At 56.3% G+C, this 112446-nt stretch carries 115 protein-coding genes (1 of these 115 running past the window's edge); 61 read left to right on the plus strand and 54 right to left on the minus strand.

Annotated features, from left to right (window positions below; genetic code table 11):
* Positions 1-775 carry the 3' portion of a dimethyl sulfoxide reductase anchor subunit family protein gene (locus C7476_RS04745; RefSeq protein WP_114428751.1) on the plus strand. 131 nt of this gene lie to the left of the window's left edge, so only the last 775 of its 906 coding nucleotides appear in the window; the start codon falls outside the window, past its left edge; its stop codon occupies positions 773-775.
* Here C7476_RS04745 and C7476_RS04750 read toward each other — a convergent pair.
* From C7476_RS04750 to C7476_RS04775, 6 genes are all read right to left on the minus strand, one after another.
* On the minus strand, positions 772-1704 hold the full coding sequence (locus C7476_RS04750) for a lipid A biosynthesis lauroyl acyltransferase (protein WP_114428752.1): 933 nt from the start codon (positions 1702-1704) through the stop codon (positions 772-774). The two genes, C7476_RS04745 and C7476_RS04750, sit on opposite strands and share 4 nt — an antisense overlap.
* A 6-nt stretch (positions 1705-1710) precedes the next feature.
* Complete coding sequence (locus C7476_RS04755; protein ID WP_114428753.1) at positions 1711-2739, minus strand: zinc-binding dehydrogenase; 1029 nt, start codon at positions 2737-2739, stop codon at positions 1711-1713.
* Between the two features lie 26 nt (positions 2740-2765).
* On the minus strand, positions 2766-4043 hold the full coding sequence (locus C7476_RS04760) for a beta-ketoacyl-ACP synthase (protein WP_114428754.1): 1278 nt from the start codon (positions 4041-4043) through the stop codon (positions 2766-2768).
* A gap of 11 nt (positions 4044-4054) precedes the next feature.
* Positions 4055-5239: a beta-ketoacyl-ACP synthase gene (locus C7476_RS04765; protein ID WP_114428755.1), complete on the minus strand. Its 1185-nt coding sequence runs from the start codon at positions 5237-5239 to the stop codon at positions 4055-4057.
* A 45-nt stretch (positions 5240-5284) separates the two neighbouring features.
* Complete coding sequence (locus tag C7476_RS04770; RefSeq protein ID WP_008123430.1) at positions 5285-5566, minus strand: acyl carrier protein; 282 nt, start codon at positions 5564-5566, stop codon at positions 5285-5287.
* A 106-nt stretch (positions 5567-5672) separates the two neighbouring features.
* The gene (locus tag C7476_RS04775) at positions 5673-6260 is read right to left on the minus strand and encodes a histidine phosphatase family protein (protein WP_147274612.1); all 588 of its coding nucleotides are present in this window, start codon (positions 6258-6260) and stop codon (positions 5673-5675) included.
* A gap of 99 nt (positions 6261-6359) precedes the next feature.
* On the opposite strand from C7476_RS04775, the gene C7476_RS04780 reads away from it, so the two are divergent.
* From C7476_RS04780 to C7476_RS04790, 3 genes are all read left to right on the plus strand, one after another.
* The gene (locus C7476_RS04780; RefSeq protein ID WP_114428757.1) at positions 6360-7316 is read left to right on the plus strand and encodes an AEC family transporter; all 957 of its coding nucleotides are present in this window, start codon (positions 6360-6362) and stop codon (positions 7314-7316) included.
* 144 nt (positions 7317-7460) lie between these two features.
* Positions 7461-8918 carry an NAD-dependent succinate-semialdehyde dehydrogenase gene (locus tag C7476_RS04785; protein ID WP_114428758.1) on the plus strand — a complete coding sequence of 486 codons (1458 nt, stop codon included), beginning with the start codon at positions 7461-7463 and terminating at the stop codon, positions 8916-8918.
* A gap of 5 nt (positions 8919-8923) precedes the next feature.
* Positions 8924-9949, plus strand: a complete 1026-nt coding sequence (locus tag C7476_RS04790; protein WP_114428759.1) for an aldose epimerase family protein — start codon at positions 8924-8926, stop codon at positions 9947-9949.
* 13 nt (positions 9950-9962) lie between these two features.
* Here C7476_RS04790 and C7476_RS04795 read toward each other — a convergent pair whose 3' ends face one another.
* Positions 9963-10880, minus strand: coding sequence for a sugar kinase (locus tag C7476_RS04795; RefSeq protein ID WP_114428760.1), 918 nt, complete (start codon positions 10878-10880; stop codon positions 9963-9965).
* Between the two features lie 134 nt (positions 10881-11014).
* Between C7476_RS04795 and C7476_RS04800 the strand changes: the two genes are divergently transcribed.
* Positions 11015-11629 (plus strand): pyridoxamine 5'-phosphate oxidase family protein, encoded by a 615-nt coding sequence (locus C7476_RS04800; protein WP_114428761.1) that lies wholly within the window; start codon positions 11015-11017, stop codon positions 11627-11629.
* 1 nt (position 11630) lies between these two features.
* Here the strand turns inward: C7476_RS04800 and phnF are convergent, their stop codons facing one another.
* Positions 11631-12377 carry a phosphonate metabolism transcriptional regulator PhnF gene (gene phnF, locus C7476_RS04805; RefSeq protein WP_114428762.1) on the minus strand — a complete coding sequence of 249 codons (747 nt, stop codon included), beginning with the start codon at positions 12375-12377 and terminating at the stop codon, positions 11631-11633.
* Between the two features lie 90 nt (positions 12378-12467).
* Here phnF and phnG point away from each other — a divergent pair, with 90 nt between their 5' ends.
* From phnG to phnN, 14 genes are all read left to right on the plus strand, one after another.
* A complete protein-coding gene (phnG, locus tag C7476_RS04810; RefSeq protein WP_114428763.1) occupies positions 12468-12950 on the plus strand; it encodes a phosphonate C-P lyase system protein PhnG in 483 nt (160 codons plus the stop codon).
* Complete coding sequence (phnH, locus tag C7476_RS04815) at positions 12950-13561, plus strand: phosphonate C-P lyase system protein PhnH (protein WP_114428764.1); 612 nt, start codon at positions 12950-12952, stop codon at positions 13559-13561. Before phnG ends, phnH begins: the two co-directional genes overlap by 1 nt.
* 3 nt (positions 13562-13564) lie before the next feature.
* Positions 13565-14662, plus strand: coding sequence for a carbon-phosphorus lyase complex subunit (locus C7476_RS04820; RefSeq protein ID WP_114428765.1), 1098 nt, complete (start codon positions 13565-13567; stop codon positions 14660-14662).
* Positions 14659-15561 (plus strand): alpha-D-ribose 1-methylphosphonate 5-phosphate C-P-lyase PhnJ, encoded by a 903-nt coding sequence (locus C7476_RS04825; RefSeq protein WP_114428766.1) that lies wholly within the window; start codon positions 14659-14661, stop codon positions 15559-15561. The genes C7476_RS04820 and C7476_RS04825 overlap by 4 nt, the downstream gene beginning before the upstream one ends.
* Positions 15558-16334: a phosphonate C-P lyase system protein PhnK gene (phnK, locus tag C7476_RS04830; protein WP_114428767.1), complete on the plus strand. Its 777-nt coding sequence runs from the start codon at positions 15558-15560 to the stop codon at positions 16332-16334. The genes C7476_RS04825 and phnK overlap by 4 nt, the downstream gene beginning before the upstream one ends.
* A gap of 10 nt (positions 16335-16344) precedes the next feature.
* The gene (phnL, locus tag C7476_RS04835; RefSeq protein ID WP_114428768.1) at positions 16345-17055 is read left to right on the plus strand and encodes a phosphonate C-P lyase system protein PhnL; all 711 of its coding nucleotides are present in this window, start codon (positions 16345-16347) and stop codon (positions 17053-17055) included.
* Positions 17056-17269: 214 nt separating this feature from the next.
* On the plus strand, positions 17270-18103 hold the full coding sequence (gene phnC, locus C7476_RS04840; RefSeq protein ID WP_114428769.1) for a phosphonate ABC transporter ATP-binding protein: 834 nt from the start codon (positions 17270-17272) through the stop codon (positions 18101-18103).
* Between the two features lie 79 nt (positions 18104-18182).
* On the plus strand, positions 18183-19094 hold the full coding sequence (gene phnD / locus C7476_RS04845; protein WP_114429028.1) for a phosphonate ABC transporter substrate-binding protein: 912 nt from the start codon (positions 18183-18185) through the stop codon (positions 19092-19094).
* A 71-nt stretch (positions 19095-19165) separates the two neighbouring features.
* Positions 19166-20134, plus strand: a complete 969-nt coding sequence (phnE, locus tag C7476_RS04850) for a phosphonate ABC transporter, permease protein PhnE (protein WP_114428770.1) — start codon at positions 19166-19168, stop codon at positions 20132-20134.
* Positions 20131-21465, plus strand: a complete 1335-nt coding sequence (phnE, locus tag C7476_RS04855; protein ID WP_114428771.1) for a phosphonate ABC transporter, permease protein PhnE — start codon at positions 20131-20133, stop codon at positions 21463-21465. The genes phnE (C7476_RS04850) and phnE (C7476_RS04855) overlap by 4 nt, the downstream gene beginning before the upstream one ends.
* Positions 21466-21532: 67 nt before the next feature.
* Positions 21533-22240, plus strand: coding sequence for a DUF1045 domain-containing protein (locus tag C7476_RS04860; RefSeq protein ID WP_114428772.1), 708 nt, complete (start codon positions 21533-21535; stop codon positions 22238-22240).
* Between the two features lie 43 nt (positions 22241-22283).
* The gene (locus C7476_RS04865; RefSeq protein WP_114428773.1) at positions 22284-22511 is read left to right on the plus strand and encodes a hypothetical protein; all 228 of its coding nucleotides are present in this window, start codon (positions 22284-22286) and stop codon (positions 22509-22511) included.
* Positions 22511-23650 (plus strand): alpha-D-ribose 1-methylphosphonate 5-triphosphate diphosphatase, encoded by a 1140-nt coding sequence (locus C7476_RS04870; protein WP_114428774.1) that lies wholly within the window; start codon positions 22511-22513, stop codon positions 23648-23650. Before C7476_RS04865 ends, C7476_RS04870 begins: the two co-directional genes overlap by 1 nt.
* 8 nt (positions 23651-23658) lie before the next feature.
* The gene (gene phnN / locus C7476_RS04875) at positions 23659-24273 is read left to right on the plus strand and encodes a phosphonate metabolism protein/1,5-bisphosphokinase (PRPP-forming) PhnN (RefSeq protein WP_245426112.1); all 615 of its coding nucleotides are present in this window, start codon (positions 23659-23661) and stop codon (positions 24271-24273) included.
* A gap of 56 nt (positions 24274-24329) precedes the next feature.
* Here phnN and C7476_RS04880 read toward each other — a convergent pair whose 3' ends face one another.
* A complete protein-coding gene (locus C7476_RS04880) occupies positions 24330-25424 on the minus strand; it encodes a porin (RefSeq protein WP_114428776.1) in 1095 nt (364 codons plus the stop codon).
* Positions 25425-25768: 344 nt separating this feature from the next.
* Here C7476_RS04880 and dusA point away from each other — a divergent pair, with 344 nt between their 5' ends.
* Positions 25769-26725 (plus strand): tRNA dihydrouridine(20/20a) synthase DusA, encoded by a 957-nt coding sequence (gene dusA / locus C7476_RS04885; protein WP_425373948.1) that lies wholly within the window; start codon positions 25769-25771, stop codon positions 26723-26725.
* Between the two features lie 3 nt (positions 26726-26728).
* Here dusA and C7476_RS04890 read toward each other — a convergent pair whose 3' ends face one another.
* The 3 genes from C7476_RS04890 to cobS are packed head-to-tail and all read right to left on the minus strand — an operon-like array spanning position 26729 to position 28462.
* A complete protein-coding gene (locus C7476_RS04890) occupies positions 26729-27433 on the minus strand; it encodes a TIGR02281 family clan AA aspartic protease (RefSeq protein WP_114428777.1) in 705 nt (234 codons plus the stop codon).
* A 6-nt stretch (positions 27434-27439) separates the two neighbouring features.
* The gene (locus C7476_RS04895; protein WP_112528565.1) at positions 27440-27670 is read right to left on the minus strand and encodes a DUF1289 domain-containing protein; all 231 of its coding nucleotides are present in this window, start codon (positions 27668-27670) and stop codon (positions 27440-27442) included.
* A gap of 18 nt (positions 27671-27688) precedes the next feature.
* Positions 27689-28462 (minus strand): adenosylcobinamide-GDP ribazoletransferase, encoded by a 774-nt coding sequence (gene cobS, locus C7476_RS04900; RefSeq protein ID WP_114428778.1) that lies wholly within the window; start codon positions 28460-28462, stop codon positions 27689-27691.
* Between the two features lie 124 nt (positions 28463-28586).
* Here cobS and cobT point away from each other — a divergent pair, with 124 nt between their 5' ends.
* Positions 28587-29606: a nicotinate-nucleotide--dimethylbenzimidazole phosphoribosyltransferase gene (cobT, locus tag C7476_RS04905; RefSeq protein WP_114429030.1), complete on the plus strand. Its 1020-nt coding sequence runs from the start codon at positions 28587-28589 to the stop codon at positions 29604-29606.
* A gap of 46 nt (positions 29607-29652) precedes the next feature.
* Here the strand turns inward: cobT and C7476_RS04910 are convergent, their stop codons facing one another.
* Both C7476_RS04910 and C7476_RS04915 read right to left on the minus strand, forming a co-directional pair.
* The gene (locus C7476_RS04910) at positions 29653-30099 is read right to left on the minus strand and encodes a DoxX family protein (RefSeq protein WP_114428779.1); all 447 of its coding nucleotides are present in this window, start codon (positions 30097-30099) and stop codon (positions 29653-29655) included.
* 90 nt (positions 30100-30189) lie between these two features.
* Positions 30190-31713, minus strand: a complete 1524-nt coding sequence (locus C7476_RS04915; protein WP_114428780.1) for a sensor histidine kinase — start codon at positions 31711-31713, stop codon at positions 30190-30192.
* Positions 31714-31950: 237 nt separating this feature from the next.
* On the opposite strand from C7476_RS04915, the gene C7476_RS04920 reads away from it, so the two are divergent.
* The 4 genes from C7476_RS04920 to C7476_RS04935 all read left to right on the plus strand — a co-directional run bounded on the left by C7476_RS04920 (position 31951) and on the right by C7476_RS04935 (position 34347).
* On the plus strand, positions 31951-32511 hold the full coding sequence (locus tag C7476_RS04920; RefSeq protein WP_181872347.1) for a thermonuclease family protein: 561 nt from the start codon (positions 31951-31953) through the stop codon (positions 32509-32511).
* A complete protein-coding gene (locus C7476_RS04925; RefSeq protein ID WP_114428782.1) occupies positions 32511-33122 on the plus strand; it encodes a glutathione S-transferase family protein in 612 nt (203 codons plus the stop codon). Before C7476_RS04920 ends, C7476_RS04925 begins: the two co-directional genes overlap by 1 nt.
* A gap of 23 nt (positions 33123-33145) precedes the next feature.
* A complete protein-coding gene (locus tag C7476_RS04930) occupies positions 33146-33757 on the plus strand; it encodes a uracil-DNA glycosylase family protein (RefSeq protein WP_114428783.1) in 612 nt (203 codons plus the stop codon).
* Positions 33758-33867: 110 nt separating this feature from the next.
* Positions 33868-34347, plus strand: coding sequence for an Lrp/AsnC family transcriptional regulator (locus tag C7476_RS04935; protein ID WP_112528551.1), 480 nt, complete (start codon positions 33868-33870; stop codon positions 34345-34347).
* A 22-nt stretch (positions 34348-34369) separates the two neighbouring features.
* Here the strand turns inward: C7476_RS04935 and C7476_RS04940 are convergent, their stop codons facing one another.
* Entirely contained in the window at positions 34370-35242 is an 873-nt protein-coding gene (locus C7476_RS04940) for an NAD(P)-dependent oxidoreductase (protein ID WP_114428784.1), read from the minus strand.
* Positions 35243-35299: 57 nt separating this feature from the next.
* On the opposite strand from C7476_RS04940, the gene C7476_RS04945 reads away from it, so the two are divergent.
* On the plus strand, positions 35300-37759 hold the full coding sequence (locus C7476_RS04945; protein WP_114428785.1) for a penicillin acylase family protein: 2460 nt from the start codon (positions 35300-35302) through the stop codon (positions 37757-37759).
* A gap of 1 nt (position 37760) precedes the next feature.
* Here C7476_RS04945 and C7476_RS04950 read toward each other — a convergent pair whose 3' ends face one another.
* From C7476_RS04950 to moaA, 8 genes are all read right to left on the minus strand, one after another.
* Positions 37761-38381 (minus strand): glutathione S-transferase family protein, encoded by a 621-nt coding sequence (locus C7476_RS04950; RefSeq protein WP_114428786.1) that lies wholly within the window; start codon positions 38379-38381, stop codon positions 37761-37763.
* 23 nt (positions 38382-38404) lie between these two features.
* Positions 38405-39241: an ABC transporter permease gene (locus tag C7476_RS04955; RefSeq protein WP_114428787.1), complete on the minus strand. Its 837-nt coding sequence runs from the start codon at positions 39239-39241 to the stop codon at positions 38405-38407.
* On the minus strand, positions 39238-39951 hold the full coding sequence (locus C7476_RS04960; RefSeq protein ID WP_114428788.1) for an ABC transporter permease: 714 nt from the start codon (positions 39949-39951) through the stop codon (positions 39238-39240). Before C7476_RS04960 ends, C7476_RS04955 begins: the two co-directional genes overlap by 4 nt.
* Positions 39952-40080: 129 nt before the next feature.
* Positions 40081-40872, minus strand: coding sequence for an ABC transporter substrate-binding protein (locus C7476_RS04965; RefSeq protein ID WP_114428789.1), 792 nt, complete (start codon positions 40870-40872; stop codon positions 40081-40083).
* Positions 40873-41100: 228 nt separating this feature from the next.
* Positions 41101-41619, minus strand: a complete 519-nt coding sequence (gene mobB, locus C7476_RS04970; protein WP_114428790.1) for a molybdopterin-guanine dinucleotide biosynthesis protein B — start codon at positions 41617-41619, stop codon at positions 41101-41103.
* On the minus strand, positions 41616-42248 hold the full coding sequence (gene mobA, locus C7476_RS04975) for a molybdenum cofactor guanylyltransferase MobA (RefSeq protein WP_245426114.1): 633 nt from the start codon (positions 42246-42248) through the stop codon (positions 41616-41618). The genes mobB and mobA overlap by 4 nt, the downstream gene beginning before the upstream one ends.
* Before the next feature lie 2 nt (positions 42249-42250).
* Positions 42251-43171, minus strand: coding sequence for a DMT family transporter (locus C7476_RS04980; protein WP_245426118.1), 921 nt, complete (start codon positions 43169-43171; stop codon positions 42251-42253).
* Positions 43172-43284: 113 nt separating this feature from the next.
* Entirely contained in the window at positions 43285-44274 is a 990-nt protein-coding gene (gene moaA / locus C7476_RS04985; protein WP_114429031.1) for a GTP 3',8-cyclase MoaA, read from the minus strand.
* A 212-nt stretch (positions 44275-44486) separates the two neighbouring features.
* Here moaA and C7476_RS04990 point away from each other — a divergent pair, with 212 nt between their 5' ends.
* Both C7476_RS04990 and C7476_RS04995 read left to right on the plus strand, forming a co-directional pair.
* A complete protein-coding gene (locus C7476_RS04990; protein WP_114428793.1) occupies positions 44487-44867 on the plus strand; it encodes a gamma-butyrobetaine hydroxylase family protein in 381 nt (126 codons plus the stop codon).
* Between the two features lie 536 nt (positions 44868-45403).
* Positions 45404-47326, plus strand: coding sequence for a L,D-transpeptidase family protein (locus tag C7476_RS04995; RefSeq protein WP_114429032.1), 1923 nt, complete (start codon positions 45404-45406; stop codon positions 47324-47326).
* Positions 47327-47337: 11 nt separating this feature from the next.
* Here C7476_RS04995 and C7476_RS05000 read toward each other — a convergent pair whose 3' ends face one another.
* The 6 genes from C7476_RS05000 to C7476_RS05025 all read right to left on the minus strand — a co-directional run bounded on the left by C7476_RS05000 (position 47338) and on the right by C7476_RS05025 (position 52842).
* A complete protein-coding gene (locus tag C7476_RS05000; RefSeq protein WP_112528526.1) occupies positions 47338-48075 on the minus strand; it encodes a proteasome-type protease in 738 nt (245 codons plus the stop codon).
* 30 nt (positions 48076-48105) lie between these two features.
* Positions 48106-48903 carry a transglutaminase family protein gene (locus C7476_RS05005; protein ID WP_114429033.1) on the minus strand — a complete coding sequence of 266 codons (798 nt, stop codon included), beginning with the start codon at positions 48901-48903 and terminating at the stop codon, positions 48106-48108.
* Positions 48904-48908: 5 nt separating this feature from the next.
* Entirely contained in the window at positions 48909-49850 is a 942-nt protein-coding gene (locus C7476_RS05010; protein WP_114428794.1) for an alpha-E domain-containing protein, read from the minus strand.
* 68 nt (positions 49851-49918) lie between these two features.
* Positions 49919-51331 (minus strand): circularly permuted type 2 ATP-grasp protein, encoded by a 1413-nt coding sequence (locus tag C7476_RS05015; RefSeq protein WP_114428795.1) that lies wholly within the window; start codon positions 51329-51331, stop codon positions 49919-49921.
* 220 nt (positions 51332-51551) lie between these two features.
* A complete protein-coding gene (locus C7476_RS05020) occupies positions 51552-52004 on the minus strand; it encodes a BA14K family protein (RefSeq protein WP_114428796.1) in 453 nt (150 codons plus the stop codon).
* Between the two features lie 154 nt (positions 52005-52158).
* Positions 52159-52842 carry an HAD family hydrolase gene (locus C7476_RS05025; protein WP_114428797.1) on the minus strand — a complete coding sequence of 228 codons (684 nt, stop codon included), beginning with the start codon at positions 52840-52842 and terminating at the stop codon, positions 52159-52161.
* A 200-nt stretch (positions 52843-53042) separates the two neighbouring features.
* Here C7476_RS05025 and rpiA point away from each other — a divergent pair, with 200 nt between their 5' ends.
* From rpiA to gltX, 11 genes are all read left to right on the plus strand, one after another.
* Complete coding sequence (rpiA, locus tag C7476_RS05030; protein WP_114428798.1) at positions 53043-53747, plus strand: ribose-5-phosphate isomerase RpiA; 705 nt, start codon at positions 53043-53045, stop codon at positions 53745-53747.
* A 105-nt stretch (positions 53748-53852) separates the two neighbouring features.
* A complete protein-coding gene (locus tag C7476_RS05035) occupies positions 53853-54431 on the plus strand; it encodes a DUF2059 domain-containing protein (protein ID WP_114428799.1) in 579 nt (192 codons plus the stop codon).
* Between the two features lie 116 nt (positions 54432-54547).
* Positions 54548-55942 carry a glutathione-disulfide reductase gene (gor, locus tag C7476_RS05040; RefSeq protein ID WP_114428800.1) on the plus strand — a complete coding sequence of 465 codons (1395 nt, stop codon included), beginning with the start codon at positions 54548-54550 and terminating at the stop codon, positions 55940-55942.
* Complete coding sequence (locus C7476_RS05045; protein WP_114428801.1) at positions 55932-56588, plus strand: gamma-glutamylcyclotransferase family protein; 657 nt, start codon at positions 55932-55934, stop codon at positions 56586-56588. The genes gor and C7476_RS05045 overlap by 11 nt, the downstream gene beginning before the upstream one ends.
* Before the next feature lie 184 nt (positions 56589-56772).
* The gene (locus C7476_RS05050; RefSeq protein ID WP_114428802.1) at positions 56773-58152 is read left to right on the plus strand and encodes a class II 3-deoxy-7-phosphoheptulonate synthase; all 1380 of its coding nucleotides are present in this window, start codon (positions 56773-56775) and stop codon (positions 58150-58152) included.
* A gap of 110 nt (positions 58153-58262) precedes the next feature.
* Positions 58263-59438, plus strand: a complete 1176-nt coding sequence (gene nhaA / locus C7476_RS05055) for a Na+/H+ antiporter NhaA (protein WP_114428803.1) — start codon at positions 58263-58265, stop codon at positions 59436-59438.
* A gap of 172 nt (positions 59439-59610) precedes the next feature.
* Positions 59611-60039, plus strand: coding sequence for a GFA family protein (locus C7476_RS05060; RefSeq protein WP_114428804.1), 429 nt, complete (start codon positions 59611-59613; stop codon positions 60037-60039).
* Positions 60040-60090: 51 nt separating this feature from the next.
* A complete protein-coding gene (locus tag C7476_RS05065; RefSeq protein WP_114428805.1) occupies positions 60091-60441 on the plus strand; it encodes a diacylglycerol kinase in 351 nt (116 codons plus the stop codon).
* A 53-nt stretch (positions 60442-60494) separates the two neighbouring features.
* Positions 60495-62171: an NAD+ synthase gene (locus tag C7476_RS05070; RefSeq protein ID WP_114429034.1), complete on the plus strand. Its 1677-nt coding sequence runs from the start codon at positions 60495-60497 to the stop codon at positions 62169-62171.
* 360 nt (positions 62172-62531) lie between these two features.
* Positions 62532-64346 carry an ABC transporter ATP-binding protein gene (locus tag C7476_RS05075; RefSeq protein ID WP_114428806.1) on the plus strand — a complete coding sequence of 605 codons (1815 nt, stop codon included), beginning with the start codon at positions 62532-62534 and terminating at the stop codon, positions 64344-64346.
* A 65-nt stretch (positions 64347-64411) separates the two neighbouring features.
* Positions 64412-65785: a glutamate--tRNA ligase gene (gene gltX / locus C7476_RS05080; protein WP_114428807.1), complete on the plus strand. Its 1374-nt coding sequence runs from the start codon at positions 64412-64414 to the stop codon at positions 65783-65785.
* Here the strand turns inward: gltX and C7476_RS05085 are convergent.
* Positions 65703-66644 carry a DUF2865 domain-containing protein gene (locus C7476_RS05085; protein WP_181872348.1) on the minus strand — a complete coding sequence of 314 codons (942 nt, stop codon included), beginning with the start codon at positions 66642-66644 and terminating at the stop codon, positions 65703-65705. The genes gltX and C7476_RS05085 overlap by 83 nt on opposite strands.
* A 69-nt stretch (positions 66645-66713) precedes the next feature.
* The gene (locus C7476_RS05090; protein WP_114428809.1) at positions 66714-69011 is read right to left on the minus strand and encodes an NADP-dependent malic enzyme; all 2298 of its coding nucleotides are present in this window, start codon (positions 69009-69011) and stop codon (positions 66714-66716) included.
* A 222-nt stretch (positions 69012-69233) separates the two neighbouring features.
* Here C7476_RS05090 and C7476_RS05095 point away from each other — a divergent pair, with 222 nt between their 5' ends.
* Together C7476_RS05095 and C7476_RS05100 are read left to right on the plus strand one after the other, a co-directional pair.
* Positions 69234-70055, plus strand: coding sequence for a UDP-2,3-diacylglucosamine diphosphatase (locus tag C7476_RS05095; RefSeq protein WP_114428810.1), 822 nt, complete (start codon positions 69234-69236; stop codon positions 70053-70055).
* Positions 70045-71121, plus strand: a complete 1077-nt coding sequence (locus C7476_RS05100; RefSeq protein WP_114428811.1) for a glycosyltransferase family 4 protein — start codon at positions 70045-70047, stop codon at positions 71119-71121. Before C7476_RS05095 ends, C7476_RS05100 begins: the two co-directional genes overlap by 11 nt.
* A 19-nt stretch (positions 71122-71140) precedes the next feature.
* Here the strand turns inward: C7476_RS05100 and C7476_RS05105 are convergent, their stop codons facing one another.
* Positions 71141-71935, minus strand: a complete 795-nt coding sequence (locus C7476_RS05105) for an RDD family protein (protein ID WP_114428812.1) — start codon at positions 71933-71935, stop codon at positions 71141-71143.
* Positions 71936-72118: 183 nt separating this feature from the next.
* Here C7476_RS05105 and C7476_RS05110 point away from each other — a divergent pair, with 183 nt between their 5' ends.
* Complete coding sequence (locus tag C7476_RS05110; RefSeq protein ID WP_114428813.1) at positions 72119-73321, plus strand: MFS transporter; 1203 nt, start codon at positions 72119-72121, stop codon at positions 73319-73321.
* Here C7476_RS05110 and dgcA read toward each other — a convergent pair.
* Positions 73318-74301, minus strand: a complete 984-nt coding sequence (dgcA, locus tag C7476_RS05115) for an N-acetyl-D-Glu racemase DgcA (RefSeq protein ID WP_114428814.1) — start codon at positions 74299-74301, stop codon at positions 73318-73320. The genes C7476_RS05110 and dgcA overlap by 4 nt on opposite strands.
* 57 nt (positions 74302-74358) lie before the next feature.
* Here dgcA and C7476_RS05120 point away from each other — a divergent pair, with 57 nt between their 5' ends.
* Genes C7476_RS05120 through C7476_RS05135 form a run of 4 tightly spaced genes read left to right on the plus strand, consistent with a single transcriptional unit; the run spans position 74359 to position 78060 of the window.
* The gene (locus C7476_RS05120; protein ID WP_114428815.1) at positions 74359-75534 is read left to right on the plus strand and encodes an ABC transporter permease; all 1176 of its coding nucleotides are present in this window, start codon (positions 74359-74361) and stop codon (positions 75532-75534) included.
* Between the two features lie 7 nt (positions 75535-75541).
* On the plus strand, positions 75542-76411 hold the full coding sequence (locus C7476_RS05125; RefSeq protein WP_114428816.1) for an ABC transporter ATP-binding protein: 870 nt from the start codon (positions 75542-75544) through the stop codon (positions 76409-76411).
* A 3-nt stretch (positions 76412-76414) separates the two neighbouring features.
* Positions 76415-77407, plus strand: coding sequence for an MlaD family protein (locus C7476_RS05130; RefSeq protein WP_114428817.1), 993 nt, complete (start codon positions 76415-76417; stop codon positions 77405-77407).
* Positions 77408-77427: 20 nt separating this feature from the next.
* Positions 77428-78060: an ABC-type transport auxiliary lipoprotein family protein gene (locus tag C7476_RS05135; RefSeq protein WP_114429035.1), complete on the plus strand. Its 633-nt coding sequence runs from the start codon at positions 77428-77430 to the stop codon at positions 78058-78060.
* Positions 78061-78349: 289 nt separating this feature from the next.
* On the opposite strand, the gene C7476_RS05140 is transcribed toward C7476_RS05135, so the two are convergent.
* Positions 78350-83323, minus strand: a complete 4974-nt coding sequence (locus C7476_RS05140; protein ID WP_114428818.1) for an apolipoprotein A-IV repeat region-like domain-containing protein — start codon at positions 83321-83323, stop codon at positions 78350-78352.
* Positions 83324-83627: 304 nt separating this feature from the next.
* Here C7476_RS05140 and C7476_RS05145 point away from each other — a divergent pair, with 304 nt between their 5' ends.
* The 3 genes from C7476_RS05145 (at position 83628) to C7476_RS05155 (ending at position 85784) form a co-directional block, all read left to right on the plus strand.
* Entirely contained in the window at positions 83628-83996 is a 369-nt protein-coding gene (locus C7476_RS05145) for an Hpt domain-containing protein (protein ID WP_114428819.1), read from the plus strand.
* 149 nt (positions 83997-84145) lie between these two features.
* Positions 84146-84466: a 2Fe-2S iron-sulfur cluster-binding protein gene (locus C7476_RS05150; protein ID WP_114428820.1), complete on the plus strand. Its 321-nt coding sequence runs from the start codon at positions 84146-84148 to the stop codon at positions 84464-84466.
* A gap of 292 nt (positions 84467-84758) precedes the next feature.
* Positions 84759-85784 (plus strand): NAD(P)/FAD-dependent oxidoreductase, encoded by a 1026-nt coding sequence (locus C7476_RS05155; RefSeq protein ID WP_114428821.1) that lies wholly within the window; start codon positions 84759-84761, stop codon positions 85782-85784.
* A 6-nt stretch (positions 85785-85790) separates the two neighbouring features.
* Here C7476_RS05155 and C7476_RS05160 read toward each other — a convergent pair whose 3' ends face one another.
* Positions 85791-86408, minus strand: a complete 618-nt coding sequence (locus C7476_RS05160) for a DUF922 domain-containing Zn-dependent protease (protein WP_114428822.1) — start codon at positions 86406-86408, stop codon at positions 85791-85793.
* A 127-nt stretch (positions 86409-86535) separates the two neighbouring features.
* Here C7476_RS05160 and folP point away from each other — a divergent pair, with 127 nt between their 5' ends.
* Both folP and folK read left to right on the plus strand, forming a co-directional pair.
* Positions 86536-87375: a dihydropteroate synthase gene (gene folP / locus C7476_RS05165; RefSeq protein ID WP_114428823.1), complete on the plus strand. Its 840-nt coding sequence runs from the start codon at positions 86536-86538 to the stop codon at positions 87373-87375.
* Positions 87372-87884: a 2-amino-4-hydroxy-6-hydroxymethyldihydropteridine diphosphokinase gene (folK, locus tag C7476_RS05170; protein ID WP_114428824.1), complete on the plus strand. Its 513-nt coding sequence runs from the start codon at positions 87372-87374 to the stop codon at positions 87882-87884. The genes folP and folK overlap by 4 nt, the downstream gene beginning before the upstream one ends.
* 3 nt (positions 87885-87887) lie before the next feature.
* Here the strand turns inward: folK and C7476_RS05175 are convergent, their stop codons facing one another.
* The 6 genes from C7476_RS05175 to C7476_RS05200 form a co-directional block, all read right to left on the minus strand.
* The gene (locus C7476_RS05175) at positions 87888-88424 is read right to left on the minus strand and encodes a hypothetical protein (RefSeq protein ID WP_114428825.1); all 537 of its coding nucleotides are present in this window, start codon (positions 88422-88424) and stop codon (positions 87888-87890) included.
* Positions 88425-88530: 106 nt separating this feature from the next.
* Positions 88531-88878 (minus strand): type II toxin-antitoxin system PemK/MazF family toxin, encoded by a 348-nt coding sequence (locus C7476_RS05180; protein WP_114428826.1) that lies wholly within the window; start codon positions 88876-88878, stop codon positions 88531-88533.
* Complete coding sequence (locus tag C7476_RS05185; protein ID WP_114428827.1) at positions 88865-89083, minus strand: AbrB/MazE/SpoVT family DNA-binding domain-containing protein; 219 nt, start codon at positions 89081-89083, stop codon at positions 88865-88867. The genes C7476_RS05180 and C7476_RS05185 overlap by 14 nt, the downstream gene beginning before the upstream one ends.
* A 49-nt stretch (positions 89084-89132) precedes the next feature.
* Positions 89133-90215, minus strand: a complete 1083-nt coding sequence (locus tag C7476_RS05190) for a YcjF family protein (RefSeq protein ID WP_114428828.1) — start codon at positions 90213-90215, stop codon at positions 89133-89135.
* On the minus strand, positions 90212-91675 hold the full coding sequence (locus C7476_RS05195) for a YcjX family GTP-binding protein (protein ID WP_114428829.1): 1464 nt from the start codon (positions 91673-91675) through the stop codon (positions 90212-90214). The genes C7476_RS05190 and C7476_RS05195 overlap by 4 nt, the downstream gene beginning before the upstream one ends.
* Before the next feature lie 98 nt (positions 91676-91773).
* Positions 91774-92289: a SixA phosphatase family protein gene (locus C7476_RS05200; RefSeq protein WP_114428830.1), complete on the minus strand. Its 516-nt coding sequence runs from the start codon at positions 92287-92289 to the stop codon at positions 91774-91776.
* Between the two features lie 381 nt (positions 92290-92670).
* On the opposite strand from C7476_RS05200, the gene dksA reads away from it, so the two are divergent.
* The gene (gene dksA, locus C7476_RS05205) at positions 92671-93087 is read left to right on the plus strand and encodes an RNA polymerase-binding protein DksA (protein WP_091877580.1); all 417 of its coding nucleotides are present in this window, start codon (positions 92671-92673) and stop codon (positions 93085-93087) included.
* A 192-nt stretch (positions 93088-93279) separates the two neighbouring features.
* Here dksA and C7476_RS29075 read toward each other — a convergent pair whose 3' ends face one another.
* Complete coding sequence (locus C7476_RS29075; RefSeq protein ID WP_114428831.1) at positions 93280-94341, minus strand: flagellar biosynthetic protein FliO; 1062 nt, start codon at positions 94339-94341, stop codon at positions 93280-93282.
* 484 nt (positions 94342-94825) lie between these two features.
* Here C7476_RS29075 and cckA point away from each other — a divergent pair, with 484 nt between their 5' ends.
* On the plus strand, positions 94826-97420 hold the full coding sequence (gene cckA, locus C7476_RS05215) for a cell cycle histidine kinase CckA (RefSeq protein WP_114428832.1): 2595 nt from the start codon (positions 94826-94828) through the stop codon (positions 97418-97420).
* Between the two features lie 9 nt (positions 97421-97429).
* On the opposite strand, the gene C7476_RS05220 is transcribed toward cckA, so the two are convergent.
* The 4 genes from C7476_RS05220 to C7476_RS05235 all read right to left on the minus strand — a co-directional run bounded on the left by C7476_RS05220 (position 97430) and on the right by C7476_RS05235 (position 99894).
* On the minus strand, positions 97430-97840 hold the full coding sequence (locus C7476_RS05220) for a PIN domain-containing protein (protein WP_114428833.1): 411 nt from the start codon (positions 97838-97840) through the stop codon (positions 97430-97432).
* Positions 97837-98079 (minus strand): hypothetical protein, encoded by a 243-nt coding sequence (locus C7476_RS05225; RefSeq protein ID WP_114428834.1) that lies wholly within the window; start codon positions 98077-98079, stop codon positions 97837-97839. Before C7476_RS05225 ends, C7476_RS05220 begins: the two co-directional genes overlap by 4 nt.
* Before the next feature lie 81 nt (positions 98080-98160).
* Entirely contained in the window at positions 98161-99132 is a 972-nt protein-coding gene (gene cysK / locus C7476_RS05230) for a cysteine synthase A (protein ID WP_114428835.1), read from the minus strand.
* Positions 99133-99273: 141 nt separating this feature from the next.
* Positions 99274-99894 (minus strand): LysE family translocator, encoded by a 621-nt coding sequence (locus C7476_RS05235; RefSeq protein WP_114428836.1) that lies wholly within the window; start codon positions 99892-99894, stop codon positions 99274-99276.
* Positions 99895-100042: 148 nt separating this feature from the next.
* On the opposite strand from C7476_RS05235, the gene mbfA reads away from it, so the two are divergent.
* Positions 100043-101026 carry an iron exporter MbfA gene (gene mbfA, locus C7476_RS05240; protein ID WP_114428837.1) on the plus strand — a complete coding sequence of 328 codons (984 nt, stop codon included), beginning with the start codon at positions 100043-100045 and terminating at the stop codon, positions 101024-101026.
* A 248-nt stretch (positions 101027-101274) separates the two neighbouring features.
* The gene (locus C7476_RS28075) at positions 101275-101415 is read left to right on the plus strand and encodes a hypothetical protein (protein WP_181872366.1); all 141 of its coding nucleotides are present in this window, start codon (positions 101275-101277) and stop codon (positions 101413-101415) included.
* On the opposite strand, the gene C7476_RS05250 is transcribed toward C7476_RS28075, so the two are convergent.
* Both C7476_RS05250 and C7476_RS05255 read right to left on the minus strand, forming a co-directional pair.
* Positions 101406-101753, minus strand: a complete 348-nt coding sequence (locus C7476_RS05250) for an antibiotic biosynthesis monooxygenase family protein (protein WP_112528431.1) — start codon at positions 101751-101753, stop codon at positions 101406-101408. The genes C7476_RS28075 and C7476_RS05250 overlap by 10 nt on opposite strands.
* The gene (locus C7476_RS05255) at positions 101750-102079 is read right to left on the minus strand and encodes an NIPSNAP family protein (protein ID WP_114428839.1); all 330 of its coding nucleotides are present in this window, start codon (positions 102077-102079) and stop codon (positions 101750-101752) included. Before C7476_RS05255 ends, C7476_RS05250 begins: the two co-directional genes overlap by 4 nt.
* A 131-nt stretch (positions 102080-102210) precedes the next feature.
* On the opposite strand from C7476_RS05255, the gene C7476_RS05260 reads away from it, so the two are divergent.
* Complete coding sequence (locus tag C7476_RS05260) at positions 102211-102903, plus strand: ArsR/SmtB family transcription factor (protein ID WP_114428840.1); 693 nt, start codon at positions 102211-102213, stop codon at positions 102901-102903.
* Here the strand turns inward: C7476_RS05260 and C7476_RS05265 are convergent.
* The gene (locus tag C7476_RS05265; protein WP_114428841.1) at positions 102900-103613 is read right to left on the minus strand and encodes an SDR family oxidoreductase; all 714 of its coding nucleotides are present in this window, start codon (positions 103611-103613) and stop codon (positions 102900-102902) included. The genes C7476_RS05260 and C7476_RS05265 overlap by 4 nt on opposite strands.
* A 193-nt stretch (positions 103614-103806) precedes the next feature.
* On the opposite strand from C7476_RS05265, the gene C7476_RS29080 reads away from it, so the two are divergent.
* On the plus strand, positions 103807-103938 hold the full coding sequence (locus tag C7476_RS29080) for a hypothetical protein (RefSeq protein ID WP_281032676.1): 132 nt from the start codon (positions 103807-103809) through the stop codon (positions 103936-103938).
* Positions 103939-104008: 70 nt separating this feature from the next.
* On the opposite strand, the gene C7476_RS05270 is transcribed toward C7476_RS29080, so the two are convergent.
* Positions 104009-104983 carry a Bug family tripartite tricarboxylate transporter substrate binding protein gene (locus C7476_RS05270; protein ID WP_425373943.1) on the minus strand — a complete coding sequence of 325 codons (975 nt, stop codon included), beginning with the start codon at positions 104981-104983 and terminating at the stop codon, positions 104009-104011.
* A 128-nt stretch (positions 104984-105111) separates the two neighbouring features.
* Positions 105112-105237, minus strand: coding sequence for a hypothetical protein (locus tag C7476_RS28635; RefSeq protein ID WP_425373944.1), 126 nt, complete (start codon positions 105235-105237; stop codon positions 105112-105114).
* Between the two features lie 180 nt (positions 105238-105417).
* Between C7476_RS28635 and C7476_RS05275 the strand changes: the two genes are divergently transcribed.
* The 3 genes from C7476_RS05275 (at position 105418) to C7476_RS05285 (ending at position 108101) form a co-directional block, all read left to right on the plus strand.
* Complete coding sequence (locus C7476_RS05275) at positions 105418-105816, plus strand: RidA family protein (protein ID WP_114428843.1); 399 nt, start codon at positions 105418-105420, stop codon at positions 105814-105816.
* Positions 105817-106071: 255 nt separating this feature from the next.
* Complete coding sequence (locus tag C7476_RS05280) at positions 106072-107376, plus strand: epoxide hydrolase family protein (RefSeq protein ID WP_114428844.1); 1305 nt, start codon at positions 106072-106074, stop codon at positions 107374-107376.
* Between the two features lie 65 nt (positions 107377-107441).
* A complete protein-coding gene (locus tag C7476_RS05285) occupies positions 107442-108101 on the plus strand; it encodes a VOC family protein (RefSeq protein WP_114428845.1) in 660 nt (219 codons plus the stop codon).
* 34 nt (positions 108102-108135) lie between these two features.
* Here C7476_RS05285 and C7476_RS05290 read toward each other — a convergent pair whose 3' ends face one another.
* Entirely contained in the window at positions 108136-109341 is a 1206-nt protein-coding gene (locus C7476_RS05290; protein WP_114428846.1) for an HPP family protein, read from the minus strand.
* Positions 109342-109642: 301 nt separating this feature from the next.
* Between C7476_RS05290 and C7476_RS05295 the strand changes: the two genes are divergently transcribed.
* A complete protein-coding gene (locus C7476_RS05295) occupies positions 109643-110305 on the plus strand; it encodes a YiaD family glycine zipper/OmpA-like lipoprotein (RefSeq protein WP_114428847.1) in 663 nt (220 codons plus the stop codon).
* Here the strand turns inward: C7476_RS05295 and C7476_RS05300 are convergent.
* A complete protein-coding gene (locus tag C7476_RS05300; protein WP_114428848.1) occupies positions 110295-111218 on the minus strand; it encodes a pseudouridine-5'-phosphate glycosidase in 924 nt (307 codons plus the stop codon). The genes C7476_RS05295 and C7476_RS05300 overlap by 11 nt on opposite strands.
* 14 nt (positions 111219-111232) lie before the next feature.
* The gene (locus C7476_RS05305) at positions 111233-112183 is read right to left on the minus strand and encodes a carbohydrate kinase family protein (protein ID WP_114428849.1); all 951 of its coding nucleotides are present in this window, start codon (positions 112181-112183) and stop codon (positions 111233-111235) included.
* Positions 112184-112446: the final 263 nt, after the last annotated feature.

A 112446-nucleotide genomic window follows, 5' to 3' on the forward strand; every position in this document is an offset into this window, starting at 1 on the left:
GGCACTGATCAGCATTGGACTGGCAGCCTCACTCCTGCATCTCGGCAACGCGCAACGTACATGGCGGGCCTTGAGCCAATGGCGCTCCAGCTGGTTGTCACGCGAGGGTGTGATGGCAATCGCCACGTTTGTCCCCCTGACGCTGAGTGCGACGCTCGCGATTTTCGCCGACAGACATGATGTGATTTTGGGGTTTATCACTGTGTTTGGTGCGTTGGTGACCGTCTATTGCACGTCGATGATCTATGCCTCGCTCAAGACAGTGAACTCGTGGCATACGAAACTGACACCACTGTGCTTCCTGTTGTTTTCGCTAGCCGGCGGGTTCTTGTTCGCAAGCGCCTTCCTAGGTGGAAATGGGTTGGTCGCGGAATTGCTGGCGCTTCTATTCGTCCTCCTGGCGTTGGTCACCAAGATGGTTTGGCGCAATCGGGCCACTACGCTCTTACCCATTTCGACGCCGGAAACGGCAACCGGTCTTGGCTTCATCGGCAAGGTCCGGCTGTTTGAGCGCCCGCACGCGCTCGACAATTATTTGACGCGAGAAATGGGCTTTCGCGTTGCCCGTAAACACGCCGCAAAGCTGTGGGTGATCGCCTTCGTTTTTGGTGTGGTCCTGCCTATTCTGGCGCTTTTGCTGGCTCTGGCGATTGGCGGCGGGCCGGCCGCGCAGATTGCGCTTGTTCTCGGCGTCGTAGCATATGCGCTGGGGATTTTTGTCGAGCGCTGGTTGTTTTTCGCCGAAGCCAAACATGCAGTGATGAATTACTACTAATTGTTCCAGCGCTTGTGGAACCACATCCACTGGCCGGGGTATTCTCGCACCCAAGTCTCGACCTTGTCGTTCAGAGCCTGGACAGTTGCGGCGAGGTCCACAGCTCCTTTGTCATCGCGCGGTATGGTCATCTTCTCTTCTAGCTCCAGCCGAAACCGGCCACCGGGCAGACGCACACAGCGCGCCGGATAGACATCGCACTCGTATTGCCTCACGAGTTTCGCGAGAAGTGGATTGGTTTTGCAAGGGCGGTTGAAGAACGTCGAAGGGATGCCGCGTTTGAATTTTTGATCGACCAGCATGCCGACATTGCCATTGTTGTTGAGCACAGTGGCGAGCGACCAAGCTGCGCCGGCCTTCGATGGGACGAGATGCCCCATGTTGGTGCGGCGCGCCCCAAGGATCTTCTTGGCAACGTAGGGGTTGTTCGGTGGGCGAAAGAGGGCCGTGACATTCAGGTCGAATGTCGCCGCGCAGATCGGCAATAGCTCGAAATTGCCCGTATGACCTGTGAAAAATATGTGCGGACGATCCTTCTCGTCGCGAATGCGCTCGAAGATCTCCCGGCCCTGAACCTCGACCAGTCCGGGCGTGTCGCTGTGCGGATCGAAATCGAAGATCGCATCCAGGAAAACATATTCGGCCGTGAGCCGTGCCATGTTGCCCCACATATCACGCGCAATCTGCTGTAGTTCCTCTTCGGGTTTCTCCGGGTAGGCTTTGTGCAGGTTGGTCATCGCAATGCGATGGCGGCCCATCAGGGGACCAATTCTACGTGCTGCGGCATCAGTAAAATCCATAGCCGCCTTCGCAGGCAGCATACGGAGCAATTTGAGGATACCGAAAATGACAAATGCCGACAGCCAGTAGTTGAATTTCTTCAACCGCTGGCTCCAGCGGAATAGCGCTAGCTTTGTATCGAGCTTCATTCTGGATCAGTTTACGCGCAGGATGATCTTACCGAAGACGTCCCGGCCCTCCATCCGCTTCAATGCCGTATCGATGTCATCGAAGCCGACTTCGGTGTCGATGACTGGATGGACAAGGCCGCGCGCCATCTTCTGCATGGCGTCCGCCATGTTTTCCATGCGGCACCCGAATGAGCCGAGCAGCTTCAATTGCTGCTGAAACAGCATCATCAGGTTCATGCTGGTTGAAACTCCGGAGGTCGAACCGCAGGTGACCAGCCGGCCACCGCGGCGCAACGACAGCATGGAACCCGCCCACGTATCGGCCCCGACATGCTCGAAGACCACATCAACGCCCTTCTTCTTTGTCAACTTGCGCACGACTCCCTCGAAGCGGTCCTCGCGGTAATTGATGACGTGATCTGCGCCCAGCGCCTTGGCCTTCTCAATCTTGTTATCCGAGCCTACGGTCGTAATGACAACACAGCCCATCTTCTTGGCAAGCTGGATTGCCGCCGAGCCAATACCAGAACCGCCGGCATGGACAAGGATCGTTTCGCCCGGTTCGAGCTTGGCATTGTCAAAAAGCATGTGCTCGACTGTTCCGAACGTGACGGGAGCGACGGCCGCGCCGATTTCATCGACGCCGGGAGGAGCCGGGACAAGCAAACGGGCCTTGAGGTTGACTTTCTCCTGGGCGAAACCATCGAGATGGAAGCCATGCACACCGGAGACATGTTCGCAAAGATTGTCACGACCTTCACGGCAGGGACGGCACAATCCGCACGTCTGCGCACCATAGATCGAGACGAGCTGGCCGGGCAACAGGCTGCCGACGCCCGCGCCGATCGCATCGACAACGCCCGAAGCTTCAGCGCCGATCGTCAACGGCATCTTGCGCTTGGCAAAAGCCATGCCGCGCCAGCCCCAGACATCAATGTGATTGAGTGCAACAGCTTTGATGCTGACGGTGACCTCACCGGGACCGGGTGCAGGCGGGGGCGCAACATCGACGATCTCGAGCTTGCGGTCTTCAATCAATTGTAGTGCACGCATATCCGTTTCCTTATTCAGGCCACGGATTAGTTCGGTTCTGCCGTCATGACAAGACACGTATTTTGTCCGCCGAAGCCGAATGAGCTGGAAAGCACCGACGAGACGCTTGCTTCGCGCTTAACGTTGGGGACGACATCCATGACAATTGCCGGATCAGGATTGTCATAGTTGATCGTTGGCGGGATCGTACCGGTCTGAATGGTCAGTACAGAGAATACGGCTTCGATCGCGCCGGCAGCCGTCAAGGTATGGCCGATCATCGACTTGTTAGACGACACCGGCAACGACGAAATGCGGTCGCCGAAAACGGTCGACAACGCCAGATATTCCATCTTGTCATTTTCTGGCGTCGACGTTCCATGGGCGTTGATGTAGTCGATTGCGCCTTCTTCAATACCTGCATCTTCAAGGGACGCGCGCACCGCACCAATGGCGGGCGAACCGTCGGGCTTCGAACGGGTACGATGGAAGTCATCGGCCTTTTCGCCGCAACCACGCATGATGCCAAGAACATTTGCACCGCGTGCGACGGCCGATTCGAGCGATTCCATCACCATAGCGCCGGAGCCTTCTGCCATGACAAACCCATCTCGATCTTTCGAGAAGGGTTTTGCGGCCTTATGGGCCGGTTCGTTATGTGTGGAAAGCGCAGAGAGCAGCGAAAACCGGATCAGTGCCTCGGCGGAAACCGAACCATCGGTGCCGATCGACAGCACCCTGTCGCTTTCGCCGCGACGGATAGCTTCTACGCCCAACTGAATGGCAGTCGCACCAGAAGCACAGGCTGTGGACAAAGTGATCGGTAAACCACGCGTGCCGAACTTATCGGCCAGAACCTCAGCGATATAGCCGAATTCCGCTGTGTTGAACATGTCTTCCTGCGGACCGCGGCGGCATGCGGCGAGCAGCAAATCATAGCCAGGTTCGCCCTCAGACTTGACCAACGCGTCCAAGGCAAAGCGATTGCGCCATTCGAGCTCAACCGGCGGGGCAGCCAGGAATAGCGGGCCGCCGAAGTCATCAACTGGAAAACCAGCTTGCGCTACAGCTTCTTCCGCTGCAAGCGAAGCCAGCTTCTGCGACAGTGCCGAAGCGCCTTTGGTGCTTTCTTCAAGAAAATCGACAGTCCCGGCGATCTGCGTTCGAAGATTGTCCAGGGCGAACCGCGTAATCGTGTGGATACCGGACGTGCCGGAAGTCAGCGCAGCCCAGTTCTCTTCCTTACCTTGCCCGAGGGATGAGACAACGCCTAGGCCGGTTATGGCGACAAGGGGGCGGCCGAGATGATCAGTGTATTTGGACATGGAAATATCCCTTAAACTTTGACCAGGCGGGCAACGCCTTCGCTGCGAGTCCCGCCAATGGACGTTGCGAGCGCGGTATTGACACTGGACGGTCCGGCTTTCTCATTCTTCGCGTCCACAGGCGGGAACGCAGATCCATTGAAGACGCTTAGTGCAGCCAGAGCAACAACCAGTGGGAATTGTGCTTCGCGCAGATGGCCGAGTTTGCCCGCGACGCCGCGCACCGCCGAACTCGAGAATGTATCGAACGCCGCTTTCTCTACCGCGGTTACGTGTTTAGCCCCGCTGGCGCCCGAAATGATCAGATCTGCTGCTTTGTCTGCACTGGCCGCACCGATCAGCTTGGCTACGGTTTGGGTTAAATCATCGCGGCTGCGTCGAATTTGCGCGCTGTAGATCCCATCGATAGCAGCATACACTCGCGCACCGCGTTTTTGTGCGTGTTCCGCACTTTCCAGAACCAGGAACGCACCGCCAGATCCGGTAACGATCCCGCCTCCCTCGCTGTCTTCTCGTTGCCAAAGCGGCGCCCAACCGTCACGCTTGAGCATCCCGTTTAATTCGTAGCCCAACAACATGTCTGGATGCTGGGAATTGTACGAACCACCAACAAGCGCATGTGTACTCTGTCCGGAGCGAATGCGAGCTACAGCTGTATCGATTGCCGAGATACCCGACCCTTCTTCACCCATGAATGTACGCGAAGAGCCGGTAACTTTATGAACAATAGAGATATTTCCAGCAAGCAGGTTCGAAAGCTGTGCCAGAAACAAGGTTGGGCGCAGCTCGGTCGTGAGCTTCTCGTTTAGCATCGTTCCGATATCATTGCGTACACGCGCTTCGGCAAGGATTTGCGTGTCTACCGAGACGTCGCGTTCTCCACCGCCTGCCGCCACCACCATATCCATACTAGCACAAAGCGACTCGTCGTCTTTTATGCCTGCATCCTGCAGCGCGAGGCCAGCTGTGTAGGTCCCTATACGCTGCCACGTCTCCATCTGCCGCTGGTCGCCGCGCTTCGGTATCTGGTTGTTCCAGTCGACTTCGACGAGCGGATGAACGGCATACGGCTTGAATGTTTCGCTGTCGATGCGAGGTTCGAGCCCATCATTGAACGCTTTCCAATGGGCGTCGACGCCTTCGCCAAGTGATGAAATCAGTCCGATACCAGTAATAACGACGGTGTTGTTCTGCATTGTCTCGCAACACCGTTTGTACGGTGTACCCGGTTAGCTGGGAAATCAGGCCTTCTTGGCGGCGACGAGTTCGTCGATCTTGGCGCACAGGTTTTTCAACACGAAATATTCTTCGGTCGGAACCTTGCCGTCATTGACTTCCTGCGTCCACTGTTCAAGCGGGATCTTGATACCGAAGGCCTTGTCGATCGCAAAAACGATATCGAGGAAATCAAGGCTATCGATGCCCAGATCGTCAATTGTGTGACTTTCCGGCGTAATGGAGTCGCGATCGATCTCGCTGGTTTCGGCAATGATGTCGGCGACCTTGTCGAATGTATCGGACAATTGATTTTCCTTTGCTTATCGTGCCTCAGGCAAGGGCACTGATGTAGAATGAAGCCGGTATCTAGCGTTTTTCATGCCTCAGGGAAAGACCAAAGCTGCGCTGTGATTAGTCGAATATGATTCTTCCTGCGATATGGAGGTTTTCACCGTCCTCTGCTTTGGAAACAACGACCGCCTCTGTCGGACGCGGTGTAACGCCGGTCAGAGCGATGATATTGGCGCGATCAGTCATCATTACCAGGTTACCCAAGCCCTTGAATGCAACGATCGTCGCACGCATCTGTTCGATCTGTGCTTGTTTGGCAGCTTCGTTCCCAGGCAATGGATCGAGCGGCCTAAAGATTTCGGCGGTGATTGATCCGAACGACAGCCGTGCGGTTTCCCGTGCATTGCAGGTAGAACTTGTGAGAACTTTGTCGATTCGCACCCCGCGTGCGGCAAAACGGGCTCCAAGTTTTTGCGCCAGCTGCCGTCCTCGGTCGGAAAGCGTTTGCGTGACCGAACAATCGGCCGAGCTGTCGACGGTTGGGCTCAAGGTTCCGGAAGCATCGGCGCCCTGAATGAGAATTGTGTATCCGCCGCGCTGTACTCTTGCCCAGGCAGCATCTGTCGCATATGCGTGCGATACGACGAAAACCAAACTGAACAGCGCATACATAGAAATGGCCCAGGGGCGGAATTGCTTCAACATCATTCTCCTTAGCAGTCGAGATGGGGATTTGCTGAGGAAAAATAAAGCCAGACAACCAGAACGTCTTGCACCGCCGGATTTGCCGGCCTATTGCGGAACGCGATGGGTCTCATTCAAACAATCATCGTCGTTTTTGGTGTGATTGCCATCGCCTATGCAGCGGCGCATTTCAAGTTGCTGGATGAGCGAGTGGGCGATGGACTGTCTGATTTTGTCTTCGTGATCGCCGCACCTTTGCTACTGTTCAGGACAATGGTGACTGCTGATTTCCATGGCACAGCGCCTTGGTCGTTGTGGACCGCCTATTTTATTGGTGTGATCGTCGCTTGGGCGGCATCGGATCTGGCTATCAAGCTGTTCTTTGGGCGAGACAATCGCGCCGGCGTTGTGGCCGGCGTCTCTGGAGCATTTTCCAATCTCGTTTTTCTTGGCATGCCGCTCATGCTTGGGGTCTTCGGCCAGAATGGCTTTGCGATCCTGTCTTTGATCGTCGCCGTCCATATGCCTGTCATGATGGCCGCCTCGATTACGCTGCACGAATTGGCCATGAGAAGGGACGGCGTGTTCAAGGGCGAGAGTCATTGGGTCGCGGTGATCGGATCGTTCTTCAACAGCCTGCTGCGCAACCCGTTTGTGCTGGGCATCCTCGCCGGCTGGCTGTGGCGCCTGCTGGGCTTGCGAATGCCGGACGCAGCCGACGCGTTGATCGAAACCTTGGGTGGAGTGGCAGGGCCCGTCGCGCTGTTCGCCATGGGCATGGGTCTGAAAAAGTTCGGCGTTTCTGGAAATATAGTAGCAGCGGTGCTCATGTCTGGTATCAAACTTGTCCTTATGCCTGCCGTGGTGCTTGGCGCCGCGTGGTTGATCGGTTTACCACCATTTACCGCGAAAATCGCGGTGGTTGCCGCCGCGCTGCCGGCTGGCGTCAATTCCTACTTGATTGCCACACGCTTTGGCACGGGTCAGGCACTCGCCTCCAATTCCATGGTGATGGCGACTGCTCTTTCGGCGCTGACACTGACGTTCTGGGTTTACGTCGCCACGCAGATATTTGGTTGACGGAACCCCGTTGCAGCTTTTGCCAAAAAGGAGCAGGGTAGTCGCACGCCTCGACCAAGGCAGACATTGCCATGCGCAGTGCAGGGTTTATTTTTCACGGAACTCACGAACAACAATAACCCTTCGAACACAGGGAGAAACATGATGTTGCAGAAATCCAGCCAGTTCATGAAGCAAGCAAACCTCATCGACGGTGAGTGGGTGGCGGCAGATTCGGGCAAGACAATCGACGTCATCAACCCTGCTACCGGCCTGAAGATCGGTACCGTTCCAAATTCGGGCAGGGCCGAGACACAACGTGCCATTGATGCCGCGGCAAAAGCCTTCAAGACATGGCGCAAGACATCCGTGCTGGAACGCTCGAAACTGATGCGCAAGCTGCACGATGCCATTTTGGACAATCAAGATGCGCTCGCTGAATTGCTGACACTGGAACAGGGTAAATCCCTCGCGGAATCCAAAGGCGAGATCGGCATGTCCGCCGCTTATATCCTTTGGTATGCGGAGGAAGCTCGCCGTACCTATGGCGATGTTGTCCCTTCCCCTTGGGCCGATCGCAGAATTCTGGTCACGAAAGAGCCTGTGGGGGTCATCGCTGCAATAACTCCCTGGAATTTCCCTTCTTCAATGCTTGCGCGCAAGATCGGCCCGGCGCTGGCGGCCGGTTGCACGGCGGTGGTCAAGCCCGCAACACAGACGCCTTATTCAGGGCTGGTCTGGGGTTCGCTTTGCGAAGAGGTCGGCATTCCGAAGGGCGTCGTGAACATCTTGACCGGGTCTGCGACCGAAATTGGCGGGGAGATTACAAGCAATGAGCTTGTTCGCAAGATCACCTTCACTGGATCGACGGAAATCGGCAAGATACTGATCAAGCAAGCTGCGGACACGGTCAAGAAGGTCTCCATGGAGCTTGGAGGCAACGCGCCGTTCATCGTTTTCGATGATGCCGATGTCGATCGGGCGGTGGACGGAGCGATCATCGCGAAGTTCCGCAATTCGGGTCAGACTTGCGTCTGCACCAACCGTTTTCTGGTACAGGCCGCCATCTATGACACATTCGTCGAGAAGTTTGCCGCCGCTACCCAGAAGCTCAAGATCGGAAATGGTCTGGAAGAAGGGACGCAGCAGGGGCCATTGATCGATGACAAGGCTGTCGCCAAGGTCGAGGAATTCATTGCGGATGCCACGCACAAGGGCGGTAAGGTCATCACGGGCGGAAAACGTCATGCGCTTGGTGGCAGTTTCTTTGAGCCCACTGTGATCGCGGACGCCACGCCGGAAATGCTCTTCACCAAGGAGGAAATCTTTGGGCCGGTAGCGCCGGTCTACAAGTTTCAAACCGAGCAGGAAGCAATCGACCTCGCGAACGATACGCAATTCGGTCTCGCCAGTTACTTCTACACACAGGATCTTGGGCGGGTGTTCCGCGTCTCGGAAGGGCTGAAATACGGTCTGATTGGCGTCAACGAGGGCATGATTACCACGGTGGAAGCCCCTTTCGGCGGCTTGAAGGAATCCGGCCTCGGCAAGGAAGGCGGACACCAGGGTATCGAAGATTATCTCGACACGAAATATGTCTGCGTTGGCGGCTTGGGGTTGTAGAATAAATGAATACGGAAGTTTTCGGCCACACGCCGGACGGCGAGGCAGTTCACCGCATTTCAATTTCGGGTGGTGGATTAACCGCCGATGTATTGACGTGGGGCGCAGTTATCCAAGACTTGCGCCTCAAGGGGCATGAGCATCCGCTTGTCCTTGGGTATCGCGACTTTGCCGATTATCCCGCATACTCGCCCTACCTCGGTGCAACGATCGGCCGTTGTATCAACCGTATTCGCGACGGTGAGCTTGCGATCGACGGGAAGACCTACGAGCTCGAAAAAAACTTTCATGGCAGGCATAATATCCATGGCGGGAGCCGTGGTGCTGGCAAACGTATATGGGATGTTGTCGCTATTGGTCCGGATTACGTCACATTGACGGTCCAGCTTGGTGACGGCGAGATGGGTTTTCCTGGAAATCTGACGGTCACGTGTACTTATATGCTGGAGTCCAGGGGAACTCTTGTGATCCGCCTGGATGCAGTCACGGACAAGCCGACCATCTGCAATTTTGCGCATCACAGCTATTTCAATCTCGATGACGGAGGCGCAACCGAGGCGCTCGATCATCAGGTCAGGATCGATGCACAAGCCTATCTTCCTGTGAATGATGATCTTCTTCCCGACGGCCGCGTTATGCCGGTGGCCGGGACCGAGCATGATTTCCGCGAGTATCGGGCGGTCCGGCGCGAAGTGGACGGCAAGCAGGTCATCTATGACAATAATTTCTGTCTTGCCAGCCAGCGCCGCCCATTATGTCTTGTTGCTTCGGTAAAAGGTGCGGATTCCGGCGTCGAGATGAATGTTTCCACAACCGAGCCTGGCGTGCAATTCTACGCGGCGAATACACTAGGCGGGAAGCCACCCATCGGGCTGACCGGCAAGACCTACGATAACTATGCAGGCCTTTGCTTCGAAGCGCAGACCTGGCCCGATTCCACTCACTTTCCGTATTTTCCCCAAGCAATTTTGCGGCCTGACGAAGTCTACAGCCAGATGACCAAGTACAGTTTCAGAAAAACGAAGACCTAGAGCAAAATTTTCTCTAGGCTTTGAATGCCTTCTTCGCTTCATCCATTGGGGCGAGCGCGCCATGGAACTCGACCACGCGGGCAGCCACTTTGTGTGCGTTGACTGCAGCAACCAGTGGATCGAGACCAGCGAGGCGCGAAGTAATGTATCCGCCGTTGAAGCTGTCGCCAGCGCCCGTCGTGTCGACAGCGTTGGCGCGAACTGCAGGCACTTCAGTGCTTGTGCCGCCTGCGATGACCAGCGCCGGCTCCGTGCCATCTTTGACGACGATCTCGCGCACACCATAACCAGCGATGCGTGTAGCGGTATCGGCAGGCGTTGCGTCACCGAACAGGGCATTCTCATCCGGAAAGGTTGGTAACGCGATATCGGTGACGTGAAATGCGTTGCTCAAAACCTGCCGCGCGGTATCAGCATTTTCCCATAGGCGAGGGCGGTAATTGGCATCGAAGACCACAAGCGAACCTTGACGGCGGGCATTGCTAACGGCATTGAGGACATTCTGGCGACTTTTGGGGCTCAAAATTCCCATCGTGATCCCGGAGAAGTAAATGACTTGCCGGCCATCCAGGCTTTTCGCCAACGCGTCGGGATCATCGGCCAGATGGCGTGCTGCGGCATCATTGCGCCAATAGGTAAATGAGCGCTCGCTACCGGTTAGCGTGATGGCATAGATTCCGGGGCGAGCGCCAACGATGGTCGGGCTATGGGCGGTGTTGATAGCATTATCGCGGAGGAATCTGCGCTGTTTCACCGAGAAAGGATCGTCGCCAAAGGCTGTGACATAATCGACAGCAAAATCTGTATCGGTGAGGGCTCGAACATACCAGGTAGTGTTCAGGGTGTCTCCCGCAAAACCCATGCGCCACTGATCGCCGTTGGCGCCGGACAATTCGATCATGCACTCGCCAATGGCTGCAAATCCGCTCATAAAATCCTCCGCTGCTCTGGTCGCAGCGACTGATATACAAGTGCATTGCCATTGTCATTTCATAAAAACGCGAACTGTCATAATCAGTTCGTCATGCCATGTTAGTCGGCGAATACGTCCTCAAGGAGAATTCAATGTCGCGGATCACGACGATCGACCAACTCGAAGCCATCTACGGCGGTGGCATAACTGAAGCATCCACAGCCAAAGTTGCCGATCGGATTACGCCGGAATACCGCAAGTTGATCGAGGGCTCGCCCTTTGTGGCGCTGGCGACAAGTGGTCCCGAAGGCCTCGATTGCTCGCCGCGCGGAGATCTTGCGGGTTTCGTGAGGATTCATGACGAATCGACCTTGATGATACCAGATCGCCGCGGCAACAACCGCGTTGACTCGCTCCGCAATATAGTTCGAGACCCGCGCGTAGCTCTGCTCTTCCTCATTCCTGGACTGACGACAACGTTTCGTGTCAACGGGCGTGCATTTGTCGAAACAGATCAGGCATTGCTCGATAGTTTCATCGTTGATGGCAAAGCTCCGCGTTCCGTCACCGTCGTAGAAGTGGAGGAGGCCTATTTTCAGTGCGCTCGTGCACTAATTCGCTCCGAATTGTGGAACCCGGCCAAGTGCCGCTCGGCAAAAGAATTCCCCACCCCCGGGCAAATACTGGCGGCGCTCAGCGAAGATCTCGTTGGCGGCGAGATCTATGACCGCGAATGGCCGGAGCGCGCTGCCAAAACGATGTGGTAGGTTATTTGGCGCTGTCGTTATCGATAGCGATTTCCAAGCGATCCGCGGCAAAGCGGGTTTTCGAATATTGAATTGGATGGCCTTCGGTATCGACGTTGATGGCCGTTGAAACGAGAACAATAGCTCCGGGGGAGAGTTTCAGATGGCGCAACTCCTCTGCTTCGGCATGGCGCGCCGAGATGAGTGTCGATTTGCGCAGATAGTCGTCAATTCCCGCAGCTTTAAGAGCAAACGTTATTGAACCGGATGAGCGATAGTCTTCTGCCACATTGGGTACGCGCGCCGCATCGAACCAGGCCGTGGCGCACGAAACCGGATTGCCATCTGCGGTGTGCATCGTGTCGATCCTCACCACCTGGCCAGATGTTACATGGAGTGCCTCGGCAACATCGACGGGTGCTTCTTCACGGCGGTGGGCAAGCAGTATGCCCTTGGTTTCGCGCACCTGTGTGGAAAGGATCTGCGAAAAGCGTGTGCGCTCGCCGATGCGATAGGTGAGCTTCTTGCTGTTGGCGACAAAAGTACCACGTCCCTGTTCGGTTCGCAGGACGCCCTCCTTGGTGAGCGCGGCTATAGCACTGCGGATTGTATGGCGGTTGACCGCAAAACGCGTCGCCATTTCAATCTCAGGCGGCACGCGCGCGCCATTAGCCAGTTTTCCCGCCGAGATATCACCCCTGATCTGATCTGCGATCTGGCGCCAGATTGCCACGCCACTGTTGCGTGTGATGAATCGTGCCGATGTCACGTTCTGTCATGCTCCTGTCATTGACCCAATCTATAAACATAGATATTGTCTAATTGTATAGATGACTAGACAAATTTTAGCGAGGTGTCAATGGGCAACGAAAATTCAAGCGCCACTCCGACTTCTGGCGAAACTGATTTCGGGCGCAAGGCTGCCATGGCCTTGCTGGCGCAGGCAACTGTGCAGGAGATGAAGGATTTCTGGGCGCATTGGGCGAACAAGCCGCAGGTCGAGACCTTGCGTGGGCCGGAAACCGGCCTTGTCATGATGCGGGGACGCATCGGTGGTGGCGGTGCTCCCTTTAATCTGGGCGAAGCAACAGTCACGCGTGCAACAGTGCGGCTCGGCAATGGTGCTGTGGGTCACGCTTACGCCCTTGGACGATCGAGCGAGAAAGTCCGACTCGCGGCGATCTTTGACGCGCTGTGGCAGGAGCCGGCCTACCGCCAGACGGTTGAGGACACGATCCTCGCCCCCATTGCGCAACGCCTCAACGACAATCTTGAAGACCGACGTGCCGAAACGGCTGCGACCAAGGTCGACTTCTTCACAATGGTGCGAGGTGATAATTGATGCGCGCAGTCACACAGGTTTACGAAGGCGGTTTCAGCGATGCTGTTTTCAATTCGCAAGAGGTCTTTCGGGCACTGATGGACGCTATGGCTAGCCCGGGCCGGGTAATTGAGATCGGCAAGCTAGCGGCTGCTCCGTCGCCGATTTCCTCGGTAGCAGCGTCAGTTGCGGCTACTTTGTTTGATCATGACGCGACGGTCTGGTGCGACAAGTCGATTACCAGCTCAGCGGCGGCAATTGGCTGGCTGAAGTTTCATACCGGACTTGAACTGACGTCAAATCCATCAGACGCGCAATTTGCGTTGATCGGCGACCTACAGACGATGCCATCGTTGGAATCCTTTGCCAAAGGAACCCCGGAATATCCCGATCGTTCGACAACGATTATTCTCCAGATCGATAGTTTTAATGGGCCGGAAGAACTGACGCTGAGTGGCCCAGGCATCAAGGACACGCAAGGTTTTGCGCCAAGCCAGTTGCCAAAAATGTTCGTTGATCAATGGGCCGCCAATCGCGGCGCCTTTCCGCGCGGCATCGACCTCATCTTCGCCGGTGAAGGCGCACTCGCTGCCTTGCCGCGTACGACGCGCATTTCGAAAAAGGAGGCGTGAGCCATGTATGTTGCTGTCAAGGGCGGTGAAGCCGCCATCCGCAATGCACATAGACTGCTTGGCGACCGCCGCCGAGGCGATCGCTCGCTGCCAGCGATCGGCCTTCACCAGATTGTCGAACAGCTTGCATTGGCAGTCGACCGTGTCATGGCCGAAGGATCGCTCTACGATACCGAGCTCGCAGCGCTGGCAGTGAAGCAGGCGCGGGGCGATATGATCGAAGCGATCTTTCTTGTTCGTGCCTACCGCACCACATTGCCGCGCTTTGGTTATACCAAACCGCTGGAGACCTCGCGGATGGCGATCGAACGACGCATATCTGCAACTTTCAAGGATTTGCCAGGCGGACAACTACTCGGCCCGACATTCGACTATACGCATCGTCTGCTCGATCCCGAACTCGCCGAAGATGGGATCGTCGAAACGCCCGAACGTCGTGTTGAAGCGCACGAGCATACGCCGCGCGTCACCGATATCCTCGGCCATGACGGCATGATCGAAGCCGATGGCGATATGCCCGAGGGCGTCGAGACAGGGGATCTCACACGTGAGCCGTTGTCGTTTCCTCTGGAACGCGATTTGCGTTTGCAGGCACTCGCTCGGGGTGACGAAGGGTTCCTACTCGGTCTCGCCTATTCGACACAGCGAGGCTATGGCCGCAGCCACCCTTTTGCTGGTGAAATTCGTATCGGCGAGGTTGAAATCGAACTGGAAGTCGCCGAACTTGATTTCCCTCTGACGCTGGGCCGCATTCGTGTCACCGAGTGTCAGATGATCAATCAATTCAAAGGCTCATCCAAGCAGCCTCCGCAGTTCACCCGCGGCTATGGCCTCGTATTCGGCCAAAGTGAGCGCAAGTCCATGTCGATGGCGCTGTGTGACCGCGCACTGCGGGCAAGGGAACTCGGCGAGGATATCACGGCTGCGGCGCAGGACGAGGAATTCGTCATCTCCCACAGCGATAATGTGCAATCCACCGGTTTCGTCGAGCATCTGAAACTGCCGCACTATGTGGACTTCCAGGCAGAGCTTGACCTCGTACGGCGCATGCGCGGCGAGCATGAACGCCGCGAGAGCGAAAACAGGGAGGCAGCAGAATGACCGAGCTTGCGACATATAATTTCGCCTATCTCGACGAACAGACGAAACGGATGATCCGCCGCGCCATCCTCAAGGCAATTGCCATTCCCGGTTATCAGGTGCCGTTCGCGTCGCGCGAAATGCCGATGCCCTATGGTTGGGGCACGGGCGGCGTTCAGGTGACAGCTGCGGTGATTGGCCCGAATGATATGTTGAAGGTGATCGACCAGGGCGCCGACGATACGACCAATGCCGTATCGATCCGTGCCTTCTTCCAAAAGGTTTCCAATGTTCGGGTGACTACAAAAACGACGGAAGCGACGATCATCCAGACGCGCCATCGCATTCCCGAAACTGCGCTGCAAGCCGGACAAACGCTCGTCTATCAGGTGCCGATCCCGGAACCCCTGCGGTTTCTTGAGCCGCGCGAGACCGAGACGCGGAAGATGCATGCGCTCGAAGAATATGGACTGATGCATGTGAAACTCTACGAGGACATCGCGCGTCACGGCCGTATCGCCACGACCTATGCCTATCCGGTGAAGGTCGAAGGTCGTTATGTGATGGACCCATCGCCCACACCAAAATTCGACAATCCAAAGATGCACCAATCGCCAGCATTGCAATTATTCGGCGCAGGGCGTGAAAAGCGCATCTATGCCATCCCTCCCTATACGGAAGTGGTCAGCCTCGATTTTGAAGATCATCCGTTCGAGATTCAGACGTTCTCTGAGCCATGCGCGCTATGCGGCGCCAAAGGCAGTTATCTCGACGAAGTCATTCTCGATGACAAAGGCGGCAGCATGTTTGTCTGCTCGGATACCGATTTTTGTGAGGATCGGCAGGCGGAGGGCAACGGCGACCATCTCTCGGCCAATCCAGCACAGGCAGCAGCCAATCCTGCGGAGGCAGCAGAATGAGCGATATCCCACTCCTGAAAGTCAAAGCGCTTTCGAAATTCTACGGAAGCCGGATTGGCTGCCAAAACGTGGCCTTCGAGCTGTGGCCAGGGGAGGTTCTTGCCGTCGTTGGCGAATCCGGTTCAGGCAAGACGACGCTGCTCGACTGTCTGGCAACGCGCCTTGCACCTTCCACGGGTTCGGTCGAATACCGGATGCGTGATGGCCAGTTCCGCGACCTCTATCGCATGAGTGAGGCAGAGCGGCGCTTTCTAATGCGTACGGACTGGGGCTTCGTTCATCAAAATCCCGCCGATGGATTGCGCATGAGCGTGTCCGCAGGTGCCAATGTCGGCGAACGGTTGATGGCTGTTGGCGACCGGCACTACGGCAAGATCCGCGCGACCGCTACCGATTGGCTCGGTCGTGTCGAGATTGCCGCCGACCGTATCGATGATCAGCCGCGCGCTTTTTCCGGCGGTATGCGCCAGCGCCTTCAGATCGCACGAAATCTCGTCACCAATCCGCGGCTCATCTTCATGGATGAGCCGACAGGCGGTCTTGATGTGTCGGTCCAGGCAAGACTTCTCGATCTGCTCCGTGGTCTCGTCAGCGATCTCGGTCTGGCAGCCATTGTCGTGACGCATGATCTTGCGGTGGCGCGTTTGCTCTCACACCGGATGATGGTGATGAAGGATGGTCACATTGTCGAGACCGGCCTTACGGATCGCGTTCTCGATGATCCGCAGGCGCCTTACACCCAGCTCCTCGTTTCGTCCATCCTGCAAGTTTAGGAGAAGATCAATGCCGACACCTCTCGTTGTTTCCGATGTTGCCAAGAGCTTCACCATGCATTTGCGCGATGGTATCCGTCTGCCCGTGGTGGCGAATGTTTCCTTCTCCATCAAGGCGGGCGAATGCGCCGTTCTTGGCGGTCCCTCAGGGGCGGGCAAGAGCTCGATCCTGAAGATGGTTTACGGCAACTACGCCGTGGATCGCGGCCAGATCATCGTTCCCTACCGCGACCGGCTCGTTGATGTTGCTGCCGCCGATCCGCGCACGATGCTCGGCATAAGACGCGACATGATCGGTTATGTCAGCCAATTCCTGCGTACGGTACCACGCGTTTCGGCGTTGGACGTTGTCGCGGAACCGCTGATTGCACGCGGTGTTGATCGTAAAGATGCACGCGACAAAGCCGGATCATTGCTTGCCGGACTCAATTTGCCTGAACGGCTGTGGTCGCTGCCACCAGCGACATTTTCGGGGGGCGAACAGCAGCGCGTCAATATTGCTCGCGGTTTTATCACAGATCATCCGATCCTGCTTCTCGACGAGCCAACGGCGTCGCTTGATGCCAAGAACCGCGATGTGGTGGTCTCGATGATCCAGCAGAAGAAGGACACGGGTGTGGCGATGCTTGGCATCTTCCACGATCAGGATGTGCGGGAAGCTGTAGCCGACAGGATCGTCGATGTCACGGCGTTTTCTGTACCGAATGGCGTAGCGGCATAAGTCCACTTTTGGGCCATACTCGAATTTAATCACCGGTTTTCGGGGGGCGGATTACGCAAATTTATGTGCGGCTCCCTTTCTCGTTGCAGTGTTTTCTGTGGATAACATAACGCCTGAGAAAGCGATCCGAAGTTGTCACGTAACTGAAATGAAACTGCCATCGCAGGTTCACACAATCCCTCTAGGACGGAGCAGTGGCCAAAGGGATTACCGAATGCTGAAGATTGAAAACGTGAGGCGGCGCTTTGGCAGCACTATCGCCATCGACAACGTCAATGTTGAAATTCCGCAGGGCCAGATGGTTGGCATTATCGGCCGATCGGGCGCAGGCAAGTCGACCTTGCTGCGTATGATCAACCGGCTTATCGATCCTTCCGAGGGCTCAATTCTCTTCGAGGGCACCGATGTCGCCAAGCTGCGCGGGGCACACCTGCGCAATTGGCAGCGCGACTGCGCCATGATCTTCCAGCAGTTCAATCTTGTGCCGCGCCTCGATGTTCTGACCAATGTCTTGCTTGGCCGTCTCAATCATCGTTCCACCATTAAAAGTCTTCTTGGCATTTTCTCGCGGGAAGAGCGTGCCATGGCCATTGCTGCCCTTGAGCGTCTCGATATCGCCAAGACTGCTTTACAACGCGCTGGAACGCTTTCCGGTGGTCAGCAACAGCGTGTCGCCATTGCCCGTGCTCTGATGCAAAACCCCAAAGTCATCCTTGCGGACGAGCCAATTGCCTCGCTCGATCCGCGCAATGCTCAGGTTGTGATGGAGTCGCTGCGTGACATCAATGAGAAGGAAGGCCTGACCGTTATCACCAATCTGCATACGCTTGACACCGCGCGGCATTTTTGCAGCCGTATCATCGGCATGCAAGGCGGCAAGATCGTCTTCGATGGCACACCGGACGACCTGACAGAGCTTGCTGCGCGCCGGATTTATGGCGCTGACGGCATGAAGGATGCATTTTCAGAAGCCATTACTTCCACAAGCATTTCGCGTGGCACGCCAAAGCCCATTCCCGAACTTGAGGCCATTCTCGCCGCGCGCTGAAAGAATCGTCTAGCCCACGTCACGGGCAACCATGAACAGATCACAAACTCAAACGGAAGTTTGACAGGAGAGAACGATGTTGCTCAAAAAAGCTTTACTTGGTGCAATCACGATTGGCGCAATGCTTGCCGGTTCGATGGCGCGTGCGGAAAATCTCGAAACGTTCCGTATCGGTATTATCGGCGGCGAAAACGAAGCTGATCGCCTACGCAACTATCAGTGCGTTGTGGATCAGCTTCCGAAAGTTCTCGGGGTGAAGGACGTCAAGCTGTTTCCGGCTACGGATTATGACGGTGTTATCCAGGGGTTGCTTGGTGGCACGCTAGATTATGCCGAGCTTGGTGCATCGGGTTTTGCTAAAATCTACCTCACCAATCCAAAGGCAGTAGAACCGATTCTGACCACTATTCAGACCGATGGCGCGACCGGCTATTATTCGATCATGGTTGCCCGCAAGGACAGCGGCATCAAGACGCTTGCGGATATGAAGGGCAAGAAGCTAGGCTTCGCAGATCCGGACTCGACGTCGGGCTATCTCATTCCAGTGACCTCTCTACCAAAGGACATCAAGACTTCGGTCAAGGATTATTTCAGTGAAACTGGTTTTGGCGGCGGTCACGAGAATCTCGTCCTCGCTGTTAAGGACGGCAAATTCGATGCCGGGACCACTTTCGGTTCAGGTGTTGGCACATTCGACGAGGGTTACACGTCCGGCAACCTGCGCAAGATGGTCGACAAGGGCTTGATCGACATGAAGGACTTTGTCGAACTGTGGAAGTCGCCGCTCATTCCGAACGGCCCGATCGTGGTCCGCACATCGCTCGACAACGACATGAAGGCCAAGTTCAAGGACTACATGATGAACTTGCCAAAAACCGATCCGGCTTGCTTTGCCTCGACGATGGGTGGTGATTTCAAGGGCTACACCGAAGTAAACACCGAATTCTATCAGCCTATCATCGACGCCCGCAAAGCGCAGATCGGCGGTTAATTCGTAACTCTCCATCACGGCCAGGTCTTTGGATCTGGCCGTGATTTTTTATGCTTCGGAAGGATAGTTTGATGAGCCGAGCCATTTCCACCGAACTGTCGCTCGATGGCATTCAGATCGAACGGCACTGGCAGGAACTTGCCGGGCGCCGACGTGCGTATTCCTGGCTGATTTCGATCTGCCTTCTGGCGACAGTGGCTGGCTCGCTCTGGTTTGCCAATGAATCGAATGCCGGCAAATTTTTCGATCGCCTTCCGCATTTCTTTGATTTTGCCGGTGATCTCATTCCGCGCGATGGGTGGGAAGTCTGGCGAGCCCTGTTCGATCTGCCATCACCTTATTTTGACGGAAGCCTGAAATACGATTATCCGGAAGGCCGGGTTTATCTTTTCGGCGGGTTCTACGTTCCGGAATACTTTTACAAGATGCTGGAAACGCTGAATATTGCGATCCTTTCCACGCTCGTTGGTTTTATCTTCGGCTTTCTTCTCTGCTTTCTCGCTGCCAGGAACCTAGTCAAGAACAGGCTGATCCGCTGGGTAGTGCGTCGCTATATGGAAATCCTGCGCGCGTTCCCGGAAATCGTTATTGCCGGCTTCTTCGCCGCGATCCTGTCGCTCGGACCGATTCCTGCAATGTTTGCTGTTGGTATTCATACGATCGGTGCGCTTGGAAAGCTGTTCTTCGAAGTGGTCGAGAATGCCGATATGAAAGCGGATGAGGGGTTGCGCGCAGTCGGGGCAAACTGGTTCGAGCGCGTCGGTTTTGGCATTGTGCCGCAAGTGATGCCGAATTTCATGTCCTATGCGTTGCTGCGCCTTGAAATCAATGTGCGCGCCTCAACCATCATCGGTGCTGTTGGCGGCGGCGGCATAGGCGAGGAATTGCGCCTGTCGATCGGGCGCGGCCATCAAGCCAAGACGCTGGCGATTGTGTTGCTGTTGTTAGCCACGATCATTGCTGTTGATCAGTTCTCTGCCTGGCTCCGCCGTCGTCTCGTCGGCAATCAGGCATTTGCCTTTGGTGGGAAACTATCATGAATGCCATTTCTTCCGCAGCGATTGCAGATTTCGAATCCCGGTATCCAGCCGTCTTCAATCCACCCATCTGGAAGCGTTTCATGCCACTGATGATTGGCGGCGGCATAATCTTCTATATGCTCTATTGCTGGTGGTTCTTTTCCATTGGCACTGTGCTTGCGAGCGGCCAATGGCAACGCGCCGAACTCTATGCACGCGATTGGGTATCCTATGCGATCAGGACGACGATCCGCATGTCGCCGACAGCGATGACCGTGTCCTATCCCCGGTTCTCGGAACTCGGAGACAATCCGAAGCCGGACTGGATGGTTCAGGCCGGAAACAATGTGACAGTGCTCTTTGGCAGCGGGAAATCGCTCGATATCAATGATCAACGGGTCATTGCCACGCGCGGCGACGAGAGTTTGACAGTCCTGATCGAAGCGGATGGCGCAAAGCCTCAGGGAACGATGCCCAAATGGGCGACGCTCAAGGAAGACCAGGTTACGGTCGACTTCGGTTTTGCGGGTCAGGCGGATATCATTCCCGAGCGCGTCGTGGTGAGCCGCCGCTTTCTCGGATGGGCGAATTTCGTCTTCGATACGAGTTCACCCTTCTGGAACAGATCTTTCGGCGAGGTCGCATCGCTGATCATTAGTGGCGAGCGTATCAAACCGGAGATGTCCAACGCGGCTTTGGCCTTCAACAACATTTGGTACAATTCGTCCTGGCAGCACGGCGATGTCTGGACGAAGCTGATGCAGACCATCGTCATGGCTTTTATCGGCACATTACTGGCGTCTCTGGTTGCGTTTCCATTGGCCTTCATCGCTGCCCGCAACATCATGCCAAATTTCTTTGCCAATCAGGTAACCAAGCGCTTCTTCGATTTTCTGCGATCGGTCGATATGCTGATCTGGGCGCTGTTTTTCACTAGAGCATTCGGTCCTGGGCCGCTTGCCGGTATTTCGGCGATTTTCTTCACCGACACGGGTACGCTTGGGAAGGTCTATTCGGAAACCTTGGAAAACATCGATGACAAGCAGCGCGAGGGCGTCAAATCCGTCGGGGCTTCGCCGATGAATGTCCAACGCTATGGTGTCGTGCCTCAGGTACTGCCGGTTTTTGCCAGCCAGGCACTATACTTCTGGGAGTCTAACACACGATCGGCGACTATCATCGGCGCGGTGGGGGCTGGCGGCATCGGTCTCAAGCTCTGGGAAGCGATGCGGACGAACACCAATTGGCACAATGTGGCCTATATGGTGGTGCTCATACTGGCCGTGATCTTCATTTTCGACAGCATATCCAATGCACTTCGCTCACGCTTGATGGGAAAGCAACAGCATTGAGATACGATAGGGTTCAAAGGCTTGTCATAATCGGAGTGTAACGCGAAAGTGTTCCGGAGGAATCAATATGCGCTATGCGATCTATTTCACGCCGCCATCGAGTGACCCGCTTCTGAAAGTCGCGGCGAACTGGCTTGGCCGAAATGCCTTTACTGGTCAACCTGTACGGCCGCCGCAGATCCGCGATATGGCGCACGAGGATTTCACGCTCTTGACGTCATCTGCACGTCGCTATGGCTTCCATGGTACTTTAAAAGCTCCGTTCCATCTTGCCGACGGCTTTGAGGAAAAAGAGCTTTTGTCGGCTCTTATGCATTTTGCCTCATCCATGGATCCAGTTGAGATTCCGAAATTACAGATCGCCAGCCTTGACGGATTTTTTGCACTGGTTCCGGAAGAGCCGGTGGCGCGTCTCAACCAGCTGGCTAATGACGTTGTTGTCGGGCTTGACCGCTTCCGCGCTCCCCCAACTGACGAGGAAATCAAACGACGCAATCCAGACAGAATGACAGTGTCGCAGCGGCGAAATCTCGAACAATGGGGTTATCCCTATGTTTTTGAGGATTTTCGCTTCCACATGACACTTACCGATACGGTGCCGGAGCGCGACCGCCCTAGAATCGAACGGATTTTGAGCCGATTCCTTGAACCGGTTCTGGAAGAGCCTGTTGAGATAAATAATCTGGCGCTTTTTACCGAAGCCGAACCCGGTTTCCCTTTTGAAATACACTCACTGCATCCGCTTGCAGGAACCAACAGAAGAAAGTCTGCCTAGAGCCTTTTCTGACCATATTGACCTATTCTGACGGAGGCATGTTGTGACAAGATCAAGCGAAGACACGAAGACCCGCACTTTGCGTGCGGGCGAGTGGCTCAGCGCCGATATTGGTGCAACAGGCCCCGTCCCTTCGGGTTTCCGGCTGACGGACACCCGCTTTGTCAGCCGGCTTCGTCCGATGGACCACATCGGCCTCGCCACCTTCCGCGCGGATTGCATCGTCAGCCGCGAAACAGAATACGGCCAATATGGCCAGAAAGAGCTCTAATGTCTGCCGAATTGATCTTGAGCAACGCGAAAATCGTCCTTGAGGATGACGTCATCTCCGGAACGGTTGTGATCAGAGATGGCAAGATTACCGATATTTCGGAAGGTTCGGTTTCTGGCGGTGAGGATTTCGAAGGCGATTATCTCATTCCCGGACTGATCGAACTACACACGGATCATCTCGAAGGGCACTATATGCCGCGTCCGCGGGTGCGCTGGAATCCGATTGCTGCAGTCCTTGCCCATGACGCGCAGATCGCTACGTCGGGTATTACCACCGTCTTCGACGCCCTGCGCGTTGGGCTGGACGAGGATGCGGACATGTCCGCGGATGAAAGCCGCAAGCTTGCCGACGCGATTGAAAATAGTGTGGAGCAGGGCCGGTTGCGAGCCGACCATTATATCCATTTGCGCTGTGAGGTATCGGCAGCTGATTGCCTTGACGGTTTCGCCCATTTTGACAACGACAGCCGCGTCCGGCTGGCCTCTTTGATGGATCATGCACCTGGTCAGCGGCAGTTCGTCAGTCTGGAAACCTACGCCTATTATTACCAGCGTAAGCTGAAGCTCTCGGACAAGGAATTCAATGCATTTTGCGAGAAACGTATGGCAGAATCTGCAAAGAATTCCGGGCCGCAGCGCAAGGCTATTGCCGAGCTATGCCGCGAGCGTGGGATTGTCCTTGCCAGCCATGATGATGCGACACGCGCGCATGTGGATGAAGCGGTCGAGCAAGGCATTCATGTGGCGGAGTTTCCAACGACGCTCGAAGCTGCCGCTGCATCAAAACAGGCTGGCCTTTCCGTGCTGATGGGAGCGCCGAATGTTGTACGCGGCGGTTCGCATTCGGGAAATGTGTCTGCACGCGAACTCGCCGAACATGGTCATCTTGATATTCTATCGTCCGACTACATTCCGTTCAGTCTGATCCAATCGACCTTTTTCCTAGGAGAAACTGTTGACGGAATCACGCTTCCGGATGCGGTGCGTCTGGTAACGAAAAACCCGGCAAAGGCTGTGGGGTTCGAAGATCGCGGTGTTATCGAACTGGGTAAGCGCGCCGATCTCGTGCGGGTTCGTGTCGATGAGCATATCCCAGTAGTGCGCACAGTTTGGCGGGAAGGCCGCCGGGTCGTATGATGGCGGCAATGATAGAGCGCGCGCTCAACCCGGCATCTGCACCGCTGCGCAATGGTGCCTTCGTTGCCGTTGTCGGGCCGAGCGGGGCAGGGAAAGACACAATCATCGATTTCGCTCGCGCTGAGCTTGGCGAACAACCAGGCTATCATTTTGTTCGCCGCGTGGTGACCCGTCCGTCATCGGTAGATACGGAAGATCATGACACTCTGAGCGAAAAACAATTCCTGACAGCGAAGCGGGCAGGAGAATTCTCTCATTTCTGGGAAGCCCATGGCCTGCACTACGGCTTGCCGAAATCTATTGACGACGAGATCGAGCGCGGGGCAGTAGCGATCGCCAATGTCTCTCGCGGTGTGTTGCCCGCTCTACGTGCAGCTTACGCCAACTTTATCGTGGTCCACATCACCGCATCGCATGAGGTTCTGGCGAAGCGGTTGGCTTCACGCGGACGCGAAGACGCTGCGGAAATCCAGCGCCGTCTGATGCGGGCTGCTCCCAATCCATGCGATCCCGCGGATGCAACTATAATAGACAATTCCGGAGCGGTTTCGGTCGCTGGCAACGCGTTCGTTGCAGTTCTAAAAAAAACCGCAGCGTTTGCTGCTGTCTCGGAACAGATTTAACCTAGTTTTGGGACAAATCCGGAGGCGTCGCCTCCGGATTTCCAGCTAAACAATTTTTAGAAATCGCGCTGGAAGCGGACGATGCCGCCGAACGCATCGTCGCTGCCGCCTTCAGCGAGCGCTTCATCCTTACGGGCACCGTCAAACTTGGTATAGTTGAGCTCAGGCGTGATCGTGAAACCTGGAACAAGTTCGTAAGCCACGTTGAGGGCGAGAGCATATGTGCCTTCAGACTCATAGGCTGCCTGACCGTTGATTGTTGCCTTGTCGGAAACCTTGGCGGCGAAACCGCCCCAAGCTGCCCAGTCGCCTTCCCACAGGCCGTACCAGTTCTTGTTGGTATTGGTCACGAATGAATCCGGGTCATAATCGGATTGATAAGCGCCCATTACCCAGGCTGAGATCGTATCGGTGAATTTAACATCCAAACGCGCCTTGACGCCAATGGCCTCTTGCACCGAGTCGTAGCCAACAATACCGGAGATCGTTCCCCAGCCCTGTTCGAATTTCGCGCCTGCTAGAACGTGGGGCATGTAGTCGTCGATAGTGTAGTCGTAGTCCCCTTCTACCGAGCCCTGTTCGGCGGCGATGATAGCGGAGAAACCATTGCCTGCCTTGTAGGTATAGCTGATCTCGTTACTGGAGAAACTATCGCTGCCATACTGGATCACGTCGTCATTGACGATATCACCGGCATAGCCGACCCATGAACCGAAGATTGCGTCGTTGACACCGATCTGGAAACCGCCGAGCTCAATGTAGGCCTGATGAAGGGTAGCGCCATCGTCCTCGCCATCGGTATACTGGAAGCGGCCGTCAATGTAGGAGCGCAATGTGCCGAGTTCCGTTTCGGAGCGCGCGTCAAATCGAAGCTCAGCACGAGTGCTCTTGCTCCAGGTGTCGTGCTCGCCGCCCACACTCCCACCGGTATAGACATCGTCACCAGCGGCTGCATCGTAACGCAAATAACCGCCGATCTTGAGGCAGGTTTCAGTTCCTGGGATGTAGAAGAAGCCAGCGCCATAGGCGTCACATACCCTCACGTATTCAACAGGCTCGGGTTCGGCCACGACCACCGCATCTGCAGCGCGGGCGCTCGATGCCGCTATGAGGGCAGCAGCCGAGCCGAGGAGGAAGCTTTTGATGTTCATTTCCAATCTCCGGTTAAAAAGATAGTCACAAGCTCATGTCCCCAATGGATGCATATTCCTGTTCGTTGACGCGCGCAAAACCTAAGCCTGATCGAACTACGGGTTCGGAAATCGTTGTTGCGATTTTACAACGAGATCCGGAAACAGCATGGTATTCACCGAGTGATCAACATAGCTGGCGGATTGGACAATCGTTGCTTTGCGTTTTATGAGGGCGACCAGATGTTGGTAAGCGGCGGGGTGCTACACTACATACGCCCCGCAGACAAACGGACGTTTCCAGAGTGATTGATCAGGTCGATACACGTGAAAACTACAAGCGCAACCGTTTCGCGGTAGCGCCGATGATCGATTGGACGGACCGACATTGCCGGACCTTTCACCGGCAATTCACACGCCATGCCTTGCTCTATACGGAGATGGTCGTTGCCGATGCTGCGATCCACGGCAATCGCGAGCGCATTCTTGGGTTTGCCGAAGCGGAACATCCTGTTGCGCTGCAACTCGGTGGCTCCGATCCTATTAAGCTGGCTGAAGCAGCACGCATCGGCGAAGCCATGGGTTACCAGGAAATCAATCTCAATGTCGGCTGCCCATCTGACCGCGTTCAATCCGGCACATTCGGCGCTTGTTTGATGAAAACACCGTACATCGTTGCGTCAAGCGTCGAGGCGATGAAGCAGGCGGTCGCAATTCCCGTGACGGTCAAGTGCCGCATCGGTGTCGACGATCAGGATCCGGAAACGGCCCTTGATCAACTTGCGAGCGGTGTTTTTGATGCCGGTGCAGATGCGTTGTGGGTACATGCCCGCAAGGCTTGGCTGAAGGGACTTTCGCCCAAGGAGAACCGCGATATTCCGCCATTGGACTATGCTCGCGTCTATCGTCTGAAACAGCAAAATCCGAGTCAATTCATAGGGATCAATGGCGGCATTCAGACGCTCGATGAAGCGCTTGACCATTTGAATCATGTTGACGGTGTCATGCTTGGCCGCGCGATTTACAACAACCCGATGCTGTTGCTCGACGTCGATAGAAGCATATACGGCAGCGAAAGCGCGGCGCCTTCAATCGATGCGATCATAGAGCACATGTGCGACTATGCAGATGCTCATATAGCTCGAGGCGGTCGATTGTCGCACATTGCCCGCCACCTGGTGGGTCTGTTCCATGGCGCGGCCGGGGCACGGCGCTGGCGCCAAATACTGTCGACTGAAGCCAATCAAACAGATGCAACCAGTGCTGTGATCCGGCTGGCGTATGCCGCGATCGAGACCGTGTCGACAGAGGAAGCAGCCTGAGCTCTAGTCTGACAGAACCAGCCGGTCGCCGCGTACGGAAAAACCACTGAGTGTATTGAGGAAATTCATGCCCAGCAGGCTGCCTGCCATTTGCCCATCTGCGGTCACCATCGCACGAATGTTACGCCGTTCGATGGCACCTATCCTGATGCTGTCCAATGTGACGCTAGCTGCGGTCGCCATGCCATTGGCGGTCATGATCGGCGTTTTGTAAGAGAGCTTATCCGGATTGAGCCCGGCGCGGCGCGCATCTCCAGCCGAGAGCACGATCGATGAGGCGCCCGTATCGATGATGAATGGTACCGTCGCACCATTTACGTCGCCGTGAACCTCGAAATGACCTGTATCCGCCTTGGCCAGCGTCACAGTGATTGTTCCATCGCCATCGCGATTGGAAATAGGACTTCCAGGGACCAGTCCCGCCGTTATCCGGTGGCCAACGTCCTGTAACTCGTAGCGGTATTGATAGCCGGCAACGATTGCGAGAAAAATGACGACCCAGATTGCCATGCTGCGTAAAAAGTGACTGAGTGGAATTCCGGAGCCAAGCAGGGCCGAACCAAGCACGACACCCCAGATTCCCATGTAGGCGAAACGGGCGAAATCGTCGTTGGCGATGCCCAGAGTCGAACCGCCGTCATTGTTCGCCATCAATAACAGCAAAGTTGCGCCAATCAAGGCAATGATGATCCAGAACAAGCGGCCCATCTTCGACTAACCTTCTTGCTTTTCGCGCGCCATACGGCTGCGCCGCGTTTCGCGACGGGGGCGCCGCTCAACTGTCTCTAACCGCTCCGGCAGGCCCGCCATGACGCGGCGGCGAGTCTCAGGCGACATAATTGACCATGCACCTATTTCCTCGCGCGTGCGCCCGCAACCGAAGCAAAATCCGGTCTTCATATCGATTGCGCAGACGAGGATGCAGGGTGACTCGATGATGCTCATTCTAAGGATTTGGTACGGCTAAAGTGCAATGACAAGACCGAGCAGCAGTGAAATTGTCGCGAGTTGCTGCATGGCCCCCAATGTATCACCCGTCTGTCCGCCGATCTTTTCGCGGCAACGTGCGGAAAAACCGACAAAAACGAGCGCCGTCAAACATGCCGCGATGACGATTGCTAGTGGCCCACCGGCAGCGCCATAGCTGATTGCAAGAACGACAGCGCCGAAAATCAGGGCAAAATTGGCTGCTTCGGCAGTCGGCGCTCCCGCTTGGTCGGCGACGCCACCCACGCGTGCGGATGGCAGGCTCTGCCAGAGTTTTGCCATGACGGAGCGGCTGGCGGCTTCTGTCCCTATGATGACAGCTACCGCATGGATTACACCGACCTCGTCGAGTATCGTGGTAAGCAACGCTGTCCGCAAGAACACAGAGACAATCAGCGCAAGTACACCGTAAGAACCCGTCGCCGAATCCTTCATGATCTCCAGCCGCCGGTCAATCGACGTCCCGCCGTAGAAGCCGTCAGCTACATCAGCAAGCCCGTCCTCATGCAATGCACCGGTGGTGATGATCAATGCGACGACAATCAACAACGCCGTGATGATCTCGGGAAGATCAAGTGCATGAGCGATCAGCAGGACGAGCGAAGCGGGCAGGGCGACAAGTATACCTGCCACGGGAAAGCCACGCACAGTACTACTGAGCGAGCCGTCATAGCCTTCGAACCAGCGTTGCGGGACGGGCAGCCGTGAGAGAAAGGCCAGCGCCCGCATCGTATCGTTGACCAAATCCATGCTGCAGCCTTTGAATCACTGACGTCGCGACACTCTGCGCCGCCGGTTGACCTTTGCGTTTTCTCTCCCAGCGCTTATAGGACGGTGTTTGCTAATTTGCCATGAAGAGTTGATTGCAAGGGATATCATGACCACTGGCCTGCCGTTTGACGATTTTCGTACTCTCATCGAGACATTGCCGGGACCCGACGAGGCTGCAGTTGCTGCCGTGCGCAAGCGCGATGCGACGTTGACGAAGCCACCGGGTGCACTTGGGCGTTTGGAAGAGATTGTCGAATGGCTTGCCGCGTGGACCGGGCGTTCGCGTCCGCAGATCACCCGGCCTCTTGTCGCAGTCTTTGCGGGCAATCACGGCGTTACCGCCAAGGGTGTTTCGCCCTATCCCTCCTCTGTCACGGCGCAGATGGTCGAAAATTTTGCTGCCGGCGGCGCTGCGATCAACCAGATCTGCATCGCCAATGACCTGGGTCTGAAAATCTTCGATCTTGCGCTTGAATATCCTACCGCGGATATCACCGAAGAAGCGGCCATGGACGAAAAGACCTGCGCAGCGACCATGGCGTTCGGTATGGAATCGATCGCTGGTGGTACCGACCTTCTTTGCATCGGCGAGATGGGGATTGGCAATACGACGATTGCCGCGGCGATATTCCACGGCCTCTATGGCGGTACTGCAGAGGAATGGGTCGGTCCAGGCACCGGTGCCAACAGCGAAGGAATGAGGCGCAAGGCCGATGCTGTACGTACAGCAGTCGCACTCCACGCTTCGCATCTGAAAGATCCGCTTGAACTGCTGCGACGCCTCGGCGGGCGTGAAATCGCTGCGATGGCAGGTGCCATTCTTGCTACACGTGTTGAAAGAATCCCGGTTATCATCGATGGCTATGTGGCCACCGCCGCAGCGGCCATTTTACACGCCGCGAATCCGGAAGCGATCGACCACTGCCTCTTCGGCCATGTCTCAGCTGAACCAGGCCATCGCAAGGTTTTGGAGAAGCTTGGGAAAAAGCCATTGCTTGACCTTGGAATGCGGCTCGGCGAGGGTACCGGCGCCGCACTTGCAGCGGGCATCGTCAAGGCAGCAGTGCTCTGCCATAGCGGCATGGCAACATTCGATCAGGCTGGTGTCAGCAATCGCGACTGAGTAAAATAGGCCCGCAAAAGCGGGCCTTTTTTAGATGGGAGGGACTTCAAAACTCCTTGCCGATCCTTGCATCGAGGGAGTGGTTGTTTGCGCCACGAATGACGAAGAAAAACAGGATTGCCGTCCACAGGATAGATTTTTCCGAACCGCTCCAGCCCTGCCCCTGCACGAAGCCGTGGAAATATATGGTGACTGCAAGCACGATCGCCGTGGCGAACGCCGCGGGGCGCGTGAGCAAGCCGATTGTAAGTAGAATGCCACCAAGGAACTCGGTGGCGGCAAGAAGCGGCGACCAGAACACGCCCGGATAGAAGCCGAGACCTTCGACCATTCCCACCGAACCCATCGGATTGACGATCTTGCCCGACCCGTGCACAACGAGTGCGGCACCGGCCACCACTCGCAGGATCGTTTCCGAGATATCACCGAGAGCGGCATAGATGCCACCAAGGGCAGGGATTATCAAAGGACGGTTATTGCCGTTTGAATTCATTGAGAAATGTTCCGTTCATTGTTGCGCTGCCATGAGCAATGCAGGGCCGTTCACCAACGCGCAAATAACAATAAATTGAAGTTGAGTATTCTAGGCAGCTTTTTTCTGGAAAGGCTTGTTGTGCTTGGCCTGGGTGCCCTGAAGGACACGGCTGCGCGGGAAGGTAGCGAGCGCTTCCGTCCCTTCGCGCAATTTGGAGAACAGATGAAACTCGCCATCGTGGACGTGAACCAGCGCCTGAACGATAGGAAGACCGAGACCAGTTCCCTGTTCGGCGTTCTTGATTGCGATCGACCCTTGGCCGAAAGCTGAAAGAACGATGGGGATCTCTTCCGGCGGAATTCCTGGTCCAGTGTCGCGGACCGAAATGTATTGTCCACCTCCTGCGGTCCAGCCCACTTTGATATAGATCTTGCCGTTCGGAGGCGTGAACTTGACAGCATTGGCCATAAGGTTGAGCAATATCTGGCGAATAGAGCGCTCATCGGCCACCAGGCGCAGCATCCCGGTTTCGAACTGTGGTATCAGGGCGATATCCTTGTTGCGGGCCTTCAAATTCATCATGTGAATGCATTCGCTGGCAATATCGGTCAACAGCAGCGGCTCGTCATTGATCGAATATCGTCCTGCCTCGATCCGGCTCAGATCGAGTATTTCATTGATTAGATTGAGCAGATGTTCGCCTGATGCATGAATATCACTGGCATACTCCCGGTATGTCCCGTTCTGGATCGGCCCAAGTACTTCCTTTGCCATGACCTCCGAGAAGCCGAGGATAGCGTTGAGGGGCGTGCGCAGTTCGTGGCTCATCGAAGCCAGAAAACGCGACTTGGCGAGATTGGCTTCCTCTGCACGCCGTCTGCCTTCATCGGACATGGCGTTCGCCGTTTCGAGTTCGGCGATCAAAGCGTCTTTCTCAGCTTGCAATGCCAGAGTGATTGCAACCGATTGGTTGAGCCGGGTTGCAACCAGATAAAAAAAGGCGAGTCCGGCAACCAGCATGATCACCATCGTTGCCTGCACTGGATTATCAAAATGCGTCCAAGCCAGGAGGGTATAGGTCAGGACTGGTAAAGCGAATGCGGCTAAAATGGCCGCACGAAGCGCCGATGAAATAATCGCGGTAATCGCCATCACCAGAATAATGACCACGGCCTTGATCACCGGAAACAGATTGGAGCCGCAGGCTGTACATTCGAGAAAGGTGAAATAGGCCCATCCCAGACTAGTCATGAAATGGCCACCCAGATAGATCGCTTGCCATTTCCGGATTTCCTCGTTGGCCAACCCTGTTTTCTCCAGGTGGCGTGCGAGAAGCCCCAGTATCGCATAGAGTCCAATGGCGAAGCCGGCCCATAGGACGATCGTTCTGTCGAAACCGGTGAACACACCTATGACGACAATCATGGCTATCAGAAGCGGGATAGTCGCTGAGTTGATGATCAAGGCACGCGTATGCATGAAGAGCAGTTCGCGATCAAAATGATAGATGCCTGCGCGCTCCATCAGGCGTTCACGTGCTCCACGGATGACGACACTCAGATCCTTGTTACGCGGCAATTTGCGGCGATCAACAATGTTTTTGTCTGCACTGGTCGCGTCGAGTGATGCCATGCGCCTCGTTCCAGATATATCCATAGCTCTGCACTTGTGGCAGCATTGCACCGCAAGGCTATTCAGAAATGATTAACACTCCATCAAACCAATACAGCAAATGGTATCGATCGGATTAGCTCCAAGGGCCTATATGAACCTTCTTGTTGCGATGAAACGACGATGAACCGAGGGTACCGCAGCTATCGCCGCAGATGGCGGCGCCCGCCGGCGCCGCGTTCATTTGGGCGCAAACTGGTGGACTACAGCTTGATGGTGATCTTCTTTGTGCTGGTCGCCCTGCTGGCGGCGAAACTCAGTCAACCGAAAGCTCCGACACAATCGCTCGCGGGCAAGGCCTATGTCATTGACGGCGACACGCTTTCCATTTCAGGCAACCATATTCGTCTCCGGGGTATCGATGCTCCCGAGATTGAGCAGAGTTGTGGCGCCAATGCTTGCGGAAAAGCTGCCAGGCAGACGTTAGTTCAGCTGATCCAGGGCAGACCGGTTCGCTGCGACGGATATGGCCACGATAAATATAATCGCAGCCTGGCCATCTGCTTTATTGGCACGATAAATCTCAATCGTGCCATGGTTGAGGCTGGACAGGCGATCGCTTATGGCGATTATCGTGATGTAGAGCTCAAGGCTCGAAGAGACAAAAAAGGTCTGTGGTCCGGGAAATTTGAGATACCGCAAGATTGGCGCAGGGAGCATGAGCAGGTGCCGGAAGCGCCGCAACCTCAACCCAATCGTGCGCCGGATCTGATTGACCAATTCGTAGGATGGATCCGTGGTTTAGTTGGAGGACTCTGATGAAGCTTTACGATGGAGGGCGCGCGCCCAATCCACGCCGCATTCGTATTTTTATGGCGGAAAAGGGCATCGAGGTGCCCTTGGTGCCTATTGACATGACCGCCATGGAACACAAGACGCCTGAGTTTACAGCGCTCAATCCATTTCAGCGGCTACCGGCGCTTGAGCTCGACGACGGCATGGTTATCAGCGAATCAGTGGCTATCTCGCGTTATTTTGAGGAGTTGTATCCCGACCCGCCTTTGTTTGGCACGGGCGCCGTTGGCAAGGCGCAGGTGGAAATGTGGAATCGCCGCGCTGATCTCCATCTCCTCGTTGTCGTGATGGCAGCATTTCGCCATACGCACCCTGCTATGGTCGAATGGGAGGTCCCGCAGATCCCGGCTTGGGGCGAAGCCAACCGGCCGAGAGCGTTGGCGACGATGAAGATTATGGATGATCAACTCGCCGCGAGTGAATTCATAGCAGGTGATGACTTTTCGATTGCGGATATCACGCTGCTTGTGTCGATCGACTTTCTAAAACTTGCCAGGATACAAATGCCTGAGGAACTGGGCAACCTCCGGCGGTGGCACGCTGCCGTGTCGAGCCGTCCCAGCGCCAAAGCGTGAGATTTTAGAGCGATTTGCCGCCAATGCTCGATATCTTGTCGTCGGAAATCAAGGCGTGCCGGATATGCCGGGACGCTCCACGGTATGGCGCGCCACTGCCGGATGAACCCAATCCGGTGTGTGTGCTCTCTGCGACAGCGCGCATTGTCATTTGCGGGCAAGCGCCGGGCATTCGCGTGCACAACACTGGTTTGCCGTTCAACGATCCTTCAGGGGTCCGATTGCGTGACTGGCTTGGTGTCGATCGCGAAACATTCTACGATCCGGACAAGTTCGCCATTGTCCCGATGGGATTTTGCTTTCCGGGCTATGACGCGCATGGCAGCGATCTTCCCCCTCGGCGCGAATGCCGCGAAACATGGCATGATCGTGTGTTTCATTCCATGCCGCAGATCGAACTTGTTCTGACGATCGGCCAATATGCGCAGGCCTATCATCTCGGAAGCCGTCGCCGCGCCAGTATGACCGCAACGGTGTTGAACTGGCGTGATTACTTCGAGCCAGAATCGGGGCGGTCAATTCTCCCGCTTCCGCATCCCTCCTGGCGCAACAGCTCCTGGCTGAAAAAGAACCCCTGGTTCGCGCGAGACGTTCTCCCCTTGCTTCAGGAAAAGGTCAGAATTCTAACTTCATAGGCTTTAGGACGAAATTTTTGCTGGGTTTGAAAAGTTTAGAATAATTTTCTTGTACGGTGGCGGATTATCAGACCATAAAGTATCTCATTCCAATGGGACTGTAAGCAAACATGGACAGACTCGATCGAAAAATACTTCGTCTTTTGCAAGAGGATGCAACGCTTGCCGTAGCGGACGTTGCCAAGAAAGTCGGACTTTCGACAACGCCTTGCTGGCGCCGCATCCAGAAGCTGGAAGAAGATGGTGTGATTCAGCGACGTGTCGCCATTCTGGATCCTGTCCGCGTCAATACGCGAGTCACAGTCTTCGTCTCGATCCGTACTGGATCTCACAGCAATGAATGGCTGAAGCGCTTCTCCGAAGTTGTTCAGGAGTTCCCGGAAGTGGTTGAATTCTATCGCATGAGCGGCGACGTCGACTATCTCCTGCGCGTCGTCGTGCCGGATATCGCTGCCTATGATGCGGTCTACAAGCGCCTGATCAGCAAGATAGACATTCGGGATGTCTCGTCTGCGTTCGCCATGGAGCAGATCAAATACACCACCGAATTGCCGCTCGATTACATGAGCATCGAGAAGGAGTCGAACTGAGGCTATAGCTCGCGCGACTGGATTACTTTTTCTCCAGTCGCGCCAGCAGAGATGACGTATCCCAGCGTTTGCCGCCCATAACCTGAACATCCTTGTAGAACTGATCGACCAACGCAGTTACCGGCAATTTGGCATTGTTGCGGTTGGCTTCGGCGAGGCAGATGCCGAGGTCCTTGCGCATCCAGTCGACCGCAAAGCCGAAATCATACTTTCCGGCATTCATTGTCTTGTGGCGGTTTTCCATCTGCCACGAACCGGCGGCGCCTTTGGAAATCACCTCGATGACTTTTTCGATATCGAGACCGGCTTGTTTACCGAAGTGAATGCCTTCCGCAAGACCCTGGACCAACCCTGCAATACAGATCTGATTGATCATTTTGGTCAATTGTCCGGCACCGGCCGGTCCCATCAGACCAACCATCTTGGCGAAGGACTCGATGACCGGTTTTGCCTTGTCGAATGCGTCTTGTTCGCCACCGACCATAACGGTAAGCGCACCATTTTCGGCGCCCGCCTGACCACCGGATACGGGAGCATCGAGAAAGTGGAAGCCATGCTCGCGGGCTTTCGTGTCGAGTTCCCGGGCAACTTCAGCGGAGGCTGTAGTGTTGTCGATGAAAATGGCGCCTTTCTTCATCGACTGGAATGCGCCGTTTTCACCGATCGTCACCGCGCGCAGATCATCATCATTGCCAACACATGAGAAGACGAAATCTTTGTCCTTTGCCGCTTCCTCCGGCGTTGGCCCGTAGGCGCCACCAAATTGCTGGGCCCATTTCTTTGCCTTCTCGCTGCTGCGATTGAAGACTGTAACGTCATGGCCGCCGCGCGATTTCAAATGACCCGCCATCGGATATCCCATGACGCCAAGACCAATAAAAGCGACTGTTGCCATTCCCTAGTTTCCTCTGTCAGATAGGCCGTGTGATGAGCATCGGGGGACGTTAGGACAATGCGGCGGATCATCAAAGGCCTATTATGGATTGTTTTCTCTCTCATCCCCATCGCATTGCTCGGCACGGTCCTCGGTTATGTCTGGCTCGCGCGCTCGGTAGCGCCCGCCACCGGCGAGATGGTGCTTGCGGGTTTATCCGCGCCGGTCACTGTCACGCGCGACAAGAATGCGGTCCCGCATATTAGCGGTAACTCGGTTGAAGACGTTCTGACCGCTCTTGGCTTTGTTCATGCGCAGGAACGCCTCTGGCAAATGGAAGTGAACCGCATGGCGGGACAGGGACGCCTGTCCGAGCTTTTCGGCGACAAGACCATCTTCACTGACCGCTTCATCCGCTCGATCGGCCTCTATGAATCGGCCCAAAGCTCCGCCGCGTCGCTGGACGAGGCGGACCGGAAGAAGATTGACGCATATCTGCTTGGAATCAATGCGTTTATTGCCGAAGCGGGGTCGACATTTGGTTCCAAATATTCGCCGGAATTTGTCATACTGGGCCATACACCGGAAAAATGGACTCCCGCTGACGTTATTGTGACGTTGAAATTGATGTCGGTGACACTGGCCGCCAACATCGATGACGAAGTGTTGAGATTGAAGTTTGCCCGTCTTGGCATGAGCGATGCGGAGATCATCGATTTGCTGCCGCCGGTGCCGGGTGATACGCCACCGTCTTTGCCGGACCTGCGCCAGGTTCTCGGATTACCCAGCGGCACTCTCAAGGCGGGCGCTGCGGAAGCGGAAAGACAGTTTGCGACGTTGAACGACATTATGTCCACCGGCGCTTCGAACAATTGGGTCGTAGGTGGCGCCCGAACCGAGACCGGGAAGCCAATACTAGCCAATGATCCGCATTTAGGCCTGACGGCACCCTCTCTCTGGTATCTTGCGCACCTGCAGGTCAAGAATGACGATGGATTGTCGAAAAACCTCGTCGGCGTGACTCTGCCGGGAGCACCCTTGGTGTTGCTCGGACGTAATGACAAGGTGGCGTGGGGCTTCACAAATACCGGATCCGATGTTCAGGACATTTTTGTTGAGAGGATCAATCCCGCCAATCCCGATGAATACCAGACACCTCAGGGTTTCTCACCTTTCGAAAGAAAACCCGTATCCATCAAGGTCAAAGGCAGCGACACCGTAACCTTTGACCGCAGGACCACACGTCATGGTCCGGTCTTGCCTGCGGATTATCGTGGGCTCGATCATTATCTACCGGATGGCACTGTTGCAGCCTTGTCCTGGACTGCTTTGGCTGGCGATGACAAGACCATCTCGGCCGGATTGAAGCTTTGGGACTTCGCGAATGTCGCTGATTTTCAGAACGGGATGCGCGACTTCGTAACGCCGATGCAGTCAATCGTGATCGCAGATGCCGATGGAAATATCGGCCTGATTGCTCCCGGCAGGGTGCCTGTGCGTGATCCTGCCAATCAAATCATAGGACGAGCACCATCCCCGGGTTGGGACTCCACCTATGATTGGAAGAGCTTTATTCCCTATGAGCAATTGCCACGGGTCTACAATCCCGCGGACAATGTTCTGGCAACTGCGAATACGAAGATTGTCGATGCGAGTTATCCGCATTTCCTCACCTTCGACTGGGACGAACCTTGGCGCTTCGAGCGTATCAAAACGCTAATCTACGGTGCGAACCAGCAGACGCTGGAGACCAACAGCAAGGTTCAGGGGGACGCCTTGGACAGTGCTTACGCTGCGTTGGCTCCCGTCATGCTGAGACTGGTCGATGGACGGAATGATGTCGACCTCGATATTACCAAACAGTTGCAGGCCTGGGATTTTGTCGAGGACCGCAAGCGCATCGAGCCGCTGCTGTTCAGTGCCTGGCTGAGGATGGCGACGAAGCGTATTCTTGAAGACGATCTTGGCGACGCCTTTCCATCCTACTGGCAGGGCCATGTCGACGCCATGTTGCGCTGGCTCGGCCCAAACCCGGCGCGCGATTGGTGCGATGACGGCCGCACGCCGGAGAAAGAGAGTTGCGGCGATATTCTTGCACTGTCACTCGCCGATGCGATCAAGGATCTGGAGACACGTCTTGGTTCAGACCGGTCCAAATGGACTTGGGGCACGTTGCATTATGCTTATGGAGCACACCGGCCATTTTCACAAGTTAGCCCCCTCGACCAACTCTTCAATGTCACCGTACCTGTGTCGGGCGGTGCCTATACGCTGAATCGCGGCAAGTCGTCGTTTATGGATGAAAGCAATCCGTTCCGCGTGGCGCACGGCACCAGCTATCGTGGGCTGTTCGACCTCTCCGATCTCAATCGCTCGACCTATATCCAGACGACTGGCCAGTCTGGAAATGTATTTTCATCGAACTATCGTGATTTCGCTCAAAAGTGGGCTGACACGGAGGCCATCACCATTCCCACCGATGAGCGAGACTATCAGGACGGTTTGCTCGGCGTGTGGCACGTGAAGCCAGAAGAATGATCTAGGTGAGGGCGGTCATCACCGTCTTCTGGTAGGCAGGACGCAGCTTCAAACGTTCATACCAGGATTCAAGATGGGGATGATCCGGGCGCTCAATAGGCATTTCGAACCAAGCATAGGCAAAGCAGCCCACGGGAATATCGCCAATGCCGAACTGTGAGCCTGACAGATAGGGCTGCGAGGCAAGCGCGGTATCAACAATAGCGAATAGTCTGCCACAAGCCTGAAGTCCTTTTTCCATAGCTGCATTATCGCGTTCTTCTGCTGACATACGCACCCGATTCCAGAACAAGTCGCGGAAAGGACCGGCTAGGGTGGACGTCGCCCAGTCCATCCATCGTTCCGCTTTCGCCCGCGTTGCTGCATCATCGATATAGAGCGTCGACTGTCCATACTGTGCGGCGAGATAGCGAACGATCGTGTTACTCTCCCACAGCACCAGATCCTTGTCCTCCAGCGTCGGTACCAGTCCGTTCGGGTTCATTGCCCGATAGGCAGGATCGGATACAACGCCATAAGCGCCTCCTGCAGGGATGTTTTCGTAAGGAACGCCGACTTCTTCGGCGGCCCAAAGCGCCTTCTTGACGTTGGTCGAGTTGGTACGGCCCCAGATTTTAAGCATGGCAGATTCTCTTTGGTTTGGTCTCAGCGTATGAGATGACGCGTGATGCGACGCTCCAACCAATCCCAGATATGTCGAATGATTTCCACCAAAATCAGATAAATGATTGCAGCCCAGAGATAGGCCTGGAAATCGAACGTTCTCGAATAGGCGAGGCGGGTGTAACCCATCAGATCGTAGACTGTGATCAGCGCAACAATTGCTGAACCCTTGATCATCAGGATGATCTCGTTACCATAGGGCCGCAATGCCACGATCAGAGCTTGCGGCAGGATAACCTTCCAGAATGTAACGAATTTGGAGATACCGAGCGACGCCGCTCCTTCCCATTGGCCGAGCGAAACGCTGCGAACCGCGCCACGCAATATTTCAGCCTGGTAAGCGGCTGTGTTGAGTGCAAACGCCAGTAGAGCGCAGTACCAAGCCTCACGGAAAAACGTCCAGAGACCAACTGCTTCCAGTTGGGGCTTGAATGATCCGAGGCCGTAGTAAAACAGAAAGACTTGCGCGATGAGCGGTGTTCCCCGGAAGAAATAGACGTAGGCGTAGGCGATGGACGATGCGATGCGGTTTTTGCTCATCCGGCCAAGGGCCACCGGTACCGAAATCAACGCGCCGAGCAGGATCGACGACCCTACAAGCCCGATCGTGGTCTTGAGGCCCGCAAGATATGTGGGGCCGTATTTCTGTATGAGCTCGGGGTTCCAGGCACTGTAGAGATAGACCAGTAGACCTGCGAGAAGAGCGATCCAAAGACTGACAAGCAGATGGCCGACGACCCGGCTTCGGGTCCATTTTTTTGGCGGCGCCGGAGGACGCATAACGGTCGCTGGCCGTGCGTTGATGAAGCTTTCCGTCATCGCTTTGCCCCGCTCTTGGCCGATGAGCGTTCGATCGCATCGATGACAAAGGACGAAAGAATGGCGAGCACGAGATAGATCATGCAGGCTGCACCAAAGAACAGGAAGGCGTGCTTCGTAACACGAGCCGCAACGCCGGTCTGGCGCAATATATCCGCAAGTCCAATGGCCGAAACCAGGGCTGTGTCCTTGAGCAGGATCATCCACAGATTAGCCAGCCCAGGGAGCGCGATGCGGATCAATTGCGGTAGTATGACCTTGCGCATCGTCTGACCGCTGGAAAGTCCAATGGCATAGCCGCCCTCATACTGGCCCTTCGGTATCGCACGGAATGCGGAAAGGAACACTTCGCTGGCATAGGATGAAAACACGGCGCCTAGCGCGAACATGCCGGCAATGAATGAATTGATTCCAATCGTGCCTTGGTAACCAAGCAGCTGCCCCAGCTTCTGAATGCCGATCTGCGCGCCGAAATAGACTACGAACAAGGTGAGGAGCTCAGGCAGGCCCCGAAAAATAGTCGTGTACATGTTTGCTGCGAGTTTGACAGAACGTTCGGGTGATTGCTTGCCAAGTGCGACGAAGAAGCCGATCGCCAAGCCCACCGGTAATGTGGCCAGCGCGAGACTGACTGTCACCAGAACGCCGCTTGCAATGCTCGGGCCCCAACCGCCCTCGCCAAAACCCAGTAACGCTATTGAGCCTTCCATAGGCAACTTTCATATTTGCGGGCTGTTCCCCATGGCTCTTTTTCTGAGCCCGCCCGTCATTTTTATTCAAAGTCGTGGATGGCGGTGTGATCCGCCATCTACATTTCATACCAAGTCAGTGCGTTCGGCTCAATCCTCGCCGCCGTAAACGTCGATCTTGAAGTACTTGTCGTTGATTTCCTTGTACTTTCCGTTTGCACGGATCGCCGCAATGGCCGTGGTGAATTTGTCGGCCAGCGCTGTATTGCCCTTCTTGACCGTCACGCCGGCACCTGGGCCGTGGATTGCGGGATCAGGCGTAATCGTGCCAAGGAGCTTGCAGCAAGAGCCGGCGTCGCTATCGAGCCACTGGCCCAAAACAACGACGTCATCCATAACGGCATCGATGCGGCCATTGGAGATATCAAGCTTGTACTCGTCCGAAGTCGGATACATCTTGATATCCGAACCACTATACTTGGCTTGGGCGTAATTCGAATGGCTGGTCGACCCTTGCACACCCAGAGTTTTGCCCTTCAGGGAGTCTGGTGTGATGTCCTTGATATCGGAATCCTTCGGTACGGCAATCGCCGGTGGCGTGTTGTAGTACTTCTTCGAGAAGTCGACTTTCTCCAGGCGTTCGGGCGTAATCGACATGGACGCAATGATCGCATCGAACTTGCCTGCCTGTAGAGCCGGAATCATGCCATCCCAATCCTGGGATACCCATGTGCATTCGGCTTTCATTTCTGTGCAAAGCGCATTGCCGATATCGATGTCGAAGCCTTCAAGCTTGCCGTCGGGGGTCAGATTGTTGAAGGGCGGATAGGCTCCTTCGGACGCGATTGTGAGTTTCAGTGCGTCCTGCGCGTGTGCCGCGCCCATGGAAAAGGCTAGAGCTGCAGCGGAAATCGCGAGTACGAGACGCTTAGTGGTACGCATTTATTTGAACCTCTCTTTTATAACCCGGCTGTTCCCCTATTTTTCTGGACAGCCTTCCGGGTAAGGTCGCAGTTTATGTCACTGCTCCTGACATGGATATTCCCACTAGTTCTCTTTTAATTGCAACCGGGAATCGTGCGTCGCCGAGCGAATATGATGGTCAAAATCACATAATTATTTTGGGCGTTATACTTTTGTTGCGCACGCATTAGGTGAAAACGTTATTTTCTAACGCTCCTGTTGCGAAAGCTCTGTTTCGCGTTCAATCAAATCGGCCAAGGCAGCAATATCATCAAGTTCGTAGACCGGGACTTTCTCGTCCGGAATGGGGTAATCGCTGGCGATTGCAACGATGCTTGGATCGCCTGTCGTCAATCGTTCCCCTGACCGGCCTTCGGTACGGCGGGTTTCGATCTTCTTGTGCCCCTCGCGCTTGTAGCCTTCGACCAGGATAAGATCACAGGGCGCGAAACGGGCAATGATATCAGTCAGCGTCGGTTCGCCTTCATTCACCAGCTCATGCATGAGCGCCCAGCGGCGATCCGAGACGATGGCCACTTCGCCGGCACCTGCCTTGCGGTGACGAAACGAGTCAGTGCCCTCCTTGTCGATATCGAAATCGTGATGGGCATGCTTCACGGTCGAAACCTTCCAGCCCCGGCGGGTCAATTCGTCGACGAGTTTGACGGTCAGCGTGGTTTTTCCCGAGTTCTTCCAGCCGGTTATCCCGAATATGCGAGGCGTCATGGTACAGCACTCCACCGCTCCCGGGCTTCGGCAATATCTTCGGGTGTATTGATGTTGAAGAACGGGTCGAGAGACGCTCCGGATTGCGTTGTCATGATCGGGAATTCCGCAATCTTGTGCGGATGGCCCTCGATCCAGGCAACGACACGGCGGTTCTTTTCGTTGCTCAACCAACGGCGAAGATCGCTCTTGAGGAAAACTGGCCAGAGGCCGAAAACCGGGTGCAGCCTGTTTCCAGAAGCTGCGACACCTATGTGCCCTCGGGGAGCATCTGCGACAGCTTGGCGTAATGTATCAACAAGATTGTCGGGAAAGAATGGCGTGTCCGTTGCCACCGTCACAATGTGGGTGAACGGCAGCGCCTGATTGTTTGCCCACTCCATCGCAGCCAGAACTCCGGCAAGGGGCCCGGCAAACCCGTCAATGTCGTCGGGGATCACGGGAACCGGCAATTCCGAAAATAGTGTCGGCTCGTTATTGCTGTTCAAAGCTACCGGTTCGATCTGCCGCGACAAACGCGCATAGACATGATCGATCACGCGCCGGTCGCCAAACGGCAGCAATGCCTTGTCAACTCCGTCCATCCTTCGCGATTGACCGCCAGCCAGTATTATACCCGCAATTCTCACGTCTAGACTCCATCAGGCGACGTCGCCGCCGCCGTTGTCGTTGCGACCGGCTTCAACCGGCCGACGATGCGCTCACGGTAAAGGGTATAAAGGCCGCTGCCAATCACAACGATGGAGCCGATGATCATGGGGACATCCGGCAGATCGCCAAAAAACAGATAGCCGAGCAAGATTGCCCAGATAAGACTGGTGTAGCGGAATGGAGCAACGAAGGCGATTTCGCCTTCCCGCATGGCTAGAATGATGAAGTGATACGCAACCATGACGCAGCAGGCCGCAAGTGTCAGCAGCAAGATGTTTGTCAGTGACATCGGCGTCCATCCGCCCAGCGGGCCGATCATGCCTATTCCGGCAAGTCCCACACCTATCGAGGTTAACGCGGAGATCATCAGTACCGGGATAGTTTTCGGGACCTTGCGTGTCGCCAGATCACGCATCGAGGCAAAAATCACTGTGACAACGATCAGAAGAATGTATGGGCTGACACCGTTATGGCTCGGCCGAACGATTATCAGTACGCCGATGAATCCAATAATGATTGCAATCCAACGCCGCCAGCCGACCGGCTCACCAAAGAACAGCGCCGCTCCGAGGGTCACCACTAGGGGCAGGGCCTGCAGAATTGCCGAGGTCAGTGCGAGAGGCACATGAACCAGGGCGACAAGGAAGCTGACCGTGCCCACCACTTCGCCGATGACGCGCAAGATGGTCATTTTATGCAGGGCTTCACGCAGCGGAACCAGCATGCCCTTATGCCAGGCGAGAGCAAGGATAAGAATGGTTGAAATCGAGCTGCGTACGAGCATGACTTGGCCCATGTTCATGTCTTCCGCAACGAATTTGACCGTTGCATCGTTGAACGTGAAACTGGCCATGCCGATGGCCATGAAAAGACTGCCACGCAAATTGGGAGATAGCGCCAAGATGTCAATTCCGAATGAGAAAGCGATTCTCCTCCAGAATCGCTTCTTTAGATATATCAATCTGTGCTGATCAGTGCATCTGGAATGTTCTGGCGAGGTGGGAGCCCGAGGCTCTAACCTCCTGTGACGCTCATGTGGCGGGAGACGGCAGGGCGATTGTGACGGCGGTCGATAATAAAATCATGGCCCTTCGGCTTGCGGCCGATTGCTTCGTCAATGGCAGAATTCAGAAGTTCGTTACCTTCTGACGCACGCAATGGTTCACGCAGGTCAGCAGCGTCTTCCTGGCCGAGGCACATGTAAAGCGTGCCGGTGCAGGTCAGACGTACCCGGTTGCAGCTCTCGCAGAAATTGTGTGTCATCGGTGTGATGAAGCCGACACGCCCGCCGGTTTCCTCGATCTCGACATAGCGCGCGGGCCCGCCGGTCTTGTAGGCGATGTCGTTCAAGGTGAACTCTTCGCTGAGTTTGGCCCGAAGCAGCGACAGAGGCAGGTACTGGTCTGTACGATCGAGATCGATTTCACCCATTGGCATGGTTTCGATCAGCGTCAAGTCCATACCGCGGCCATGAGCCCAGCGAATCATCTCTGGAATCTCGTGATCGTTGAAGCCTTTAAGAGCGACTGCATTCAGCTTGACTTTGATGCCGGCTTCTTGCGCAGCGTTGATGCCTTCCATAACCCGGCTGAAGTCACCCCAGCGAGTAATGGCACGGAATTTCTCAGGATCCAGTGTATCCAGCGATACGTTTATACGTTGGACGCCATGGCCGGCCAACTCAGGCGCAAAGCGTGCGAGCTGCGAGCCGTTCGTGGTGAGGGTCAACTCTTCGAGCGCACCCGACTGCAGATGACGTGAAAGCTCTCCGATCAGATGAATGATATTCTTGCGAACCAGCGGCTCCCCGCCCGTAAGACGCAGTTTTTTCACGCCCTTCTCGATGAATGCCGTGCAAAGCCGATCCAGTTCCTCTAGCGTCAGCAGATCCTTCTTTGGCAGGAACGTCATGTGTTCCGACATGCAATACGTGCACCGGAAATCGCAGCGATCCGTCACCGATACGCGCAAATAGCTGATCGTTCGCCCGAAAGGGTCGATCATGGGGGCCTGATGTGCCGTCGTATCGAGCAATGCAAGGTGATCCAAGAGCTTCCTCCTACCAAAGAGATAGGGTGCCGGCTTCCAATTGTCCAGCCGTCGGACAAGACAACCGCCGAGATTCAATTATAGCACTTTTCGTACCGCCACGATTTGCTAGCTTGCGGGGATCGATCCTTGTTCTTACAGAAGAGGGAGCACGAGGAGCGTTCGCGATGACTGATGCCTGGCCCAAAGAACTACGCGTAAGCAAAGACCGCCGATCACTCACGATCGTCTTCGACAATGGCGAAAGCTATGTGCTTACGTCGGAGCTTTTGCGGGTTGCATCACCTTCGGCGGAAGTACAAGGGCACTCACCCGAACAGCGCCAGACGGTGCCAGGCAAAATAAATGTCGAGATTGCCAAGATGGAACCCGTTGGAAATTATGCCGTGCGCATCATTTTCGACGATATGCACGATACCGGCCTGTTCAGTTGGGACTATTTGATCGATCTTGGCCGTAACAAGGATATACGCTGGCAGGCCTATCTCGATGAACTTACCGAGAAGGGTTTAAGCCGCGAACCATTCACGCCGAGGCGAGTGACCTGAGTTACTTCAAGATAATGTCATGCGAATGCAGCCCGAGCAATTCCAGAACCATAGGTTGCAGGAGATGACACGAACATACGCGCAGTGGGCGAGTGGTCCGATGGCCATTGCCGCCTTGGCGTTCGCGTTGACCCGCAAGAAATATTCTCTTGCTAAGTGTATTCCACGCATTTGCGGGTAGCATTAAAGAATTCATTCCAAGAACTGCTAAACACAACAGCGACATGCTGAAAAACTAGTTTACCTTGTTCTCCAATTCGATGCAGTGCCTCGATTCTTCTGGAATATTATTACGATTTTTGGGAATGAACTGGATTGCTCAACTATTTGTGTGATGAATTAACATGAAAGTGTGGGTGAATTGGGATAAATGTGTCAAAACCAGCACACAGCTTAAAATTGTGCCGCGGCGAGTTAATATTTGGGGGCGGGGCATTGTTAAAAGATTCTAAATACGATGCGGTCAAACTGGCTACACACCTCATCAATGGCTCATGTTCATCCGTGGGCAACACAGTTCCAGCTGGGCACGCATCATGAATTCCCGTTCCAAAAAAAATGCAATCTTTCTGGCCGCGATGTTATCGGCCACGGTCGTCCCAATGGCGCCGGCATCAGCAGCCAATAACCTGATGGAACTGCTGTTCGGCAATCGCCGCGCCGAGTCGCGTCCTGTCGACCAAACACATCAGGTCCATCCTGGCAGGCTGCAGGATGCGAGCGTGCGGCGTCCGAACGCCCCTATCAAGCGCGTGGTCGTCACAGCGCCGACAAACTATGACTACAAGCCCGAAGGCTTGGTTCAGATCGATTTTTCGAAAGTGGATACACAAATCACGGCTTCAGCCGATCATGGCACGGATATCTCGCCATCAATGGCGATGGATGAGTTCGGTCTGAAGATCGACCATCTGAAGGCTGCTCATGTTCTTGCGGAAAAGGAGATATCTGACGCGATTGTCTCATATTATGCCACGAAACAGCGCCCAATCTGGACGGCTTCTTATGATGTGACACGACAGGCGAAGGCGGTCGTGGCGCTTTTTGCAAAGGCTTCAGATGATGGTCTCGATCCACAAGATTACGCAGTTGCGGTCCCGAGTGACGATTACGACCGTGCCAACATACCAGCGCGATTGAAGGAGCTTGCAGATTTCGAGTTGTCGATGTCGGCACGAGCGCTGCGCTACGCCATGGATCAGGGTGAGGGTCGCATCAACCCAAACCGCCTCAGCGGGTTCCATGACTTTGCTACGGGCCGTGTCAAGCCGCGCGAAGTGATCGAACAGCTCGCTTCGTCGAACGATCCCGCTGCGACGCTTGTTGCTTTCGAACCGCAGAATAAATGGTATGCCGAGCTCAAACAAAATCTGCACGAGCTCGGTGATACCAATGAGCCGACTGTGAGCATTGCTCCCGCCACAATGATTCGTCCGGGCGACACAAGCCCTGAACTCCGCAATGTCGTAGCGCTGATCCGGGCAAAAGCGCCGCAGGACTATTTGGCAACGCACAAGATTGTGCTGGCCGCCCACGAAAACAGCTATGTCTATGACGAGAGTCTCGTCGAAGCCATAAAGGATTTCCAGACCACACAAGGGCGCAAGGCCGACGGTATAATCGGCAGCAGCACCATCAAGTCGCTTCAAACTGAAACAACTCTGTCCAAACGGAACCGTATTCTTTATTCCATGGAGCGGCTGCGCTGGCTGCCGCATGATTTCGGCAAGCGCTATGTTTTTATAAATCAGCCTGCCTACCGGGCCCAGTACTTCGATGACAACACAGAAAAACTGGCGATGAACATCGTGGTTGGATCACCCACGAACCAGACCTATTTCTTCGATGATACGATCGAGACTGTTGTCTTCAATCCATCCTGGGGGGTGCCGCGTTCGATCATTCTCAACGAGATGATGCCGAAAATACTCAGCAATCCGTCCTATCTCGAAAATAGTGGATACGAGGTCTATGACAAGTCGGGTCGCGTGGTTCCGTCGAGCTCGATCAATTGGTATCAGGTTGCTTCAAATGGCGGGGGCGTTGGCATTCGCCAGAAGCCGAGCCTGGACAATGCTCTCGGGGAACTGAAGATACTCTTCCCGAATAGTCACGACATCTACATGCATGACACGCCGGCCAAATCATATTTCAAGCGGGACATGCGGGCATTAAGCCATGGCTGTATCCGCCTGGAGCGCCCACGTGACATGGCCGCGGCGGTGCTCGGCGTTCCGGTCGAAGATCTGAAACAGTACTTCGGCAAAAACGAACGCAGCGTCAAGGTAAAGGACCAGTTGCCGGTCTACGTGTCCTATTTCACTGCGTGGCCAGACGCGACGACGGGCGAGATCAAGTATTACGACGACGTCTATGAGCGCGACGCTTATCTCGAAAAGGCTTTCGTCAAGACGCGGGCAATGCGACAGGCAACAAGCGTCCAGACTGCGAAACTATAAAGGCAGCGCCCCTAGTCGTTTTTGATTTCGAAAGGTGGCAGGCTTTGGAATGCAAGTTTCAAGGCCTGTGACCAACCATCTGAAATCATTTCATAATAAGGATCATGGCGTTCGATGCGTTTTTCGAAACCAAGCTTGAGACTGTCCGACTCGTAGAACTGTAAGTCCAGCGGCAGGCCGACTGACAGATTGGACTTCAACGTCGAATCGAAAGAAACCAGCAACAGCTTGGTCGCTTCCTCGAAAGTCAGCGCGGGGTCGTAGGACCGCACAATAATCGGCTTTCCGTATTTGTGCTCACCGATTTGGAAGAAGGGTGTGTCCGGCGTCGCTTCAATGAAATTCCCCTCAGGATAAATCAGGAAAAGCCGCGGATCGCCGCCTTTGATCTGACCTCCAAGGATAATCGAGGCGCCGAATGAATCGGCGCGCTGCCCGCCGGAATCCACCTCGTCGATGACATGTCGTATTGTATCGCCAACAAGCCTTGCCGTCTGGAACATCGATGGCATTTCGTAGATCGATGGCGACCGTTCGGACGGCTCCTTGGTGCGTTCATTCAGGATGCTGATGACCGCTTGGGTCGTTGCCAGGTTACCAGAAGAAACCAGCGTGATAACGCGGTCGCCCGTCTTGGCCCACGTATACATTTTCTTGAATGTGGAGATATTGTCGACACCAGCATTTGTTCTGGTGTCAGACATGAACACAAGGCCGCGGTCCAGTTTGAGCCCCACGCAGTAAGTCATAGCGAATCCCGAATCCCGATAGCAGAGCGATTACTGCTCTACATTGACCTCTACGGCAAGCGATTCAATGCCCGGTCCAAAGCGGATACCGGAAACTGGTGCCGCTTCGCGGTAGTCGAGGCCACAAGCCAGACGCACATAGGTTTCATCCGGACATATATCGTTGGCCGCGTCGAACCCCACCCAGCCCAGTCCTTCTATATGTGCCTCTGCCCACGCGTGGCTTGCCGTCTGTTCAATCGTGTTGTTCAGCATGAGATAGCCGGACACGTAACGGGCGGGAATGTTGAGCAAGCGTGCGGTAGAAATGAAAACATGGGTATGGTCCTGGCAGACGCCTTTGCCGTTGAGAAACGCTTCCTCGGCCGTCGTGCTGATGTTGGTAGTGCCTGGTGTGTAGACCATTTTCTGATGCAATAGTGCCATCAGTTCGTGCATGATTGCCAGTTTGTCGGTCTTGGCCGGCAAGCTTGCTGCCAATTCGCGGATCGAGTCGCCCGGTTTGGTCAGGTCCGTTTCACGCTCGTAGAGCCATATCGGCATGAAATTATAGACCTTGCCGAGAACGCCTGTGCGATCCTCGGTTTCGACGTGGCCTTCAGCGCGTATCACCAGTTCCTCGATGTCGCGATCAAGCCGTATCAGCATGGTGCGATTGCCATAGCCGTCGCGGTAGTTCGCTTCCTGCGTCGCGCCCTCCACATTGAGCGCCCAATCGATGACTTTTTGGCCCGGGCTGCTCTGTGGATGCATCCGCAATCGCAGCACCGAATAATGAACCGGAGCGTCGTAACGATAGCGGGAGTTGTGCTGGATATTCAAAAGCATGATCTTCAATCAAAATTGTATGCGTGAGCAATCTTGCTGCTCAAGCTGTTCGTTTGATAAATGAGATCGCTCAGGAATTCGTGTAGTCCATTGTCAAAAATGGTGCGGATCTCATTGTGCTCTAGCCGGGTCATAATACCCTCGGACATGTCATGGCATTCGTGCCGCTTGCCGTAGTCGAGGGCAAGGTATTTCAGATTATCGACGATATTGGAGTAGCAGAAATTCAGGGACCGGGGCATCCTTGAATTCAAGATCAGATAATCCGCAATGTTCACGGGATTGTATTCGACATCATAGACCCAGCGATAAGAGCGGTGTGCGGAGACGGACCGCAGGATAGATTCCCATTGGAAGTTGTCGAGGGTGGTCCCAACATATGAAATCGAGGGAAGCAGCACGTAATATTTAACGTCGAGAATGCGCGCGGTGTTATCCGCCCGCTCGATGAAAGTGCCAATGCGTGCGAAATTGAAAATCTCGTTGCGCAGCATCGTTCCATGAAAAGCACCGCGGATAATCGCCGTTTCGCGCTTGATCTGATCGAGAACACGCGGGAGGTCGGTTTCGGGGATATTCGATGCCAGTGTCGATTTGAGCACCATCCAGGTCTCGTTGACGCTTTCCCAGGCCTCACGCGTTAGCGCAGTGCGCACCATGCGTGCATTGGATCGCGCGGTTTCAACACAAGCCATGACGCTCGAGGGATTACTCAGATCACGCAACAGGAAATCGGAGACCAGGCTGGCATTATACTCCTTATATTTGCTGTCATAGCCGATCTTCACTCCCGCACTCATCAATACGGAGGACCATTCCTCGGGCGCGTCGGACGTTTTCGTCAGTGCCATTCGCAGTCCGGCATCGATGAGCCGTGCCATATTCTCTGCCCGCTCAATATAACGGAACATCCAGTAGAGACCATTTGCGGTGCGGCCAAGAAGCATTTTCTAGTCGTATCCTTTTTGTAGTTCCGGAACCGTCTTGAGCGATTCTTATTCCCCTCAGAACAAGTCTAGTCGTCCAGCACCCAGGTATCCTTCGTACCTCCACCTTGACTGGAATTGACCACGAGCGAGCCCTCTTTCAATGCGACACGCGTCAAACCGCCAGGTGTGATGCGTATGCGGTCAGATACGAGCACGAAGGGTCGCAAATCCACGTGGCGCGGCGCCAAACCTTTTTCGGTCATGATCGGCGTTGTCGAAAGCGCAAGCGTTGGTTGTGCGATGTAGTTTTTCGGATTGGCCTTCAGTTTAAGAGCGAAGGCCTCGCATTCCTTCTTGGAAGCCGCCGGACCGACGAGCATCCCGTATCCGCCGGAGCCGTGAACTTCCTTGACCACGAGATCAGAGAGGTTTTCGAGCACATACTTGAGCGTGTCCGGTTCCGAGCAGCGATGCGTCGGTACATTTTCCAAAATCGCCTTGCGTCCTGTGTAGAATTCAACGATCTCCGGCATATAGGAGTAGAGCGCCTTGTCGTCGGCAATCCCCGTGCCGGGCGCGTTGGCAATCGTGATGTTCCCCGAACGATAGACATCCATGATTCCGGCAACGCCGAGAGCTGAATCGCGGCGGAAGGTGAGGGGATCGAGGAATGAATCGTCAACCCGCCTGTAAAGAACATCTATGGCGCGGTTGCCTTCTGTCGTCCGCATGACGACCTTGCCATTCTCAATCTTGAGGTCGCTCCCCTCGACGAGTTCGACACCCATCTGATCGGCGAGAAAGGCGTGTTCGAAGTAGGCGGAGTTGTAGATGCCTGGCGTCAGAACCGCGATGGTGGGCGTATCCTTGCAGCCGGGCGGAGCAACCGCCGCCAACGATTGCCGTAGCAGCTTGGGGTATGTCTCGACGGGACGCACCTTGATCTGCTGGAACAGCTCTGGAAACAGCTGCATCATCGTTTCGCGGTTTTCCAGCATGTATGAAACGCCGGAAGGTGTGCGCGCATTGTCTTCCAGAACATAAAATTGGTTCTCTTCTGTCCTGACGATGTCGACGCCGATGATATGCGTGTAGACGTTTCCCGGTGGCCTAAACCCCACCATTTCCGGCAGATAGGCATCATTGTGGGTGAAAAGTTCGCGTGGAATGCGGCCAGCGCGGATAATCTCCTGGCGGTGATAGATATCATCAAGAAACGCGTTGAGCGCCATGACGCGCTGCTCGATGCCCTGTGACAGCCGGCGCCATTCATTGCCGGTGATAATGCGGGGAATGATATCGAATGGGATAAGGCGTTCGGCAGCTTCCTCGTCGCCATAGACCGCAAATGTAATCCCGGTCTTGCGAAAAACGTTCTCGGCATCAAGCGACTTTTGAGCCAACCGCTCGGGATTCTGCGTATCAAGCCAGCATTTTAGCTGTTCATATGGCGGGCGCACTTCTCCGCCTGTTTTGATCATCTCATCAAATGGCTTCACTCAAACCCCCTTCATGTAAGCGTATTCAAGCGGGTTCGGCGGAAAATGCAAGCACATTCCAATGTTGAGGAATGACTCCGGAAGCACGGCTCAAAAATTAGGCAACTACAGTGCGATAGAGGCAGGCGCAATGCGCTTTTCGTCTAATACGTGAGCTGGTATTCAAAACAAAGGGCCCGTCTACCACTGGTAAACGGGCCCTGGAATCATATCGTCAGGTTTAGTATGGCGATACGCATTGGCGACGTGGGCCGTAGTTGGGCTGATATGTATTGTCATAGGCCCTGTATGACCGATAGCGGTTGTAGCACCACTGCGTGTGCGCACTGCCGGCACGATAGACCGGACGAGGAGCGAGGGCGCTACCCACTATAACACCGGTACCAAAGGCAGCCAGGGGGAACCAGGCGCCGTTGTAGTAGCGATAGCCCGGACGATAGTAATTGTATCCGCGGTATCCTCCATACCGATACCGGTCGCCACGATAGTAGCGACCTCCACGATAGTAGCGATTGCCGTTCCAGTTTCGGCCGCCGCGATAATGCCGTCGGTATTGCACCTGCTCGATGTTGGCGCTCGTGGTTTCGATACTCAGCGGCGCAAGCGGCGCCGAAAATGCGGGTATCGGACCGACCGAGGTCAGTCCCGCCGACATCGCAAGTGCGGCAAGCATTGAAGTTAGTTTCCTCAATTTTTCCTCCTGAAATCCCGGGACTGCGCCCGTTTCAATGTAAGAGCAAAAAAAAATCGGATGGAAGGCTAATCCTCAGCCCGACATCTGTAACTGGTTAACGTTCGGATAAAAAAATCGTTCCAATTCAGTCGGTTCAAGCGTTAACTGCACCTATCAAATCGTCTGCAAGCTTTACCTTCAACTCACGATAGTGTGAGATGATCCTGCTCGGTTCATAGGTTGCAACCGGTAGATCGGAGTAGCCGAAATCCACCGCGATTACAGGAATCCCCGCGGCCTTTGCCGTGTTGATATCCGTTTGGCTGTCACCGATCATCACAGCGCGCTCGGGGTCGCCGCCAGCCTTGCGGATGGTTTCAACCAGATGGCGCGGGTCAGGCTTGCGGAAGGCAAACGTGTCGGAACCGCAAATCGCACTGAATCGCGATGATTGACCAAGACCCGCCAGGAGGTTGACGGACAGGCCTTCAAACTTGTTGGTGCACACCGCCAGCAGATAGCCGGCGCTCGACAAGTCTTCCATTGCCTGTTCGGCACCTTCATAGAGCGCCGAGTGGCCAGGCATATTGGCACCGTAATGTTCGATGAAGATACCGACCAGCCAGTCAAGTTGTTCTGGGCTCAGCAGCTTTTGCTGTGCTTCGAATGCTCGTTCAATCATCACCCGTCCGCCTTGTCCGACATAACGGCGCAGCGTGACCGGATCGACCTTTTGCAGGCCTGTTTCTCCAAGGCAATGGTTGAGACTATCGAGCAGGTCGGGGGCGGTATCCACCAGAGTTCCGTCAAGATCAAATACGACAATGGGTTTGGACATTTATGTTCCTGTGGCATCCGTAGCCGATGGCGAAAACAGCAATAGAATTGCTGGTTTCGAGAGGTGACCTTCCCACACTGAAGTATAAGGTGGGTTCAAAATCAAGCTACGAGCCTTGACCCGGTCGCCTGACGTGGTAGGGAGCAGCCAGTGTCGACTCAAAGAAACGGCAAGTCAAAGCTACAAGAGGGCGCACCATCATGGATGCCAAATCGCTGAAGATCAAAGCGGCTGCGGAGGCCCTGACCCACGTCAAGGATGGCATGCGCCTTGGAATCGGGACAGGCTCGACAGCCGAGGAGTTCGTGCGGCTCTTGGCGGAAAAGGTCGCATCTGGAATGAACGTCATTGGCGTACCTACATCGGAACGCACTGCGGCTCTCTGCCGCGAACTCGGCGTCACGCTGAGCACCCTGGAAGAAACGCCGCAGCTTGATCTTACGATCGACGGTGCTGACGAGGTCGACCCTGACCTCGTATTGATAAAAGGCGGCGGCGGTGCCTTGCTGCGGGAAAAGATCGTCGCGGCCACTTCGAGCGAAATGATCGTGATTGCAGACGAATCGAAGCTGGTGAATACGCTGGGCGCCTTTCCCTTGCCCATCGAAGTCAATCGTTTTGGGCTTGCGGCCACGAAACTCGCCATCGAGCGGGCTGCTGGCAAGCTTGGACTTGCAGGTCCTGTTACATTGAGGATGACTGGAGACGAAGCATTTGTTACAGACGGCGGGCATTTGATCCTGGATGCATCTTTTGGCCGCATTCCGGATACAAGAGCTCTATCGAACGCTCTGCACGCCATACCCGGCGTGGTCGAGCATGGACTTTTCCTGGGACTGGCGCGCGTGGCCATTTTGGCCGGTGCTGACGGTGTCAGAACACTGCGGAGCAGCCCGTCTGTTTAGAGGCACTTGAAGCAGACGCACTTTGAATCCTGCGCAAAGCCTTCTGAAAATCGAGGATGATTTTTGGGTTATGCGCGACAACGTCGAAAACGGAGCGATAAATTCATGAACCGAGCAACTGGCTTCCGCCGCTTGATTGCACCTTTGGCCGTCCTAATCATGCTTGGCGGTTTCAGCGCCGCTCAGGCGCAGGATACGAACACCAACAACAACATCACCCCGTCGCATCTGGCTGCCGCCCGGGCTGCTATTTCCGCAATCAAGGCAACGGACCAGTTCGACTCGATCCTGCCTGGTGTTGCGCAGCAGCTGAAGGGTGAATTGATCCAGAAGGATCCAAACCTTGAGTCTATCATCGGCGCAGCCGTCGATGAACAGGCGCTGGCGCTTGCAGCCCGTCGTGCGGATCTAGAAAATGAAGCCGCCCGCGCCTATGCAGTATCGTTCAGTGAAGAAGAACTGAACGCCATCACCGGTTTTTATAATTCCGAGGCTGGTAAGAAGCTGTTGTCCGAAGGTCCGATCGTTACGCGTGAAGTCATGAAGGCCGCCGGCATCTGGCAGCGCGGCATCGCACGCGATCTTGCCCAGGCGGTTGCGGAAAAGGTCGTTGCAGCAGCGGCTGCAACCGCTCCTGCCCAAGCGCCAGCGACTCCTGCACCAGCTCAACCAAAGCAGCCGTGAGGACGGGATCCAATTGATCGTATGCAAAGCCCGGCTGTTAGTCGGGCTTTGTTCTTTTAAGTGGCCAAGATACAACCCATATAAGCGCTGCTCATCAGATTCGGAGTTTTTGCACCATGCCAAGCTATGATTATGACCTTTTCGTCATTGGGGGAGGGTCGGGTGGTGTGCGCGCCGGAAGGATTGCTGGCGCCATGGGCAAGAAAGTCGGCCTCGCTGAAGAATATCGTATGGGCGGCACCTGCGTCATCCGTGGCTGCGTGCCGAAGAAGCTCTTTGTCTATGCGTCGCAGTTTTCCGAACATTTCGAGGCTGCGGCCGGCTATGGCTGGAGCGTTGGAGAAACCAGATTCGATTGGCCGACGCTGGTCGCGAACAAGGATCGGGAGATCGGGCGACTGGAGGGCCTTTACCGGCAGGGACTCGACAATTCGGACGTCGAGATTTTCGACAGCCGCGCGGTGCTTGTCGACGATCACACCATCGAAATTCTCAAGACTGGCAAGCGGGTGACGACCGACCAGATCCTTATCGCCACCGGCGGCCATCCAAACCCGCATCCGGCTTTACCGGGACACGAATTGTGCATCAGCTCCAATGAGACATTCCATCTCGAACAATTGCCAAAGGCCATCATTATCGAGGGCGGTGGCTACATCGCAGTTGAGTTCGCCAATATCTTCCATGGTCTCGGCGTCGAAACGACGTTGATCTACCGCGGCAAGGAAATCCTGTCGCGGTTTGACCACGATCTGCGGCAATTGCTGCACGCGGCTATGGTTGCCAAAGGTATCCACGTCCGTTGCGTGGAGGTCATCGAGGAAGTGAAGCGCCAGCATGATGGCAGGCTAGGTGTCCGCCTTTATTCGGGCGATGAACTTGTTGCGGATCAGGTCATGCTGGCCATTGGCCGGGCACCAAACACGAAATCGTTGGGCCTGGAAGAGGCGGGTGTCGAACTCGACGAACTTGGCGCAGTCAAGGTCGACGAGTATTCGCGTACGAGCAAGGCGAACATCTGGGCTGTAGGCGACGTCACCAATCGTGTTCAACTAACGCCGGTCGCCATTCACGAGGCCATGTGCTTTATCGAGACGGCGTTTAAAAACAATCCGACCAAACCTGACCATCGTCAGATCGCGACAGCGGTTTTCTCTCAACCCGAAATCGGTACCGTGGGATTGACTGAAGAAGAGGCAGCCAAGGAGTTCAGGGAGATCGAGGTGTACCGTGCTCTTTTCCGCCCGATGCGCAATACGCTATCCGGCGCCAAGGACAAAATGCTGACCAAGCTGATAGTCGATGCCGCCAGCAGGAAGGTCATCGGTGCGCATATCTTGGGCCCCGATGCGGGTGAAATGGCTCAACTTCTGGCCATTCCCATCAAGGCCGGCTGCACCAAGGATGATTTTGACCGCACAATGGCGGTGCATCCGACTGCTTCAGAAGAGCTGGTGACCATGTATAAACCAAGCTATAGATTGGTGAATGGCGAACGTGTTGACGGATGAAATTAACGTCCTTGCGAAGAGCGGCAAACTTGTCGCTTATTTCGGTTATGGCTCTCTGGTAAACCGCCATACTTTGCGAACCAATATCGTTTACGCCATGCCTGCAAAACTTCATGGCTGGCGGAGATTGTGGCGCGCAAGTCCTCGCGAAGCCGGACTTCACGCCGCTCTATTGTCTGTTCGTCGCGACGAAAATTCCAGCGTGGATGGTCTGCTTGTTTTCGATTATCTGGAAAACCTCGCAGCCGTCGATCTGCGCGAGGAAAATTACGATCGCCGCAGCGTCCTGCCTGAACAAATCGAGACTGCAATGCCTTTTCCCGATGGCATGCCAATATTCGTCTATGAGGCGCACCTATATGTACCAGTTCATCCGCAACCGCCGATGATCCTGCAATCCTATCTGGATGCAGTCATGCAGGGTTTTCTGGTCGAGCACGGTGAGGAAGGACTTCGTCGGTTCGTTCTCAAAACGGAATATTTCAACACACCGATTTACAGAGACCGCCCGTCGCCGACCTATCCGCGCGCCGTCAAGCTCAGCGACAGAGAAATAGACATGTTCGATAGGCTGCTGGAGGAAATCGGTGCGAATTTTACCGATCCGCAAGACATCGATGAAGCGGCCGCCGCGGACGTAAAGTAAGTCTCTCTGCTCATTTATAATGTCCAAATTAATCCGCCTGCGGCGCCATAGTGGGATCAGCCTCGCTAGCCGCCAACAGGACTGGTATATCCCACATAATTGGACTATATGAGCGCCTTCCGGTCTGGACCGGATAGTCTCAAACAATCGCTACCACTGTGGAAAGCAAGTAACAGGTGCAATAATGACCAAGAACTGGACACCGACTTCCTGGAGAGGCAAACCTATCAAGCAGGTGCCTTATTATCCGGACGCTCAGGCTGTGAGCGATGTCGAGGCCCGTCTTCGGACTTATCCGCCCTTGGTTTTTGCAGGTGAAGCACGCAAGCTCAAGAAGCAGCTTGCGGCTGTTTCCAGGGGTGAAAGCTTCCTGTTGCAGGGCGGCGATTGCGCCGAGAGCTTTGCCGAACATGGTGCGGATAATATTAGAGATTTCTTCCGCGTCTTCCTTCAGATGGCCGTCGTGCTGACCTTTGGTGCTTCTCAGCCCATCGTTAAGGTGGGCCGTATCGCTGGTCAGTTCGCCAAGCCTCGTACCTCCGACACCGAAACCAAAAACGGCATCGAGCTCCCGATCTATCGCGGCGATATCATCAATGGCACCGAGTTCACTGAACAGTCGCGCACGCCAGATCCGGCTCGCCAGGAAATGGCTTACCGCCAATCCGCTGCGACGCTTAATCTTTTGCGCGCTTTCGCCCAGGGTGGTTATGCCAATCTGGAGAACGTCAATCAGTGGATGATGGGTTTCGTTGCTGACAGCCCGCAAGGCGAGCGCTATGGCCAGCTGGCACGTCGCATCTCCGAGACCGTCGACTTCATGCGCGCTGTTGGCATTACCGCGGAAACAAATGCCCAGTTGCGCGAGACGGATTTCTATACAAGTCACGAAGCCCTGCTTCTTGGCTATGAGGAAGCACTGACCCGCGTCGATTCGACGTCTGGCGACTGGTATGCGACGTCCGGTCATATGATCTGGGTTGGCGACCGTACGCGTCAGGCGGATCATGCCCATGTGGAATACTGCCGTGGCATCAAGAACCCGCTTGGTCTGAAATGCGGTCCGTCACTGGAAGCTGATGATCTCCTGCGACTGATTGATCTGCTCAATCCTGCAAATGAGCCGGGCCGCCTTACATTGATCGCCCGCTTCGGCCATGACAAGGTTGCCGATCATCTGCCGAGGCTTATTCGTGCGGTGCAACAAGAGGGCCGTGAGGTCGTGTGGTCCTGTGATCCGATGCATGGCAACACCATCACTGCCAATGGCTACAAGACACGGCCATTCGATCGTATTCTGAAGGAAGTCGAGACCTTCTTTGGAGTGCATCACGCCGAAGGAACCTATCCGGGCGGTATCCACATCGAGATGACTGGCAATAACGTCACGGAATGCACCGGCGGCGCGCGGGCAGTTCTGGCGGAAGATCTGCAGGATCGCTACCACACCCATTGCGACCCGCGCCTCAATGCCGATCAGGCTCTGGAATTGGCGTTTCTAGTTGCGGAACTTCTGAAGAAAGAGCGCGACAGCCATCCACAGAAAATGGCCGTCAACGGTTAATCTTCAGGTATTCGTGAAATAGAAGGCGGTCCTTTGGGCCGCCTTTTTCAATTTCAATAATCAAAACGTTTTGGCTGGAGTTTTGCCGTTTGGGATTCTATCAAGGTCTCATGGATCCAAAACCCGTCCGCCGAATCCGCCTGTCAGCGTCTTTCCGTTCGTTCATTGAGAGTGAGGCCTCCGGCGGCATCATTCTGATGGCGGTCGCGGCGCTGGCCCTGATTGCCGCCAACTCTCCCTTGAGCGAATATTATTTCGGTCTGCTGAAGACTTATGTTGGCGGCCTGAGCATCCTTCATTGGGTGAACGATGCGCTTATGGCCGTGTTTTTCCTGCTGGTTGGCCTCGAAATCAAGCGGGAGATGATCAGCGGTCAACTGTCAAGCTGGTCGCGGCGCGCATTGCCAGGGTTTGCTGCTGTCGGTGGTATGGTCGTTCCCGCCCTGATTTTTCTTGCCTTTAACGAAGGTGAGACAGTTCGCGGTTGGGCCATCCCGACCGCCACCGATATCGCTTTTTCGCTGGGCGTTCTGTCGCTGCTCGGGTCGCGCGTTCCGTTGTCAGTGAAGGTCTTCCTGACGGCCCTTGCCATCATCGATGATCTAGGTGCGGTAATTATCATTGCCTTGTTTTATACGGAGGGGTTGAACATCCCTGCGTTGGCCGGTGTCGCCGCCGTGTTCACAATACTTATGTTGATGAACATGATGGGTATCATTAGGCTTTGGGCTTATCTCGTTCTCGGAGTGATCCTCTGGATCCTCGTCTTCAAATCGGGGATCCATGCGACGATTGCCGGTGTGCTGCTGGCCCTGGCTATCCCGATGGTCGGCGCGAAGGGCGAGGCCGATTCCCCGCTGGTTGAACTCGAGCATGCTATTCAGCCGTGGGTCGGCTTTCTGATCGTTCCAATCTTCGGTTTCGCCAACGCCGGCGTTTCCTTTGGCAACGTGTCGTTGTCGAACCTCGCCGATCCGGTTCCGCTCGGCGTCGCAGCTGGCCTGTTTGTCGGCAAGCAGATCGGCGTGTTCTCCTTTGCCTGGCTGGCGATCAAGCTTCGTCTGGCCGAACGGCCCGTCGGCACAAGCTGGCTGCAAATGTATGGTGTCGCTACGCTTTGTGGGATCGGCTTCACCATGAGCCTGTTCATCGGCCTGCTTGCCTTTGCGAATTCCCCATTGTTGCAGGATGAAACCAAGCTCGGCGTTCTGCTCGGCTCGTTGCTGTCAGCGGTCTTCGGGGCTTTCCTGCTCACTCTGTCTTCGAAGCGTCCGGCAAAGACGTGAAAAAATATTGCTGCGTGGTTCGACAAGCTCACCATGAGGGAAGTGGGTGGACTGCAAGCCAATCACAAGCCTTGCAGAACTTGACTGCCTGCAATCAGCCTACCTCCCTCATGGTGAGCTTGTCGAACCACGTAAAGCAGCAATGCAACTTTCAGTACGAGGGAGAAACATTTTGACCCAATTGCATCGGGGTTCATGCCTGTGCGGAAGAGTACATTTCGAAACGCGCGGCAAGCTGCGCGGTATCGTTTATTGCCATTGCTCGCAATGCCGCAAACAGTCGGGCCATTTTTACGCTGCGACGAACGTGCAAGACGATTCGATCGACATTTCCGGCGAAGAAAATATCAGCTGGTATGAGGCAAGTGAATTTGCCCGCCGTGGCTTTTGCAAGAATTGCGGCTCAGTGCTCTTCTGGAAGCACAAAGATCTCGACTATATTTCCGTCATGGCAGGATCTTTCGATCAGCCGTCCGGCCTGCAGGGAGAAAGTCATATCTTTGTCGAGGACAAGGGCGACTATTACCGGATTGACGATGACTTGCCCAAGTACGCAAAGAGTGGTGGGGGAGTCGTTGTAGCGGCCGATGGACAGGATTGACGCGAGCCGTTCTCGCTTTATAGCTGCTTTTGTGAAAATACGGGAGCGGGCATGCAGCGTTTGGTACTCGCATTCATAAATTCCATGCGTGCGCTGAAGCATCTGGCGCAGCATGAAAAGGCAGTTCAGCAGGAACTCATGCTGTTCATCCTCGCCATTCCCGTTGCGGCACTCATTGCGCCGACCGGGCTTTCGTTCCTGCTTCTTACGGGATCAGTACTGTTTCTCATCATGATCGAAGTACTCAATACCGGTATCGAGGCAACCTGTGATGCGGTTTCACTGGATTTTCATCGTGAGATCCAGATCGCTAAGGATTGCGGATCGCTTGCGGTGCTGATCTCGGTTATCCTCGTCGCAACTGTCTGGGTCTACACCGTGTGGAGCGTGTTTTTTTTCTGATCGCTGCTTGACCAAACATTGTTTTTCCACCAACGAAACGATATATGTTCAATATGAGCAAAAATCCCGACATTCTCCGTATCGCCATCGCTCAGCTCGATCCAGTGCTGGGCGATATCAGGGGCAATCTGGCAAAGGCTCGCGAGGCTCGCGCTGACGCTGCACGTCAGGGTGCCGATCTGGTGTTATACACCGAGCTTTTCATTTCCGGTTATCCGCCGGAGGATCTGGTATTGAAACGCGCTTTCATGGACGCTTGCGAGAAAGCAGTTCAGGAATTTGCTTTGGATACTGCGGATGGCGGGCCTGGCGTCATTGTCGGCACACCTCTGAAGCGTGAGTCCGGCCTGCACAACTCGGTCATGGTCTTGGATGGTGGCAAGGTGATTGCCGAACGTTTCAAGGTCGATCTACCGAATTACGGCGAGTTCGATGAAAAGCGTGTGTTCCAGGCCGGTCCGATGCCCGGTCCGGTAAATTTTCGCGGCGTTCGCATCGGTATTCCGATCTGCGAGGATATCTGGGGCGACCTTGGTGTCTGCGAGACATTGGCGGAAAGCGGCGCGGAAATTCTCTGCGTGCCGAATGGCTCTCCCTATTATCGCGGCAAGCTCGATGTGCGTTATCAAGTGGCGTTGCGGCAGGTGATTGAAACGGGTTTGCCGTTGATATTCGCCAATCAGCTTGGCGGACAGGATGACCTGATTTTCGACGGCGCTTCCTTCGCGTTCAATGGCGACAAAAACCTTGCCTTCCAGATGTCGCAGTTTGAGGAGCAGTTGATCGTCACGACATGGCGACGTGGCGCAGATGGCTGGACCTGTTCTGAAGGCCCGATGTCGCGAATCCCGGAAGGGGAGGAAGCGAATTACCGCGCCTGCATGCTCGGCCTGCGCGACTACGTCAATAAGAACGGCTTCAAGGACGTTGTGCTCGGACTGTCTGGTGGCATCGACTCGGCGATTTGCGCCGCGCTCGCGGTGGACGCGCTGGGCGAGGAACGTCTGCGTGCTGTCATGATGCCCTACACCTACACGTCAAGGGACTCGCTGAAGGACGCCGAGGACTGCGCCAAGTTGCTTGGCTGCCGCTATGATATCGTCCCGATCTTTGAGCCTGTCGAGGGCTTCCTCAAGGCGCTTGCACCCACTTTTGAGGGCACCAAGGAGGGCATAACCGAGGAGAACCTGCAAAGCCGTGCCCGCGGTACCATTCTAATGGCGATTTCCAACAAGTTCGGTTCCATGGTCGTCACCACGGGCAACAAGTCGGAAATGTCAGTTGGTTACGCCACGCTCTATGGCGACATGAATGGTGGCTACAATCCAATCAAGGACCTCTACAAGATGCAGGTCTATGCCATGTCGGAGTGGCGCAACAAAAACGTCCCGGCGGGTGGTCTTGGTCCATCAGGTGAGGTGATCCCCGTCAATATCATCAGCAAAGCGCCATCGGCAGAGCTGCGGGAAAACCAGACCGACCAGGATTCACTCCCGCCTTATCCGGTTCTCGACGATATCCTCGAATGCCTCGTTGAACACGAGATGGGCGTCGATGAAATCGTCGAACGCGGTCATGACCGTGCGACGGTCGAGCGTATCGAACACCTGCTCTACGTCGCCGAATACAAGCGCCGCCAGTCGGCCCCTGGCGTCAAGGTGACGAAGAAGAATTTCGGCCGTGATCGGCGCTATCCCATCACCAACCGGTTCCGGGATCGATCGCAGTAAACTGTTGCAATCTGGCCGCACCTAATTCTCGAAAACCGACCGCTGGAAAAAGACACTTGGCGGCGCAAAACGATTCAACTATAAGCCGACCTCCGGCAATAGCGACCGGGAGGTTCTCGAATGGCACCCATGTTTATGTCCCCGCGGGGCGGCGCTCGTTCCTGACATGTGATGACGAAAGGATTGTTTGCCTTTCGATTGACTTCACCGGTCAAGGTAACTCATCGCCGATAATGGCCTTTCCTGTATTCAGGCGAGTTGCCAGATCATTCATGCCGTACTGATTCTGTCTTCTTTTTCACGGCATTCTCGTTTGCATTTTCTATTGAGGCTGGTGCGCATTCGCATCGGACAATCGTCATGGCTTTATTTCGTAAAGACCTGCGCGGCGGCGCATTCCGCAGCGTTCTTGGATTCACCTGGTTACACTGGCAGCGACAGCCGGTGCGTATCGCCGTGATTGCGGGTGCAGTGTTGCTCTCGACACTGGCCGACGTGTTGACGCCGCTCTATTCGGGCCGACTGGTCGATGCTGTGGTCAACGGTCACGCCACCGAGGCAGTCGTCTGGAACGCAGCAATCGCTGCTTTCTCGGCACTTCTTGCCTTGTCACTCGGTGCAATCGTCTTGAGGCACATCACCTTCATGCAGATCGTTGATCTGACATTGAACATGATGACGGAAATTGCCTCCGGTGCGTTCTACCGCATCCAGCGTTTCTCGACCGAGTGGCATGCCAACAGCTTTGCCGGCTCGACCGTACGCAAGGTAACACGCGGCATGTGGGCGCTGGACTTGTTGAACGATACGCTGTTGCTGGCGCTGTTTCCGTCGGTGATCATGTTGATTGGTTCAACCGCGCTGATGGCTTGGTACTGGCCATTGATGGGTGTGATCATCGGCATCGGATCGTTCCTGTTCGTTGCAGTCACCGCATCGCTGTCGCTCGGTTACGTTGCACCCATGGCAAGCCTCGCCAACCGCTGGGATACCAAGCTCGGCGGTTCGCTCGCCGACGCCGTCAGTTGCAACATGGTGGTCAAGGGTTTCGGTGCGGAAAGCCGTGAAGATGCACGTCTGGCGAAAGTCCTGACCAAATGGCAGGACCGTACGGCGCGCACCTGGATTCGTGGTACCTGGAACGGCACGTCTCAAGGAACGATGCTGCTTGTGCTGCGGGCTGCGGTCATCGGTTTCGCATTGATCCTGTGGTCGAAGGGGCAGGCGAGTGCGGGTGATATCACCTTCGTGCTTACCTCATTCTTTATCCTGCAGGGCTATTTGCGGGAAGTTGGCATGCACATCCGCAATTTGCAGCGTTCTGTCAATGACATGGAGGAGCTTGTTGACATCCAGAGTCAGCCGCTTGGTATTGAAGACCGGCCCGGCGCGAAGCCGATCCGGATCAGCAATGGCAAGATCGAGTTTGACAATGTGACGTTCCACTATGGCGCACATCGCCTGCCGCTTTATGACCGGTTTTCGGTGACGATCCGGGCAGGCGAACGTGTCGGTCTGGTTGGTCATTCGGGTTCGGGCAAGACGACCTTCGTCAAGCTGATCCAGCGGTTGCATGATGTGAAGTCGGGCCGGATCCTGATCGATGGTCAGGATATTGCCGGGGTCACACAGGCTTCGCTGCGCCAGCAGATCGCTATCGTGCAACAGGAGCCAATCCTGTTTCACCGTTCGCTGGCGGAGAATATCGCCTATGCCCGGCCAGGTGCTTCCCAGTCGGAGATCGAAGAGGCTGCAAGGCAGGCCAGCGCGCATGACTTCATCACGGCGTTGCCGAAGGGGTACAGCACGCTGGTGGGCGAACGCGGCGTCAAGCTTTCAGGCGGCGAGCGCCAGAGAGTGGCCATTGCCCGGGCTTTCCTTGCGGATGCTCCGGTTCTCATTCTGGACGAGGCGACTTCCAGCCTCGATTCGGAATCCGAAGTGCTGATCCAGCAGGCGATGGAGCGGCTGATGCTGGGACGGACGACATTGGTGATCGCACACCGTCTGTCAACTGTGCGCTCGCTCGACCGGCTCCTGGTTTTCGAGCATGGCCGTATTGCCGAAGAGGGTAACCACGAGGCGTTGATCGGGCTCAATGGCGGCATTTATCGAGGCTTGTTCGAATTGCAGACGCTTGAGCTGACCAAGGGGCTTGTCTTGAGCGATGACTAAGATATGGGCCGCGCGCAAACGCGGCCCATATTGCCATTGCAGGCTCTATCCGATATGCCGCAAGCATGACCATTACCGTCCGTTTTGCACCATCTCCGACCGGCTATATTCACATTGGCAATACGCGTATTGCCTTGTTCAACTGGCTATTCGCCCACAAGAACAATGGCCAATTCATCCTGCGCTTTGACGATACGGATACTGTTCGTTCCAAGACGGAATATGCCGAGGCGACGATCGCGGACTTGGACTGGCTGGGTATCAAACCGGTGCGCGTCGAATACCAGTCGAAGCGTATCCCGATCTATGATGCTGCGGCCGAAAAGCTCAAGGCAGCGGGCCTGCTTTATCCCTGTTACGAGACTGCCGAGGAACTCGAACGCAAGCGCAAGCTGCGCCTGGCGCGGCGCCTCCCACCAATCTATGGGCGTGACGCCCTGAAGCTGACGCCAGCCGACAGGCAAAAGCTTGAGGCGGAAGGGCGCCGGCCGCATTGGCGCTTCCTGCTGCCAAACTTCAAGGACGATCCGTTTTCAGTAGCAAGGACTGAAGTTCACTGGAACGATCTTGTGCGAGACAGGGAAACGGTTGATCTTGCCTCGCTCTCCGATCCTGTTCTGGTCCGGGAAGATGGCACCTACCTCTACACGTTCACTTCGGTCGTTGACGACATCGACATGGACATCTCCCATATCATCCGCGGCAACGACCACATTACCAATAGTGGCGTGCAGATTTCGATCATCGAGGCTCTTGGTGCCAAGGTTCCCGAACTTGGTCACATCAATCTCCTGACAACGGCGTCGGGAGAGGGGATTTCCAAGCGCACCGGCGCGCTGTCTATCGGCAGTTTGCGGCGTGACGGCTATGAACCGATGGCTGTGGCCAGTCTTGCCGTGTTGATTGGAACGTCGGAAAATGTGACTGCCGTACCGGACATGGCCACGCTGGCCGATATTTTCGATCCGGCGGCAACCTCCAAATCGGCTTCGAAGTTCGATCCGGCTGAACTGGATGCGCTCAACCGCGCGCTGATCCACGCAATGCCCTATGCGCAAGCAAAGGATCGCCTCGTAGCACTTGGTATCGAGGGCAACCGGGCCGAAGAATTCTGGCTCGCAGTTCGGGGCAATCTTTCGCGCATTTCGGATGTGATCAGTTGGTGGACGATTATCAAGGACGGTCCCGCCACGGAGGAACAGCTTGCCGAAGAGGACCGCGAATTCGTTCGCACTGCTTTCGATCTTTTGCCGCCTGAACCCTGGAACCGCGAGACCTGGAAGCTGTGGACCGATGCGGTGAAAGCCCAGAGCGGACGCAAGGGCAAGCCGCTGTTCATGCCCCTACGTATCGCACTTACTGGGCTGTCTTCTGGTCCGGAGCTCGCAGATTTATTGCCCCTTCTTGGTCGGGAAGGAACGTTGGCCCGACGACCCTGACCTTGCGGTTCGGATCGATCGGCTTGTCGTCGGTAAGCGGCTGCGGCAGTGGTGTTTCTGTGGTCGTTGCGGGTTCACCCAGCTGAATAATCGACGAGGGATTTTCGGTCGATTGAGCTGCGGGCACTTTCGGCTCGACGGTTGTTTCAACAGGCTTCGCCGGTTCGACAACCTTGGCTGGTTCTCCGGGCTTTCCTATGGCCGGTGTTGCTGCCGCTGGATTGCCCAAGGTGGTGAAATTTCCGGCCGATCTCTGGCAGCCGCATTGCGGCGTTCCATTGGCTCCTACCTTCCTGAACTTGAAGGCATTCGGCATGTCCTTGTAATCTTCGCCGCTTAACGAGGTCATCCTTTCAGGATTTGGATTGTCTGTGGGCTGATAGTACAGCTTCGCGCCGGGACACTGGGACTGGCACTGCGCCTGATCGCGTGAGAAATTCTCCGCGCCGGTTTCATACGAGAGCGGGAAGTAGTAGCCGTCACATGCGCGCACGCAAAGTGTCTGGTACCGGCCGCCATAGACCGGCGCCGTACTCATCTCCGGCTCGACGGGTTCCTGCTCCTTACCCAGAACCTCATAAGACTGCGAGCCCGCCGTGCCCGGTTCCTGCTCATCATAGACGCGGTCGTCCACGGCAGAACAATTATTGGCATCGAGCGCGGCCTCGACGCGGTCACGCCGCAAACTGAGTTCGAAGTCATCGACATCGGCGTTGCGGTTGAGCTCGTCGAGCCGGTGCAGCATGCGCGCGCAAATATCTGAATTTGCATAAGAAAACTGCGTCGCCGCCAGGACGGCGGTCGCTGCTATAAAGGCGATCTGAAATGTCCGGTACATGCGGCGGCCCAAGATTGTCATGCGCATTCGAGGCGAGTGAATGCGCACGAACCAGCCACGGCCATGCGGCAGCAATAAGACACCCGCCTGTTAATCAACGCGTTGTGATGCTTCCACCACCGCCAGTGCCGTCATGTTGACGATACCGCGCGATGTCACAGACGGCGTCAGGATATGTGCGGGCTTGGATGCACCGAGCAGGATAGGGCCGACATGCAAGGCATCGGTGACGGATTTGACGACATTGAGGGTGATATTCGCCGCGTCGAGATTAGGGAAGACCAGCAGATTGGCTTCGTCGCTCAGCCGCGAATGCGGAAGTACGCGCTCGCGCAGGATCGCCGAAAGGGCAGAATCGCCATGCATTTCGCCATCCTGCTCCAGATCAGGCGCCTTGACGCGCAGAATTTCCGATGCTGTTCGCATCTTTGCCGCACTTTCAGAGTCGCGTGAGCCGAAATTGGAATGCGAGAGCAAGGCTGCCTTGGGCTCGATGCCGAAGCGGCGGATTTCGTTAGCGGCAAGAACCGTTTTTTCAGCGATTTCCTCGGCAGTCGGATCGATACTGACATAGGTGTCGGTCAGGAACAGCACACCGCGTTGCGATATCAGCAGGCTCAGCGCGGAGAAATTGCGTATGCCTTCCAGTTTTCCGATAATCTGGTCGACATTACGCAGGTGCCGCTCGAAACGTCCCTCAAGACCACAGATCATTGCGTCGGCTTCGCCGCGAACGATAGCAAGTGCCGCGATGACGGTGCCACTGGCGCGAACCATGGTGCGAGCGACTTCCGGTGTTGTGCCCCGCCGTCCTGTGAGATTGAGCAGCAGATCCACGTAATCGCGATAACGCGGATCGTCCTCGGGATTGATGACATCGAAATCGGTGCCGATCTTGATCTTCAGCCCATAGCGCTGCAGACGCGTCTCTATGACCTGCGGGCGTCCAATCAGGGTCGGGATGGCAATGCCTTCTTCCAGCACAACCTGGGCTGCGCGCAAGACCCGTTCATCCTCGCCATCTGCGTAGATGACGCGCTTTTTCTCCGCCGTTTTTGCCGCGGTGAAGATCGGCTTCATGATCAGGCCGGAGCGGAAGACGAAGCGGTTCAACCGGTCGAGATAAGCATCGAAATCCTCGATCGGACGTTCGGCAACGCCGGTGTCCATCGCGGCTTTGGCGACCGCCGGTGCGATCCGCAGAATGAGGCGCTGATCAAACGGGGAGGGGATGAGGTAATTCGGTCCGAAGGTCGGTGTCTCGCCGGAATAGGCGCGGGCGGCAACGTCCGATGGCTCTTCGCGAGCCAGCGCAGCAATAGCCTGTACTGCCGCCATCTTCATTTCCTCGTTGATCGCCCGCGCACCGCAATCGAGTGCGCCGCGGAAGATGAAGGGGAAGCAGAGGACGTTGTTGACCTGGTTGGGAAAGTCCGAACGGCCGGTGCAAATCATCGCATCGGCACGCGCCGCGCGCGCCTCATCCGGCATGATCTCCGGGTTGGGATTGGCCAAGGCCATGATCAGCGGGTTCGGTGCCATCTGCTTCAACAGTTCGGGCTTGAGCACACCGGCGGCCGAAAGGCCGAGAAAGACGTCAGCTCCGCCGATGACATCCGCGAGAACCCGCGCATCGGTTTTCTGCACGTAGACCGATTTCCAGCGGTCCATGAGTGTGTTGCGGCCCTCATAGACGACGCCATCGATGTCGCAGACCCAGATGTTCTTGCGATCAACGCCGAGCTTCACCAGGAGATTCAGGCAAGCGATTGCCGCCGCGCCGGCCCCGGAAGCAACGATCTTGATCTTGGAGAGCTCTTTTCCGGCAAGTTCCATGCCGTTGAGAATAGCCGCCGCCACGATGATGGCAGTTCCGTGCTGGTCGTCATGGAACACCGGAATGTTCATTTTGGCGCGAAGTTGTTCCTCAACTTCAAAACATTCCGGCGACTTGATGTCTTCGAGATTGATGCCGCCGAAAGTCGGCTCCAGCGCCGCTACAACGTCGACGATCTTGCTGATCTCCTGTGCATCGATTTCGATGTCGAAAACATCGATATTGGCGAATTTCTTGAAGAGGACAGCCTTGCCTTCCATCACGGGCTTGGACGCGAGCGGGCCGATATTGCCGAGGCCGAGGACAGCGGTGCCGTTGGAGATGACTGCGACGAGATTGGCGCGGCTGGTATAGTCGGCGGCCGTTGCAGGATTCTCGTGAATCGCGAGGCACGGCGCAGCGACACCGGGAGAATAGGCAAGGGCAAGATCCCGCTGATTTCCAAGCGGCTTCGTCGCCTGGATTTCCAGCTTACCCGGCTGAGGAAAGCGATGATAGAACAGCGCGCTTTCTTCTAGATCAGAGTTGCTGGGCGTTTGGTCGTTGGCCATTGACGATGTCCTCCGGGATTTGGCTCGCGCGTTTATACACTGGCGATTCAAGTTTTCCAGCACGCTAAAATCTCATCCAGAGGCATAACGGAACGCGATTTCGTTACAAGTGCCTATCTTGCAGAACACGCATTTTTCCGTGCCGTCATAAGACTGTTGCATGAATCAGGTTTGTGTCAGCGCAAATGGACGCGCCTTTGCGTCAGCTGAACGGAGATCAGCATGGTCGAGATCGAGGCCCGTAAATTCCGCACGCTTTTCCTGTCCGATGTGCATCTCGGCTCGAAAGGTGCGAAGGCCAGTTTTCTGCTGGATTTTCTGAAATACCACGATGCCGATACGATATTTCTGGTCGGTGATATCGTTGATGGCTGGCGCCTGCGCCGCAACTGGCATTGGCCGCAAGAGCATAATGACATCGTGCAGAAGCTCCTGCGCAAGAGCCGGAAGGGCGCACGTATTCTTTATATCGCTGGAAATCATGACGAGTTCTTGCGCGATTTCCAGGGAACGCACTTCGGCGGGATCGAAGTCATGGACCGGATCATGCATGAAACCGCGGACGGCCGGAAATTCCTCGTCATCCATGGCGACCAGTTCGATGTGGTCGTGCGCAACGCTCGTCACATCGCCTATCTCGGCGATTGGGCCTATGACGCTGCGCTTGCGATCAACACGATCATGAACAAGGTACGGCGCATGCTTGGCCTGCGTTACTGGTCGTTTTCGGCTTGGGCAAAGTTCCGCGTCAAGAAGGCAGTGAACTTCATTGGTTCGTTCCAGACGGTGGTTTCGGACGAGGCACGCCGTATTGGTGCGGACGGCGTGATCTGCGGCCATATCCACCACGCAACGATCGAGCAGATCGACGGCATCGAATACATCAATACCGGCGATTGGGTGGAAAGCTGCACGGCCATCGTCGAGCACTTCGATGGTCGAATGGAACTTCTGTCATGGACGCATCTGATCGGCGAACAGGCCGGCTTCGCACCTGTCGTCCGGCTGGATGACAAGCGCCCAAAGGCGGCGAATGCAGCCTGAGGGTCAAGCGAAGCGCCTGGTCATCGTCTCGGACGCTTGGCACCCGCAAGTCAATGGCGTGGTTCGTACGCTGACCAAGCTGCGCGAGCAAATGGAAGCGCGCGGCTTTGAAGTAACGATCATCTCGCCTGCCGATTATCGTTCTGCGCCTTGCCCGACCTATCCGGAAATCCGCTTAGCGTTGACGCATCCCCTTGCCATCAGAGCGCGCATCGAAGCGCTGCAGCCGGCTTATGTGCATATCGCGACCGAAGGTCCACTCGGCATCATGGCACGGCGCGCTTGCCTGAAGAATAATTGGCGATTTACCACCAGCTTCCATACGCGTTTTCCCGAATACCTGCGCGAGCGGCTGCCTGTGCCTCTGTCATGGTCCTATAGTTTCCTGCGGCGTTTCCATAATGCAGCCGAACATTGCCTGGTCCCGACACAATCGATCCATGACGAACTGGCCGAACGCGGCTTTGCGACGCTGAAAGTGTGGACGCGCGGCGTTGACCGAGAGCTCTTCCGGCCGCAACCCGACGTCGATCTCAAGCTGCCCCGACCTGTCTTTCTCTGCGTCGGCCGTGTCGCGCCTGAAAAGAACCTTGAATCCTTCCTGTCTCTCGATCTGCCGGGCACCAAACTTATCGTCGGCGACGGTCCGGATCTGCATGAACTGAGGCGGAAATATCCCAATACGGTGTTTGCCGGGAAGAAAGAAGGGGAAACCCTTGCTCGTTACTATGCGGGATCGGACGTCTTCGTCTTTCCGAGCCGCACGGATACGTTCGGTCTTGTCCTGCTCGAGGCCATAGCCTGCGGCCTCCCTGTTGCAGGTTATCCCGTACCGGGCCCCAAGGATGTCGTCGGCGCGTCAGGTGCTGGCGTTCTTTCGGATAATCTGCAGAAGGCCGCGTTGGGTGCGCTGGAAATGGGCCGGGTCGATCCGGACGTCAGACTCAAAGGCTTCAGCTGGGAAGCCTGCGCCGACATATTCGAGAGCGTGCTGACGACGATTGGCAGTGCGAAAGTACTGAAATCGCGCAAGGTAAAATCCGACCGGGTGATTCCGGCACCTTAGTGTCGCTCTTGGCTGGCATCTAGGTCCGCACTACAGCTGTTCCAGCCAATCTATCGTAGATTGGGTCCTGTTTATTGGCGACCGATATGACGATCCACAGAAGCCAGACCGCTTCAATCAAGCCTCCAAAGATCATCAGTGAGAACAAGCTACGGTTAGTGAGAGAGGTCAAGTCAGCGCCGGCGAGATATTTGAAGAACATCACTGACGCAATTATTATCATAGGTATCATACCGATTAGCATCGCCAACTGCCGGAGAAATGCCTTTCGCAATGGAATGCCTGTTGAGGCCTGGGCGTCGATATCGATCGTTCGAATGTTGAGCGCCCGTTTTCCCAGAGTGCGACCAAGACGACTATCCATGAAAATCAGATAAGCAAATAAAAGAAGTATCGCAATCCAGTCTGTTGTGAAAGCTCGGTTCGGACGTCCATCGGCGCCAAGAGTATAGTCCTGGTAGATACTAGTCGTCACCGAACCGTCTTGATTGACCTCCGCTACTCGCAACGAGTGCGACGTGTCAAAACCCAATAATGATGTCTGGCATTCAACTATCGAGTTAAATCCTGGAGGCGGTGCGGGTTCGAGTCCCGTGGGCAATTCGCCGATAGAGACGCAGGAGGTTGAGTTTATGCCGAAGGAACCCTGCACAGCGCCGTTGGTTTGGGCAAAAAGGACTATGAGAAGGATTTGCAATGGTAGAGAAACAACAATTATATCAATGAAAAGCGCTAGTACGCGCCGCCAAAAACCAGCACGCTGCACAGTTTCCCAAAAGCCCACTTGTGCCGCAGCACTATCGCTGTTCACCATTGCGAATCCCCCATTTGATAATCCCCGTTGCGACTCATATGGGCTTTGCTGAAGAACGCAATCGGGTAACAACAACAAAAAACCTTTGCGTTTCTAGGCGCTTGGCGAATTTCGTGATAGTTGCGAATCTCAGGCAATGCAGGGTTGCGATTCCACCTGAACCGATCTTCCGAAAGTCTCTCCATGACAACCGCTGCAGCGGATCCCAGCCAAGATATGCCGTTTCGCTTCGAGCTGCGGGTTGCGCTGGCATATTTCGCGATTTTCACATCGAGCGGCATGCATCTGCCATACTTTCCCTTGTGGCTCGAATATCGCGCGCTGACACCGACGCAAATCTCCATCGTATTGTCCATGCCGTTGTTCGTCCGCGTCGTTGCCGCGCCGCTGGTATCGATGCTCGCCGACCGTTCGAATGACCGCGCTCATATACTGACCATGGCGACAATCCTGGCGGTCATCGTTGCGGCCTTCTATTTCGTCCCGTTCGGCTTCATCGGAATTTTGATCGTATCCCTGATGCTTGCCCCGCCATGGACGTCGCAGTTGCCGCTGGCCGACACAATCGCGCTGTCCGGCGTCCGCCGGTATGGCGCCGATTTCGCGAAGATGCGCGTGTGGGGCTCGATATCGTTTCTGCTCACGTCTTTCGTTGGCGGTGTGTTCATTCAGCAGGTGGGTGAGCACATCATCCCGTGGGCTCTTTTAGCCACGCTGATAGCAGCCTGTGGCATGAGCTTCATCGTGCCGCGCATCGGCAAGCCACGGCGCCTCTCACCTCTGTCAGATGTGGATATTGCCGATGCGCGAAGGGCGCTGCGCAGGCCGACTTTCGTCACCTTTCTCATTGCCACCGGTATCACGCAGGCGAGCCACGCCTATGGCTACAGCTTTTCCGCGATCTACTGGAAATCAATCGGCATCGAGGAGACCATGATCGGCGCCCTTTGGTCGATTTCCGTCGTTGCCGAAGTCATCATGTTTACGTTTTTCCGTCGCCTGTTCGGCCGCCTGCATCCGGCTAAAGTCCTGATCATCGGCTCGGCCGTTGCGATGTTCCGTTGGGCGGTTTTTCCGCTCATTGCACCCGCCGGTTTTGGTGTTGCCGGGTTTCTCGCCGTCCAGAGCCTGCACGCGTTTTCATTCGCATTGTCGTTCCTCGGCATGCAGAAAATGATAGCCCTCACCATACCCGAGGAACGCGGCGGCACCGCACAGGGGCTTTCAACGTTTTTCATCGGTACATCGCTCGCCATTGCCACCATGGCGTCGGGCCCGCTCTATAGCGCCACCGGAATCAATGGATTTTACGTGATGGTAGTTCTCGCTGCGTGCGGATTGGGCCTCGCGATCGTTTCCCTAAAGCTGGAGCAACGAGAGCTCTAGCCCCACAGTTCAGGTTTGGGCGGCGAGACGCGGCTACCTTGGAAATTCAAACCGGGTTTGCGGTCTTCGCGCAGGATCAACGGTCCATCGAGATCGACGAAATCTGCATCCTGCGCCAGCAATACTGCAGGTGCCATGGCCAAGGAGGTCCCGACCATGCATCCGACCATGATACCAAACCCAAGCTCCCGGGCGCGCTTCCGCATCCGCAGCGCTTCAGTGAGGCCTCCCGTTTTGTCGAGCTTGATATTGATGCTGTCGTAGCGGCCGAGGAGCGTGTGCAGATCGTCTGTGCCATGGGCACTCTCATCAGCACAGATGGGCACCGGATGCGGAATTTTGGTGAGGATGGCATCTTTGCCGGCTGGCAGAGGTTGTTCGATCAGCACAACGCCGGCCTTCGCTGCAGCCAACATGTTTTCAACAATGTTTTCATCGCTCCAGCCTTCATTGGCATCAAGTATGATGCGGCTTGAGGGCGCAGCGTTGGCGACCGCTCGAATGCGCTCGTCATCGTTCTCCCCGCCAACCTTGACCTTGATCAACGGGCGGTCCGCGAAGTCCCGAGCCGCGGCAGCCATGGTCTGGACGTCGCCGAACGAAACGGTCACCGCTGTCGTCAAATCGTGCAAAGGTGACAAGCCAAGAATATCAGCCACAGTTTTGCCACTGCGTTTTGCCTCCAGATCCCACAATGCGCAATCGACCGCATTGCGAGCCGCACCAGCACCAATCAACACCGGCAAACCATCTCGTGTAGCGCCATTTGCCAAGGCCTCACGCAGTCCTTCGACCTCGGCACAAACGGAGTCCAGGCTTTCGCCATAGCGCGCATAGGGCACGCACTCGCCACGTCCGGTGAACGTTCCGTCAGACAGCGTACACAGCACAATGGCCGCTTCGGTTTTCGAGCCGCGAGAGATCGTAAATGTCCCGGCAATGGGCCAGCGCTCCACCGATATTTCTACGCTCACAACCATATTTCACGCCTTAATTGTTCAAGTGACAGGAAGCACGAGACTCGATATGTGTGTGTGATGTTGACCGATAGAGCAAACAATTCAAGTGCTTCTACCGCAGCGCCGCCTCACGTTGAATTCAGCAAGGATGGCGACCGCGCGACGATCACGCTATCGGGTGCATGGACCACACGCAATGTTCGCCGTGTCGATGACCGTATGCGCGAAATTGCCCACGACAATAGTTTTTCCAGTGCAATAATCGAGGTTTCCGGCATTGAACTGCTGGATACGGCGGGAACCTGGCTGATAGAACGCCTGCGAACCACACTTGAGAAAGCTGGCAAGCAGGTCACCGTCGAAGGACAATCCGAAAGCTGGGGCGCCTTGTTTGAAGCAGTAGGAGACGCTGCGTCCGCTCCAGAGGAGCCGGTTCATATCGAACGGTCATCCCTGTTGATTCGCTTTTTGGAAACCATCGGCAGAACTGTGTACGCCTTTGGCGACGACTTCGCCAAGGCCATGCATATCCTCGGCGCGACCGTGCGCGGAGCGCAGATGAAGGGCAGTGGACGCAGCGGCATCAGGCCGGCCGCGATCGTGCATCAGCTCGACAGCATGGGCATCGGCGCCGTACCGGTTGTGGTGCTGATGTCGACGATCATTGGTGCGATCATCGCCCAGCAGGGCGCATTTCAGCTTCGCTATTTCGGCGCAGAGATATTCGTCGTCGATCTTGTCGGTATTCTGGTCCTGCGCGAGATCGGTGTGCTTCTGACCGCGATCATGATTGCCGGCCGTTCGGGAAGCGCCATCACGGCTGAAATCGGCTCGATGAAAATGCGTGAAGAGACCGATGCGCTCACCGTCATTGGCCTCAACCCGGTCGGCGTTCTGGTGTTTCCGCGCCTGGTTGCACTGGTGATTGCCCTGCCATTGTTGACGATCATCGCGGACTTCGCGGCGTTGGGCGGTGCAATCGGAATCACCTGGGCCTACTCCGGTATCACGCCTGATGCGTTTATTCAGCGATTGCGCGACGCAATCGATACGTCCAGCTATCTGGCCGGTCTGATCAAAGCGCCGTTCATGGCGATGATCATCGGCATCATGGCGTCGGTGGAAGGCATGAAAGTCGGCGGCAGCGCTGAGTCTCTCGGTCAGCGGGTGACGGCGTCCGTGGTGAAGTCCATTTTCGTCGTTATCGTGGTCGATGGTATCTTCGCAGTCTTCTACGCATCGATCAATTTTTGAGCCAGAAATGACCCCGGCAACAAACAGACAACCCGACACTGACGCGCAAGAAGTGATCCTTTCAGTGAAGGATGTCAGTGTTTCATTCGGCAGGGCGAAGATTCTGGATAATCTTTCACTTGACGTCTATCGCGGCGAAATTCTGGGTTTCGTCGGGGCGTCAGGCACGGGCAAATCGGTGCTGATGCGAGCGATCCTCGGGCTCAATCAGAAACAGAGCGGACAGATCAAGATCTTCGGCCATGATATAGATCGGGCCTCGGAACAGGAGAAACTGGGCGTCGACATGCGCATGGGCGTGTTGTTCCAGCAGGGCGCGCTGTTTTCGGCCCTGACCGTGCTCGAAAATATCCAGGTGCCGATGCGGGAATACCTCGATATACCGCAAAGGCTGATGGATGAGCTCGCACGGCTGAAAATTGAGCTGGTCGGCCTCAAGGCGGATACGGCGGAAAAGTTTCCATCGGAGCTCTCGGGCGGGATGATCAAGCGTGCCGCACTGGCGCGCGCCCTATCGCTTGATCCGGAAATCGTCTTTCTCGACGAGCCTACTTCAGGCCTTGACCCGATCGGTGCGGCGGAATTCGATGAACTCATCGCCAATTTGCGCGATACGATGGGTTTGACAGTTTATATGGTGACCCACGACCTCGATAGCTTGTTCGCCGTTTGCGACCGAATCGCGGTATTGGGGAAAAAGAAGGTTCTCGTTGAGGGAACGATTGAAGATATGCTGGCGTTCGACGATCCGTGGGTTCAGGAATATTTCCGCGGAAAGCGTGCACGCCAGATAGTCTCCAATGGCGACAACAGACGGCGGACGGCCAATGGACAGACCAAAGGACAGCCAAAGGTAGAGCAGGATCAGACGAAGTAATCTATGGAAACGAAAGCCAACTACGTCCTGGTCGGTGTCTTCACGCTCGTAGTGTGTATCCTCGCCTTTGGATTCGTCTATTGGATCGCCCGTTATGGTGACCGTAGCGAAACCGCGACGCTTGAAATCCGTATTCTCGGCTCCGTGACCGGGCTTGCTGAAGGCAGCCAGGTGCTGTTCAACGGTATCAAGGTTGGCACCGTTCGGCGCCTCTCAATCGATGCCAACAATCCTGATGCGGTCATCGCCCAGACGGAAGTCAACGCGACGACACCGATCACCCGTTCCACGCAGGCGACATTGGGTTTTGCCGGCTTGACCGGACAGGCCTTTATCGAGCTCAAGGGTGGCAAGCTCAACGAGCCCAACCTCCTCGAAGAAGCTGCCAAAGACGATCAGATCGCACGCATGGATGCCGATCCTTCGGTAGTGAACAACCTTTTGCAGAAGGCGCAGACAATTCTTGAGCGTGTGGATGGGGCTGTGGGTTCTATCGAAAGCTTCATCACCGAAGTGAAGGGGCCGTTGGTCGATACGGTCAACAACACCAAGAAGTTTACCGATGCGCTGGCTAACAATTCCGATGTTATCGATAAATTCAGCCAGAGTGCCGAAGATGTTCAGGCTGTGGTGAAAGAAGCGCGACAAATGATGACCCGGCTCAACAGTGCATCGACGCGGGTCGATGGCGTTCTCGCCAAGCTCGACAAGCAGCTGTCGGATCAGGATGGCAGCGTCGTCAGGGAGGCGCAGGATACGCTCAAATCCTATCGCGCGGTTGCCGACAATCTGAACGCCCGGCTCGGACCGATCACCGATAACATCAACCGATTCTCCGGGCAGGGTCTGCGCGACGTACAGGCGCTCGTAAATGAAAGCCGTCAGTCAGTTCAGCGCATTGAACGGGCGATCACCGACCTTGAAAAGAACCCGCAGCGCGTAATTTTTGGGGGTGGCGGCAGCGTTCCGGAATATGACGGACGCACACGCCGTTGACTTTGGGCGATTCGCATCGCATGAAAGTCAACGGGGTGTGTTCGCATGACTCGGACAGAGGGGCGCTGGTGAAAACAAGAACGACTATTGCCGCTCTGCTGCTAGCTTTGTCCGTTTCAGCCTGCGCGAGTTCCAAGAAGCTTGATACTTTCGATCTTTCCAGCGCTTCGCCAGACGTGTCTACGCCGAAGAAGCAGGGCCGTCAGATTCTGATCGCGGCGCCCTCTGCGCTCAAAGCGCTCGATGGCGAAAATATTGTCGTTCGATCGGGCCCGAATTCGATTTCCTTCTTGAAGGGTGCGCAATGGGCTGACCGTCTGCCGAATATCGTACAATCACGGCTGGTCCAGGCCTTTGAGAGCACTGGCCGTCTTGGCGGTGTGGGGCGTCCAGGCGAAGGCCTCGCCATCGACTATCAGGTGATCAGCGATATCCGCACCTTCAATATCAATGTATCCAGCGGCCGGATCGCGATCGTCGAAATCGCCATCAAGATATTGAACGACAAGAACGGGACTGTGCGTTCGTCGCGCGTCTTCCGTGCGACATCGCCGGTCGGCGGCGAGGGCAATGAATCCTATATTGCCGCGCTGGACAGAGCCTTTGATAGCGCCGCGAGCGATATTGTCACGTGGACACTGTCGGTCATCTGAGCGGACAACGCACCCACGTCTCCATCATCCTCGGGCTTGACCCGAGGACCCACGGCCAAGAAGCCCGCACATTGGACCTTCCAGACGCATTCCAGGTAGGTGCGGATTCATAACGAGGAATTGCATTCCATTTGCTCGACTGGGATCCAGTCGAGCAAATGGACCCGTGATGCTCCTCAGGTCCTCGGGTCAAGCCCGGGGATGACGGAGTGGTGGCACCAAACAAGAGGTCTAATTTACCAATAAAAAACGCGGCCGAAGCCGCGTTTTTTGTTGTTCATTCCGCCGCTTACTTCAGACGGTTGCTCGCGTGCGCCAGCATCGTATAGACCTTGCCGGTGTCGGACGTCAGGTAGTTCTGCGCCATGACATTGTCGCGGTCGTTGCGCGAAACATCTTCGAGCAGGCGTTCGAAGTCATCCATGTAACGATCGACGGCGCGTTTGAATTCGCTGTCGCCCTGATATTTGCGCTTGATCTCGTCAAATGTCTGCTGACCCTTGAGCGTGTAGAGACGGCGGGTGAACACGTTGCGTTCGCCAGCGCGATAACGCTGCCAGAGTTCGACCGAAGCCTCATGGTCGATCGCGCGGGTGATGTCGATCGACAGGGAGTTCAGCGATTCAACGACCTGGCCAGGCGAGCGTCCGCCAGTCTCTGGTGCCTTTGCCTTTGGCTCGGCTTGCGTTTCGTCACTCGATGCGCGGCGCAAGAGATCCGAAACCCAGCCATTGCCGGCAGGGCGCGCAGCCGGAGCTGCGTTGCCGCGGACATCGAGGCTGCCACGTATTGCGGGTGCTTGCGCCGGTGTAGAAGCCGGCGCGGCTGCCCGCGGGGTAGGTGCCGGTTCGGTGCGCTGCGGTTGCGCTGCGACCGCCGATGTACGGGTCGGTGTTGCGGCACGTACCGCACGGGCCTCACCAACATCGGTCAAACGGCCGGATTTCTGAACGATTTCCGCAAGTTCCTTCAAAGCGTTGATCTGCTCGGATACCGCCTTGCGCATCTGCGCAGTCGACTGCTTGGCTTCTTCCGGCATGTCCATGACGCCGCGCTGCAGCTCGGAACGGGTTTCCTCAAGCTCCGCACGGATTGCCGCAGAAGAGCGGCGGATTTCGTCCGTGGCATTGGCGAACTTCTGCGATGCCTGCTCGACGACTTCCGAGATCGAGGTCCGGATCTGTTCGGTCGTCTGTGTCGCCCGTCCTTCGGCACGGTCGAATGCCGACGAAACCAGCGATTCGAACGAACGCATGGTCTTTTCGACACTCTCCGACTTCGCGATCAAGCCGGCAGCGAGCTTCTGCAGGGCTTCCTGACGCTCGTCGAAGGTCGATGCGAGGTTCGATTGCGACGCGTTGATGAGTTCGGAAGCCTTGTCGAGCATGCTGCCATGTTCTTCGAAGCTTTTCGCGATGGCGGAAATATCCGTCAGCGTCGAGTTCGAAAGTTGCGAGAGCTTTCCGAGATTACCGTCGATGAGGCGTGTCGATGTCTGGAACGACTCAGCGGCTTTCGTTGCGTTTTCGGCAAAAGTCGTCGTCGTGTCGAGCAGACGCCCGTCGATATCGCCGAGGTTCTTGGTCGCCATATCGATCAGCTCGCCGAGCTTCGCATTGGAAGCCGAGAGGCGGTCGATCAGATTGCTGACATCGTCGGTGAGGCCGGCCTTTGCCGCCTGAACGGCAGTAATGGTCTCGGCCGTGCGGCTGGCGATAGCATTGATCAGGGCGGCGTTCTCGACGCGCAGGCGTTCCGTTGCTGCCGTTGTTGCCTCTACCAGCTGCGAGGCCAGTGTACGGCCGTTGTCGGCAAGGCTGTCCACCAGCGGCTGCGCCGTGTTGTCGAGGATACCGATAATTTCCTGCGAGCGAGCAGCGAGAACCTCGTTGAGCTCGCGCGTGCTTTCCGCAAGCTTCGATGCAGTCGAATCCGTTGCGGCGGAGAAGCGCGCTTCGAGTGCTTCCAGATTGGCGGCTGCTTCACGAGCCCGCTCACCGAGACGTTTTTCGGTTTCCGCCAGGCTTTCATTCATGCGCAGGCTGAATGCCTCGCCATGGCCGTCAAGTGCTTCGCCGGCCTTCTGTGCCTCGCCGGTAAGCGAAGAGGCGGCTTCGGAGATCTTGTCACGCAGGCTGCGTGCGACAACGGTTGCACTCTGTTCAAGCGACTTGCGTACATTGTCGACGCCCATCTCCAGAGCTTTTTGCATGGTCGTCGTGCGCTCGTCGATGGTTCCACCATGGTTGTCAAATGCCTTGGCCAATACTTCCGCGCTGTCCTGCAGGATAGCTTGAAGGGCTACGGTACGGTCGCTGATGGCGCTCGCTTGATTGTCCAATGTCTTGCCGATGGCGGCGTTGCCTTGTTCCATGGCGGTGCGGATGCCAGCGATGCGGTCATCGAGCAGTCCGGCATGTTCGTTCAACGTGTCGCCGATACGGCTATCGCTGTCCGCAAGCGCTACACGGATTGCGGCAGCCCGTTCTTCAAGGGCGCCGATATGCGACGCCAGTGTATCACCGAACTGGTTGTTGCCATTGTCGAGCGCGGCGCGAATACTTGCGGCACGTTCCTCGATGTCATTGGCATGCCTGCTAAGTGTGTTGGCAATCTGACTATTGCTGTTATCCAGCACAGAGCGGATACCCGACGTGCGCTCTTCGATATCGTTTGCGTGCTGGGCAAGCGTCTCGCCGATACGTGCATGGGTATTTTCGAGCGCCGACTGGATGCCGGCGGTGCGTTCGTCGAGCGAGCTCGCATGCGAGGCGAGGGTCTGGCCGATCCGCTGATCGCTGTTGCTCAGCGCCTGCTCGATTCCGGCGGTACGATCCTCGATAGCACTTGCATGGGACGCCAGCACATCGCTGATCCGTGCATCGCTGCTGGTGAGTGCCGATTCAATGCGGTTCGTTCTGTCATCGACCGAGTCGATGAAACCACCCAGCGTTTCATCGATGCGCGTGCCGCTTGCGAGCAATGTCGACTGGATTTCGGCGTTGCGGGAGTCGATAGCCTGGGTATGCGCCGCCAATGTCTCGGACAATTTGCCGTCGCTGCTCGACAGGGCCAGCTGGATTTCCTGGTTGCGCTCGTCGAGGCTCTTGGCATGGTGATCAAGAGTCTGCGCAATTTTGGCGTGCGTGTCGACAAATGCCGCGCGCATGCCGGATGTCCGGTCTTCGAAGATCTTGGCGTGAGCGTCCAGCGTCTGGCCGATCCGGGAATCATTGGCCTGAATAGCGGCTTCGATGGCTGAACTGCGCAGATCGATGGTGCGCGCATGCTCGTCCAGCGTTTCGCGGATCTTCGCATCGGTATCGGAGAATGCAGCGTGCATGCCCGATGTACGGTCTTCGATTGCCTTGGCGTGCTGCTCAAGCGTTGCGCCGATGCGTGCGTCATTGTCATCGAGCGCAGCGCGCAGACCCGAGGCCTGACTTTCGAGAGATGAGCCATGGCTCCCGATAATCTGGCCAATGGCTGCAGTGCTGCTTTCGAGAACGGTCTTGAGGTTCGACGTATGACCGCCGATCTGGCCGGCCTGTTCGCGAATGATGTCGGCCGCACGGTCGGTTTCAGCAGACAGCGTTGCGGCAAGTGCCTCGCGGCTTTCGACCAGTTTATCGGCAAAGGCCGCCGCATTGGTGGAGAGGAGGCTGCCGACCGAGTCGGACAGGCTCGACAGATCATTACCGATCTTTGCCTTGGTTTCGTCAACAATGCCGTCGATCGAAGCGCGGCCATCAGTGAACGTCTTGGCGATATCGCGGGTGCGCTCGATCAGCTGTTCGTTGATCTGGCGGGCGCGGGCTTCCAGTGCTGAATTGAGGCGTTCGGTGCTGGTATCCAGCGACTGCGCGCGGGTTTCGAATTCGGCAAGCAGCGAGCGGCCACGTTCGTTGATCGTGGTGTCGAGACCGGCGAGGCGTGTATCGAATTCGCCCACAAGCGTCTGCGTGGCATTGCCGAGCAGCGACAGCATGCTGTTGGTGCGGCCATCCAGCGTATCGGCAAGTTTCATCGTTACCGCATCGGTTTGTTCGGATAGGGCAGCAATGCGCATTTCCAGAAGGTTTGCAAAGGCTTCGCCGGAAGTGCTGATCTTGTGTGAAATGTCGTCGGAACGCGAAACGATCGATTCGGAAATCGTCTGTCCGCTCTGGGTCAGGCGGTCGATGAGCGTTTCACCGGACTGGCTGATCGACATGGTCAGGTTGGTCGAGGCATTGGCGAGATTGTCGCGCAATGAATCGCCGGCTTGTGACAGCTCATCCTTCAATTGCTCATGCGCACTCGAAATCGACGCGCGGACACGTTCGGCATGGCCGATCACCGATTCACGCTCGCCGCCGAGGCGATCGACGAGTGTGCGGATGCGATATTCATTGTCCGTATAGACACGTTCGAGCTGGTTGACTTCGGTCTGCACGAGCGTTTCGAGTTCAACGGCACGGGCGAGGGTACGTTCGACACCTTCACTCATGGCTGCGACTTCGCGGCGCACGGCCTGACCAAGCGAGGCTACGCGGTCCGACGACATCATTTCGGGTTCTGACAGGCGCATCGCCGCTTCAGCCATCGAGCGGGCCGCATATTGCATTTCCTGGGCGCGCCGGATCATGACTGCGAAGGCCCAGAACAGCATGATTGGAACGACAATGGCAACGAGCAGCGCAATTGCGTGCGGTGCCGCGGCAAAATCCGCGAAGGAGCGAATTGACCGGAGCTCGGCGCCGTAAAGCGCGTTGCCGAGAGCGAGCACGGCGGCCGCCCAGAGAACACTGACGATGACTGTTATCAGGCCGTAGGATTTCGGCGCAGGCACGGTGCTGGCTGTGCGCGACACGGTCGCCGTCTGCAACAGGTCGTCATTTGCCGGCTTGAAGGTCTGTGCGGGTATGGCTGGAGCTTTTGGTGGCGCTGGCGGTGCGGCGGGGATAGGGTTGGCAGCCTTGATCTGCGGCTTTGGTGCAGGCAAAGGAATCGGTGGCTCGGCGGAAACAGGCGCTTTGATTTCTGGCGCTTTCACGGGTTCCGGCGTCGCTGGCGGGTCAAGTTTTTCCGCTGCCAGTTCCTGGGCTGCCTGCGATATCTGCGCTTCCAGATCAGTGAAGGACAAGAGTTCATCATCGATAGGTGACAAATCCATATCCATCCCGAGCGTGGACTCATCGAAATCGATTTCGAGAGCCTTTTCAAGGGCTTGTCCGAGTTCGTCGTCAGCCTTCACTGCTTTGCTTTTCGGGGCTGTGGCCATGTTTTCCTCACAAATATTGGGCAGTGACCACATGTGAAGCCCCCGCACCATACTCTTTACGCCGCTACTGTATCGTACTGGCACATGGATTGGAAAGAAACAATGGATTCGGGAAATGCTTAAAAGTTTAAACACAAGGTTAATTTTTTGAGGTCGCAGGAAATTTCACTTGGAAGTCAAAATTTACCTTTTGTTCACCATAACCGGCCATTTCCCAGCAGCGCTTGCCACGTTTTAACCTTGAATCAGAGGCATTTGAGTAAACTTGTTAGTTCAATTGTAAAGCGTTCAGGGAGAGTACCCAATGGCACAACAAGCATCGATGGCCTTTGCATCGCCGGGAGGCGAAAAGTCGAAGCCATCACGCAAGCGGCCAATCGATCTCGTCCATTTGACACGCGAGACGTTCGGCAACCGGGCCCTCGAAACCGAAATTCTCAACCTGTTTTCCCGCCAGACATGCGGCATCGTCAATCGGCTGGCGCACGCCAACCCGGATGAACGGGTTCGTCTCGCCAAATCGCTGAAAGGTTCGGCCCGAGCGGTTGGAGCGTTCCGCGTCGCCGAGATGGCCGAAGCCATCGAGCAGGCCCCAAGCGATACGAAGAAAATTAACGACATGGGACCCGTCATCGATGATGTCCGCGATTATATAGCCGCGATCACGCGCTAGCATCAAAGTCGGTCGAAACGCTCAACGCTCGCCATTTCCGGTCGGCCCCGACGCCGCCAAACGATAGCGGCTGCGTCAGGGAGTACAATTGACTTGCCCGCCAAAATCCCTATGTGAGCGGTAACTTTCCTGCTTTGGGGCGAATTTTCATGGCAAAGATCACTTTTGTCACTCATGACGGCGCGCGTATTGAAACGAACGCGGAAAACGGCTCGACCGTGATGGAAAATGCCATCCGCAATGCCGTGCCGGGCATCGATGCGGAGTGCGGCGGCGCCTGCGCCTGCGCCACGTGCCATGTCTATGTGGATGAAGAGTGGACCTCCACGACCGGCGAGCCCGAAGCAATGGAAGAGGACATGCTGGATTTCGCCTATGATGTACGTCCGAACTCGCGTCTGTCCTGCCAGATCCGTGTTTCCGACGAACTGGACGGTCTCGTCGTACAAGTTCCGGAACGTCAGGCCTAAATTTTGTTAGCATTGCTGCTGTGCGTGGCTCGACAAGCTCACCATGAGGGGAGTTGGTGGCTGCAATGACAATCACCAACGCTGCAGAACTAGGCTCCGCTGCAACCCACGACTTCCCTCATGGTGAGCTTGTCGAACCACGCACAGCAGCGATGCTAACCGCAATGGCCCGTATCCATTCTCTTGACCTTTTTCCATGCAATCGTTACGCGCTTGGCAGCCCGCGCGTCCCGGACGCGCCAGCCATACCCCTTTTTCTATCTGCAGGGCATGCAGGCATGAGGAATTTTCGATGAGCGAGATTATCAAAACCGATGTTGTGATCATTGGCGCCGGGCCTGTCGGTCTGTTCGCGGTGTTCGAGCTTGGCCTTTACGATCTCAAATGCCATCTCATCGATATCCTGGATCGTCCGGGCGGCCAATGCGCCGAGCTTTATCCGGAAAAGCCGATCTACGACATACCGGCTTGGCCGATCATTAGCGGCCACGATCTCACTGAAAAGCTGATGGAGCAGATCAAGCCTTTCGCACCACAGTTTCATTTTAACCGCATGGTCACCAAGCTTGAACGCCAGGCCGATGGCTCATTCCACGTCGAAACCGACGAGGCGGAGGTGTTCGAAGCCAAGGTCGTGGTCATCGCCGCTGGCGGCGGCTCTTTCCAGCCGAAGCGCCCACCGGTACCGGGCATCGAAGCCTATGAGGGCAAGAGTGTTTTCTATTCCGTGCGCCGCATGGAAGAATTTCGCGATCAGGACATCTTGATTGTCGGTGGCGGCGATAGCGCGCTGGATTGGGCGCTAAATCTGCAGCCGATCGCGCGCAGTCTCACAGTCGTACATCGCCGCGCCGAATTTCGTGCGGCTCCCGATAGTGTCAAGAAGATGTTCGAACTGGTCGAGAGCGGCAGCGTGCGTTTCGAGCTTGGTCAGGTTTCCGGACTCAAGGGCGAGGATGGCCAGCTTACCCACGCAACGATCAAAGGCACCGAGGGCGAGACCGATATTCCGGTCACGCGTCTGCTGCCATTCTTCGGCCTGACCATGAAGCTCGGACCGATTGCCGATTGGGGGCTTAACCTGCACGAAAATCTCATCCCGGTCAGTGTCGAAACATTCGAGACGTCGGAGCCCGGTATTTTCGCCATCGGCGACATCAATACCTATCCCGGCAAGCTCAAGCTCATCCTGTCAGGCTTCCATGAAGCGGCGCTGATGACGCAGGCGGCCAAGCACATCGTCAGTCCGGGCGAGCGTATTGTATTCCAGTACACAACCTCATCGACCAGCCTGCAAAAGAAGCTGGGCGTTAACTGACGTCGATCAAGGGCTTTTTGCGAATTCGCGCTGGAGCCGGAAAACAAGAAGCCGTTCAAAGCGGCTGTCAAAGTTGACAGCTTCGACGCGATCGAACTGGATTTGCGCAAGATCGTGCTGGCGCATCAATTTTGTGGTCAGCGCATCGATGTCAGCCTTCATGGCGGTGCAATCGCTGCGCCATGGCAGCGCCTTGATCGCTCTCTCCATATCGCCTGCAGCTGTGCGCGCGATGACGATGTGACTCTCCTCGTGCCGTTTTATGTCCGCCGACAGCGTATCCCAGATCAGGGCAAGATCCGGTTTCGCTGTGCGGCGCTGGATCCAGCGCGGCAGGAAAACCTGGGCATGAACGACGACGTTGGCGTCAACAACACGGCAGGTCTTGCCGTTGGAACCGTATTTGATCCTGTTGGTGAAGCGCATCTTGGTCATGCCGGGATGACGCTGCCCCGTCTTTAGCAAAATAGGGCCGCGGCGGTACAATTCGCGATCGAGATCGGCTGCCGTACGGCCGTTCAGCGCGAAATATTCATACTTGCGCAGGATGGTCGCCGCGTTGGCGGGGAGTATGGTCATCGACAACGCCATACCGAGAAAGGCAGCTCGAGCAAAAATATGCATCTGTATTTCCCTTTTTGGCCAACTCTGCCCGATCCTGAGACTATCGTCAAAAACATTGCGGATGAATTGACGTTGCATGGGTTCTGTTCAAAAACAATGATATGTGAAGCATGATGGGAGCGCGCCGATGCAAAGAGAATGGAAACTGGCACATGGCCGGTCTCTGACGTTGGGGGACCGCGCATTGATCATGGGTGTGCTTAACGTCACTCCGGACTCCTTTTCCGACGGCGGTGTGCATTATTCTCTGGATCAGGCTCTGGAGGGCGCACGGCAGATGATCGCCGAAGGCGCGTCGATCATAGATGTAGGCGGCGAATCGACCCGGCCCGGCGCCACACGTGTCGAACCGGTCGTCGAGCAGTCGCGCATTTTGCCCGTGATCGAAGCGCTGGTAAAAGAAACCGATATCATCATCTCTGTAGATACATATCGCGAAGAAACCGCCCGCCTTGCCGTTGCTGCCGGTGCTCATATTGTCAACGATGTCTGGGGTGTGCAGCGCGAGCCTGCCATTGCCGATCTCGCGGTGGAAACCGGAGCAGGGCTTGTCATCATGCATACTGGCCGTGAGCGGGAACGCGACCCCGATGTCATCCTCGACCAGTTTGCCTTTCTCAACCGTTCGCTGGAAATTGCCAAGGTGGCCGGTGTTTCACTCGAGCAGATCGTACTTGATCCAGGTTTCGGCTTTGCCAAGGACACGGCGGAAAACATTGCGCTGATGGATCGCTTTGTGGAACTCGAGGCGTTCGGTTATCCATTTCTTGTCGGTACCTCGCGCAAGCGTTTCCTGCGTGCCACCTCCGGCGGTGAGCAACAGGAATGGGATATCGCCACGGCCGCATCGTCAGCGATATTGCGCATTGCCGGTGCAGATATTTTCCGGGTGCACAATGTCGCGATGAGCCAAAGCGCGCTGGCGCTGGCGGACGCGGTATTGCTGTCACGCAGATCGAGGCAATGACCGCCTTGAAGCACAAGGCGTGGCTAGGGCTTGGCGGCAATATCGGCGATCCGGTGACTTCGATGGCCAAGGCATTGCGGGCGCTGAACGGGCGCAGTGAAACGCGCGTTCTCGGCGTGTCTCCGGTCTACAAGACCCCGCCATGGGGCAAGACCGATCAGGCATGGTTTCACAATGCCTGCGCCGAAGTCGAGACTTCGCTCGATCCGGAAGCGCTACTCGCCGCTTGCCTCGATGTGGAAATGCGCTTGAAACGCCAGCGGCTCGAACGCTGGGGACCAAGGATTATCGATATCGATGTGCTGGCTTATGAAGGTCTGGAGGAATTCGAAAGTCCGACGCTCATCCTGCCGCACCCGCGTATGACCGAGCGCGCCTTCGTGATGGTGCCACTTGCCGATATCGCACCGGATTTGGTGATCAGCGGCAAGACCGTCGCGCAATGGGCTGCACTTTGCGACAGAACCGGCGTCGAAACTGCGCGCGATGATTTGGACTGGTGGAAATGAACGTTAGTTCTTGGCGATGCTGCCAACAGCCCTTGCATCAACGCGCTTCAGCGTCATACCTACAACCGGGATCAGCGCCTCTTCGAGCCGCACAGAAATCGTGACATTCATCGTGTTGTCATCGTTGAATTTAGCCAGCATGGCGCCGTTCAATTGTTTGCGGCTGATGGCCAGCACAACGCGGTTGCCGGAGACATTACCGCCGGTGATGTCGAGACCCTTCCCGGCCGAACCATCGAGAAAGCTGCCCTTGTAGCTATTGCCAGCGCGAACGATCGTTGCCTTCATCGGCTGGTTGAAAATGCCGACGCGGCAGCTGCCGTCCAGTGTCATGCCGGCTTTTTCCGCTGGCGTAGTCCCATCGAGCGTGCAGACGAATTTGGTGCCCTTGTATTTGCCGGCCACGATCTCGCCGGGACCGACCCATTGACCTTCCACGGTCTGGAAGAATTCGGTGTCCTTGTCTTTGGCTTGCGCCGGCAACGTCAGAAACGCGCAGGCAAACAGGGACAGGGTAGCGGCTGCTGCGCTTCTTTTCATCGACAAGACTCAACACAAATCATTGGAATGGGGCACTAGGCGATCATCGTCCGGAATGGTTAATGGATGGTTGCCATTCAGTGCTTATTGGAATGAAAAGGAACCTTCAAGGGGAGGGTGGAGCGATATTCTTGCATATCTCATGCATAACCAACGTCAGCAGTTCGTTTGATATCTCGCCAATAATTTCCGCATCGCGTTTTTCTATGGTTGCGATCTTCGTGGGTCTTATCAGCGATACAATGGGCAGTCCGGTAGCCTCAAGCAATTGAATTGTCTGATCTCCTGGCCACTTGCGGTTTTCGGCGCTTGTTATCATAACAACCCATAACAAAGCATCATCCTTGCCAATTTCTCCACGCGAAACAACCAGAGCGGGTCGGTGTTGCCGTGTATTTTTATCGGTATAGGGAAATGGAACCTTTACGACGTGGCCCGCCCTAAAGATCGCCATAAGCTCTCCGGTCCGCCTCGGAATTCCATTCCTCAAAAGTTGCAAAGGGATTGTCGCCCGATGTTTCTGCTGCGCGCTTGACCAGGATGACCTTTTCGCCTTCGATCTTGTATTCGATATGATCGCCTTCGACGAGATGCAGGGCTGCTCTCACCGGCTGGGGTATCGTCGTCTGCGCTTTGCTGGTTATTTTGCTCGTTATCATGCTTCACCTAATAAGAATGGGAATTCCTTACAATGTAAGGAACGATTTGTCAATTTTCACCTTTTTTCCCGCCACCAATACGCGCCAGGTCGCCAATGAAATCGCCGATACTCGGGCGCCTTTCCGCATTGAACGGGAAGGGCCGTACAAGGTCCATGGCGGAGATGCCGATACGCGCTGTCATCAATCCGTTGATGACGCCTTCGCCGAGCCGCGCGGAAAGCCGTGCTGCCAGGCCGTGGCCAACCAGCTGCTGGATGATGCTGTCGCCCATCGCCACCGTGCCGGTGACGGCAAGATGCGCGATGACGTTGCGCGTCAGCTTGAGGAAGCCAAGAGTGCCCGGCCGCCCGCCGTAAAGCTCCGAAAGCCGCCGGATCAGACGCGCGGACTCAAAAACCACATAACCAATGTCGACCAGCGCTCGCGGACTGACTGCGGTGACGATCGAGACGCGTTTTGAGGCGGCAAGGATCATCTCCCGCGCCTGCCGGTCGAGGGGACGGAGCAGTTCGGTTTCAGTGAGCCGGATCAGGTCGCGACCGTCGATAACGTCATCGCGCAGATCGTGCAGCAGTGCACGGCCCTTCGCCGTAGCGGGGAGGGTTTCGGCAATGGCGACAAGCTTGCCGACAGCCGCTTTCGCCGCTCGAGCATCATTGTCCGCCGCAGCCTTGGCTGCTTCGTCGCGCAAGTGCTGCACCGAGGCAAGGCGGCGCAAGGCCAGCCCTTCGCGCAGGACAATGGCAATCAGCGCGAAGGCTGCGACGACACTGACGCCAAGCGCCACCCAGCCCAGCCACGGCGCGCGCTCGAACAATGTGCGAATGAGGTTGTCGGCCCACAGACCTAGCGCCAGCGACACCAGCACGCCGAGCGCGCCGGTGAGCAGCGAGGCGAAAGAAAAACGCTTTTTCTGGGCGAGTGCTGGCGGCGGGGTCAGCGCATCGAGTTCGTTCGCTGTCTCCGGGTCGAGGTCGAAGACATCGACGGCTGCCGGTGTGATCACCGCGACATCCTTGATCGCGGTTGGCTTGCGCTGTTGCGGAGCGCGCGCCTTCTGCGGACCATCGGTTTGCTCTGGCTGGTCGAGCCGAAAGGAGGCGGGTTTGCGAGCGTTGTTATCCGTCATGCGAGGCGATCTCCTATGAGGAATTGTAGCGCGCGGTCGAGCCTTATATGCGGCAGCGACAGGGTGAGGCCTTCCGCGCTCTTTTCCAGCCGGGGCGGGCGGAAGCGAACGAAACGAATAGCCGGGTCTTCAGACACCCTCTCCGGATGTTCAAAGATTGAGTCCGGTTTTGCCGGCAAGTCACCGGGAAATATGGCGGTTTCGGTTTTGCCGTCGAACGTCTCGCCGTTGATGGTCTCGCCTTTCAGCGGCGTTCCGATGATGACCGGGAGCGTTTCCTTTCCTTGAGTCACCGTCGCTTCGCGCGTGGTGCGCACGGCTGCCATTGCCAGCACATCGACGCTTGCACCGGAAAAATCGGCGCGGCTGACGGCGCGGTCGACCAGGCGCCGGACGATGGCCTGCAGGCGGTCATGGCTCTCGTGGTGCAAATGATCGGCCTTGGTTGCGGCAACGAGAATGCGGCTGATGCGCCGCTGCACGAGGCCTGTCAGGAAATTGGTGCTGCCGGGGCGAAAGCAGGACAGGATTTCCGTCAGCGCTCGCTCCAGATCGGCCACAGCCGACGGTCCGGCATTCATTGCCTGCATGGCATCGACGAGAACGATCTGCCGGTCGAGCCGGGCGATGTGCTCGCGGAAGAACGGCTTTACTACATGGGTCTTGTAAGCTTCGTAACGACGTTCCATCATTGCGGCGAGCGAACCGGGACGCGGCTTACCCCCATCAAGGTTTGGCAATGGAGCGAAGGTAAGCGCCGGCGAACCGTCAAGATCCCCCGGCATCAGGAAGCGGCCGGGCGGTAGCGTCGACAACGCCCGTTCGTCGGCCTTTCCGGCTTTCAGATATTCTGTAAAGCTCTTTGCCAGGCGCTGCGCCGTCATTTCATCTGCGTTCGCATCTGCCTCTGCATCGGCCGACACCTTGAACCAGTCCGCCGCAAGATCGCGGTGGCTTTCAAGCTCGGCGAGCTGAAACGAATCCCTGGAAAACTCCGCATAGGTTTTACCCAATAGCGGGAGATCCAGCAGCCATTCACCGGGATAGTCGACGATATCGACGGAAAGCTTGCCGCCGGAGAACATGCGGTTCCACATCGACGCGGATTCATATTCGATCGTCAGACGCAGTTCGGAGATTGCCCGCGTCGAGTCGGGCCAGACGCGCTCGTCGATCAGCGCTTTCAGATGATCCTCATATTGAAAGCGCGGAACCGCGTCGTCGGGCTGCTCTTCGAGATAGGCGCGGGCGATGCGTCCGGATTTTTGCGCCTCAAACAGAGGAAGGCGGCCGCCATGGATCAGATTATGGACCAGCGCGGTGATGAAGACAGTCTTGCCGGCACGAGATAGGCCGGTGACACCGAGCCTCAACGACGGGGATATCAGTCCGCTGGTGCGGTCGGCCAGCGTATCGAGCGCGATTTTCGCTTCATCGGTAAGTGTCGTCAGTGTACCCAATTCAACCGTCCTATGGCCGCGTCGCAGACTTGATCTCAATCCCTTGGCTCAGCCCATTTGGGTGTCTGGCGTGTCAAAGGCAAGAAAAAATGATGGTCTTACAAATGTTCTGAAGGAGAAAAGAAGGCCCGCAATGTCCCGGTTCCCGGGCGGATTTCTGCAAGCGGACTGTTGAACTGGATGACAGCCAAGGCGGCGGTCGGAAACCCGGATACGAAGGTCGGATGGCTGGGAGGACTGCCGCGGCCGGCGAGGGCGGTGGCCAGTTCCTCCATCATCGGGTTGTGACCGACCAGCATAACGGAGTTGGCTGCTTCATGTTCGAGCCCGGCCATGCGGATCGCCATGAGATAGGCGTCAGGACCGGCCGAATAGAGCTTTTCGGATTCTTCGAGGATGAAAGGAGATTGGATATCAACGTACTCAAGCGTCTGCCGCGCCCTGATAGCGGGTGAACATAAAACGATCTCCGGTTTCATTCCGGAGCGCCTGAGTTCCTCCCCCAGGACCTTGGCGGCTTCGATGCCGTCCGTATCGAGCGTCCGGTCGAAGTCTTTCTGGCCGGGGGATGGCCAGACTGCTTTTGCATGCCGCAGCAAATAAACCTGGCTCATCTCGCAACTCCCTGATGACATTGCTCAACAGGTGCCATGCTTCCCCGAAAGACGCAAATATTGGATAAATCCTCTGCGGCAAATGGCACAATTATCAAATAATTGTGCAAAACAGGCCTGTGGAATTTCTGGTCGGTATGCATTTTTGCAAGGCAGGCTACAACCGGTAGTAGAGCCTTGGAGCTATAAAATGTCGAAATTTGCCCTCGTTTCTTCGTATTTTTGGTTAGAAAATCGATGAATCCTGCCGTTTTTGCCGATAATTTGGGCAAAAAATCATGGTTTCTTTCTTTGATTTACATGTCTTTTTGTAGTTGTGCGCCAATCTGACACGACTTATATAGGCCTCCTCGCGTCTCACAGGTGCAGGGTGATTCAAAGATGAATAAACTGATCGATCTTGACTATAAGCCCACGGATGACGAGCCCTTCATGAGTGATCGGCAGAAATCCTATTTTCGTGAAAAACTGATCAACTGGAAAAATGATATTCTGCGGGAGGCGCGTGAAACGCTTGAGATCCTGCAGCAGGAAAATGCCAATCTGCCGGATATTGCAGACCGCGCATCATCTGAAACGGACCGTGCAATCGAGCTTCGGGCCCGTGACCGCCAGCGCAAGCTGATCTCCAAGATCGACGCCGCCTTACAACGCATCGACGATGGGACGTACGGTTTTTGCGAGGAAACCGGCGATCCGATCAGCTTGAAGCGTCTTGACGCGCGTCCTATCGCAACCTTGTCAATCGAAGCTCAGGAACGTCACGAACGGCGTGAGAAAGTCTACCGCGACGACTGAGCTGCAATCCGAATTAAAAAAAGGCCCGGTTTTCCGGGCCTTTTTTTTGTGGTGACTGGAGCGGGTCGATCATTCAGTCTGATGGGCAGATGACGTGGGTTTCGAGAACCGGAGCGGAGTGGACTTTTTCGTCCATGAGCCTAGGCAAGCACAGAAAATCGCGTCAGGTGGCCATCGGGGTGGATTATCCTCTCAACGCTTCTCAGGTCGGGATAGATCTCCGAGCAGCCGTTCCATCTCGTCCTCGATGCTGTCCTGTTTTTCAGGCTTTGCTTCTTTGCCAGGCGCGATATTGAGTTCGCTTCCAAGATCGGTCTCGAATGCGTCGCTGAAGTCCATATCCCCCAGGGTTATTTCAGATTCTTCCGTTTCCGCGGACGCGTCGAGTGTTGCTTTCTTGAACGCGGCTGCCGGTTCGTTGCGCACGGCGAAGGGGAAGGCGGCGGCAGTCGTCGTTCTGGTTTCCGGCGCAGCGACCTCTCTGGCAGGTCCTGGCGTGTCGATATTCGGCTCGGCGCGAGGCATGGTTCCAAAGGATGGCGAAGCGGTTCGCTGCCAGTCATTGTCCCGCGCCGGTGCACTGACAGCCGGCGGCTCGTTCGAAGCGGCGGATTCTGCTTCCGGGGCCTTCGCAACCGGTGGAATAGGTTGCATCGGCGGGACGGGAGGCAAGGGGGCAGGTTGCTCGGCCTGTCTCGGTGGTTCGGGTGGTCGCCTTGGCGGCTCCGATTGCTGTGGCGGTGTCGGACGAAGTGGTATCTGCGGCGTTGGCGTTGTCTGAGTGGCTGGAGGAGGGGTGTCGGCCGGTGGCGTTGGGGGTGCGACCCGAGACGGCGCAACGGGCTGCGCGCGAGGTGGTGCTTCCGCGATTTTGGGTTCCGGCTTCGGTTCAGGAATTCTCGGTTCGGGGTCGGGAGTCGATCCCGTCGCTGGCGGTTCAATTCGCGCCTGCCGTGCGAACTGGCGAATGTTTTGCTCGATCACCAGGTCGCTGGGCCCGCCGATCAGGATCAGATGCTCGACATCGTCGCGGCGTACGAGTACCAGCCGCCTGCGATTATCGACAGCTGCCGCGTCAGTAACCGAGAGACGGACCTGACGGTTGCGCCCGCCGGCAACGAATGTTCCACCCGTCACCCGCCGCAATATGGCGAATACCAGTAGAAGCAGGGCGATGACGAGAATGAACAGAAGAATAAATCCCACGATGGGGGCAGCGCTTTCGCCAACGACAGTGGCAAGCCAAGCGTTCATGATAAACTCTCCTTGTGCGTTCTTCGGGCCCAAAACTTGTTCCCCGACATGGGCTTCGAAGCATTACTTTATGCGACACTAGTGCTTGCAATAGTTAGCCGCAACCCTAACGCAGTTTCGGCCTGTGTAGTACGGATTGTCTACGCGCGATATTGGATGTTCTAGGGTGTGATGAGGTTCGCGATCATGACGAGGCGAAAACGGTGGTTTTCGAGAAACGGAGCGGAGCGTACTTGAAGTACGTGAGCACCGGATCCCAGAAAAATGCCGTTTGCAGACCGTCATGGCGTGAACATCAACACACCCTTAAATCGGAATTCGTGCGAAACCGTGGAATAATCGCGGTCATATGAAGGATGGGGTTTATACCGCGTCAAAGATATGATCCAAACGATTCGAGAATAAACATCGGCTTGCTGCAATTGCGCCGGTGATGAAGAAAAGGGGCCTGAGACGTATGTCTCAAGAAACGAATAGCAGACGTATGTCTCCGGAAACGAACAGCGATCTTTATCCAGAACCTATCATCGCGAACACGAAATCCAACAAGGCCGGCTTGCGTCTGGTCCTTCTCGGCCTGTTGCTGATCGGCGTTTCCGTCCTTTATTTCATCTATCGCGATCAGCTCGGCCAGCAGTTTCTGCTTGGCCTTCTCGGCACGCTTGCCATGACCGGCGTGTTCTATCTGTTCGGCTCGGCGATCAATGTCATTCAGTTCACACCGCGGGGCACCAGTGATGAACTCACGCGCGCCTTTGTCGATACGTTTCCGGAAGGCACGGTTGTTTGCGATCAAAAGGGCCGTATCGTTTACGCCAACAGAGCCTATGCCGAACTGACCGGCGTCACCAATTCCAACGATGTGCGGGCAATCGAGCACATTCTCTCCGGTGAGGCAGCAGCCTCGGACCCGATTTACCGGCTCGCCAATGCCGTGCGCGACGGCGTTTCCGCCCAGGAGGAGCTGCGTCTGTCTCGGCCGCTCGATCCATCGCGTGAGCCCGTGCCGACGTGGTACCGGGTCAAGGCGCGGCCCATCGCGGGCATTCCAGACCAGACGACACCGGTCTATGCATGGCAGATTGCCGATATTTCGGCTGAGCGAGCCGAACAGGAGCGTTATTTCCAGGATATTCAGGAAGCCATCGATCATCTCGACCACGCTCCGGCAGGCTTCTTCTCAGCCGATCCGGACGGCCGCATCATTTATATCAACGCAACGCTGGCAGAATGGCTCGGCGTCGATCTCACGCGGTTTACCCCCGGCTCGATGATGGTTCGCGATATCGTCGCGGGCAATGGTATGGCGCTGATCAATGCGGTCAAGACCGAACCTGGCACCAGCCGCAACACCGTCATCGATCTCGACCTGGCCAAATCCAATGGCCAGAGCCTTGCCGTGCGGTTCTATCATCGCGTGCAGGCGCAGCGCGATGGCAAACGCGGCCCAACGCGCACGATCGTTCTCAACCGCGCTGAAGGCGAAGACAATTCAGCAGCGTTGCGGGCGGCAGAAGTGCGGTTCACACGCTTCTTCAATTCGGCGTCCATGGCCATCGCAGCCGTCGATGCGACCGGCAAGATCCTGCGCACCAATGCACGCTTCCTGGGGCTTTTCGCCCCGGTTGTCGATCGTGATGACATCGACCGTCGCATTCCGCTTGAGACCGTCGTGCACGAACGCGACCGCGAAGCCTTCGATCGGGCGCTGGCTGCAGCTTTCGCCGGCAAGGCGGAAATCTCCCCGGTCGATACCGTTATTCCGGGTAATGAGGATCGCCATCTGCGCTTCTACGTCAGTCCGGTGTTCGATGCCGGGTCCGAGGATGGCGCCGAGGAAGCTGCCATTGTTTCAGTGGTTGAAACCACTGAACAGAAAGCGCTCGAAGCCACGATGGCGCAAAGCCAGAAAATGCAGGCCGTAGGACAGCTTGCAGGCGGTATTGCACATGATTTCAACAACGTGCTGACCGCAATTATCATGTCTTCCGATCTGCTGTTGACCAATCATCGCGCATCGGATCCGTCCTTTGCCGACATCATGAACATCAAGCAGAATGCCAATCGCGCCGCTTCACTGGTACGGCAGCTCCTCGCCTTCTCGCGCCGCCAGACCTTGCGGCCGGAAGTGCTCAACCTCACCGATGTGATCGCCGATGTGCGCATGCTGCTGACGCGTCTGGCCGGCACGCAGGTCAATCTCAAGATCGAGCATGGGCGCGATCTGTGGCCAGTGCGTGCCGACCTCGGCCAGTTCGAGCAGGTGGTGGTCAATCTCACGGTCAATGCCCGCGATGCGATGCCCGAAGGTGGTAACCTGACGCTCCGTACCCGCAACGTGACCGAAGCGGAAAGCGCACAACTCACTTATCGCGACCTCGTTCCAGGCGATTATGTGCTGGTCGAGGTAGAAGACAGCGGTACCGGCATGGCGCCGGAAGTGATCGAAAAGATTTTCGAACCGTTCTTCACAACGAAGGAAGTCGGGAAGGGGACGGGACTCGGTCTGTCGATGGTTTATGGTATCATCAAGCAGACGGGCGGTTCGATACACGCCGAGTCCGAGCTTGGGCAAGGAACCACATTCCGCATTTTCCTGCCGCGTTTTGTCGAGGAGAAGCAGCCGCAGGTCCTGAACGCCGATGGCGAAGCCATCGTGACCGAAATGCCGAAGAAAGAGAAGAAGACGGAAAAAGCCACCGATCTTTCTGGTTCCGCAACTGTGCTCCTGGTCGAAGATGAGGACGCCGTCCGCATGGGCGGGGTGCGCGCGCTGCAATCGCGTGGTTATACGGTGCACGAGGCATCCAGCGGTGTCGAAGCGCTCGAGGTAATGAAAGAACTCGGCGGCAAAGTGGACATCATCGTTTCCGATGTCGTCATGCCCGAAATGGACGGCCCGACGCTATTGCGCGAGTTGCGCAAGGATTACGGCGATATCAAATTCATCTTCGTTTCGGGCTATGCGGAAGACGCTTTTGCACGAAACCTGCCGGAAGACGCCAAGTTCGGCTTCCTGCCGAAGCCGTTTTCACTGAAGCAGCTGGCGACGGCGGTCAAGGAAACGCTGGAGAGTTGAGGTTCAAAGTCATCGAAATGGATCAACGGTTCTGACACCTTCAACGATCTGGCCATGCGACAGGTCTTCAGAAAAGAGCTCGCTGCATCCAGCCTCACGCGCGGCCGAAATGATTGCGCTGTCCCAATAGGAAAAGCCGTAAGCTCGCTTTATCTCAAGCGCACCTTGCAAGATTGGCACAGTATTCTCCTGAACATGGAACCGCAGCCACGTCTTGATCAGCCCGGCAGCCAATTCGTGTGGAAGAGGATCGGCGCGTGACGCGCGCGTTGCCTGAACATAAAATTCTTGCAGTACCTGCACCGAGACAACGCAATCATCCCGATCCATGAGCGCAATGGCGCGCATGCGCTTTCTCTCTTCGTCGGCGGCGGTGCTGATGGAATACAGCAGGATATTAGTATCGAGAAAAGCTCTCAATCTCGAAGGCCACGGTCATGAAGCTTGTCGCGGGAGACGCGATCCCCGGCCCGGAATAACTTGATCGATGCTCGCAATGCAGCTTCCTCCCGGCGCAGCCGCTCCGCCTCGGTTTCGATCGTCGCAATGTCCGACAGGAATTGACGAACGAGCGCGGAGACGGATGTGTCCTGCTCTGCTGCTTTCATGCGGGCACGGCGGTAGATATCGTCATCCACTGAAACTGTGATATTTTTCATAGTTACACAATATCACAGTTTTGCGGTGAATCCAACACTTACCAAAAGACGAGCGGGACCCCGCTCCTCAGTGGCGAGCTACTATTCCAGCCCTTCGAACAGCGCGGTGGACAAATACCGCTCGGCGAAGGAGGGGATGATCACGACAAGGTTTTTGCCCTTGTTTTCCGGGCGGCTGCCAACCTCTATTGCCGCTGTCAGCGCTGCACCCGATGAAATCCCCACAGGCACGCCTTCAAGCCGTGCTACGAGACGCGCATTGGCGAAGGAATCCTCGTTCGAGACCTGCACGACCTCGTCATAGATGTGCGTATCGAGCACAGCGGGAGCAAAGCCTGCGCCTATACCCTGGATCTTGTGCGGGCCTGGATTGCCACCGGAAAGAATGGGCGAATCCTTGGGCTCCACCGCGATAACCTGAACACTCGGCTTGCGCTGCTTCAACACCTGGCCAACGCCGGTGATCGTGCCGCCGGTACCGATGCCCGCAACAAGGATATCGACCGTGCCCTCGGTATCGTTCCAGATTTCCTCGGCGGTGGTCCGGCGGTGGATTTCCGGATTGGCGGGGTTGTCGAATTGGCCGGGGATGACCGCGTCTCCAATGGTCTCGACCAGTTCGTTCGCCTTGGCAATGGCACCCTTCATGCCCTTTGCGCCTTCGGTCAGCACCAGCTCCGCGCCAAGCAGTTTAAGCATCTTGCGGCGTTCGACCGACATAGTCTCGGGCATGGTGAGGATCAACCGGTAACCCTTGGCGGCGGCGGCGAACGCGAGCGCGATGCCGGTATTACCCGAGGTTGGCTCGACGAGCGTCGTCTTGCCCGGTTTCGCCTTGCCCTGTGCTTCGAGCGCCTCGATCAGCGCCACGCCGATACGGTCCTTGACGCTGGCTATGGGATTGAAGAATTCGAGCTTGGCCAGCAGGTTGGCAACGACACCCTTTTCCTTGGCCAGTTTGTCGAGACGGATCAGGGGGGTATCGCCGATCGTATCGACAATGGAATTGTAGATGCGGCCACGGCCTGGCTTGCGCGCGCTGTCATTGCTCATGAATATCTCCTGATCCTGTTTTGGGTCGTGCGGCGATCTTATGGGCCCTGTCTGAAAATTCCTAGTTGGCCCCATGCGTAAACACTGTGCCGCTTAGAAGAAAATACTAATATTTGGCTGCAGCTGTAATAGCATTCCAGCTCAGGACGAGCGCCCGGCAATGGCGAGTGCGGCGCCCGCCATAAAGGCTGCCGCCGTGCGGTTCAGCCGTTTCAGAGCCCTGGGCGAGGCGAGGAGTCCGCGCGCCTTCGCTGCGAGCGCAAGATAGGGCACCAGCACCACGAGCAAAACCAAAACAGTCAGTGCAGCGAGGATCGAATAATCGGCGAGGGTGATCGCATGCAGGTCAACGAGAGTTGGTGTCAGGGCGATGTAGAAAAGCATGGTCTTTGGATTGCCGAGTGTCACAGCCAAGCCGGCCACAATGCTGGAGACAGCACCGCCGCGGCTTTTCCTGGCCTCGATCTTTTCCGCCGATATCCCCGATGTCCAGAAACCCCAGGCAAGGTAGGCAAGATATCCGACGCCTGCCCATTTGATCACGAGGAAAACCGTGCCAAAAGTCTGTGCCACCATGGCAAGTCCTAGCACCACTGCTGTCAAATAGGTGAGGTCGCCCATGATCAACCCGAGCGACATGAACAGCGACGAGCGAAACCCCGAGCCGAGCGCCCGGGCAACAAGGGCAGTTACACCAGGTCCGGGAATAGCGGCGGCGATGGCAAGGGCACCAGAATAGGCAACAAAACCGGCAAGCGTCATGATCGTTCTCTATGAGTGGAGGTTGGCGGAAGCGGAAGATACTCCGAGGTCCGGCTGATGTCCATGGACGGTGAAAAGAACCCGATTACATCTTGAACACAGGGCTTTGAATCTATAGTTTAGAACTATTCTAATTTAGGATCACGCCATGCTCAGCCGTTTTTTCGGTCATCGCCGCCACGCCCTGGAATCCCTTTCCGAACAGCAATTGCTGGCTCTGGCTATTTCGTCGGAAGAGGACGACGCGCGAATCTATCTCGCCTATGCGGATGGGCTGCGCGAGGATTTTCCACAAAGCGCCAAGGTTTTCGATGAAATGGCAGAAGAGGAAAATCGCCATCGCCAGGCGCTGATCGATCTGCACCAGGAGCGTTTCGGCAACCAGATACCACTCATCCGCAGGGAGCACGTGCGCGGCTATCTCGAGCGCAAGCCCGACTGGCTGGTTCGTCCGCTCGGTATAGAGAAGGTGCGGGAAATGGCCGAGAAAATGGAGGAACAGGCCTACCGCTTTTATACCGAGGCATTGAAACTTGTGCGGGATGCCTCTACGCGCAAGCTCCTGGGCGACCTCGCCATCGCCGAGAAGGCGCATGAGTCACTCGCCCACCGGCTCGGTGTCCAGCACACGCCCGACGACGTGCAGGAAGTCGAGAAGCAGACCGAACGGCGACAGCTGATCCTGACCTATATCCAGCCAGGTCTTGCCGGCCTGATGGATGGTTCCGTCTCAACGCTCGCGCCAATTTTTGCGGCTGCCTTCGCCACACAGGACACGTGGCAGACGTTTCTTGTCGGCCTGTCTGCTTCGCTTGGCGCCGGTATTTCGATGGGCTTCACCGAGGCCGCGCATGATGACGGAAAATTGTCCGGGCGTGGCTCGCCCTTGAAGCGCGGGCTCGCCAATGGCCTGATGACGGCGATCGGTGGCCTTGGCCACGCGCTGCCCTATCTCATCTCGGACTTTTGGACAGCTACGACAATCGCCGCGATTGTCGTTTTCATCGAACTCTGGGCCATCGCCTATATCCAGCACCGCTTCATGGAGACGCCATTCTTCCGCGCCGCGATCCAGGTTGTTCTCGGCGGCGGGCTTGTGCTGGCGACAGGCATATTGATCGGTAACGCGTGATTCGGTTGCCATAGAAAATCCGCGCGAATCACCAACTTTTCGGGCGCCTTATTGAAGCAAAAAGGGCGAATTTTCGCCCTTTTCCTGTTGCGAAAAGATCTTTTTGCCCAACTGGTTAAGGCTAATTTTCTATGAATTCATTTGATTTTAACCAACGCCGTTCAGGAGGCGTTCATCTTTATGCATTAAATTTTAGCTAATTGATCGCTATCGGCCTTGTCCGATATGCCAAAACCAAGAGACCAAAAATGATGACCATGATTATCCAGCTACGCGATACGCTCCGCGTCGTGCGAGAATTCATTGCTCCGAGTTACCGGCCAGAGCGCCATTACATGCGTGGCCCCGGACCGGCCTGCGCCCAGCGCAATCACCGGGTTCAGGCGTGATGGTACACTCGCGCATCAAGCGGAGCTTCATCACGGGCACGCAACCCATAATCACGTATGACGGACGCAATCCGCAGCCTGTAGTCGGCAAAGATCCCGGCGCGGCCGTCACGTTGAGCCAGGCGATGTTCCTCGGTCTGGCGCCAAGCCGCCACTGACGCTTCATCGCGCCAGAACGACAGGGAAAGATAGCGGTTCTCGTTGGCAAGGCTGCGAAACCGCTCCACGGAAATAAAGCCGTCCATCGTCTCCAGCAGCGGCTTCAGGTCCGCTGCCCGGTCGAAATAATCCTTGCCGCGGCCTTCCGCCGGCTCCACCTCGAAAATCACCGCAATCACTTGAGCATTCCTCCATTCGTTCCTGTCACAAGGCGCAGGAATGCACGGTCCTCGCGCCGGATAAAGCGCTTTTCCCTGGAAAATTCGTAGTTGGCCCGGCCCAACGGATCGGCCATAAGCCGCGCGCGATAGGCTTCGTACGCCGCCAGGTTCTCGATGTTGTAAACGCCGTAGGCCAGCGTGGCCGAGCCCTCATGCGGCGCATAATAGCCGATGAGATCTGCGCCGCAACGCGGTATCGCCTCGTTCCAGTTGCGCGCATATTCCTCGAAAGCATCCTTCTGATAGGGATCGATTTCATATTTGATGAAACAGGTCATGGTCATTTCGGTCACTCCGTTGCCTGTGGGTTGACCGCTTTTATAAGCAGCAATATCGCTTGATACTTCGATCGTTTTCGAAGCATCGTCATCTACGTTGGATCATTCTTGATCAGCCAACAAACACGGAAACCACCATGTCGAACAATGCGAGATTTGCCGAAATAGCCGCGCTAGCGGGTGATCCCGGCCGCGCGAGCATGCTCAACGGGCTCATGGACGGCCGCGCGCTGACCGCATCGGAACTCGCACAGCTTGCCGGTATCACTGCGCAGACCGCCAGCAGCCATCTGACACGCATGACCGAGGCCGGCCTTCTCGCGGTGGAAAAGCAGGGCCGGCATCGTTATCACCGGCTGGCTTCGCCGGCCGTAGCCCAGATGATCGAGAGCATCATGCGGCTCGCCGCGCCGGAAGTCACAGCCAAGCCGCTGCGTACCGGCCCACGCGATGCGGCGCTCAGGGCAGGGCGCACCTGCTACGATCATCTCGCCGGGCGTCTCGGCGTTTCAATCACCGATGCGCTGATCGATGCCGGCCATCTCGACCTCGGCCTCGATGCGGGCGAGGTGACGGATAGCGGGCTTTCGCTGTTCGCTCGCGCCGGCATCGATGTCGAAGCGTTGACCGCCAGGCGCAGCCGCATTCTGTGCCGGCCGTGCCTCGACTGGAGCGAGCGCCGCCCGCATCTTGCCGGCGCAATCGGCGCGGCGCTGTGCAGCCACTGCTTCAACAATGGCTGGATCAGGCGGCTGGAAGGAACCCGCGCGGTGTCGGTGACGCCGAATGGCCAGAGACAACTGCGCGAGACATTCGGCGTCAGTCTCTAAACATGCCGCGTGACGCCGCCATCGATCCGTATGTTCTGGCCGGTGATATAGCCAGCATCGTCTGACAGCAGGAACGCGGTTGTCTTGGCAATTTCCGCCATCGTTCCAAGCCGCTTCATGGGCACCTTGTCTTCGGTTCCGGGCTTGTGGTCGAGACTGTCGATGTAACCCGGCAGAAGTGCATTCATGCGGATATTATCGGCGGCATAGCGGTCAGAGTAGAGCTTCGTATAGGCGCCGACGGCCGCGCGATAGGCGCAAGAGACCGGGAAAACCAGGCTTGGCTCGAAGGAGGCGAACGTCGTGATGTTCACCCAGGCGCCCTTGCCCTGTTTCAGCATATGGGGCGTCACCAGCCGCGCCATGCGCACCACGCTAAGAACCATCAGGTCATTGCCGATAACCCATTTTTCATCCGTGATATCGAGAAGATCGCCCTTCGGCGGATGGCCGGTATGATTGACCACAGCATCGACGCGGCCATAGGCCCCGATGGTCTTTTCAACCAGCGCCTCCAGATCTTTTGCCTCGCCTGCTGAACCCTTGATGCCGACACCGCCAAGCTCGGCGGCAAGTTCGACCGCGCTGCCGGACGGCGACATCAGTCCGAGACGATAGCCACGCTCGTGCAATTCGCGCGCGATGGCGGCACCCATGCCGCGTCCTCCACCGGTGATGATTGCAACTGGTGCTTGTGAGGTGTCGGTCATGATGCTCGCCTTTCAAGATTTCGAATGGTGCGGAGCATGTTTGATCGGAAGCTCCGGCGCAAACGAATTCAGCTGGCAGCGAGGCTCAAATATTTTGAACGAACTTCCAAAAATGAGTCAAAAGTCGAATTGAAATTGTTGAAATAATTGTGAGAAGTCATTGCTGGCCAACCAGCTTCCGAGGGACTTCATTATGGATGAACCGGCTACAAAGTCCGATCTTGTCGCTGCGATCAAGGCACAGACCTTATCGCTGACCTTGTATTTCGGTGCGATGATGTCTGTTGGTATTGGTCTTGTGGTGTTGATGTTGGCAGCGCGCTAGTCCGAGCCGTCGTATGCGCTATGTTTGAGCGGAGGGATTCTTCCCCCGCTCACTCCATCTCCCCGCCGTATCAATCCATTGTCACGCCGGTGCTCTTTACGACAGGCTCCCATTTCTGGATTTCTGCTTTGACGTGGGTCGCAAGTTCGTCTGGCGTTGAACCCACAATCGTTGCACTGAAGTCGTTCATGCGCGAAACGACGGCAGTGTCTTTCAGCGCGGTGTTGGCGGCTTCGTTGAGGCGAGCCACAACCTCGGGTGGGGTCCCGGCAGGCGCAAACAATGCATTCCAGGTATATGTCTCATAGCCCGGCACGGCCTCAGCGACCGTTGGCACGTCGGGGAAGGAAGGAGCTCGATCCTTCGTCGTGACACCGAGGGCCTTAAGCGATCCGGCCTTTATGTGTGCCGAAGACGACGGCAAATTGTCGAACATGATCGACACCTGATTGCCAAGCAGATCGTTCAAAGCCGGTCCCGCGCCCTTGTATGGGATGTGTTCCATGGAGACCCCGGCCATGCTTTTGAAAAGTTCGCCGGATAAATGCAGCGGAGTGCCATTTCCGGACGAAGCATAGGAATATTTGTCGGGGTTGTCCTTGAGCAGCTGAACGAGTTCCTTGACGCTGTTAACTGGCAGCTGCGGGTTGATAACCAGCACATTGGGTACCAATACCAGAAGCGAAATCGGTGCAAAATCAGCGACGGGATCGTAGGGTTTCGCTTTCAGCATCAGCGGGTTCAACGCATGGGTTGCAACCGTCCCCATGAGGATGGTGTAACCGTCGGGCTCCGCTCTGGCCACTTGACCAGCTCCGAGGTTTCCGCCGGCACCCCCGACATTCTCGACGATTACCTGCTGTCCGAGCGTCTTTGACATGTTTGCTGCGACGAGACGGGCAACGAGATCGGTCGAACCACCGGCCGCGAAAGGCACCACGAGCGTGACCGCGCGATCCGGGAATGTTTGTGCTGAAGCCGGTAGTGCCGATGCGATCGCCGAACCAATCGCCAAGCCTAAAACAACGCGTCTATTCAATGCCACAGTATACCCTCCCGGTAAGTTCACATGATGTGGAATGGCCATCTCGAGAAGACATTCTCGATCGGACCATAAACTCAATGAGCTATAGGACGGTATTTCAGAATCCATGTCCAGACCAGGATTTTGCCTCAGCGCTCTTTTTGCAGCAAACCGGCGGCGAGATGCCGGAAAGCGTCGACAGCCTTTGCAAAGACAATGCGGGGATCGTCAGCCGCGGCAATCCAAAGCGACGCATCCAGCACGTCTTCTCGCAACCACGGTCATCTCCTGTGAATACATACATGCCGTATGCCAATTGACATACGGTGCGTATGCCAATATATGGCTACATACGGGACGTATATCAATGATCGCCCCGGACAGTAAAGCGCAAGGGCTTTGAAACCGCACGAACGACTCATCCATCCCCGCCTTAATTCTAACAGGAACAACCAATGACAAAACGCGATGCCATTTTCCCTGCCGGCCGGCAGGCACTCTATGAGATCAATCGATATTCGGCGGCGATCCGCTCGGGCGACCTTCTGTTCGTCTCGGGGCAGGTTGGCAGCCGCGAGGACGGCTCGCCAGAACCGGTCTTCGAAAAGCAGGTGCAGCTTGCCTTCGACAATCTCGCCGCCGTGCTGAAGGCTGCTGGCTGCACGTTCGATGACGTGGTGGACGTGACCACTTTCCACACGGACCCTGCCACGCAGTTTGAGGCAGTCAACACAGTTCGCCTGAAGGTGATCGGTGAGCAACCCTACCCGAACTGGACTGCGGTGGGCGTGAACTGGTTGGCCGGCTTCGATTTTGAAATCAAGGTGATAGCGCGCATTCCTCAATCAACCTGATCGGTTCGGCCATTCCACTTGATGACGGCCAACGGGCGGCCGTCATCGATGCAAGAGCCCGGATGTTACCGTTACGTACTTGCCCCTGACCATATCCGGACCGATCATTGTCAGCTTACGCCGCCCAGTCCTAGTTCAGCATCACGGCGTGCACTTTCGCAGGACCATATCCGCAGAGCACACGAGATGTTACGGGCGCAACGTTCCCCGTAGCAGCATGTCCTCTGTTTTTGGCCTGACCAATGGAGGACTACAATGGCAGAAAATCCAGATCCGAGCAGGCGTGACGTCCTGCTGACGGGCGGTTCATTACTCGCCATGTCAGCTATCGGCACAGGTGCCGCGAGCCTTGTTTCAGCTTCCACGGCGCAGGCGGCCGCAAATGAAGAAATCCGCCCGTTCAGCGTACAATTTTCGGACGAGCAACTTGCCGATCTGCGCAGGCGCGTTGCTGCAACGAAATGGCCGAGCAAGGAAATTGTCACCGATGCATCACAGGGCGTGCAGTTCGCGACGTTGCAGAAACTCGCACAATATTGGGCGACTGACTACGACTGGCGCAAGATGGAAGCGAAGCTCAATGCCTTGCCGCAATTCAAGACAAACATCGACGGGGTGGACATTCATTTCATCCACGTTCGATCGAAGAATCCCAATGCGCTTCCGGTGATTATCACGCATGGTTGGCCAGGCTCGATTATCGAGCAGTTGAAGGTCATTGAGCCGCTCACCAATCCAACGGCCAACGGCGGTGAGGTCGAAGATTCGTTCGACGTCGTTATCCCATCGCTGCCGGGCTACGGCTTTTCAGGAGTGCCCACGGTTACCGGCTGGGATCCTATCCGTATCGCAAGCGCCTGGATCGTGCTCATGAAGCGCCTCGGCTACTCCCGTTATGTTGCACAGGGCGGCGATTGGGGGAACGCAGTTACCGAGCAGATGGCCGTGCAGACGCCTCCGGGCTTACTCGGCATCCACACCAACATGCCCGCCACTGTGCCCGACGATATTGCAAAGGCACTGAGTTCCGGCGACCCTCCGCCACCTGGCCTCTCAGCCGACGAGAAACATGCCTACGAGCAACTCGACTTTTTCTACAAACACGGTCTGGCTTACGCGCAGGAGATGGGTAGCCGGCCGCAGACGCTATACGCGATCGAAGATTCACCCGTCGGTCTCGCCGCCTGGATGCTTGACCACGACGCGGCCAGTTACGCACTCATCGCACGTGTCTTTGACGGTGTACCCGAGGGTCTTACACGAGAAGACATCGTCGACAACATCACGCTCTACTGGCTGACGAATACTGCGGTCTCTTCGGCCCGTCTTTATTGGGAAAGCAAGCTTCCCTTTTTCGCCCCGAAGCACCTCACCATACCGGTGGCCGTAAGCGCCTTTCCTGACGAGCTTTACCAGGCTCCGCGAAGTTGGGCCGAAAAGGCGTATCCGAAGCTCATCTTTTACGCCAAGCATGACAAAGGCGGGCACTTCGCGGCGTGGGAACAGCCGGCGTACATCACGGCCGACCTTAGGGCGGCTTTCAAGCCACTGCGCCAGTAGATTTATAAAAAGCACTGCGCGAATTGCGCACCATCCTTTCAACAGGCATCGAGGAGGACCATGCCATGACTGAGACAAATCAAGCGCGAACGGCCGATATGAAGCTGGAAATCGTCGTCATTCCGGTTTCGGACCCCGACCGCTCGAAGGAATTCTATGCCAACCTCGGCTGGAGGCTGGATGCCGATTTCGCTGGCACCGATTTTCGCGTGATGCAATTTACGCCGCCGGGTTCCGGCTGTTCCATCATCTTCGGCAAGAATGTGACCGCTGCTGCCCCGGGCTCCGCTCAGGGGCTTTACCTGATCGTTTCCGACATCGAGGCTGCCCGCAAGGAGCTTATCGAACGGGGCGTGAAGGTCAGCGAGGCGTTCCACCCTGCCGGTGACGTTTATACGGGTCCGGATGAGCCCTACTTGTTTGGACGGGTCCGCACGGCCGGTCTGCATCCCGAGCGTGGCACCTATCGCTCATTCGCGTCGTTCAGCGATCCCGATGGGAATGGCTGGCTGTTCCAGGAAGTTACGGCGCGATTACCAGGGCGCGTGGATGCGACCGATACGATCTTCACCTCGTCGAAAGAGCTCGCAGCCGCCCTTCGTCGTGCAGGGGCTGCGCATGGTGAGCACGAGAAGCGGACCGGTGGCGAGTACGATGAGGGCTGGCCCGACTGGTATGCGGAGTACATGGTCAAGGAACAATCGGGCGAACCATTGCCGACTTGAGCAGCTACGACAAATCCGAGTGGGTATGATCGAGCTAAGCGGCCTGATCATCATTCTCCAGATTTTCGGCCCGGATTTCTGCGGAGCCGGTTTGCCTTTCCTGAAACAGAGCTGCGATCAGGTCTGATTGGGTGACGATGCCAACGACATGGTTGTTTGCATCGACAACAGGCATGTGGTGCAGGCCCATGTCGGCCATCGGCGGCACAAGCTTGGCGATCATGGTTTCCGGCAAGGCCGACTGGACCCGGCGTGTCATTATGTCGGCCACCGTATGCTTGGATTGACGCGCCAATCGGAAGCGGTTGCCGACGCGGACACGCCAGCCAAGATGGAGGCGGCCATCATCGGCCAGAAGCGATGCCCGCATGAAGTCTGTCTGGGTGATGATACCGGCCAGTTCGCCATCCGGTGAGGTCACCGGAAGCGCCTTGACGCGGTGATTGATCAGGAGCTTCCAGGCGTCACGCAGAGCTGTCTCGGGGCGCACGGTTGCGACATCCTTCGACATGATCTGCCCACAGGTGATCTCGCCGGATCGCCTCTCATATGCGCGGATCTGCGCACGATGAAGCAACGCATCGAGCTCGTCTGGGCTCACATTGACGATCTCGTCATACTGGGCCAGCACATCCTGCAGATCGCTGGGGACAAATCCCAGGCGAGCCGTGGGCGGCAAGTCAGCCGTATCGTGGATGTTGACTTGAGGGCCCGGCGCAAGATGGGGATAACGGCGCCCCGCCAGATTATTGAAAACCAGTGCTGACGCCAGCAACAGCAGCGAATTGAGCCCGACTGGCCAGAAGACGAAGCCGTATCCTTCCGCCTGCAGAACTGGACCGCCCAGCACGGCGGTCAATGCAACTGCCCCGCTTGGGGGATGCAGACAACCCAGCGCCAGCATCAGGCCAATGGCGACCGACACGGCCAATGCCGACGCAATGATCGGATCCGGCACAAGAAGCGCGAACGAAACGCCGACAAATGCGGACAGCATATTGCCGCCGAGTATCGACCATGGCTGCGCCAGCGGGCTTGTTGGTGCGGCAAAGAGCAACACTGCCGATGCGCCCATAGGAGCGATCAGGAGGGGAAGGTTCACCTCTGGACCCAGCGCAAGTTTACTGACAGTGCCTGTCGCCATGATGCCGACGAGTGCACCGATGCACGCTCTGAAGCGCTCATACTTGCTGACCGGCGCAACCGCAGGGATGAAGCGCTTGAGGGTGCTCCAAGGCATGGTGAAGTATCCGTCTTTGGGATTGACCCGGTAGCTAGAGTTGACGCTTGGGTGTTTGCCTAAATCACTAGCAGTTAGCTTATATTTTGGGCAACGAATAAACGTCCTCCTTGCGGGCCAATCGCAGAACTAAATTTCGTCCCTTGCCGTATTTGAGGCAAATCAATCCAGTAGCTAAATGGCCGGTTTTAGAAGGAGCCAGACGAATTCCAATTGGCCCCCCGCTCGCCGCCTTCTTTACCCTTCTTTTGCCCGAATCACTCGTATATTCCCTGCCACATCCAACCGGGGACCTGATTCCATGATAAAAAGATTTGCCATCGGCTGCCTTGCCGCGACCTTTCTTGCGGGCTGCACCACGACCGACCCCTATACGGGCCAGCAGAAAATGTCGAACACGGCCGGCGGCGCCATGATCGGCACGGCTGTCGGCGCGTTGACGGGTCTGGCGATTGGCGGCGGCGGCAAATCCGGGCGCAATGCGGCCCTGATCGGCGCTGGTATCGGCGCCCTCAGCGGCGGCGCGATCGGCAATTACATGGATCGGCAGGAATCGGAACTGCGCGCGCAGTTGCAGGGCACCGGCGTCTCGGTGATGCGCAATGGTGACCGGATCATCCTCAACATGCCGTCCAACATCACCTTCAACACCGATCAGGATCAGGTGAAGCCGGAATTCTTCTCCACGCTGGGTTCTGTCGCCATCGTTCTGCGCAAGTTCGACCGCACCATCGTCGATGTCGCTGGTCACACGGATTCTACCGGGAGCTTGCAGCATAACCAGCTGCTGTCCGAACGCCGCGCGCTGTCCGTTGCCAATTATCTGACCCAGCAGGGCATAGACAACCGTCGCTTCGACGTTCAGGGCTACGGTCCGTCGCAGCCCGTCGCGACCAACGCCACCGAAGCCGGTCGCGCGCAGAACCGCCGCGTCGAGATCCAGATTTCGCCGCTTACCGAGTAGTCAAGGCTACGGCGATCTTTGCGGCAAGGCGCGCGTTGTTCTCGACGAGAGCAATGTTCGCTTTAAGGCTCTCACCTTTGGTGATGTCGAGAAGTTCCGAGAGAAGAAACGGCGTCACTGCCTTGCCGGTGACGCCTTTTTTTGTGGCGCGGGCAATTGCTTGTTTAATATACCCGCTCATGATTTTCGCAGGGATTTCACTTGCCTCGGGGATGGGATTGGTAATCAGCATGCCACCGACAACGCCGATGGCATCTCGCGCAGCCTGAAACTTTGCAATGGCATCGGGACTATCTAGCCGCAATGGTGCCTTGATGTGCGACTGCCTTGACCAGAAAGCAGGCAGCACGTCCGCGCCGTAGACGACGACAGGTACGCCTTTGGTTTCAAGCACTTCCAGCGTTTTCTCGATATCGAGAATCGCTTTAGCCCCGGCCGAAACGACGATAACCGGAGTCCGGTCGAGCTCTTCCAGATCAGCGGAAATATCGAAACTCTGCTCGGCGCCCTTGTGGACGCCGCCAATACCGCCAGTTGCAAAAACCTTGATGCCGGCGAGGTGGGCAGCGAGCATCGTCGCGGCAACCGTGGTTCCCCCGGTACGCCCTTCCGATAGCGCAAACGCCAGGTCGGCGCGCGAGAGTTTCATCGCGCCCTTGACCTGCGCCAGCGCCTCGCGCTCTTGCGCGGAAAGACCGATCTTCAAACGCCCATTGACGATGGCGATGGTGGCGGGAACTGCGCCTTCCGCAATGATGATGGCTTCGACGTCGGCTGCCATGCGGTTATTGTCCGGGTAGGGCATCCCATGGGTGATGATTGTGCTTTCGAGGGCAACGACGGGTTTGCCCGCAGCAAGCGCGTCCTGAACCGCGGGGGCAACGTCCATGAATGGGTTCAAAACTTTGGTCATTATTATTTTCCTTTTTATAAGATGGCAGCCGCTGCCGGTATGTGTGCGAGTGCCATTTCGAATTCCTGCCGTGTGAACCTGGCGCTGGCGGAGTGAACTTTCAATGTAAGCATCGATGCGGCCAGTCCCTCGCGCAAGGCTTGATCAAAGGCGACGGCCCGCATCAGCGCGGCGATCGTGCCGCCAGCCAGCGCATCGCCGGCGCCGGTGACATCGGCGATTTCATCGACGGCGGGTGGGTGGATAGTGAACACATCATTGCCGGAAAAGGCGAGGGCGGCCTCACCGCCATTGCTGATCACTGCGCCCTTGAGACCACCAGCGTGCAATGCCTTGTAGATGTCCTTTAGTCCGGCGTCGGAACCTAGCCCGGTCAGTGCCAGCGCTTCGCGGCGGTTCATGAACAGGCAGGTGAGGTTGCCGAAAATCGGTGCCAGACGAGACACCTTAGCCGGCGAAATCGCCAGTGCAAACAGTGGCCGCTCGCCTGTGAGACTGGCCAGCCGCTGCAGCGCATCCGAGGGGAGGTTGGCATCGCAGAACACCGCATCGGCCATGGCGATCGAATCGCGCACCTTGCGCCGTCGCAATTGCCGAGGCAAGGCGAGCTCATAAAGTCCCATGTCCGCAATGCCCGCGACCACATCGCCGTGCTCGTCGAGGATAGCCGTATAGCTCGGTGTCGCGCGGTCCATGAACACCACCGAGCCGTCATGAATGCCCGCCGATTCGATGGCTGCGCCAACCATTTCCCCGATCCGGTCACCGCCACGCACCGAGAGAATCTCGGCGGCGATCCCGCGCTGAACCGCGAGCCGCAGCGCATTGAAAACGCCGCCGCCCGGCTCCTCGCGCATGATACCCGGATTGGATGCACCGGGCACGAACGGCACGAGGCTCTGGCCGCGCCGGTCGAGATGAGCGCCGCCGACAGCGAACAGCAACGGCTTGGTGACTTGGATCATGGTAGATTGTGTATCCGGATAAAACTTCAAGTTGTAGGCACGGACGCCCGCGCTCCTCTCTAGAACGCCGGAGGCCGCGGTGCAATCATAACAGCGATTCGAAAGGGCGAGCCTTGGTTCAGTCAAAGGCGCTACGAAGCCACGTCGAGAGATGTGGACAGAACGTCACGCCCCGACGAGAACGTTTTGCGAACATTTTTTGATTATTGTTAGTTTACAATAGCTTATGCCTGTTGCCAAATAAGAACAAAACAGATACAAAT

This window comes from Phyllobacterium bourgognense (assembly GCF_003337575.1).
In the GTDB taxonomy this organism is placed as follows: Bacteria; Pseudomonadota; Alphaproteobacteria; order Rhizobiales; family Rhizobiaceae; genus Phyllobacterium; species Phyllobacterium bourgognense.

Bases quoted from the DNA above. Each gene is read 5' to 3' on its own strand.
- cysK (WP_114428835.1), bottom strand. From the start codon at position 99,132: ATGAGCAATGACAGCGCGCGCAAGCCAGGCCGTGGCCGCATCTACAAT.
- C7476_RS05005 (WP_114429033.1), bottom strand. From the start codon at position 48,903: ATGCTTTTGAATATCCAGCACAACTCCCGCTATCGTTACGACGCTCCG.
- nhaA (WP_114428803.1), top strand. From the start codon at position 58,263: ATGGATCCAAAACCCGTCCGCCGAATCCGCCTGTCAGCGTCTTTCCGT.
- C7476_RS05095 (WP_114428810.1), top strand. From the start codon at position 69,234: ATGGTCGAGATCGAGGCCCGTAAATTCCGCACGCTTTTCCTGTCCGAT.
- C7476_RS04795 (WP_114428760.1), bottom strand. From the start codon at position 10,880: ATGAGCGGATTTGCAGCCATTGGCGAGTGCATGATCGAATTGTCCGGC.
- C7476_RS04780 (WP_114428757.1), top strand. From the start codon at position 6,360: ATGGGTCTCATTCAAACAATCATCGTCGTTTTTGGTGTGATTGCCATC.
- C7476_RS04935 (WP_112528551.1), top strand. From the start codon at position 33,868: ATGGACAGACTCGATCGAAAAATACTTCGTCTTTTGCAAGAGGATGCA.
- cckA (WP_114428832.1), top strand. From the start codon at position 94,826: ATGTCTCCGGAAACGAACAGCGATCTTTATCCAGAACCTATCATCGCG.
- C7476_RS05135 (WP_114429035.1), top strand. From the start codon at position 77,428: ATGAAAGTCAACGGGGTGTGTTCGCATGACTCGGACAGAGGGGCGCTG.
- phnE (WP_114428771.1), top strand. From the start codon at position 20,131: ATGAATGCCATTTCTTCCGCAGCGATTGCAGATTTCGAATCCCGGTAT.
- C7476_RS04820 (WP_114428765.1), top strand. From the start codon at position 13,565: ATGTATGTTGCTGTCAAGGGCGGTGAAGCCGCCATCCGCAATGCACAT.
- C7476_RS05300 (WP_114428848.1), bottom strand. From the start codon at position 111,218: ATGACCAAAGTTTTGAACCCATTCATGGACGTTGCCCCCGCGGTTCAG.
- C7476_RS05160 (WP_114428822.1), bottom strand. From the start codon at position 86,408: ATGCATATTTTTGCTCGAGCTGCCTTTCTCGGTATGGCGTTGTCGATG.
- C7476_RS05275 (WP_114428843.1), top strand. From the start codon at position 105,418: ATGACAAAACGCGATGCCATTTTCCCTGCCGGCCGGCAGGCACTCTAT.
- C7476_RS04945 (WP_114428785.1), top strand. From the start codon at position 35,300: ATGCGGCGGATCATCAAAGGCCTATTATGGATTGTTTTCTCTCTCATC.
- gltX (WP_114428807.1), top strand. From the start codon at position 64,412: ATGACCATTACCGTCCGTTTTGCACCATCTCCGACCGGCTATATTCAC.
- C7476_RS05020 (WP_114428796.1), bottom strand. From the start codon at position 52,004: ATGCTTGCCGCACTTGCGATGTCGGCGGGACTGACCTCGGTCGGTCCG.
- C7476_RS04925 (WP_114428782.1), top strand. From the start codon at position 32,511: ATGAAGCTTTACGATGGAGGGCGCGCGCCCAATCCACGCCGCATTCGT.
- C7476_RS04965 (WP_114428789.1), bottom strand. From the start codon at position 40,872: ATGCGTACCACTAAGCGTCTCGTACTCGCGATTTCCGCTGCAGCTCTA.
- C7476_RS05155 (WP_114428821.1), top strand. From the start codon at position 84,759: ATGAGCGAGATTATCAAAACCGATGTTGTGATCATTGGCGCCGGGCCT.
- C7476_RS05295 (WP_114428847.1), top strand. From the start codon at position 109,643: ATGATAAAAAGATTTGCCATCGGCTGCCTTGCCGCGACCTTTCTTGCG.
- cobS (WP_114428778.1), bottom strand. From the start codon at position 28,462: ATGGATTTGGTCAACGATACGATGCGGGCGCTGGCCTTTCTCTCACGG.
- C7476_RS04790 (WP_114428759.1), top strand. From the start codon at position 8,924: ATGAATACGGAAGTTTTCGGCCACACGCCGGACGGCGAGGCAGTTCAC.
- C7476_RS04930 (WP_114428783.1), top strand. From the start codon at position 33,146: ATGCTCGATATCTTGTCGTCGGAAATCAAGGCGTGCCGGATATGCCGG.
- C7476_RS05070 (WP_114429034.1), top strand. From the start codon at position 60,495: ATGAGCAAAAATCCCGACATTCTCCGTATCGCCATCGCTCAGCTCGAT.
- C7476_RS05105 (WP_114428812.1), bottom strand. From the start codon at position 71,935: ATGGTGAACAGCGATAGTGCTGCGGCACAAGTGGGCTTTTGGGAAACT.
- C7476_RS05280 (WP_114428844.1), top strand. From the start codon at position 106,072: ATGGCAGAAAATCCAGATCCGAGCAGGCGTGACGTCCTGCTGACGGGC.
- C7476_RS04800 (WP_114428761.1), top strand. From the start codon at position 11,015: ATGTCGCGGATCACGACGATCGACCAACTCGAAGCCATCTACGGCGGT.
- C7476_RS05190 (WP_114428828.1), bottom strand. From the start codon at position 90,215: ATGACGGATAACAACGCTCGCAAACCCGCCTCCTTTCGGCTCGACCAG.
- C7476_RS05305 (WP_114428849.1), bottom strand. From the start codon at position 112,183: ATGATCCAAGTCACCAAGCCGTTGCTGTTCGCTGTCGGCGGCGCTCAT.
- C7476_RS05290 (WP_114428846.1), bottom strand. From the start codon at position 109,341: ATGCCTTGGAGCACCCTCAAGCGCTTCATCCCTGCGGTTGCGCCGGTC.
- C7476_RS05180 (WP_114428826.1), bottom strand. From the start codon at position 88,878: ATGGCGATCTTTAGGGCGGGCCACGTCGTAAAGGTTCCATTTCCCTAT.
- gor (WP_114428800.1), top strand. From the start codon at position 54,548: ATGCCAAGCTATGATTATGACCTTTTCGTCATTGGGGGAGGGTCGGGT.
- C7476_RS04755 (WP_114428753.1), bottom strand. From the start codon at position 2,739: ATGCGTGCACTACAATTGATTGAAGACCGCAAGCTCGAGATCGTCGAT.
- C7476_RS05065 (WP_114428805.1), top strand. From the start codon at position 60,091: ATGCAGCGTTTGGTACTCGCATTCATAAATTCCATGCGTGCGCTGAAG.
- C7476_RS04995 (WP_114429032.1), top strand. From the start codon at position 45,404: ATGAATTCCCGTTCCAAAAAAAATGCAATCTTTCTGGCCGCGATGTTA.
- C7476_RS04870 (WP_114428774.1), top strand. From the start codon at position 22,511: ATGTCTGCCGAATTGATCTTGAGCAACGCGAAAATCGTCCTTGAGGAT.
- C7476_RS05225 (WP_114428834.1), bottom strand. From the start codon at position 98,079: ATGAAAAATATCACAGTTTCAGTGGATGACGATATCTACCGCCGTGCC.
- C7476_RS04940 (WP_114428784.1), bottom strand. From the start codon at position 35,242: ATGGCAACAGTCGCTTTTATTGGTCTTGGCGTCATGGGATATCCGATG.
- C7476_RS05130 (WP_114428817.1), top strand. From the start codon at position 76,415: ATGGAAACGAAAGCCAACTACGTCCTGGTCGGTGTCTTCACGCTCGTA.
- C7476_RS04775 (WP_147274612.1), bottom strand. From the start codon at position 6,260: ATGATGTTGAAGCAATTCCGCCCCTGGGCCATTTCTATGTATGCGCTG.
- C7476_RS05050 (WP_114428802.1), top strand. From the start codon at position 56,773: ATGACCAAGAACTGGACACCGACTTCCTGGAGAGGCAAACCTATCAAG.
- dksA (WP_091877580.1), top strand. From the start codon at position 92,671: ATGAATAAACTGATCGATCTTGACTATAAGCCCACGGATGACGAGCCC.
- C7476_RS05120 (WP_114428815.1), top strand. From the start codon at position 74,359: ATGTTGACCGATAGAGCAAACAATTCAAGTGCTTCTACCGCAGCGCCG.
- C7476_RS05145 (WP_114428819.1), top strand. From the start codon at position 83,628: ATGGCACAACAAGCATCGATGGCCTTTGCATCGCCGGGAGGCGAAAAG.
- C7476_RS04990 (WP_114428793.1), top strand. From the start codon at position 44,487: ATGACTGATGCCTGGCCCAAAGAACTACGCGTAAGCAAAGACCGCCGA.
- C7476_RS05100 (WP_114428811.1), top strand. From the start codon at position 70,045: ATGCAGCCTGAGGGTCAAGCGAAGCGCCTGGTCATCGTCTCGGACGCT.
- folP (WP_114428823.1), top strand. From the start codon at position 86,536: ATGCAAAGAGAATGGAAACTGGCACATGGCCGGTCTCTGACGTTGGGG.
- C7476_RS05140 (WP_114428818.1), bottom strand. From the start codon at position 83,323: ATGGCCACAGCCCCGAAAAGCAAAGCAGTGAAGGCTGACGACGAACTC.
- C7476_RS04750 (WP_114428752.1), bottom strand. From the start codon at position 1,704: ATGAAGCTCGATACAAAGCTAGCGCTATTCCGCTGGAGCCAGCGGTTG.
- C7476_RS05185 (WP_114428827.1), bottom strand. From the start codon at position 89,083: ATGATAACGAGCAAAATAACCAGCAAAGCGCAGACGACGATACCCCAG.
- C7476_RS04915 (WP_114428780.1), bottom strand. From the start codon at position 31,713: ATGGCATCACTCGACGCGACCAGTGCAGACAAAAACATTGTTGATCGC.
- C7476_RS05010 (WP_114428794.1), bottom strand. From the start codon at position 49,850: ATGCTTCTTGGCCGCACCGCAAATGGTCTCTACTGGATGTTCCGTTAT.
- C7476_RS05200 (WP_114428830.1), bottom strand. From the start codon at position 92,289: ATGAGCCAGGTTTATTTGCTGCGGCATGCAAAAGCAGTCTGGCCATCC.
- mbfA (WP_114428837.1), top strand. From the start codon at position 100,043: ATGCTCAGCCGTTTTTTCGGTCATCGCCGCCACGCCCTGGAATCCCTT.
- C7476_RS05035 (WP_114428799.1), top strand. From the start codon at position 53,853: ATGAACCGAGCAACTGGCTTCCGCCGCTTGATTGCACCTTTGGCCGTC.
- C7476_RS29080 (WP_281032676.1), top strand. From the start codon at position 103,807: ATGGATGAACCGGCTACAAAGTCCGATCTTGTCGCTGCGATCAAGGCA.
- C7476_RS04910 (WP_114428779.1), bottom strand. From the start codon at position 30,099: ATGAATTCAAACGGCAATAACCGTCCTTTGATAATCCCTGCCCTTGGT.
- dusA (WP_425373948.1), top strand. From the start codon at position 25,769: ATGATCGATTGGACGGACCGACATTGCCGGACCTTTCACCGGCAATTC.
- C7476_RS04765 (WP_114428755.1), bottom strand. From the start codon at position 5,239: ATGCAGAACAACACCGTCGTTATTACTGGTATCGGACTGATTTCATCA.
- C7476_RS04895 (WP_112528565.1), bottom strand. From the start codon at position 27,670: ATGAGCATCATCGAGTCACCCTGCATCCTCGTCTGCGCAATCGATATG.
- C7476_RS05260 (WP_114428840.1), top strand. From the start codon at position 102,211: ATGTCGAACAATGCGAGATTTGCCGAAATAGCCGCGCTAGCGGGTGAT.
- phnN (WP_245426112.1), top strand. From the start codon at position 23,659: ATGATAGAGCGCGCGCTCAACCCGGCATCTGCACCGCTGCGCAATGGT.
- C7476_RS05025 (WP_114428797.1), bottom strand. From the start codon at position 52,842: ATGTCCAAACCCATTGTCGTATTTGATCTTGACGGAACTCTGGTGGAT.
- C7476_RS05110 (WP_114428813.1), top strand. From the start codon at position 72,119: ATGACAACCGCTGCAGCGGATCCCAGCCAAGATATGCCGTTTCGCTTC.
- C7476_RS05000 (WP_112528526.1), bottom strand. From the start codon at position 48,075: ATGACTTACTGCGTGGGGCTCAAACTGGACCGCGGCCTTGTGTTCATG.
- mobB (WP_114428790.1), bottom strand. From the start codon at position 41,619: ATGACGCCTCGCATATTCGGGATAACCGGCTGGAAGAACTCGGGAAAA.
- C7476_RS04880 (WP_114428776.1), bottom strand. From the start codon at position 25,424: ATGAACATCAAAAGCTTCCTCCTCGGCTCGGCTGCTGCCCTCATAGCG.
- phnH (WP_114428764.1), top strand. From the start codon at position 12,950: ATGCGCGCAGTCACACAGGTTTACGAAGGCGGTTTCAGCGATGCTGTT.
- C7476_RS05175 (WP_114428825.1), bottom strand. From the start codon at position 88,424: ATGAAAAGAAGCGCAGCAGCCGCTACCCTGTCCCTGTTTGCCTGCGCG.
- C7476_RS29075 (WP_114428831.1), bottom strand. From the start codon at position 94,341: ATGAACGCTTGGCTTGCCACTGTCGTTGGCGAAAGCGCTGCCCCCATC.
- C7476_RS05150 (WP_114428820.1), top strand. From the start codon at position 84,146: ATGGCAAAGATCACTTTTGTCACTCATGACGGCGCGCGTATTGAAACG.
- phnK (WP_114428767.1), top strand. From the start codon at position 15,558: ATGAGCGATATCCCACTCCTGAAAGTCAAAGCGCTTTCGAAATTCTAC.
- C7476_RS04950 (WP_114428786.1), bottom strand. From the start codon at position 38,381: ATGCTTAAAATCTGGGGCCGTACCAACTCGACCAACGTCAAGAAGGCG.
- phnC (WP_114428769.1), top strand. From the start codon at position 17,270: ATGCTGAAGATTGAAAACGTGAGGCGGCGCTTTGGCAGCACTATCGCC.
- folK (WP_114428824.1), top strand. From the start codon at position 87,372: ATGACCGCCTTGAAGCACAAGGCGTGGCTAGGGCTTGGCGGCAATATC.
- C7476_RS05285 (WP_114428845.1), top strand. From the start codon at position 107,442: ATGACTGAGACAAATCAAGCGCGAACGGCCGATATGAAGCTGGAAATC.
- rpiA (WP_114428798.1), top strand. From the start codon at position 53,043: ATGGATGCCAAATCGCTGAAGATCAAAGCGGCTGCGGAGGCCCTGACC.
- C7476_RS05255 (WP_114428839.1), bottom strand. From the start codon at position 102,079: ATGACCATGACCTGTTTCATCAAATATGAAATCGATCCCTATCAGAAG.
- C7476_RS05265 (WP_114428841.1), bottom strand. From the start codon at position 103,613: ATGACCGACACCTCACAAGCACCAGTTGCAATCATCACCGGTGGAGGA.
- C7476_RS04760 (WP_114428754.1), bottom strand. From the start codon at position 4,043: ATGTCCAAATACACTGATCATCTCGGCCGCCCCCTTGTCGCCATAACC.
- phnL (WP_114428768.1), top strand. From the start codon at position 16,345: ATGCCGACACCTCTCGTTGTTTCCGATGTTGCCAAGAGCTTCACCATG.
- C7476_RS04890 (WP_114428777.1), bottom strand. From the start codon at position 27,433: ATGGGCCGCTTGTTCTGGATCATCATTGCCTTGATTGGCGCAACTTTG.
- C7476_RS04825 (WP_114428766.1), top strand. From the start codon at position 14,659: ATGACCGAGCTTGCGACATATAATTTCGCCTATCTCGACGAACAGACG.
- C7476_RS05085 (WP_181872348.1), bottom strand. From the start codon at position 66,644: ATGACAATCTTGGGCCGCCGCATGTACCGGACATTTCAGATCGCCTTT.
- C7476_RS04960 (WP_114428788.1), bottom strand. From the start codon at position 39,951: ATGGAAGGCTCAATAGCGTTACTGGGTTTTGGCGAGGGCGGTTGGGGC.
- C7476_RS04955 (WP_114428787.1), bottom strand. From the start codon at position 39,241: ATGACGGAAAGCTTCATCAACGCACGGCCAGCGACCGTTATGCGTCCT.
- phnE (WP_114428770.1), top strand. From the start codon at position 19,166: ATGAGCCGAGCCATTTCCACCGAACTGTCGCTCGATGGCATTCAGATC.
- C7476_RS04860 (WP_114428772.1), top strand. From the start codon at position 21,533: ATGCGCTATGCGATCTATTTCACGCCGCCATCGAGTGACCCGCTTCTG.
- C7476_RS05235 (WP_114428836.1), bottom strand. From the start codon at position 99,894: ATGACGCTTGCCGGTTTTGTTGCCTATTCTGGTGCCCTTGCCATCGCC.
- phnG (WP_114428763.1), top strand. From the start codon at position 12,468: ATGGGCAACGAAAATTCAAGCGCCACTCCGACTTCTGGCGAAACTGAT.
- C7476_RS05125 (WP_114428816.1), top strand. From the start codon at position 75,542: ATGACCCCGGCAACAAACAGACAACCCGACACTGACGCGCAAGAAGTG.
- dgcA (WP_114428814.1), bottom strand. From the start codon at position 74,301: ATGGTTGTGAGCGTAGAAATATCGGTGGAGCGCTGGCCCATTGCCGGG.
- C7476_RS05075 (WP_114428806.1), top strand. From the start codon at position 62,532: ATGGCTTTATTTCGTAAAGACCTGCGCGGCGGCGCATTCCGCAGCGTT.
- C7476_RS28075 (WP_181872366.1), top strand. From the start codon at position 101,275: ATGATGACCATGATTATCCAGCTACGCGATACGCTCCGCGTCGTGCGA.
- C7476_RS04785 (WP_114428758.1), top strand. From the start codon at position 7,461: ATGTTGCAGAAATCCAGCCAGTTCATGAAGCAAGCAAACCTCATCGAC.
- C7476_RS05090 (WP_114428809.1), bottom strand. From the start codon at position 69,011: ATGGCCAACGACCAAACGCCCAGCAACTCTGATCTAGAAGAAAGCGCG.
- moaA (WP_114429031.1), bottom strand. From the start codon at position 44,274: ATGATCGACCCTTTCGGGCGAACGATCAGCTATTTGCGCGTATCGGTG.